At 71.5% G+C, this 82,565-nt stretch carries 79 protein-coding genes; 49 read left to right on the plus strand and 30 right to left on the minus strand.

From position 1 onward, the window contains the following. The coding region (locus E6G06_10480) for an ABC transporter substrate-binding protein (GenBank protein TML91164.1) at positions 1–723 on the minus strand (723 nt) is incomplete at its 3' end. A gap of 29 nt (positions 724–752) precedes the next feature. On the opposite strand from E6G06_10480, the gene E6G06_10485 reads away from it, so the two are divergent. Both E6G06_10485 and E6G06_10490 read left to right on the plus strand, forming a co-directional pair. Next, positions 753–2,456, plus strand: coding sequence for a hypothetical protein (locus E6G06_10485; GenBank protein ID TML91165.1), 1,704 nt, complete (start codon positions 753–755; stop codon positions 2,454–2,456). A gap of 16 nt (positions 2,457–2,472) precedes the next feature. Continuing rightward, complete coding sequence (locus E6G06_10490) at positions 2,473–3,021, plus strand: hypothetical protein (protein ID TML91166.1); 549 nt, start codon at positions 2,473–2,475, stop codon at positions 3,019–3,021. A 52-nt stretch (positions 3,022–3,073) separates the two neighbouring features. Here E6G06_10490 and E6G06_10495 read toward each other — a convergent pair whose 3' ends face one another. Then, positions 3,074–4,369 (minus strand): flippase-like domain-containing protein, encoded by a 1,296-nt coding sequence (locus E6G06_10495; protein ID TML91167.1) that lies wholly within the window; start codon positions 4,367–4,369, stop codon positions 3,074–3,076. On the opposite strand from E6G06_10495, the gene E6G06_10500 reads away from it, so the two are divergent. Next, positions 4,020–4,880 carry a phosphatase PAP2 family protein gene (locus E6G06_10500; protein ID TML91235.1) on the plus strand — a complete coding sequence of 287 codons (861 nt, stop codon included), beginning with the start codon at positions 4,020–4,022 and terminating at the stop codon, positions 4,878–4,880. The genes E6G06_10495 and E6G06_10500 overlap by 350 nt on opposite strands. Beyond that, positions 4,694–7,246, plus strand: a complete 2,553-nt coding sequence (locus E6G06_10505) for a phosphatase PAP2 family protein (protein ID TML91168.1) — start codon at positions 4,694–4,696, stop codon at positions 7,244–7,246. The genes E6G06_10500 and E6G06_10505 overlap by 187 nt, the downstream gene beginning before the upstream one ends. 13 nt (positions 7,247–7,259) lie before the next feature. Here the strand turns inward: E6G06_10505 and xth are convergent, their stop codons facing one another. Then, on the minus strand, positions 7,260–8,015 hold the full coding sequence (gene xth, locus E6G06_10510) for an exodeoxyribonuclease III (protein ID TML91169.1): 756 nt from the start codon (positions 8,013–8,015) through the stop codon (positions 7,260–7,262). Positions 8,016–8,036: 21 nt separating this feature from the next. Between xth and E6G06_10515 the strand changes: the two genes are divergently transcribed. After that, positions 8,037–8,663, plus strand: a complete 627-nt coding sequence (locus E6G06_10515; GenBank protein TML91170.1) for a hypothetical protein — start codon at positions 8,037–8,039, stop codon at positions 8,661–8,663. Between the two features lie 171 nt (positions 8,664–8,834). Here E6G06_10515 and E6G06_10520 read toward each other — a convergent pair whose 3' ends face one another. After that, positions 8,835–10,148 (minus strand): S1 RNA-binding domain-containing protein, encoded by a 1,314-nt coding sequence (locus E6G06_10520; GenBank protein ID TML91171.1) that lies wholly within the window; start codon positions 10,146–10,148, stop codon positions 8,835–8,837. Between the two features lie 128 nt (positions 10,149–10,276). On the opposite strand from E6G06_10520, the gene E6G06_10525 reads away from it, so the two are divergent. Next, positions 10,277–10,918, plus strand: coding sequence for an HAD family hydrolase (locus E6G06_10525; protein ID TML91172.1), 642 nt, complete (start codon positions 10,277–10,279; stop codon positions 10,916–10,918). On the opposite strand, the gene E6G06_10530 is transcribed toward E6G06_10525, so the two are convergent. Next, the gene (locus E6G06_10530; protein ID TML91173.1) at positions 10,908–14,525 is read right to left on the minus strand and encodes a multifunctional oxoglutarate decarboxylase/oxoglutarate dehydrogenase thiamine pyrophosphate-binding subunit/dihydrolipoyllysine-residue succinyltransferase subunit; all 3,618 of its coding nucleotides are present in this window, start codon (positions 14,523–14,525) and stop codon (positions 10,908–10,910) included. The genes E6G06_10525 and E6G06_10530 overlap by 11 nt on opposite strands. A 69-nt stretch (positions 14,526–14,594) precedes the next feature. Here E6G06_10530 and E6G06_10535 point away from each other — a divergent pair, with 69 nt between their 5' ends. From E6G06_10535 to E6G06_10545, 3 genes are all read left to right on the plus strand, one after another. Next, a complete protein-coding gene (locus tag E6G06_10535; GenBank protein TML91174.1) occupies positions 14,595–14,843 on the plus strand; it encodes a hypothetical protein in 249 nt (82 codons plus the stop codon). A 61-nt stretch (positions 14,844–14,904) separates the two neighbouring features. After that, on the plus strand, positions 14,905–15,234 hold the full coding sequence (locus E6G06_10540) for a hypothetical protein (protein TML91175.1): 330 nt from the start codon (positions 14,905–14,907) through the stop codon (positions 15,232–15,234). A 152-nt stretch (positions 15,235–15,386) separates the two neighbouring features. Continuing rightward, a complete protein-coding gene (locus tag E6G06_10545; protein TML91176.1) occupies positions 15,387–15,611 on the plus strand; it encodes a hypothetical protein in 225 nt (74 codons plus the stop codon). A 7-nt stretch (positions 15,612–15,618) separates the two neighbouring features. Here the strand turns inward: E6G06_10545 and E6G06_10550 are convergent, their stop codons facing one another. Then, the gene (locus E6G06_10550) at positions 15,619–16,083 is read right to left on the minus strand and encodes an SRPBCC family protein (GenBank protein ID TML91177.1); all 465 of its coding nucleotides are present in this window, start codon (positions 16,081–16,083) and stop codon (positions 15,619–15,621) included. On the opposite strand from E6G06_10550, the gene E6G06_10555 reads away from it, so the two are divergent. Further along, a complete protein-coding gene (locus tag E6G06_10555) occupies positions 16,001–16,798 on the plus strand; it encodes a DUF429 domain-containing protein (GenBank protein TML91178.1) in 798 nt (265 codons plus the stop codon). The genes E6G06_10550 and E6G06_10555 overlap by 83 nt on opposite strands. 10 nt (positions 16,799–16,808) lie before the next feature. Here E6G06_10555 and rsgA read toward each other — a convergent pair whose 3' ends face one another. The 3 genes from rsgA to gmd form a co-directional block, all read right to left on the minus strand. Continuing rightward, positions 16,809–17,996, minus strand: a complete 1,188-nt coding sequence (gene rsgA, locus E6G06_10560; protein TML91179.1) for a ribosome small subunit-dependent GTPase A — start codon at positions 17,994–17,996, stop codon at positions 16,809–16,811. Positions 17,997–18,196: 200 nt separating this feature from the next. After that, positions 18,197–18,919, minus strand: coding sequence for a class I SAM-dependent methyltransferase (locus E6G06_10565; GenBank protein TML91180.1), 723 nt, complete (start codon positions 18,917–18,919; stop codon positions 18,197–18,199). Further along, positions 18,919–19,905 (minus strand): GDP-mannose 4,6-dehydratase, encoded by a 987-nt coding sequence (gmd, locus tag E6G06_10570; GenBank protein TML91181.1) that lies wholly within the window; start codon positions 19,903–19,905, stop codon positions 18,919–18,921. The genes E6G06_10565 and gmd overlap by 1 nt, the downstream gene beginning before the upstream one ends. A gap of 214 nt (positions 19,906–20,119) precedes the next feature. Here gmd and E6G06_10575 point away from each other — a divergent pair, with 214 nt between their 5' ends. Genes E6G06_10575 through E6G06_10585 form a run of 3 tightly spaced genes read left to right on the plus strand, consistent with a single transcriptional unit; the run spans position 20,120 to position 24,511 of the window. Continuing rightward, entirely contained in the window at positions 20,120–21,853 is a 1,734-nt protein-coding gene (locus E6G06_10575; protein TML91182.1) for a hypothetical protein, read from the plus strand. A 45-nt stretch (positions 21,854–21,898) separates the two neighbouring features. Further along, a complete protein-coding gene (locus E6G06_10580) occupies positions 21,899–23,284 on the plus strand; it encodes a wax ester/triacylglycerol synthase family O-acyltransferase (GenBank protein ID TML91183.1) in 1,386 nt (461 codons plus the stop codon). Between the two features lie 9 nt (positions 23,285–23,293). Beyond that, positions 23,294–24,511 carry a geranylgeranyl reductase family protein gene (locus E6G06_10585; protein ID TML91184.1) on the plus strand — a complete coding sequence of 406 codons (1,218 nt, stop codon included), beginning with the start codon at positions 23,294–23,296 and terminating at the stop codon, positions 24,509–24,511. Between the two features lie 91 nt (positions 24,512–24,602). On the opposite strand, the gene E6G06_10590 is transcribed toward E6G06_10585, so the two are convergent. Both E6G06_10590 and E6G06_10595 read right to left on the minus strand, forming a co-directional pair. Further along, positions 24,603–25,760, minus strand: coding sequence for an acyl-CoA dehydrogenase (locus tag E6G06_10590; protein TML91185.1), 1,158 nt, complete (start codon positions 25,758–25,760; stop codon positions 24,603–24,605). Between the two features lie 30 nt (positions 25,761–25,790). Next, entirely contained in the window at positions 25,791–26,561 is a 771-nt protein-coding gene (locus E6G06_10595) for a methyltransferase domain-containing protein (GenBank protein TML91186.1), read from the minus strand. A gap of 23 nt (positions 26,562–26,584) precedes the next feature. On the opposite strand from E6G06_10595, the gene E6G06_10600 reads away from it, so the two are divergent. Both E6G06_10600 and E6G06_10605 read left to right on the plus strand, forming a co-directional pair. Next, entirely contained in the window at positions 26,585–28,219 is a 1,635-nt protein-coding gene (locus E6G06_10600) for an acyl-CoA synthetase (GenBank protein ID TML91187.1), read from the plus strand. Positions 28,220–28,298: 79 nt separating this feature from the next. Then, positions 28,299–29,225: a DUF72 domain-containing protein gene (locus E6G06_10605; protein TML91236.1), complete on the plus strand. Its 927-nt coding sequence runs from the start codon at positions 28,299–28,301 to the stop codon at positions 29,223–29,225. Between the two features lie 12 nt (positions 29,226–29,237). Here E6G06_10605 and E6G06_10610 read toward each other — a convergent pair whose 3' ends face one another. Next, entirely contained in the window at positions 29,238–29,639 is a 402-nt protein-coding gene (locus E6G06_10610) for a DUF4440 domain-containing protein (protein TML91188.1), read from the minus strand. A gap of 70 nt (positions 29,640–29,709) precedes the next feature. Between E6G06_10610 and E6G06_10615 the strand changes: the two genes are divergently transcribed. From E6G06_10615 to E6G06_10640, 6 genes are all read left to right on the plus strand, one after another. Further along, positions 29,710–30,117, plus strand: a complete 408-nt coding sequence (locus E6G06_10615; protein ID TML91189.1) for a hypothetical protein — start codon at positions 29,710–29,712, stop codon at positions 30,115–30,117. A 9-nt stretch (positions 30,118–30,126) separates the two neighbouring features. After that, the gene (locus E6G06_10620) at positions 30,127–30,960 is read left to right on the plus strand and encodes an alpha/beta hydrolase (GenBank protein ID TML91190.1); all 834 of its coding nucleotides are present in this window, start codon (positions 30,127–30,129) and stop codon (positions 30,958–30,960) included. Between the two features lie 76 nt (positions 30,961–31,036). Beyond that, entirely contained in the window at positions 31,037–31,840 is an 804-nt protein-coding gene (locus E6G06_10625; GenBank protein ID TML91191.1) for a PD-(D/E)XK nuclease family protein, read from the plus strand. Continuing rightward, a complete protein-coding gene (locus E6G06_10630) occupies positions 31,696–32,460 on the plus strand; it encodes a phosphatase PAP2 family protein (protein ID TML91192.1) in 765 nt (254 codons plus the stop codon). The genes E6G06_10625 and E6G06_10630 overlap by 145 nt, the downstream gene beginning before the upstream one ends. A gap of 33 nt (positions 32,461–32,493) precedes the next feature. Further along, positions 32,494–33,102 (plus strand): DsbA family protein, encoded by a 609-nt coding sequence (locus E6G06_10635; protein TML91193.1) that lies wholly within the window; start codon positions 32,494–32,496, stop codon positions 33,100–33,102. 26 nt (positions 33,103–33,128) lie between these two features. Next, complete coding sequence (locus E6G06_10640; GenBank protein ID TML91194.1) at positions 33,129–34,544, plus strand: wax ester/triacylglycerol synthase family O-acyltransferase; 1,416 nt, start codon at positions 33,129–33,131, stop codon at positions 34,542–34,544. Here the strand turns inward: E6G06_10640 and E6G06_10645 are convergent. Further along, positions 34,541–34,726 (minus strand): hypothetical protein, encoded by a 186-nt coding sequence (locus E6G06_10645; protein TML91195.1) that lies wholly within the window; start codon positions 34,724–34,726, stop codon positions 34,541–34,543. The genes E6G06_10640 and E6G06_10645 overlap by 4 nt on opposite strands. Positions 34,727–34,852: 126 nt before the next feature. On the opposite strand from E6G06_10645, the gene E6G06_10650 reads away from it, so the two are divergent. The 4 genes from E6G06_10650 to E6G06_10665 are packed head-to-tail and all read left to right on the plus strand — an operon-like array spanning position 34,853 to position 38,297. Beyond that, entirely contained in the window at positions 34,853–35,878 is a 1,026-nt protein-coding gene (locus E6G06_10650) for an LLM class flavin-dependent oxidoreductase (protein ID TML91196.1), read from the plus strand. Then, positions 35,875–36,462, plus strand: a complete 588-nt coding sequence (locus E6G06_10655) for a sigma-70 family RNA polymerase sigma factor (GenBank protein TML91197.1) — start codon at positions 35,875–35,877, stop codon at positions 36,460–36,462. Before E6G06_10650 ends, E6G06_10655 begins: the two co-directional genes overlap by 4 nt. After that, positions 36,453–37,463, plus strand: coding sequence for a maleylpyruvate isomerase family mycothiol-dependent enzyme (locus tag E6G06_10660; protein TML91198.1), 1,011 nt, complete (start codon positions 36,453–36,455; stop codon positions 37,461–37,463). Before E6G06_10655 ends, E6G06_10660 begins: the two co-directional genes overlap by 10 nt. 27 nt (positions 37,464–37,490) lie before the next feature. Then, positions 37,491–38,297: an SDR family oxidoreductase gene (locus tag E6G06_10665; GenBank protein TML91199.1), complete on the plus strand. Its 807-nt coding sequence runs from the start codon at positions 37,491–37,493 to the stop codon at positions 38,295–38,297. An 8-nt stretch (positions 38,298–38,305) separates the two neighbouring features. Here the strand turns inward: E6G06_10665 and E6G06_10670 are convergent, their stop codons facing one another. The 3 genes from E6G06_10670 to E6G06_10680 form a co-directional block, all read right to left on the minus strand. Beyond that, positions 38,306–38,932 carry a M23 family metallopeptidase gene (locus E6G06_10670; protein TML91200.1) on the minus strand — a complete coding sequence of 209 codons (627 nt, stop codon included), beginning with the start codon at positions 38,930–38,932 and terminating at the stop codon, positions 38,306–38,308. Between the two features lie 98 nt (positions 38,933–39,030). Then, positions 39,031–40,146: an LLM class F420-dependent oxidoreductase gene (locus E6G06_10675; protein ID TML91201.1), complete on the minus strand. Its 1,116-nt coding sequence runs from the start codon at positions 40,144–40,146 to the stop codon at positions 39,031–39,033. Beyond that, positions 40,002–40,718 carry a thioesterase family protein gene (locus E6G06_10680; protein ID TML91237.1) on the minus strand — a complete coding sequence of 239 codons (717 nt, stop codon included), beginning with the start codon at positions 40,716–40,718 and terminating at the stop codon, positions 40,002–40,004. The genes E6G06_10675 and E6G06_10680 overlap by 145 nt, the downstream gene beginning before the upstream one ends. A gap of 177 nt (positions 40,719–40,895) precedes the next feature. Here E6G06_10680 and E6G06_10685 point away from each other — a divergent pair, with 177 nt between their 5' ends. The 4 genes from E6G06_10685 (at position 40,896) to E6G06_10700 (ending at position 45,174) form a co-directional block, all read left to right on the plus strand. Continuing rightward, complete coding sequence (locus tag E6G06_10685; protein ID TML91202.1) at positions 40,896–42,311, plus strand: amidase; 1,416 nt, start codon at positions 40,896–40,898, stop codon at positions 42,309–42,311. Positions 42,312–42,555: 244 nt separating this feature from the next. Then, entirely contained in the window at positions 42,556–43,728 is a 1,173-nt protein-coding gene (locus E6G06_10690; GenBank protein TML91203.1) for a steroid 3-ketoacyl-CoA thiolase, read from the plus strand. A 55-nt stretch (positions 43,729–43,783) separates the two neighbouring features. Further along, the gene (locus tag E6G06_10695) at positions 43,784–44,320 is read left to right on the plus strand and encodes a thermonuclease family protein (protein ID TML91204.1); all 537 of its coding nucleotides are present in this window, start codon (positions 43,784–43,786) and stop codon (positions 44,318–44,320) included. Continuing rightward, the gene (locus E6G06_10700; protein ID TML91205.1) at positions 44,020–45,174 is read left to right on the plus strand and encodes a ChbG/HpnK family deacetylase; all 1,155 of its coding nucleotides are present in this window, start codon (positions 44,020–44,022) and stop codon (positions 45,172–45,174) included. The genes E6G06_10695 and E6G06_10700 overlap by 301 nt, the downstream gene beginning before the upstream one ends. Here E6G06_10700 and E6G06_10705 read toward each other — a convergent pair. Both E6G06_10705 and E6G06_10710 read right to left on the minus strand, forming a co-directional pair. After that, complete coding sequence (locus E6G06_10705) at positions 45,167–45,898, minus strand: hypothetical protein (protein TML91206.1); 732 nt, start codon at positions 45,896–45,898, stop codon at positions 45,167–45,169. The genes E6G06_10700 and E6G06_10705 overlap by 8 nt on opposite strands. Continuing rightward, the gene (locus E6G06_10710) at positions 45,883–46,800 is read right to left on the minus strand and encodes a sigma-70 family RNA polymerase sigma factor (protein TML91207.1); all 918 of its coding nucleotides are present in this window, start codon (positions 46,798–46,800) and stop codon (positions 45,883–45,885) included. The genes E6G06_10705 and E6G06_10710 overlap by 16 nt, the downstream gene beginning before the upstream one ends. Here E6G06_10710 and E6G06_10715 point away from each other — a divergent pair. From E6G06_10715 to E6G06_10725, 3 genes are all read left to right on the plus strand, one after another. Beyond that, the gene (locus tag E6G06_10715) at positions 46,418–46,993 is read left to right on the plus strand and encodes a hypothetical protein (GenBank protein TML91238.1); all 576 of its coding nucleotides are present in this window, start codon (positions 46,418–46,420) and stop codon (positions 46,991–46,993) included. The genes E6G06_10710 and E6G06_10715 overlap by 383 nt on opposite strands. A gap of 106 nt (positions 46,994–47,099) precedes the next feature. Then, positions 47,100–47,885, plus strand: a complete 786-nt coding sequence (locus tag E6G06_10720; GenBank protein TML91239.1) for a ferritin-like domain-containing protein — start codon at positions 47,100–47,102, stop codon at positions 47,883–47,885. A 62-nt stretch (positions 47,886–47,947) separates the two neighbouring features. Then, entirely contained in the window at positions 47,948–48,697 is a 750-nt protein-coding gene (locus E6G06_10725) for a ferritin-like domain-containing protein (GenBank protein TML91240.1), read from the plus strand. A gap of 25 nt (positions 48,698–48,722) precedes the next feature. Here E6G06_10725 and E6G06_10730 read toward each other — a convergent pair whose 3' ends face one another. Together E6G06_10730 and mca are read right to left on the minus strand one after the other, a co-directional pair. Next, a complete protein-coding gene (locus E6G06_10730; GenBank protein TML91208.1) occupies positions 48,723–49,109 on the minus strand; it encodes an SCP2 sterol-binding domain-containing protein in 387 nt (128 codons plus the stop codon). A 62-nt stretch (positions 49,110–49,171) separates the two neighbouring features. Continuing rightward, positions 49,172–50,065, minus strand: a complete 894-nt coding sequence (gene mca / locus E6G06_10735) for a mycothiol conjugate amidase Mca (GenBank protein TML91209.1) — start codon at positions 50,063–50,065, stop codon at positions 49,172–49,174. Between mca and E6G06_10740 the strand changes: the two genes are divergently transcribed. The 4 genes from E6G06_10740 to corA all read left to right on the plus strand — a co-directional run bounded on the left by E6G06_10740 (position 50,064) and on the right by corA (position 53,595). Beyond that, the gene (locus E6G06_10740; GenBank protein ID TML91210.1) at positions 50,064–50,600 is read left to right on the plus strand and encodes an ATP-binding protein; all 537 of its coding nucleotides are present in this window, start codon (positions 50,064–50,066) and stop codon (positions 50,598–50,600) included. The two genes, mca and E6G06_10740, sit on opposite strands and share 2 nt — an antisense overlap. A 69-nt stretch (positions 50,601–50,669) precedes the next feature. Continuing rightward, entirely contained in the window at positions 50,670–51,395 is a 726-nt protein-coding gene (locus E6G06_10745; GenBank protein ID TML91211.1) for a sugar phosphate isomerase/epimerase, read from the plus strand. Next, positions 51,392–52,642, plus strand: a complete 1,251-nt coding sequence (locus E6G06_10750; protein TML91212.1) for a glutamate dehydrogenase — start codon at positions 51,392–51,394, stop codon at positions 52,640–52,642. Before E6G06_10745 ends, E6G06_10750 begins: the two co-directional genes overlap by 4 nt. Then, positions 52,639–53,595 carry a magnesium/cobalt transporter CorA gene (gene corA / locus E6G06_10755; GenBank protein ID TML91213.1) on the plus strand — a complete coding sequence of 319 codons (957 nt, stop codon included), beginning with the start codon at positions 52,639–52,641 and terminating at the stop codon, positions 53,593–53,595. Before E6G06_10750 ends, corA begins: the two co-directional genes overlap by 4 nt. Positions 53,596–53,605: 10 nt before the next feature. Here the strand turns inward: corA and E6G06_10760 are convergent, their stop codons facing one another. Then, positions 53,606–54,829 (minus strand): potassium channel protein, encoded by a 1,224-nt coding sequence (locus E6G06_10760; GenBank protein TML91214.1) that lies wholly within the window; start codon positions 54,827–54,829, stop codon positions 53,606–53,608. A gap of 92 nt (positions 54,830–54,921) precedes the next feature. Next, the gene (locus E6G06_10765; protein ID TML91215.1) at positions 54,922–55,332 is read right to left on the minus strand and encodes a PPOX class F420-dependent oxidoreductase; all 411 of its coding nucleotides are present in this window, start codon (positions 55,330–55,332) and stop codon (positions 54,922–54,924) included. 9 nt (positions 55,333–55,341) lie between these two features. On the opposite strand from E6G06_10765, the gene E6G06_10770 reads away from it, so the two are divergent. After that, positions 55,342–55,992, plus strand: coding sequence for a methyltransferase domain-containing protein (locus E6G06_10770; protein TML91241.1), 651 nt, complete (start codon positions 55,342–55,344; stop codon positions 55,990–55,992). Here the strand turns inward: E6G06_10770 and E6G06_10775 are convergent. Both E6G06_10775 and E6G06_10780 read right to left on the minus strand, forming a co-directional pair. After that, positions 55,976–57,364 (minus strand): hypothetical protein, encoded by a 1,389-nt coding sequence (locus tag E6G06_10775; GenBank protein TML91216.1) that lies wholly within the window; start codon positions 57,362–57,364, stop codon positions 55,976–55,978. The two genes, E6G06_10770 and E6G06_10775, sit on opposite strands and share 17 nt — an antisense overlap. 312 nt (positions 57,365–57,676) lie before the next feature. Continuing rightward, the gene (locus E6G06_10780) at positions 57,677–58,966 is read right to left on the minus strand and encodes an acyl-CoA dehydrogenase (GenBank protein ID TML91217.1); all 1,290 of its coding nucleotides are present in this window, start codon (positions 58,964–58,966) and stop codon (positions 57,677–57,679) included. Positions 58,967–59,010: 44 nt separating this feature from the next. Here E6G06_10780 and E6G06_10785 point away from each other — a divergent pair, with 44 nt between their 5' ends. Then, the gene (locus E6G06_10785) at positions 59,011–59,655 is read left to right on the plus strand and encodes a hypothetical protein (protein ID TML91218.1); all 645 of its coding nucleotides are present in this window, start codon (positions 59,011–59,013) and stop codon (positions 59,653–59,655) included. Between the two features lie 6 nt (positions 59,656–59,661). Here the strand turns inward: E6G06_10785 and E6G06_10790 are convergent, their stop codons facing one another. From E6G06_10790 to E6G06_10805, 4 genes are all read right to left on the minus strand, one after another. Further along, the gene (locus tag E6G06_10790; protein TML91219.1) at positions 59,662–63,018 is read right to left on the minus strand and encodes an error-prone DNA polymerase; all 3,357 of its coding nucleotides are present in this window, start codon (positions 63,016–63,018) and stop codon (positions 59,662–59,664) included. Between the two features lie 76 nt (positions 63,019–63,094). Beyond that, a complete protein-coding gene (locus tag E6G06_10795; GenBank protein ID TML91242.1) occupies positions 63,095–64,531 on the minus strand; it encodes a DNA polymerase Y family protein in 1,437 nt (478 codons plus the stop codon). Positions 64,532–64,613: 82 nt separating this feature from the next. Beyond that, positions 64,614–65,384: a hypothetical protein gene (locus E6G06_10800; protein ID TML91220.1), complete on the minus strand. Its 771-nt coding sequence runs from the start codon at positions 65,382–65,384 to the stop codon at positions 64,614–64,616. A gap of 82 nt (positions 65,385–65,466) precedes the next feature. Further along, positions 65,467–65,775: a hypothetical protein gene (locus tag E6G06_10805; protein ID TML91221.1), complete on the minus strand. Its 309-nt coding sequence runs from the start codon at positions 65,773–65,775 to the stop codon at positions 65,467–65,469. 38 nt (positions 65,776–65,813) lie between these two features. Between E6G06_10805 and E6G06_10810 the strand changes: the two genes are divergently transcribed. From E6G06_10810 to E6G06_10840, 7 genes are all read left to right on the plus strand, one after another. Further along, positions 65,814–67,034, plus strand: coding sequence for an AI-2E family transporter (locus E6G06_10810; protein TML91222.1), 1,221 nt, complete (start codon positions 65,814–65,816; stop codon positions 67,032–67,034). Beyond that, entirely contained in the window at positions 67,034–68,245 is a 1,212-nt protein-coding gene (locus tag E6G06_10815; GenBank protein TML91223.1) for a TIGR00300 family protein, read from the plus strand. Before E6G06_10810 ends, E6G06_10815 begins: the two co-directional genes overlap by 1 nt. Beyond that, entirely contained in the window at positions 68,242–69,075 is an 834-nt protein-coding gene (locus E6G06_10820; protein ID TML91224.1) for an amidinotransferase, read from the plus strand. Before E6G06_10815 ends, E6G06_10820 begins: the two co-directional genes overlap by 4 nt. Positions 69,076–69,157: 82 nt before the next feature. After that, entirely contained in the window at positions 69,158–69,658 is a 501-nt protein-coding gene (locus tag E6G06_10825; protein ID TML91225.1) for a hypothetical protein, read from the plus strand. 21 nt (positions 69,659–69,679) lie between these two features. After that, the gene (locus tag E6G06_10830; protein TML91226.1) at positions 69,680–72,367 is read left to right on the plus strand and encodes a serine/threonine protein kinase; all 2,688 of its coding nucleotides are present in this window, start codon (positions 69,680–69,682) and stop codon (positions 72,365–72,367) included. After that, positions 72,288–74,051 (plus strand): hypothetical protein, encoded by a 1,764-nt coding sequence (locus E6G06_10835; protein ID TML91227.1) that lies wholly within the window; start codon positions 72,288–72,290, stop codon positions 74,049–74,051. Before E6G06_10830 ends, E6G06_10835 begins: the two co-directional genes overlap by 80 nt. A 19-nt stretch (positions 74,052–74,070) precedes the next feature. Beyond that, entirely contained in the window at positions 74,071–74,997 is a 927-nt protein-coding gene (locus E6G06_10840; GenBank protein ID TML91228.1) for an FHA domain-containing protein, read from the plus strand. Between the two features lie 30 nt (positions 74,998–75,027). Here the strand turns inward: E6G06_10840 and E6G06_10845 are convergent, their stop codons facing one another. After that, the gene (locus tag E6G06_10845; GenBank protein ID TML91229.1) at positions 75,028–75,654 is read right to left on the minus strand and encodes a DUF1361 domain-containing protein; all 627 of its coding nucleotides are present in this window, start codon (positions 75,652–75,654) and stop codon (positions 75,028–75,030) included. Positions 75,655–75,683: 29 nt separating this feature from the next. On the opposite strand from E6G06_10845, the gene E6G06_10850 reads away from it, so the two are divergent. The 4 genes from E6G06_10850 to E6G06_10865 all read left to right on the plus strand — a co-directional run bounded on the left by E6G06_10850 (position 75,684) and on the right by E6G06_10865 (position 81,430). Beyond that, entirely contained in the window at positions 75,684–77,168 is a 1,485-nt protein-coding gene (locus tag E6G06_10850; protein TML91230.1) for an aldehyde dehydrogenase family protein, read from the plus strand. A gap of 814 nt (positions 77,169–77,982) precedes the next feature. Continuing rightward, positions 77,983–79,323, plus strand: coding sequence for a DegT/DnrJ/EryC1/StrS family aminotransferase (locus E6G06_10855; GenBank protein ID TML91231.1), 1,341 nt, complete (start codon positions 77,983–77,985; stop codon positions 79,321–79,323). Further along, entirely contained in the window at positions 79,197–80,297 is a 1,101-nt protein-coding gene (locus E6G06_10860) for a Gfo/Idh/MocA family oxidoreductase (GenBank protein TML91232.1), read from the plus strand. Before E6G06_10855 ends, E6G06_10860 begins: the two co-directional genes overlap by 127 nt. An 11-nt stretch (positions 80,298–80,308) precedes the next feature. Next, positions 80,309–81,430, plus strand: a complete 1,122-nt coding sequence (locus tag E6G06_10865; protein TML91233.1) for a hypothetical protein — start codon at positions 80,309–80,311, stop codon at positions 81,428–81,430. Positions 81,431–81,647: 217 nt separating this feature from the next. Here the strand turns inward: E6G06_10865 and E6G06_10870 are convergent, their stop codons facing one another. Next, complete coding sequence (locus E6G06_10870; protein ID TML91234.1) at positions 81,648–82,307, minus strand: hypothetical protein; 660 nt, start codon at positions 82,305–82,307, stop codon at positions 81,648–81,650. Between the last annotated feature and the right edge of the window lie 258 nt (positions 82,308–82,565).

Consider the following 82,565-nt stretch of genomic DNA (forward strand, 5'->3'; position numbering starts at 1 on the left):
GGGGTCGGGCCCGCCCAACGTGGCGTCGGTGGTGAACAGCACGCCGACGCCGATCTCCGCGCCTTCCAACGCCGCGACCGTCCGCGGGCCGCCGGTGTCGAGCGGGCGGAACGCCTTGAACCGCAGACCGTACGTCGACGCGAAGCCGGGCAGGCAGTAGGGGCGCTCGGGACACTCCGGGGGGCCGCCGAGCACGAGCGATCCCGCATGCGGCGCGAGCTGGCTCACCGTGGCCAGATGAAGGCGCTGGGCCGTGGCGCGCGTGACCGCGAGCCCGTTCTGGTTCGCGGCGGGCGCGGCGGCCAACACGTCGATGCCCCGCGGCGCGAGCGCGGCCTGCAGCCGGGCGTGCATCCCGGCCTGATCGAGCCGCGCGGCGCTCGCGTGCGGATCGACGAACGCCAGGATGGTGCCGAGGTACTCGGGCGTGAGGTCGACGACGCCCTGCTCGAGCGCGGGCTCCACGACCTCGCGGGACGCCAGGTCGAGCGCGCGCCGGACCGGATAACCGTTGCGCTCGAGCACCTGTGCGTAGATCTCGGCCAACGTCTCGCTCTCGGAGAAGTTGACGGATGCAACCGTGATCGCAGCCGCGTTCGGCGCGGTGGTGCTCGGCCGACCGTCCGACCCGCAGGCCGCCACCACGAGCGCGACCGACAGCCCTCCGAACAGCAACTGCGTGCGCATCGTCGGTCGTCTCCGTCTCGCGGGCGCAGAGTACATTCGGCCCCGACGGGAGGGTTTTTCCAGTCGTGAGGACAGAACAGGCTCGATCGCTCCGAGACGTCGACGCTCCCGGCCGGCTCCCCGAGGGAGCCGTCAGCGTCACCCGCCGGCGCCGTCGTCCTTCCGGAGAGCCTCCGCCTCTGCCGCGCGACCTGCGCCGCAGCGGCCGCTACTGGTTCTGGCTGGCGGTCGGGACGGTGATCTTCTGGCTGCTCGTCCTGATTACCAACGGCGTGATCACCTCGCCGTTCGAGCGACTCGACACCGGCATCCTGCGCACGATCGAGAGGTGGCGCACTCCCTGGCTCACGAGCCTGATGCGAGGGGTCCACGCGCTGGGCTCGGACTGGACGGTGCGGATCCTCGCGTGGCCCGCCATCCTCGTTCCGATCGCGTTCCGCCGCTTCCGTCACACCCTGGTCTTCGTGGGCTCACTGCTCCTCGTGAAGTCCATCACCGGCGCGCTGGCCGTCCTGATCCACCGGCCGCGCCCGCTCGGCGTCAAGATCATCGGAGGCTGGGAGGGCTTCGCGCACCCGTCGCGCCCGGTCGCCGATCTGGCGGTCGTGCTGCTCGGGCTCACGTACACGCTCGTGCCCCATGGGAGCTGGCGCCAGTCGGCCAAGTGGGTGAGCGGCCTCCTCATCGGGTCACTCGGCGTCTCGCGCCTCTACCTCGCGGTCGACCACCCTACCGACGTGGTCATCGGCGTGATCATCGGGGTGGCGGTGCCGCTCGTGGCGTTCCGCCTGCTCACACCGAACGACGTCTTTCCGGTGACGTTCGGGCGCGGCAAGGCCGCCCACCTCGACGTCGACGGCCCCCGGGGCGACGCCATCCGCCACGCGCTCGAGGACCAGCTCGGCATCGAGGTGAGCGAGGTGCGGCCATTCGGGCTGGCGGGCTCGGCGGGCTCCACGCCGCTGCGCATCGTCGTCGACGACGAAGCCGACACCGTGCTGTTCGGGAAGCTCTACGCCGCGACCCACCTGCGCGCCGACCGCTGGTACAAGCTCGGCCGGACGCTTCTCTACGGTCGCCTCGAGGACGAGAGCACGTTCTCCACCGTGCGCCGGCTGGTGCAGTACGAGGACTACCTCCTGCGCCTCATGCAGGCCGCGTCGGTGCCGAGCGCCGAGCCGTACGGCTTCGTGGAGATCACCCCCGAACGCGAGTACCTGCTGGTCACCGAGTTCATGGCCGGCGCGCGTGAGATCGGTGATCTCGAAGTCGACGACGCGATGATCGACGAGGCGCTGCGCGTCGTGCGCACACTCTGGGACGCGGGCCTCGCGCACCGCGACATCAAGCCTTCCAACCTCCTCGTGCAGGACGGCCGGGTCATCCTGATCGACGTTGCCTTCGGAGAGGTGCGGCCGTCTCCGTGGCGCCAGGCCGTCGACCTCGCCAACATGATGCTCACGCTCGCCCTACGCAGCGACGCGCAACGCGTCTACTCCCGCGCCGTCCTGCAGTTCACGCCCGTCGAGATCTCCGAGGCGTTCGCCTCGACCTACAAGATCACGTCACCCAGCCAGCTGCGGGGTGAGCTCCGACAGGACAGCCGCGACCTGATCCGCGACTTTCGCCGGCTGGCGCCGTACCGGGCGCCGGTGAGCATCCAACGCTGGAGCGTGCGCCGCATCGGTCTGTGGTCGGCCGTCCTCGGCGGTGCGCTGGTCACCCTGGTCCTCCTGCTCGGCCTCCTCAGCTCGACGCGGCTGCTGTGAAGCTCGTCTCTCCGTGATGCTGCGACGTCGGGCTTCGCTTGCAGCCGTTGCGCTCGTCATGGCCGTCGTGCCCGCGGCGTGCGGCACCGAAAGCCGTTCGACGCCCATGTGCTCGCTCGACGCCAACTTCAACGCGCTCGTCCTCGAGGCGCAGGCCGTGCCCCGGGCCGACCGGGTGCCGTGCATCCGCTCGTTGCCGGCGGGCTGGAGCGTGTTCAGCGTCGACATCGAGAGCGGTCGCGCCCGCTTCACGCTGAGCTCCGACCGGGCGGGCGCCCGGGCCCTAGAGGTGACCTTCACCTCCAGCTGCGACACGTCGGGAGCCACGGAGATCCCGTCGGAGGAGGCGGGCACCCGCCGCTTCGAGCGCATCGAGGTGGTGACGCCGGGGTTCAGGAGCACGCGCTACTACCGCTTCGCCGGCGGCTGCGCGGCCTACCGGTTCCGGCTCGGGGAAGAGGGACGAGCCCTCGCCAACGAGGCGACGCTCGCGCTGTCGTTCATCTCGCGCGACACGCTCGACGCCAAGCTGCGCAAGGAGAGCCACGGCCGTCTCAGCTTCTGAACGGCACAGCTTGTGAACGGCACAGCCTCTGACGGGCTCGATGCGCCGCCACTCATCGGCTCGAAACAGTGGTGACGGCCGGCCCGCCCGAGGCCTGGGGCTCGCGCTTCCAGCGGGTGATCCGGGGCCACGCGGCGTAGCACGCCACGCCGATCGGGATCGGCAGCACGTAGGTCAGCACCCGGTAGACGAGCACCGACGCCACCACCTGCGCCTTGTCGCCGCCGGCCGCGACCAACGTGGTCGTCAACGCCAGCTCGACCACGCCGAGACCGCCCGGTGTCAACGGGATGGCCGTGACCAGTCGGGCGAAGGCGAACGCGGCGAGCACCTCGGCCCAGTTGACCTCCGCCTCCGACACCCCGATGTTGCGCAGGGTGACGAGGAGCACGAGATAGAGCGACAGATGGCTCATGAGCGTGGTCACGGTGATCACGTGCCAGCGGGCGCGTAGCAGGTCGATCGTCTTCTCCCGAAAGCGGATGACGGCGATGTCCCACCCGGTCGGACGTGGCCGGCGCAGGAGACGGGTGAAGAACGACGCAGTTCGCGCCGACGTGTTGCCGATGCGCGCCGCGGACCGCTCGGTGCGCAGGGCCAGGACGAACACGATCACCGCCGCGATCAGCGCGCCGATGCCCAACAGGCCGGCTGTCGCCCGCCCCGCGGTCACGTTTCCCTGCAGGGCGAGGAACGCGAGCGCGAGCACGGGCACCGCGAGCTTGGCGAAGTTGTTGAAGATCCCCGAGACGAGCAGCGCGAGCGTGATCACCGACCGGCGGAAGCCCCACGAGTGGAACATCGCGTACGTGATGGCCACCGCGAGATAGCTGCCTCCCGGCACCGTGTTGGACACGGCCGTCGACGCCTCTGTCGCCACCGCGGCCTGGCCCAATGTGAGGCCGGGCAAGCATGCGACCCAGACGAACCAATAGGTGGCGAGGTTCCAGACCGCGATGGCGACGAGGGTGGACAGCTCCACCCACGTCATCGCCCGGATGTCGGACCACACCTTCGAGAAGTCGGCCACCTGCGGCAGGACGAACACGAAGATGGCGACGACCAGCGCGAGCGAGAAGAAGGCCTGCAGCACGCGCCGCCGTTTGCTCTTCGGTGCTCGGGCCGGGGCAGGGGACTCGCCGTCGATCCCGGTCTCTGCGTCCATCTCGGCCGTCAGCCTCGCGCATCCGGTGACTACTGTTCCGCTCGGAATGGCTCGCACGCATGCCGCCGCGATGGACGACCGCAAATCCTCACGGCGTTGGAGCGACGCACTGGTCGTCGTCATCGGCGGAGGCGTGCTGCTGCTGAGCGCCATCCCCGTGCACGCCGACTCGCTCTCGGACACCGAGAAGCGCGTGTTCCAGGCAGTGAACGACCTGCCCTCGACGATCTACCCCGTGCCGGCCTGGATCTTCATGCAGCTCGGCAACTTCCTCGTCGTGCCGATCACCGCCGTCGTCGCGCTCGTCGCCCGGCGCTTCCGCTTGGCTGCCACGCTCGCGATCGCGGGCTTGAGCACGTACGTGCTGGCAAAGGTGGTCAAGCACTTCGTCGAGCGCGGCCGGCCCTTCGATTTCGTGCACGACACCCACATTCGAGGCGCGCCTGCGGGCGGCCTCGGCTACGTCTCGGGACATGTGGCCGTGATCTGCGCGCTCACCGTCGCCGCGTGGCCCTATCTGGGCCGCCGGGCGCGCATCGCCCTGGTCGCGCTCGCCGCCATCGTCGGATTGCTCCGCATGTACGTGGGCGCCCACCTGCCGCTCGACGTCGTGGGCGGCGCGGGCCTCGGGGTGGCGTGCGGCGGCCTGGCCCGCCTGCTGCTGGGCGCACCGCGCACCGACGCCACGCAGTGACCGATCGGTCGCACGCGCCCGACGATGGTGTCGCCGCGTACGCGGTGCGCCACCCGGGCGACATCCTGCGCGTCGTCGTCGGCATCACCGTGCTCGCGTTGGGCGCGCTCGCCGCCAACCGCGGGCGCGTTGGGACGCTCGAGAAGGACATCTTCCGCGTCGTCAACGACCTTCCCGACGGTGTGTCGTTCCTGCTGAAGACGATCATGCAGGCGGGCGCGTTCCCCGCGATCATCGTCGCCACGGCCGTCGCGCTGCTTGCGCGAAGGCCGCGTATGGCTCGCGATCTCGCAATCAGCGGGGTGGGCGCGTGGCTGGGGGCGATCGCGGTGAAGCGGATGGTCGCCGAGGGCCGTCCCGCCGACCTGCTCCACGACGTCGTCCTGCGCGGCGCGCCCGCGCACGGCTTCGGGTTCCCATCGGGTCACGTCGCCGTCGCCGCCGCCCTCGCCACCGCCGCCGGCCCCCACCTCCCCCGGGCCGCGCGGCGCGCGGCCTGGGTCCTCGTCGCCCTGGTCGCGGTCGGCCGCATGTACGTCGGCGCCCATCTTCCAATCGACGTGATCGGCGGCGCCGCCCTCGGGTGGGCCCTCGGCGCCCTCGTCCACCTGCTGCTCGGCGCGCCCGGCCACCGGCCGTCCGTCAGCGAGATCGGCGCCGCGTTCATGCGCGCCGGGTTCGGTCCGGTCGCCGTGACGCCGGCCGCGGTCGACGCCCGGGGCTCCACCCCCTTCTTCGTGACCACCCATGACGGTGACGAACTCTTCGTCAAGGTCGTCGGCCGCGAGCAGCGCGACGCTGACGCGCTGTTCAAGGCGTGGCGCTCGCTCGTTTACCGCGAGCTCGAGGACGAAGCGCCGTTCACGACACCGAAACGCGAGATCGAGCACGAGGCCTATGTCTCGCTGCTCGCAGAGCGCGCGGGTGTGCAGACGCCCGCGGTGGTTCTGGCGATCGACGCCGGACCGGGTGACACGCTTCTGGCCGAACGCCGCGTGATCGGCCGCGCGCTCGACACGTTCCCCGCCGACGACATCGACGACTGGTTGCTCGCGTCCTTGTGGGACCAGGTCGCACGTCTCCGTCTCGCCCGGCTCGCGCACCGCGACCTGCGGCGCGCCAACGTGCTCGTCGGCGACGACGGGCGGCCGTGGATCATCGACTTCGGCTTCGCGGAGTCGGCCGCGAGCGACCGGCGCCTGGCGCAGGACGTCGCCGAGCTGCTCGCATCGCTCTCCACGCTGGTGGGGCCTCAACGCGCGATCGCGTCTGCTGTCTCCGGTCTGGGTGCCGACGCGGTCCGCGACGCGCTCCCGCTCATCCAGCCGCTCGCGCTCTCGACCGCGACCCGTCAGGACCTCAAGGCGCGTCCCGGGTTGCTCGTCGACCTGCGGCGCCAGGCCGCCGAGGCGCTGGACGTCGACCTGCCGCAGCCCGAGCAGCTCACGCGCCTCCGCTTGAGGACGCTCGTCACCGTCCTCGTCCTCGGGGTCGCGGTGCACCTCCTGCTACCCCAGGTCGCCGAGCTGCGGCAGACGACCGACGCCCTCCGCTCGGCGCGCTGGGGTTGGCTCGCGGTCGCAGCCGTCCTCTCCGCGGTGACCTATGTCGGGGCGGCGCTGGGCCAGATGGCGGCCGTCTCCCAGCCTCTGGTGCTCCTGCGCACGATCGCGGTACAGGTCGCGAGCTCGTTCGCCAATCGGCTCACGCCGGGGAGCATCGGCGGGATCGGCATCAACGTGCGCTACCTCGTGAACGCCGGCATCGACCGCGCCGAGGCCGTCGGCGCGGTCGCCCTCAACACGGTGGCGGGCATCGTCGTCCACGTCGCCGGCCTGGTCGTCGCGCTGGCGCTCGTGAGCAGGAGCGACGTGGGCGACACGAAGCTGCCCCGCGGCTGGCCCGTGCTCGTCGCGGTCGTACTGGCCCTCGCCGGCTTCGGGCTCGCGCTCCGGTCACCGCACAGCCGGCGTCGACTCGTGGCGCCCATGCTCCGAGCCACGCGCAGCCTCGGCGACGTGCTCCGCCGTCCCGCGAAGGCGGCCGAGCTGTTCGGTGGCTCGGCCCTCTTGACCGCGTCCTACGCGCTCGCGCTTGCCGCGTCGCTGAAGGCGTTCGGCGCCGACGTCGCGATGGTGCACGTGTTCGCCGTCTACCTGGGGGGCGCCGCGGTGGCCTCGTTCAGCCCCACACCGGGAGGGCTGGGTGCCATGGAGGCGGCGCTGGTCGCTGGGCTCACGGCCGTGGGTGTCGCGCACGGCCCCGCGATCGCCGGAGTCCTGACCTTCCGCCTCGTCACCTACTGGATCCCGATCCTGCCCGGGTGGTTGACCTTCCGCTCACTGCAAAGGCGCGGGGTGCTCTGACGCCGCCGGCACCTCAGACGTCGAAGTCGACGAGCAGCGGGGCGTGGTCGGACGGGCCTTTGCCTTTCCGCGCGAAGCGATCGATGAGCGCGAACGTGGAGCGGCCCGCGAGCACCTCGGTCGCCAGCACGAGGTCGATGCGCAGGCCCCGGTGCTGGTGGAAGTCGCCGGCGCGGTAGTCCCACCACGAGTAGAGCCGGTCGTCGTCGTAGTGACGGCGCAGCACGTCGACGAGGCCCCACTCGATCATGGCCCCGACCGCCTCTCGCTCGGGCGGGCTGACGTGCGTGCCACCGTGCAGCTTGGTCGCGTCCCACACGTCGCGGTCCTCGAGCGCCACGTTGAAGTCACCGCACAGGACCAGTGGTTGTGACGGCTCGTAGGAGAGCTCGACGTGCTTGCGCAGGCGCGCCAGCCACTCGAGCTTCGCCGCGTAATGCTCGCTTCCCACCTGGCGGCCGTTCGGCACGTAGACACTCCCGACGCGCACCGGCCCGCACGTCGCCCACAACAGACGGGCCTCGTCGACCTCGCCCTCGGTCCGATCGGTGAACCCGGCGACGACATCGTCGATGCCGACACGACTGAGGATGGCGACGCCGTTCCATTGGCCCCGGCCGCAGGAGGCCGATTCGTACCCGAGGGCCGAGACGTCGGCGACCTTCGTCTCCTGCATGCAGAGCACGTCCGGCTGCGCGTAGGCCAACCACTCCTCCACGCGTGGGAGACGGGCCTTGAGCGAGTTCACGTTCCAGGTGGCGATCCGCATCCGCGTGCGAGCCTAGGCCCGATGGACGCGCTGCTCTGGAGCGACTACCTCTGCCCGTGGTGCTACGTCGGCCTGGACCGGTCGGCCCTGCTCCGTCGCCTCGGCGTGCGCATCACCGCGCTCCCGTTCGAGCTCCACCCGGAGATCCCGCCCGAGGGCCTGTCGCTTCGCGAGCGCTGGGGCGCTCGGTACGCGGAGGCCGACCGCATGTACCGGCGCATCGCGCAGGAGTGCGCGGCGGTCGGGCTGGAGTTTCGACGGCCCGAGCACGTGCCCAACACCCGGCGCGCGCTGGAGACGGCCGAGCTGGTGCGCCGCCGCTGGCCCGCCGCCTTCGAGGCCCTGGACGGCGCCCTGTTCACCGCCCACTTCGTGGCGGGCCGCTCGCTCGGCGACCCCGACGTGCTCGACGACCTGGTCGCCGGCGCGGGCGCCGACGCCTTCGAGGTGCGCCGGGCCGTCGAGGCCGGCGAGGCGGGTGGCGCGGTCGACTCGTCCATGGCGGCCGCCGAGCGGGTCGGCGTCACCGGCACGCCCGCCTGGCTGCTCGACGGGCGGTTCCTGCTCCCCGGCGTCCAGCCTCCCGACGTGGTCGAGCGCATCGTCGCCCGGCTCCGGGAGCGACCCGCGCCAGCCGAGCGCTCGTAGCCCGGGCTCGAATGAGCCCGAGGACCTATTGCCCGCGCTCGCCCGACCACCCATCCTGTTGTCGCGCTTCGTAGTCGCCTCACCACTAAGTGTGAGGATGGACAACCGATCCAGAAGCCTCGTTCCCGGGGGGGAGCGAGGGAGCCACGGGACGCCGTGGCTCCCTGCGCGTCACGGCGTCGACCTGGCGCCCGCCTTCTTCCGGGGCGCCGCCGCCTGCTTGGCGGTCGCCTTGTCCGCCCGCTTCTTGGCGACCGCGTTCTTGGCCACCGCCTGCTTGGCCACCCCTTTCTTGGCAACTGCTTTCTTGGCCACCGCTTTCTTGGCGACTTTCTTGGCTGCCACTTGCTTGGCTGCCACTTGCTTGGCTGGCACTTGCTTGGCTGCGGCTTGCTTGGCGGCCGGCCGCTTGCCCGCCCTGGCGAGCCCGGGGGCCGTGACCTCGCCGGGCGCGTGCTTCTTCGCCGGCGCCGCCGCCTTCTTCTTGGTCGACGGCCGGCCCTTCTGCGGGCGGGCCTCGGTGATCTCCGCGGCCACCGTCTCCTCGGTCGGCACACCCGCGACCTGGGCCAGACCGGGCAACGCGAGCTCGATGCCGCGGCGGGGCGGGTCGAGCGCCTGCACGACGAACGTGCGCGTCTCGCCCCGACTGAGCACCTCCTTCGCGCTTCGGAGCGATGGCGCGCCCAGGCCGCTGATGGGCACGTAGCAGCGGGCGCCGTCGACGCTCACGAACGCGCCGTGCGAGGCGAAGCTGTCGACCGCCCCCTCGACCTCGCTGCCCAGGGGATGGTTCGCGATGAACGTGATGAACGGGAGGGGCTCGTTCACGGGATCGGCGGGCGCCTTGTCGCGCCGACGTCTGCGCTTCTCGCGCGCCGGCGCGATCGCGTCGGCCGTCGCCTCTGCGATGACGTCGACGACCGGCCTGGCCTTCTCCTTGGGCTTGGCCTTCTCCTTGGGCTTGGCCTTCGAGACGACCTTCTCCTTGACCTCCTTTTCCTCTTTGGCCTCCTTGGCCTTGCCCTTCGACGCCTTGGCGTCCTGCACCGACATGCGGCTCCTCGCGCCGCGCACGGGTGTGCGGGGCGTGAAGATCCATCCCACGCCGGGCACCGGCTTGCCGCCGATCAGACGACCGTCGGCGAACAGCCAGGGGTACTCACCGTGGAACTCCTGGAACGAGTCGTTGGAGAGGACGGTCGCGCCGGTGCGGTCGGCGATCTGCAACAGGAACCCGTCACCTCGACCGATGGCGCCGGCAGGAGGCGAGACGATCGCGCCCGCCAGCTCGGCCTGCTCGTACTCCTTGCGCTCCGACTCGTCGATCCGGTAGCCGAACGACGCATCCACGACCACGATCACGTCGTCGCCCACGTGCTCCTCGCCGAAGGCGCGCACCGCATCGTTCAGCTGCGCGAGGCTCGGTAGCGATCGACCCTCGGTGGCGAGGTTCGAACCGTCGACGACAACGCGGCGTGCCATTCGTTGCAAGCTACCTGAGGTGGGTGTCGGCACTGTTGACCGTCGGCGCAACGCGACTGGCCCGGTGAGCGCCGGTGAGCGCGGTCGACCACGTCGTCGAATGTGCGTTCGATGCTACTTTCTCCCCCGTGATCCGGGCCGCACTCTTCGATTTCGGCGGGGTGATCCTCTCCAGCCCGTTCGAGGCGTTCGCCCGCTACGAACGCGAGCGCGGCTTGGCGGACGGGTTCCTCCGGCGGCTCAACTCGACCCGTCCCGACGAGAACGCGTGGGCGCAGCTCGAGCGCGGCCACGTGTCCTTCGACGCGTTCTGCCGCCTCTACGAAGGCGAGGCGCGGGCGGCCGGCGGTGAGGTCGACGCCCGCGAGGTGATGGCGCTGCTGGCCGGCGATGTGCGGCCCGCCATGGTCGAGGCGGTGCGCCGGTGCCACGAGCGGCTCAAGACCGCGTGCCTCACGAACAACTGGGTGCGCGCCGACGACGGGGCCGCCGCGGCGCACGAGGGTCTGCTCGCGGATCTGTTCGACGTCGTCGTCGAGTCGAGCAAGGTCGGGGTGCGCAAGCCCGACCCGCGCTTCTATGAGCTCGCGTGCGAGCAGCTCGCGATCGAGCCGCGCGAGGCCGTCTTCCTCGACGACATCGGCGGCAACCTCAAGCCCGCCCGCGCCATGGGCATGACCACGATCAAGGTCGACGATCCCGACGCCGCCATCGGCGAGCTCGAGTCGGTCGTGGGGTTCCCGCTGCGTTCGCCCGACGTCAGCCGCTGAGCGCCCGCGCCACGAGCTGCTCCTGCTCCTGCTGGTGAACGGTCGAGCTGCCGGTGGCCGGGCTGCCTGATTCGGGGCGGCTCACGTGGCGCAGGGTGAAGTCGTCGCGCAGCAGGCGGTGCAGGCGGCCGTGCACGAACGACCACGGGCCCATGTTCTCGGGCTCCTCCTGGAGCCAGATCACCAGCGACGCTCGTTCGTAGCGCGCCAGCACCTCGGCGATCTGCGCCTCGGGCCATGGGTAGAGCTGCTCGACACGCACGACCGCAACCGGGAGCTGGTCGGCGTCGCGCTTGGCCATGGCGTCGTACGCCACCTTGCCGGTCGCCAGCACCACCCGCTCCACCGCCGTCGCGTCACCGGCACCGTCGACGTAGGTGGGATCGTCGAGCACCTCCTCGAACGAGCCGCGCGTGAACATCTCGATTCGCGAGCGCGCCTGGCGGGCGCGTAGCAACGACTTCGGGGTGAAGATGATCAGGGGCTTGCGCACGCTCCTGATGACCTGACGCCGCAGCACGTGGAAGTACTGCGCGGCAGTCGTGCAGTTGACGACCTGGACATTGTCCTCCGCGCACATCGTGAGGAAGCGCTCGACGCGCGCCGACGAGTGCTCGGGCCCCTGTCCCTCGTAGCCGTGCGGCAGCAGCAGGACCAGCCCCGACGTCTGCTGCCACTTGTCCTCCGCCGCCACGAGGAACTGGTCGATCACGATCTGGGCGCCGTTCACGAAGTCGCCGAACTGTGCCTCCCACGCGACGAGCGCGTCCTTCGCCACGACGGAGTAGCCGTACTCGAAGCCCAGCGCGGCGTACTCCGAGAGCAGGGAGTCGTACACCCGGAACCGGCCCTGGTCGGTGCTCAGGTGGCTGAGGGGTGTGTAGTCGACCCCGGTGTCGTAGCAGACGAGCACGGAATGGCGTTGCGAAAAGGTTCCCCGACGGGTGTCCTGCCCCGAGAGGCGGATGTCGGTGCCCCCCAGAAGGATCGTTCCGAAGGCGAGCGCCTCCCCGAGCGCCCAGTCGACCTGACCCTCCGCGTAGAGCTGCTTGCGCGTCTCGAGCTGCTTCGCCAGCTTCGGGTGCACGGTGAAGTGCTCAGGCGGCTCGTGCAGCGCCGCGGCCACGAGGTCGAGCGTCGCGCTCGCAACGCCGGTCTCGACGTGCGGCAGCACGCCGATCGACGGCGACGGCTCGCGCGCGATGGTGCCTTTGGGCGGGGCCGTCTGACGCGTCTCGTCGAGACCGGTCTGGAGCCGCGCGGAGAAGCTCTCGAGCGACTTCTCCGCCTCATCCAGGGTGATGTCGCCGCGGGTCATCAGCGTCTCGGTGTAGAGCTTGCGCACCGAGCGCCGGTTCTCGATGCGCCGGTACATCTGGGGTTGCGTGTAGCTGGGGTCGTCGCCCTCGTTGTGGCCGTGGCGGCGGTAGCACCACATGTCGATGACGACGTCCTTGTGGAACGCCTCGCGGAACCCGAAGGCCAGCCTCGCCACACGCACGCACGCCTCGGGGTCGTCGCCGTTCACGTGGAAGATCGGCGCCTGCACCATCTTCGCCACGTCGGTTGCGTACTCCGACGAACGCGCCGCGTCGGGGTTGGTGGTGAAGCCCACCTGGTTGTTGATCACCAGGTGGACGGTGCCACCCACCCGGTAGCCCTTCAGGTTCGAGAGGTTGAAGGTTTCCGCCACGACGCCCTGGCCCGCGAACGCCGCGTCGCCGTGGATCACGAGCGGGAGCACGCTGAACGCCGCAGGGTCGCCGATCAGGTCCTGCTTGGCCCGCACCATCCCCTCGACGACCGGGTCGACCGCCTCGAGGTGCGAGGGGTTGGCCGAAAGCGTAACCGGCAGCTCCCCGCCCGACCTCCCGACGAACTTTCCCGACGACCCGACGTGGTACTTGACGTCGCCGGAGCCCTGGGTCGTGTCGGGGTCGATGTCGCCCTCGAACTCCTTGAAGATCTGCCGGAACGACTTGCCCACGATGTTGGCGAGCACGTTCAGCCGGCCGCGGTGGGCCATGCCCATCACCGCCTCCACGCACCCGGCCTGCGCGGCCTGGTCGAGGACCTCGTCGATCATCGGGATCGCGCTCTCGGCACCCTCGAGCCCGAAGCGCTTGTGCCCGACGTACTTCGTGTTGAGGAAGCGCTCGAACGCCTCCGCCGCGTTGAGCCGGTCGAGGATGTGGAGCTGCTCGTCGACGGAGAGCGTGGTCTTGACCCCTTCCACGTGCTCCTGGATCCACCGCTTCTGGTCGGGCTCCTGGATGTGCATGTACTCGACGCCGACGCGCCGGCAGTACGCGTCGCGCAGCACGCCGAGCAGGTCGCCGAGGGTCATGTGCGTCCGTCCCGCCACACCGTCGGTGAAGAACTCGCGATCGAGGTCCCAGATGGTGAGCCCGTAGGTCGCGGGATCGAGCTCGGGGTGGGTGTGCGGCTCCTTCCAGCGGAGGGGGTCGAGGTCGGCGATCAGGTGCCCGCGCACCCGGTACATGTTGATGAGCGTCTGGACATGGACCTGCTTCTCCTCGCGGACCTGCTCGGAGTCGCCGGGGTTGACGTCGCGCCGCCACCGCACGGGCTCGTAGGGCACGCCCATCGAGCGGAACACGTCGTCGTAGAACCCGTCCGCCCCCAGCAACAGCTCGTGGACGCGCTTGAGGAACAGTCCCGATTCCGCCCCCTGGATGATGCGGTGGTCGTAGGTCGACGTCAGCGTCATCACCTTGGAGACACCGAGCTGGGCCAGCATCTGGGGGTCGGCGCCCTCGTACTCGGCCGGGTACGCCAGCGCGCCCACGCCGACGATGAGGCCCTGGCCGGGCATCAGGCGCGGCACGGAGTGGACGGTGCCGATCGTGCCCGGATTGGTGATGCTGATCGTCGTGCCAGTGAAGTCGTCGGGCGAGATCTTGTTGCCGCGCACCCTGCGGATGATCTCCTCGTACGCGGTCCAGAAGCCCTTGAAGTCGAGGGTGTCGGCGTCCTTGATGCAGGGGACGAGCAGGGTCCGCGAGCCATCGCTCTTCTCGACGTCGACGGCCAGGCCGAGGCCGATGTGCTCGTGCCGGGTCACCATGGGCTTGCCGTCGACCTCGCTGAACGACGAGTTCATGACCGGGACGTCCTCGACCGCCCGGACGATCGCGTAGCCGATCACGTGGGTGAAGCTGACCTTGCCGCCGCCGGTGCGCGAGAGATAGCCGTTGACCACCTTGCGGTTGACCTCGAGCAGGCGCGCCGGCACGTCGCGGACGCTCGTGGCCGTGGGCACCGCGAGCGAGGCCTCCATGTTGGCGACGATGCGAGCCGCCGCGCCCCGGATGGGTGAGGCGGACGGCGGGACCTGCTGTTCGGCGGCCGGCCCGGCGGCGGGCGGGGCCGACGGCCGCGGCGGTTCGGCGACGGGGCGCGGTTCCGTCGCCGGCGCGGCGGTCCTGTCACCGACCCGGTCACCGCCGTCACGGCTGTAGTCGGCGAAGAAGTCCCGCCAGCTCTCGGCCACCGACTTGGGGTCGTCGAGATAGCGCTCGTGCATCTCGTCGACGAGCCAGGCGTTGGCTCCGAACGACTCGGTCGGACCTTCCTGCGTCGTCATGCGTGCGTCGTCATGCTTGCGTCGCCATCCCAACCGATCCTACCGGCGACCCGACGGTACCCTCGGCCCGTGCGCAAGTTCATCGACGAGGGGACCGACGACCACCCGGCCGACGAGGACAAGGCCGCGATGAACTGGGTGGTCGCCGTCAACGACGACTGCGACGGGTGCGGCGACCTGCGCGTCCTCGTCACCGTGGAGGAGCGCGACCGGAAGGGCGAGGGACTGGTCGCCCATCTGGGGGCCGACGCGACCCGCCGCCTGCGCGCCGCGCTGGCGACCGCCCTGCGCGAGCTGGGCGAGGAACCCGGACTGTGAGCAGCTCCCATGTGAAGCGCGCCGAAGCAGCGGCGGCGGAGGCGCGCGGGATGATGCTTCCGTGACACCGGGTGCAGTTCGCGGCGCCGTCATCGTCGTGTGCGTGGGCGGGATCGCGGGGATGATCATCGGCTCGGTCGCCGACAACAACGCGGTGGCGCTCACGTTCGGGCTCGTCACCGCGGCCGCGGTCGCGTGCCTCATCGTCGTCACCGCGGTCACCGCCCCGACCGCGGCGCGCACCGAGGAGCGCGCCGAGCGCGTCGAAACCCTGATCCAAGGGCTGGTGAGCGCCGGCGCCGACGAAGACGACGTGCGCTCGCTCGTGCGCGAGGCGGCCCGTCTGGGCACGAAAGTGCCGGGGCGGGGTGCACGGCGGACGCACCCCTGACCCCGGCACCGGCAATCTCACATGACCTGACGTGCGTGTCAACCAGCGGCCCGGGTGCATCCCCCACGCGTGACCTGGGATCGCGCAGACTGGCGGCCGATTTTCGCTCCCGATCCATTCACAATCGCCCAGGTCATGCCGATATGAAGAAGATGGCGACCAAGAGCCAGTTCACCAGCAGGGCGGTCCTCCGCCCCGTCGAGGCAGGCAACGCGGCGGTGTGCGTCACATGCGGCGCACCGGTGAAGTTCGCGGCGAAGGTCAAGTCGTTCCAGGTCATCGCCAACGTGTACATCGACGGCACCTGGGACCGCGTCGAGCACTACCACGCCGACTGCTACGAGCAGTCCGGGTGCCCGTACGGCTCGGCCGCCTGAGCCACTTTCACCGCTCGTCGAGCAGCCGTTGCAACTGTCGCGTCGCACGCGCGGTGCGACGGTCGAGCTGCCGCTGGAGACCGAGCATCGGGATGCGCTTGTCGATCTCGAGCGTCAGCGTCGCCCTCGTCACCATTCCGGTCGCAACCAGGCGCACGTCGATGACGACCATCGAGTGGTCCTTCCGACCGTCGCTCTCGTCGCGCTCGAACCTCAGCGAATCGCAGTGCTCACGGCCTCCAGGGTCGTTCGGGACGGGTGCCGGGACGCGAACCATTCGCACGTCGTAGCCGACGGACGCGGGCCCGAACGACAGGCCGAGGCGCACGCGCCACGCTCCTTCGCCGTCGGGCTCGGCACGCACCACGACGTCGAGCCACGCGGGCCATGTGCCCAGGTCGGCCAACACCGCGAACACCCGGTCCGGCCCGGCTTCGAGCACGGTCTCGGCTCGGGCTCGCACGGCCCGCAACGCTACCGACGCGGTCGCGGGCCGACAGACTGAGCAGGTGCCCGACTCCCGTCTCGTCGCCGGCGTCGACGGCTGCCGGCGCGGCTGGGTCGCTGCCGTCGGCCGGGTCGACGGTCGCGGCGCGCCGACGGTGTCGGTCGTGTCCTGGTTCGGCGAGCTCGTCGCGAGCGTCGAGCGCGGCGAGCTGGTCGCGGTCGCGGTCGACATCCCGATCGGGCTGCCGGCGCGCGGGCCTCGGCGCTGCGACGTCGAGGCGCGCCGGCGCCTCGGGCCCCGCCGAAGCTCGGTGTTTCCGGCGCCGGTACGCGCCGCCCTCGGCTCCGCCACCTGGGAGGACGCCAACGCACGCTCGCGTGCCGTCGACGGGAAGGGCCTCGCCCATCAGGTCTTCAACCTGCTCCCCAAGATCCACGAGGTGGACGGCCTGCTCTCGCCGTCGCGCCAGGCGCGGGTCGTGGAGGCGCACCCCGAGCTGTGCTTCGCCTCCATCGCAGGTACGCCCCTTCTCCATCCGAAGCGCACCGCCGCAGGCCGGGCCGCACGCACGGCCCTCGTAGGCGTCGCGCCGGCGTCGCTCCCGGGTGCTGCAGCCGACGACGTGCTCGACGCGCACGCCGTGCTCTGGACGGCGCGCCGGTTGACGACGGGTGACGAGGAGCGGCTCGGAGGCGGCGAGCGCGATGAACGCGGCCTGCTGATGGAGATCGTGCGGTAGCGCGTCCGGGTCAGCGGCGGTCGCGGCCGGGCTTCTGCTTACCGATGTCGCGCGTCATCCGACCGAAGCGGCGCGACGCCTCCCGGCGGGCGCGCTCGTCCTGGCGGAGCTCGAGCGCCGCCAGCTCGCGGTGCAGCTTGTGGAAGCTCTCCAGGCGACGAGGCGCGAGCGCACCCGACGCCACCGCCGCGCGCACCGCGCAGGCGGGCTCGTGCTCGTGGCGACAGTCGCGGAAGCGGCAGCCCGCAGCCACCTCTTCGATGTCGGCAAAGGTGCTCGCGACACCCGAAGCGCCGTCCCAGAGCGGAAGGCTGCGCAGGCCCGGAGTGTCGAGCAGCACCCCGCCCGTCGGAACGCGAACGAGATCGCGCGTCGTCGTCGTGTGACGGCCGCGCCCGTCCGCCTCGCGCACCGGTCCGGTCGATTGCACGTCGGTGCCCACGATCCCGTTGACGAGCGTCGACTTGCCGGCTCCCGACGGACCGATCACCGCGAGCGTGCGCGTCGGCAGCAGCAGCGCGCGCAACTCGTCGATCCCTTCACCAGACCGCGCGCTCGTCACGTGGACCGAAACGCCCACACCCGCGACCTCGCGCGCCTCCCGCACGACGACCGCGAGGTCCGCGGCCAGATCGGCCTTCGTGAGCACGACCACCGGGAGCGCGCCGCTCTCCCACGCGACCGAGAGCATGCGCTCGACGCGGTTCTGGACGAGCGACCGGTCGAGACCACACACGACTGCGAAGACATCGACGTTCGCCGCGAGCACCTGCTCGACCGTCACCCGCTCGTCGGGGTCCTTCCTGGCGATGGCCGACCACCGGGGCACCACGCCCACGATGGCCACGCCCTCGTCGGGATCGTCCGTGACCGCGACCCAGTCACCGGTGGCGGGAACCGTGTCGAGCCCGGCCCGCCGCGAGGCGAGGGTGTACGGGCTGGCGCGCACGGGCCCATCCGCGGTCGCGACCAGGCACGAGCCGCGGTCAACTCGGGCGACGCGGCCCGGAACGTGACCGGGGACATCGAGCAGGGTGAACCGGGCGGCGACCCGGTCGTCCCAGCCGTAGGCCGTCAGGACATCAGGTGCTGCCGGCGGTTGAGGTCCTGCCGGCGGTTGAGGCGGTGCTGGCTGTTGAGGCCGTGCTGGCTGTTGAGGCGGTGCTGGTTGTCGAGGCGGTGCTGGTTGATGGGACAAGGAGACTCCTCGTTCGGGGCCTCCGGGCGCGGACCGACTACGGGTCGGAGCGCAACCGGGGAGGCGGGCAGATGCGGACGGAGCGCAGCACGCGCTCGGCGGCCTGGGTCACAAGAGCTCTCGACGTCATCTGCACGACACCTCCCTCCCTCACTCAGCTCGCCACACACGGCGATCGGGTCATCGCAAGTGTAGAGCGCTCACCCGGCAGCCGCGTGCGACTGTTGTCCAGTCGTGAGCAGCGCGCGCACCGTCGGCCAGTCGCCCGGCACGAGTCGCAGACGGCGGGACTTGTCCTCCGCAATCGCGTCGTAGCCGAGGTCGACGAAGCGGGCGCACAGATCGTCGTAGTGCCGGGACAGGACCTCCGACGTCGGGTCGAGGCCGCGAACGATCGCCAGTCCCGTCGGCGCGACGTCGGCGACCGCAACCTGCAACTCCGGCCGGAGCTCGCCGAGGCACAGCACCAACTTCCACACGTCGCCGCTCCAGAACACCGTCGTGCGTTCGCGCGCGGACGTCACCTCGTCGCGCGGGTAGCAGTCGTGGACGAGGATGGTGGACGCCGGCGTGCAGTGCCGCTCGACGGCGATGAAGTCCCGCAGCGCGCACTCGAAGAGATGCAGACCGTCGATGAAGGCGAGCTCGATCGGCCGCCCCGCGAGCAGGCGCGACACCTCGTCTCCGGAGAAGGCGACGTCGCTCGTCTGGCGCAAGACGGTCGTGTCGGGTCCGAGCGGGCCACGCACCGCGGGCGTCGGGTCGATGCCGACGCTGCGCGTCCCGGGCGCCGCGAGCGCGAGCGACGCACCCTCGTGCACCCCGACCTCCACGTAGGTGCCGGGCCGGAGGTGCTCGTGGACCTGCCGCAGCAGGCCGAGGTAGTCGGCGAAGATCGGGCCCGCGCTCGCGACACCGACCATCAGTGGTGGTCGCGCGCCTCCTCGGCGGCGATGTCGGCTTCGACCATCATGCGCACCAAGCCGGGGAAGTCGACCTTGGGCGCCCAACCCAGCTTCTCGCGCGCCTTGGTCGCGTCACCGATGAGCACGTCGACCTCGGCGGGGCGCTCGAAGCGCGGGTCGGACCCGACGTAGGGCTTCCAGTCGTCGAAGCCGGCGGCCTCGAACGCAAGGCTGAGGAACTCGCGGATCGTGTGGGTCTCGCCAGTGGCGATCACGTAGTCGTCGGGCTCGTCCTGTTGCAGCATGCGCCACATGGCCTCCACGTAGTCGCCCGCGAAGCCCCAGTCGCGTGACGCCTCGAGGTTGCCGAGCACGAGCTTGTCCTGCAGGCCGAGCTTGATGCGCGCGATGCCATTGGTGATCTTGCGGGTGACGAACTCGAGCCCACGACGTGGGCTCTCGTGGTTGAAGAGCATCCCCGACGAGGCGTGGAGGCCGTACGCCTCCCGGTAGTTGACCGTCGTGTAGTGGCCGAACACCTTGGCCACTCCATACGGCGAGCGCGGGTGGAACGGCGTCTTCTCGGTCTGCGGCGTCGCCCGCACCTTCCCGAACATCTCCGACGACGAGGCCTGGTAGAAGCGGATGCTGTTGTCCTGGGCGCCGCCGATGACGCGGATGGCCTCCAGCATGCGCAGGACGCCCAGCCCGGTGATGTCGGCGGTGAGCTCCGGCTGGCGGAAGGAGAGCGCAACGAAGCTGATGGCTCCGAGGTTGTAGACCTCGTCGGGCTGCACCAGCTCGACGACGGAGATGAGCGACGAGAGGTCTTGCAGGTCGCCCTCGATGAACTCGAGCTCGGGCGTCTCTTCCTGCACCATCTGGATCTTGGGGTTCGCCTGCCCGGAGACCATCCCGAAGACGTCGTAGCCCTTGGCCACGAGCAGCTGTGCGAGGTAGCGGCCGTCCTGGCCCGTGGTGCCTGTGATGAGAGCGCGGGGCATCACCCGACGCTAACGCGCGCCAGGTGCGGTGGCGGCGTGCTGCCCTGCGTGACGCTGCCCCGACGCAGGTCGGACGGCGTGGAACGCGCCGCCGCACCTCAGCATCGTGCTTTTGCTCAACCCGAGCGGTAGCGTAGAGGTCCCCACCCGTCGGAGCGTCGTCTCCACCTGAACCCTTGGTGACGTCCGCGCGGTGCCCCCAGAGGAAGAGTCCGTGGCCAGTCACACCCGGGTCGACGAACCCGCCCCCTCCCAGAGCGACCTGTTGCCCACCGACGCGCCCGCCGGGCGTGTGCCGGGTGCACTCATGGCGCGCGCGGTCGTTCGCGGGTTGTCGGCAATCGCGCTGCTGGCGCTGGCGGTCGTGATCGCCTGGATCGTCGATCTTCAGCTGCACTCGAGCCGGGTACTGCGCAACGTGAAGGTGGCAGGTGTCGCGGTGGGTGGCTTCGACCGGGCCGAGCTGACCGCCGCGGTCGACCGCGTCGCCACGCGCGAGGAGCACGCCACTGTGCGGGTGCGGACGCCGGGCAACCAGATCACCGTGCCCGCCCGCGCGCTCCGCCTCGAGGTGCGCCGCCCGGCGACGGTCGAGCACGCGCTCGACACCGGCCGCACGGGAGCGTTGCCCGTCCGCGTCTGGCACTGGGCGACGAGCTTCTTCTCGCCCCAACGCGTGCCGGTCGATGTTCGCGTCGACCGCACCGCGACCTATCTGGTCGCTCTCGATCGCGACAAGGGTCCTCGCCGGCGACCGGTCGAGCCCTCGATCGCAGTGAAGGAAGGGCGCATCGTGGCCGTGCGCGGACGCGCCGGGCGCGGCGTCGACAGCGCCGCCCTCGTGTCGGCCATGCCCGACGCGGCGACGCGTGGAGTGCCGCTCGAGGTCGCCGCCGGACGCCGTGCGGTGCCCCCGCGCTTCGACCTCGCCGACGCGCGACGCGTCGCCGCCGAGGCGGAGACGCTCGCGGGCCGCCCGCTCGGCGTGACCGCGGGCAAGGCCAAGGCCACACTCACGCCCGCGATCATGCGGCCGTGGATGCGCGCCGTCCCGACCTTCGACCGACTCGTGGTGCAGACCGACCCGCAGGCCGTGCGCGACGATCTCGCCAAGGTGCTCTCGGGTGCGGGCGACGCACCGGTGGACGCCGGGTTCCGCGTGTCGGGGGCCGGCGTCGCGATCGTTCCGAGCCGGACGGGCACGGCCTGCTGTGCGCCGGAGGCCGTCGCCCTCGTCCACCGGGCGCTGCGCGACCGTCCGCCCCCGGGCCAATCGCTCGCGCTCCCGCTCTCCGTCGTCGGGCCCAAGCGGGACGACGCCCGCGCCAGCCAGCTCGGAGTGAAGGAGGTGGTGGCGACGTTCACGACCCATCACCCCGCGGGCCAGCCCCGCGTGGCGAACATCCACAAGATGGCCGACTACGTGCGTGGCGCGGTGATCGAGCCGGGCGAGACGTTCTCGGTCAACGACTACGTCGGCCGGCGCTCCGTCTCGCGCGGGTTCGTCGACGCTCCCATCATCGGCGAGGGCAACAAGTTCGACTCCGACGTCGGCGGCGGTGTGTCGCAGTTCGCCACCACCACCTTCAACGCCGCCTTCTTCGCCGGGCTCGAGATCCCCGAGTACCAGTTCCACACGATCTACATCACCCGCTATCCCTACGGGCGCGAGGCCACGCTCGCCTACCCGCACCCCGACCTCAAGCTCAAGAACCCCAGCCCCTACGGCGTGCTGATCTGGACGAGCTACACGGGCACCGACATCACCGTCACCCTGTACTCGACGAAATGGGTCGAGGCCACGCAGTCGGCGCAGTTCAAGAAGACGGTGGGCGCGGGGTGCACGTCCGTCACGACCCAGCGCACGCGCACCTTCATCGCCGACGGCCACACCGCGGTCGACAGGTTCTCGGGAACCTACGTTCCGGGCGAGGGCGCTCACTGCTGACTTCCGCGGCGTCGCGGGGTACGGCGCCCCACTAGCGTTGGGGCCATGTCCGACGACATGCGCTTCGAGCGGCGCATGAGTGACTCCGACGCCCTCATGTGGGGCATCGAGAAGGACCCGCTCCTGCGCTCGACCATCACGGCCGTCTCGCTGTTCGACCGACCGCCCGACCAGGAGCGGCTGCGCGACCGGGTCGAGCGGGGCACCTGTCTCATCCCCCGGCTTCGCCAGCGGGTCGTGAGCGCACCGCTCGTCGCGTCACCGCCCCGGTGGGTCTTCGACCCCAACTTCGACCTCGACTACCACCTGCGCCGCGTGCGCGCTCCCGCTCCGGGCGACCGGCGCGCGCTGCTCGACCTGGCCGAGCCGATCGGGATGCAGAGCTTCGACCGGGCTCGCCCGCTCTGGGAGTTCACCGTGGTCGAGGGGCTGGCCGACGGCAAGGCGGCCGTCATCCAGAAGCTCCACCACTCGATCACCGACGGCGTCGGCGCGATCAAGCTGGCGATGGTGCTGTTCGACCTCGAGCGCGAGCCGGACGACCCGGGCCACACGCCCGCTGCGGCCGAGGCCGAGCACCCCTCGCCCTGGGGTCTCACGTTGGAGGCCCTGCGCCACGAGCGGCGCCGCCAGCTCGGCATCGCCCGACGGGCCGTGGGGTCGGCGACGCGTGCCGTCCGCCGCCCTGCGGCGAACCTGCGCTCGATCGTCGAGCTCGCTGCGTCGGCCGGGCGGATCCTCGCACCGGCGACGACCCCGCACAGCCCGGTGATGACCGAGCGCTCCCTCTCGGTGAGCTTCGACACGATCAGCGTGCCGCTCGACGAGACGAAGAACGCGGCGAAGGCGGCGGGCGGCAAGCTGAACGACGCGTTCCTCGCCGCGGTGTGCGGCGGCATGCGGCTCTACCACGAGCACCACGGCGACACGATCGAGCAGCTGCGGACGACGATGCCCATCAGCATCCGCGACGAGACCACCGAGACCTTGGCCGGCAACCAGTTCGTGCCGGCCCGCTTCCTGATCCCCATCGGCATCCGCGACCCGATCGAGCGCATGCGTGTCATCCGCGAGCTCGTCGCGTTCCAGCGCAACGAACCCGCGCTCACGTTCACCGACGCCATCGCCGGCATCCTCAACCGCCTGCCCACTGCGGTCGTCACACAGCTGTTCGGGTCGATGCTGAAGGGCGTCGACTTCGTGACGAGCAACGTGCCGGGCGTCCCCGTGCCGGTGTTCTTCGCGGGCGCCGCGCTCGAGTCGCAGGTGGCCTTCGGGCCGCTCACCGGCGCGGCCGCCAACGTCACGCTCGTCAGCTACCTCGACGACCTCCACATCGGCGTGAACATGGACAGCGCCGCCATCCCGGACCGAGACGTCTTCATCGAGTGCCTCCGTGAGGGCTTCGACGAAGTGCGCAAGGTGGCCTGACCCGGAGCCGTGCGCGTCGACGTCGTCGTCGTCGGTGGAGGCCCATCAGGCGCGGCCGCCGCCATCGAGCTGGCACGGGCCGGACGCGACGTGGTGGTCGTCGACCGCGCCTCGTTCCCGCGCGACAAGTGCTGCGGCGACGGGCTGACCGTCGACGCCCTGCGCCACCTCGAGGCGCTCGGCCTGCGTCCGTCGTCGGTGCCGACGTGGCACGTCGCCGACGACGTGATGGTGCGGGGGCCGTCCGGCCGCACGGTGCGCTTCCCTCTTCCCCGCGGCCGGGGCCAGTTCGCGGTGGTGGCCCCCCGCGTCGATCTCGACGCGGCGCTGGTCGACGTCGCACGCGCCGCGGGTGCGAAGGTGCACGACGGCCACGCGCTCACCGCCGCCGTCGATCGCGGCGAGCACGTCGAGCTGGAGGTCGACGGCATCGGCACCGTCACCGCCCGCTTCGCGGTCGGCGCGGACGGCATGTGGTCGCCGCTGCGCAAGGCCCTCGGTCACAGCCGGTCCGGCTACCTGGGTGAGTGGCACGCCTTCCGCCAGTACTTCACCGGGGTCTCGCCCCGCGCCACCGCGATGTGGGTGTGGTTCGAACCCGACGTGCTGCCCGGGTACGCGTGGTCGTTCCCGGTGTCCGGCGGCCGCGCCAACGTGGGGTTCGGTATCCGGCGGGCGCGGGGCGTTCCCACGCGGCACATGAACGAGTTGTGGCCCGAGTTGCTGCGCCGCCCACAGGTGCGCGCCGTGCTGGGCGACGCCGCCCGGCCCGAGGGGCCGCACAAGGCGTGGCCCATCCCCGCCGGCATCGACGACGCGGTGCTCGCCGCCGGACGCACACTGTTCGTCGGCGACGCCGCGGCTGCCGGCGACCCGATGACGGGCGAAGGCATCGCCCAGGCGCTCCTCACCGGCCGCCTCGCGGCGCGTGCGATCGCCGTCAGCGACCCCGAGCGTCCGGAGCGCGCGCGCAGCCGCTACGAGCGCGCCGCGCGCGACGCGCTCGTCGCCGACCACCGCATGTCGGTGCTGCTCGTCCGCGCCCTGCGCCACCGCCGCGGCGCCGACGCCGCGCTCCGCGTGGCCGGGCTGAACGATTGGACCCGCCGCAACTTCGCCCGATGGCTGTTGGAGGACGAGTCACGCGGGGTGGCCCTCACGCCGGGCCGGTGGCATCGTGCGTTCCTCAAGCGCGACGGCGCCTACGTCTCGGCTCCGGGCGCGTGACCGGCGTGGAGGCGGATCCCTTCGGCTTCTTGGTGCGCACGACCACCGTCGCGGTGGTCGAGCGCGACGAGAACGCCTGAGGGCGCATGCGTCAGATGCGTCGCGCCTCCGCCCACGTCTTGCCCGTCTCGACGTCGAGGTCGTGAGGGAGGCCGAGCACGCGCTCGGCGATGATGTTGCGCTGCACCTCGGAGGTCCCTCCGCCGACCGTGAGCGCGGCGGAGAAGAGGAACCCGTAGTTCCACGAGCCGTCCTCCACCCCGAGCGGGCCCGCGGTCGTCAGCATCCCGGCCGCGCCGGCCAGGTCCTTGGCCAACCGCATGATCGTCTGGCCGTGCTCGTCGGCCAGCGCCTTGCGGATCGACGCCTCGGGGCCGGGAGGGCGGCCGTGCACCGCCGCGGTCACCGTGCGCAGTCGGATCAGGCGGAGGATCTCGGACTCGATGAAGAGCGCGGCCAGCCGCTGCCGGAGTGACGCGTCGTCGACACCGCCCTCCTTACGCACCAGCTCGATCAGGTCGCCGGCGGCGGGACCGAGGCCCCACAGGGCACCGCCTTCCGACAGCGACACGCGCTCGTTGCCGAGGGTGACCTTGGCGAGCGCCCACCCCCGGTTCTCGTCACCCACCAGCTGTTCGGCCGGGATGCGCACGTCGTCGAAGAAGACCTCGTTGAACTGGTGCGCGCCGGTCATCTCGACGATGGGCCGGATCTCGATGCCCGGCAGGTTCATGGGGCACACGAAGTAGGAGATGCCCTGATGCTTCGGTGCCTCCGCGTCGGTCCGCGCGATGAGGATGCCGAAGCGGGCGATGTGGGCGAACGTCGTCCAGATCTTCTGCCCGTTCACGACGTACACGTCGCCGTCGCGCACGGCGCGGGTGCCGAGGTTGGCCAGGTCGCTGCCGGCGCCGGGCTCGCTGAACAGCTGGCACCAGAAGTCCTCGCCGCTCAACAGCGGGCCGAGGTAGCGGTCCTTCTGCGCCTGGGTTCCCGCGTGGATGAGCGTCGGCCCGGCCCACCCGATGCCGATGGGGTTGACGGGCCGTCGCACACCCGCCCGCCGCAGCTCCTCGTCGATCATGAGCTGGTGGATGGGGTCGGCGTCGAGCCCCCACGGCCTGGGCCAGTGTGGGGCCACGTAGCCCGCGTCGGCCAGCTGGCGTCCGGTCGGCGTGGGGTGATCGGCCAGCCACGCCCGCACGGTCGCCCGCCGCGGGTCGTCGTCACCCGGGAGCTCGAAGTCCATATCGTCTATCCCCTTCGGGTCTCGCGCAGACTACGGCGTCCGGCCGCTCGTGATGAAGAAGGTGACGGCGTAGAGGAAGTCGCCCGCAACGGCGGATGCCCGCACGTCGGCCTCGAAGCGCTCCACGTCGTGGACGTCGAGCAGGCCCCGATCGTGCATGGCGCGGGCCCACGTGGGGAAGCCGAACGCATCGTCGGGATCGGTGAGCACGAGCGTGGTGCCCTCGATCGCGACGTCGACGAGGCCCGCGGCGCGGAACAGGCGAGGCAGGCGGTGAGCCAGGTCGCCGTGGCGCAGCCCGGCGTCGCGCCGGAACTGCTTGACCCGCAGGGTGGCGGCGGGGTCGGGGCCGTCGACCACGATCGTCTCCTGGTCGGGGTCGACCACGACCACGCGTCCCCGCGGTCGGGTCACCCGCACGAGCTCGGCCAACGCACGTTCGGGATCGACCAGGTGTTGGAACGTGCGATCGGCGCGGCAACCGTCGAACGCGCCGTCCCGGAACGGCAGCGTGTGCGCGTCGCCCCGAACGAAGTCGCCTCCGCGGCGGGCGGCCTCACCGATCATCGCAGCCGACGCATCGAGCCCCACGCTCGAACCGGACAGCGCCCGGGTGTCCTCGCCGGTGCCACATCCCACGTCGAGCAACCGCGCCCCGCTGGTGGCCCCCGGCGCCGCGAGCAGCTCCCGCGTGCGCTGCTTGTACGCCTGAACGAACGGCCACGAGGCCATCGTGTCCATCCACCGCACCGCGGCGAGCGGGTCGGCGGAGAGGTCGACGTCGCCGTATGTCCAGCTCACAGCAGAACGGTACGCTCCGCCGGATGAGCGGCTGGAACTTCGCGGACGTGTGGGAGACGATCGCCGACACGTTGCCCGACGCGCCGGCGCTCGTGCACGGCGACTGCCGGCTCTCGTGGTCGGAGCTCGACCACCGGGCCGACGGTGTGGCCCGCGCGCTGATCGCGGCGGGCACCGCCCACCAGGACAAGGTCGCGCAGTACCTCTACAACGCCAACGAGTACGTCGAGTCGGTGTTCGCCTGCTTCAAGGCCGGCCTCGTACCGGTGAATACGAACTACCGCTACACCGAGGACGAGCTCGCCTACCTCTGGGACAACTCCGACACCGTCGCGGTGATGTTCCACGGCGCGTTCGCCGATCGCGTGGCGTCGGTTCGCGATCGCGTGCCGAACGTGCGGCTCTGGCTGTGGGTCGACGACGGCTCCGGGCCCTGCCCCGCGTGGGCCACGCCCTATGAGGCCGCCGCAGTCGAACGTACAGCCGCCGCGAATGGCGCGCATGCGGTCGCGCCGTGGGGGCGCTCCGGCGACGACATCTACATGCTGTACACGGGCGGGACGACGGGAATGCCCAAGGGCGTCATGTGGCGCCAGCACGACCTGTACCGGCTGCTGAGCGATTCGACCATGCACGACCCCGACGAGCCCGACCTCGACGCGGTGCGCAACCGGCTCACCCGGCCCGGCCCGATCACGCTCCCCGCATGCCCGCTGATGCACGGCACGGGCGCCTTCTCGTCGTTCGGCATCCTCAGCCTGGGTGGCTCGGTGGTCACGCTCACCAACCGTCGCTTCGACATCACGGAACTGCTCGACACCATCGAGCGCGAGGGTGTGAACAGCATCGCCATCGTGGGCGACGCGTTCGCCAAGCCGATGCTCGACGCGCTCGACGCCAACCCGGATCGGTGGGACCTCTCCAGCCTCTACATCGTGCTCTCGTCGGGCGTGATGTGGAGCGAGGCGACGAAGCAGGGACTGCTCCGGCATCGCCCCTCGATGATGCTCGTCGACGTGTTCTCGTCCTCCGAGGCCCTCGGCATGGGGCAGTCGATCTCCGGAGGGACGAGCGCCACCGCCACGGCCAGGTTCGTGCTCGGCACGCGCTCCCGCGTGCTCACCGACGACGGCCGCGACGTGCAGCCCGGCTCCGGTGAGACCGGCATGGTCGCCCTGCGGGGCCTCGGGCCGGTCGGCTACTACAAGGACGCGGAGAAGACAGCGCGCACGTTCCGCGTCATCGACGGCGAGCGCTACTCGATCCCGGGCGACTACGCGACCGTTGAGGCCGACGGCACGCTCCGCGTGCTCGGCCGCGGCTCCGTGTGCATCAACACGGGTGGGGAGAAGGTCTATCCGGAGGAGGTCGAGGAGGTCCTCAAGGAGCACCCGACCGTGCGCGACGCGGTCGTCGTCGGCATTCCCGACGATCGCTTCGGCGAGGTGGTGTGCGCGTGGGTCGAGCCCGTGGGCGACGCCCTCGACCGCGGCGGCGTCGACGAGGACTCGCTGATCGTCCACGCCAAGAGCCGTCTCGCGGGCTACAAGGCGCCGCGTCACGTGCTCCTGACCACGTCCATCGGCCGCAGCCCCGCGGGCAAGGTCGACTACGCGCGGCTCAAGCGTGAGGCGGCTGCGGCGGTCACCGCGTCGTGACTCGCGACCGCGGGCCCGTGCCTGCAGCATGAACGGGGCGCAGGAGCTCGGCGGTGTGGAGGCGCGCCCGGCCCTCCCCATGGGACCGGTCCTCGATGTCGCCGGTGCCCGCGTCCTCGTCGGCACGTGCTCGTGGGCCGACGCGACCCTCGTCAAGGAGACGACCTGGTACCCGCGCAAGTCGATGAAGGCGGCCGAGCGTCTCGCCTACTACGCGGCGCGCTACCCCATCGTCGAGGTCGACAGCACCTACTACTTCCCGCCGACCCCCGAGCTGGCGGGCGGCTGGGTCGAGCGCACGCCTGCCGACTTCACGATGAACGTCAAGGCATGGTCCCTGCTCACCGGCCACCCCACGTTCCCCCAGTCGCTCTGGCCCGACCTCCAGAGCGAGGTCCGGCCCGAGCTCCGCGACCGTCGCACGCTGTACGCCAACCACCTTTCGGTCGACGCGGTCGACGAGGCGTGGGACCGCTTCCGCCACGCGCTGATGCCCTTGCACTCCGCCGGCAAGCTCGGCGCGGTGCTCCTTCAGTGGCCGCGCTGGTTCGGGCCCAAGGAGACGCACCGGGCGGAGATCCTCGACGCCCAGCGGAAGCTGCCCGACTACCGGCTCTGCATCGAGTTCCGCCGCGGCGCCTGGCTCGCGCCCGACGAGTGCGAGTCGACCCTCGAGTTCCTCGAGGAGCACGACCTGTCGTTCGTCTGCGTCGACGAGCCCCAGGGCTTCGACTCGTCGGTGCCTCCCGTCGTGGCGGCGACTTCCGACCTCGCCGTCGTCCGCTTCCACGGCCGCAACACCGAGACGTGGGAGGCCCGGGTCGCGAGTGCCGCCGAGCGCTTCCGCTACCGGTACCAGGAGCGCGAGCTCCTCGAGTGGGTGCCCAAGCTGCGTGCGCTCGCCGGCTCGGCCCGCGAGGTGCACGTCCTCATGAACAACTGTTGGCGCGACGACGCCGTCGTCAACGCGGCCGAGCTGCTCGGCCTCCTGGGCGACGACGACTGATCGCGGGCGACGTCACGCTTCCGGGCCGTCGCCCGCGCTGCTGCTCACGACCGACGCGTGGTGCACGACCATCCGCCACCCGTGCTGAGGTTGGCGGACGAAGACGTTGACCGCGGCCACGGTGGTGCCGGTCTGCACGTCGAGGATGTTCTCGTCGACACACACCCAGCCCACCTCACCTGCCACCTCCGCCCGCTCCTCCGTGAGGATGAACTGCAGCTCCTGGCCGTTCTGGAACAACGCGAAGAACGAGGCCGCCACCTGCGCCCATCCCCGCAGCGCGGCCCAACCGGGGTGAGTGCACGTGGCCCGGTCGGAGTGCTCCCAGACCTGTGACATCGCGTCGAGATCGCGTGCCTCGAACGCGTCGTAGAACGCCCGGTTGACCGCCCTGACCTCGTCATCGTCACCCATCGGTGCGGCGCAGGGTAGTGCGGAGCGGGGTTTGCTTCAGTCCTCGCCGCGCACTGCCGACACTGATGGCATGTTCCAGGCCCTCCGATCGGCGCGCCCGCCGATCGATCGTGCGCTCGACGCGCTCCCGCCTGAGTTCCACGCCATGGCCTCGGGACAGGATCGGATCGTGGTCGGGCCCACGGGCGCCTTCGCCCTGACCCCGCCCGACCCCGACGTCGAGACCGCCGCCCGCCGCGTGACCAGGACCGCGAGCGACATCCGCAAGTACGTGGCCGCCGCCCTGTCGTGGGCGCCGTTCGTCGACGCGCTCGTCGTGGTGGACGGTGCAGGCGGGCGGGTCGAGAGCGTGGGCCTCGTGCCCAGCCGGATGCTGGCCCGCATGATCACCGACGGACCCTGCCTGCTCGACGACCAGCTGGTCGATCGCATCATGGCCGAGGTCGACCGGCACGCCACCGCGATCGTCAAACGCTAACGTCGGCGGGTGCCCCGCTTCCCCTCGACCGACGGGGTGGAGGTGGCCGCGTACGACCTGGGTGGCGACGGACCACCCCTGCTCCTTGCTCACGCCACCGGGTTCCACGCGCACGTCTTCGTGCCCCTGGCCGCCCGGCTGGCCGACCGATTCCACTGCTTCGCCTTCGACGAGCGCGGCCACGGTGAGACATCGGTGCCCGAGGGCCTGGACTACGACTGGCACGGGTTCGCGGACGACGCGCTCGCGGCGGCGCGCGGCCTCGAGCTCGACCATCCCTTCGCGCTCGGCCACTCCGCGGGTGGCGCCGCCCTGCTGATGGCGGAGGCGGCCGACTCGGGGCGCTTCCGCGCGCTCTACTGCTACGAGGCCGTCGTCATGCCCGTCGACCCGCCCATCGGCCCCCGCGAGAACCCCCTCAGCGAGGGCGCGCGGCGCCGGCGGGCCGTGTTCGCGTCACGCGCCGAGGCCTACGCCAACTACGCAGCCAAGCCGCCGTTCGCCGCGCTCGCGCCCGAGGCACTGCGCGCGTACGTCGACTTCGGGTTCGCCGATCAGCCCGACGGCACGGTGCGGCTCCGCTGCCGGCCCGAGGTCGAGGCCGAGATCTACCGCATGGGCTCGGCCCACGACGCGTTCTCCCGCTTCGGCGACGTGCGCTGCCCCGTCGTGGTGGCGTGCGGCGAACACACCGACGCCTTCACTCCCCCCCTCGTGGCCCGGCAGGCCGACGCCCTCCCCCACGGCCGCATGGAGGTGGTGCCCGGGCTGGGCCACTTCGGTCCGCTCGAGGCCCCGGACGCGGTGGCCGGGTCGGTGCTGCGGGCCTTCGCCCTCGCCTGATCGCCACCGAGCGCGGGGTCTCTGTGGCCCTTCGAGTCCGCAACGCCGTCACACCCCCGCTGTATCGTCGCCGGTGATGGCCCTCCAGCTCCCCACCTCGCTCTCGCCGTCGAAGGTGGCGTCGTTCAAGGACTGTGGGCTCGCGTTCAAGTTCGCCGCCATCGATCGTCTGCCCGAGCCGCCTTCGCCGTGGTCCACCAAGGGCACACTCGTCCACCGTGCCCTCGAGCTGCTGTTCTGCGAGCCGCCGGAGCAGCGCTCGCTCGAGGTCGCGATCGCCGGGCTCGCCCGGGCCCACGACGAGCTGCGCGACCATCCCGACCTCGCCGACCTCGCGCTCGAGCCCGACGACGAGGTGGCCTTCTTCGCCGATGCCGAGCAGCTCGTGCGGCGCTACTTCGACCTCGAGGACCCCACCCGCGTCCGGCCCATCGGGCTCGAGCTCAAGCTCGAGGCGAACGTCGGCGCGCTCACGCTCCGCGGCATCATCGACCGGCTCGAGCTCGACGACGACGGTGAGCTAGTCGTCACCGACTACAAGACGGGCAAGGTGCCGGGCGAGACCTTCGAGCAGAGCCGGCTCGGCGGCGTCCATTTCTACGCGTTCCTCTGCAAGCAGGTGTTCGGCAAGCTCCCGGCGCGCATCCAGCTCCTCTACCTGAGCGAGCCGGTGGCGATCATCGCCCAGCCGTCCGAGCAGTCCGTCCGGGGGCTGCGTCAACGCACGTCCGCCATCTGGAGCGCGATCGAGCGGGCGTGCGAGCACGACGACTTCCGGCCGCGGCCGTCGCGCCTGTGCGACTGGTGCTCGTTCCGCGACTACTGCCCGGCGTGGGGCGGCGACCCGGCCCTGGCCCGCGAGCTCGTCCACAGCGCCTGACCGCGGAAGCGGCCGTGCGCGCGATCTCGAGACGGGCCCTGCGGAGCGTCGCCGGCTTCGATGCACGCGTCGACCGCGCGTTCGACCGCGTTCGCGGCAACCCCACGTCCGACCGGCTTTTCTACGGCGCGTCAGAGCTCGGCGACTTCAGCCTCGTGTGGCTCATCATCGGCGCCACCCGCGGTCTGCGCTCCGAGCGCGACTGGCACGCGGCGGTGCGGGTCGGCGGGGGCCTGGCGATCGAGTCGGTGCTCGTCAACGGGCTCATCAAGTCGTTCTTCCGCCGCACGCGACCGCCGTGGGAGCCCGAACGCACGACCCGCCTGCGCCGGCCCCGCACGAGCAGCTTCCCGAGCGGACACGCCACCTCGGCGTTCAGCGCCGCCGGCCTGCTCGCCGAGGACGACGTCCTCTGGCCGCTCTACTACGCCATCGCGATCATCGTGGCGTCGTCCCGCGTCTACGTGAAGGTGCACCACGCGTCCGACGTGCTCGTCGGGGCGGCGATCGGGATCGCCCTCGGGCGCATTGGCCGTAAGCTCGTGCCACTGCCGCCCGCGCCCCGCATCGTGGCCGAGCCGGAATCGCACCCGCCCGGAAGGGGTTGGACCCACCAATGACGAGAACCGAAGTGGAACGAGGATGGTGCAGCGATGAGTAGCGGGCTGGAGTTCTCGGTCAACTGGGACTACCGCTGCCCGTTCGCTCGCAACGCCCACGAGCACCTCATCGCCGGCCTCGAGGCAGGAGCCGACTGGCACGTCACCTATGTGTCGTTCTCGCTGAACCAAGCGCACGTCGAGGAGGGCCAGCCCGACGTCTGGGACGACCCGACGAAGGCGCCGTCGCTGCTGGCCATGCAGGTCGGCATCGCGGTGCGCGACTCGTGGCCCCACGCCTTCCACCGCGTGCACCTCGCGCTCTTCACCGCCCGGCACGACGAGAGTCGCGACATCCGCGAGGAGGCCGTGCTGCGCGAGATCTTGGTGGAGCAGGGGCTCGACGCCGACGCAGTATTCGCCGAGCTCGCCACCGGCACCCCGCTCGAGACCTTCCGCAAGGAGCACGAGCGCAGCGTCGCCGACCATCGCGTCTTCGGCGTGCCCACCTTCATCGCCAACGACGAGGCGGTGTTCATCCGCTTCATGCACCGTCCTCAGGGCGACGCCGCAGTCGCCACCCGCACCATCGAGCGCGCCGTCGACCTGGTCGCGGGTTGGCCCGACCTCAACGAGTTCAAGCACACCTCCATCTCGCGCTGATCGGGCCCGGCGCTAGCCTGCCGGCCATGGCGGAAGCACCGACACATCCCGAGGGCCGCATGACCGACGCGGAAGCGCTCATGTGGACGGTCGAGAAGGATCCCTCGCTCCGCGCCTCGTTCCTCAACATCACCCTGTTCGACCGGCCGCCCGACTTCGACCGCCTGCGCCGGCGCATGGGTCGCGCCGTCCAGCTGATCCCCCGGCTGCGCAAGCACGTGGTGTCGCCGCCGGCACGGGTGGCGCCGCCTCAGTGGGTCGACGACCCGCATTTCGACATCGACTACCACCTCCGCCGCATCGCGGTGCCGTCACCAGGCGACGACCGCCAGCTGCTCGACCTGGCCGCCACGCTCTACGAGGACGCGTTCGACCGGGCCCGGCCGCTGTGGGTGTACCACGTCGTCGAGGGCCTGTCCGACGGTCGGGCCGCGCTCCTCGCCAAGATGCACCACACGATCACCGACGGTGTCGGCGGCCTGCGGTTGTCGATGCAGTTCATCGACGTGGCCGCCGATGCCCCCGACCCCGACGAGCTCGAGGTCGCGGAGGCGGACGGCGACGACGGGTCGAGCGACGAGGAGAGCCTGCTGAGCTCGGCGGCCCAGGCCGCGGGCAATCGTGTGCGCCGCAACCTGGGAATCGCCCGCCGCACGGTCGAGGGCCTGGCGGGAGCGGTCGGTCATCCCTCGCAGGTGCCCGGCATGGCCACCGAATCGGTCGAGATGGCCCGCTCGCTGCTGCGCCAGCTGGCGGTGGTGGAGCGCTCGCGCTCACCACTGTGGACGGGGAAACGGTCGCTCGGCCGCCACTTCGAGGCGATCAGCCTCGATCTCGACGGCCTGAAGGCCACGGCCAAGGCTCTCGGCGGCACGGTCAACGACGCGTACGTCACCGGCATCGCCGGTGCCGCGGGGGCCTACCACCGGCAACAGGGGGTCCAGGTGGGCGACCTGCGCATGTCGATGCCGGTCAACATGCGTGCCGACCGGTCCGCGGGTGGCAACGCGTTCAGCCCAGCACGCGTGCTCGTGCCCGCGGGCATCGAGGATCCGGTCGAGCGCTTCAACGAGGTGCACGCCCGTCTCGCCACCACCAAGTCGGAGCGAGCGCTGGGCGTCGCCGAGACCCTGGCCGGCGTGCTCAACGGTCTCCCCACCGCGCTCGTCGTTCGTCTGGCGCGCCAGCAGGTCGAGACGGTCGACTTCGCCACGTCGAACCTGCGCGGCGCCAACTTCGACCTCTACGTCGCGGGCGCCCACATCCTCGCCAACCACCCGATGGGCCCGACAGCCGGCACCGCGTTCAACGCGACGGTGCTGGGCTACAAGGACAGCCTCGACCTCGGTCTCAACGTCGACACCGCAGCCGTCGACGAGCCGGCGCGTCTCGGCGCCTGCATCGAGGAGGCGTTCACGGAGCTGGTGAAGGCCGGCCGCTAGTTGGGGCTCGGCGCCTCGACGTTGCCGTCGAGCTCGAGCGCGGCGAGAAGTGAACGCACGTCGAGAAGAACGTCGCTGACCTCGGACGACGACACCAGCTCGCGCGTGTGCAGTTGTCCCAGGCTCTGGTCGATGATCGCCAGCGCTTCGACGATCGCTTCGTTCTCGACGATTTCGCTCATGACTTCCCTCTGACCCCTTGGCTTTCTAACCCGCAACCCAACTGCATTTGTTCCTGCCGACCGCCTGCCCGCCCTCTCTACCGTAGCGAGCGGGGTGGCAAACAGGGTGTCGGATAGCGTGCCACGATGCCAACCCCGCCCCTGGGCGTGACGTTCGCCTCCGTGCAGGCACTCGGGCCCGCGACCGCGCTCGAGGTCGCCAGGCGGGCGGAGGCCATGGGCTACGGCTCCTTCTGGACGGCCGAGGTGACCGGGCCTGAGGCCTTTGCGACCCTCGGCGCGGTGTCCGCCGCCGCCCCCGGGCTCGACGTGGGCACGGGGGTGCTCGCCCTCCAGCTCCGCACCCCGCCCCTGCTCGCGATGGCGGGCGCCACCCTCCAGGCGCTGGCGCCCGACCGCCAGGTGCTCCTCGGCATCGGGATCTCGTCACCCGTCGTGGCCGCGCGCTGGCACAGCGCGGGCTACGGGGCGCGGCCGCTGGCCCAGGTGCGCGAGTTCGTCACGGTGCTGCGAGCGTGCCTGTCGGGCGAGAAGGTCGACTTCACCGGCGACTTCTACCAGGTGCAGGGCTTCCGTCTGGGCGTGCGTCTCGGCGAGCGCCGTCCGGCCGTGGTCATCGGCGCGCTCAACGAGGGAATGCTGCGCCTGGCGGGCGAGATCGCCGACGGCGTGCTGCTGAACTACCTGCCGGCATCACACGTGCCCTGGTCGGTGGAGCAGGTGCGAAAGGGCGGCGACGCGCGCATCTACTCCTATGTCCATGTAGGTGTCTGCGAGCGCGCCGATGGCGTCGATGCCGCTCGCCGCGACCTGTTCGGGTATGCGGTGGTCGACGCCTATGCCCGGAACTTCGGGCGGGCCGGCTACGGGGACGCGGTCGCCGAAGTCCGCAGGCGTCACGCCGCAGGCGACCGGGCGGGTGCGCTCGCCGCGGTCTCCGACGAGATGATCGACGGCATCGACGTGATGGGCGAGGCCGGCCACGTCCACGACACGGTGCGCGCCTACGCGGACAACGGGGTCGACGTGCCGATCGTGTTCCCCCTGCCGTGGGGACCCGACCGGATGGCGGTCATCGACGCCACCCTCCGCGCCGCGGCCGGGAGCCACGACGAGAAATCGACGTCCACCGGGGGAGGGCGGTGCGAATGAGCAACGTGGCCCGGCCCGCGGAGAGCAGCCGATCATGGGAGATCGACCTTCGCGCCCGTCTGATCGCGGGCGACGACACGGGTCTGAGCGAGCTCTACGACCAGTACGCATCGTTCGTCTACGGCCTCGCCCGCCGGGTGGCGGGCAGCGAGACCGCGGCCGAGGACGTGACCCAGGACGTGTTCGTGAGCGTCTGGGAGCGTCCCGAGGCCTTCGACCCCGAGCGCGGCTCGATGCGGTCGTTCATCGGCACGCTCGCCCATCGGCGGGCGGTCGACTGGGTGCGCCGGGAGGAGTCGCGCCGCCGGCGGGCGGAGGCCGCAGGCCGGGAGCCGGGCCTGCCGCCCGACGTCGAGGAGGCTGCGACCGCGTTGATCATGGCCGAGCGGGTCCGGGTCGCGGTCGACTCGCTGCCCGACGACCAGCGGGTAGCCGTGCAGCTCGCCTACTTCGGGGGGCGCACGTACCGGCAGGTGGCGGACGACCTCGGCCTGGCGGAGGGCACGGCGAAGGCGCGCTTGCGGGTGGGGCTGCGCCGGCTGGCTCGCGAGCTCGAACACGAAGGGATCCGGGAATGGGCATGACCCTCGAGCACGACGAGGTCAGCCAGCTCCTCGGCGCGTACGCCCTCGACTCCTGCACGTCGAGCGAGGCGGCCGCCATCGAGGACCACGGGAAGACCTGCCCGGCGTGTGCCGCTGAGATCTCCCGTCTCCGGGACGCGGCCGGGTGGTTGGCCGTGGCGACGGGACGCGAGCCACCCGCGCCGCTCCGCACCCGCGTACTCGACGCGGCGCGGGCGCGCCGCGCGCCGAGCGCGGTGAGCGTCGTCACCTATGAGACCCAGCTCGCTCGCATGACCGAGCTGTTGGAGGCGCTCGACGACGATGGCTGGCACGCGCCGACGGCCGACGGCCGCACTGCGCACGATCTCGTGGTCCATCTGGCCGCCATCGAAAGCCTGCTCGCGGCGCGCCTCGGCCTCGACGACGATCCCCTGGCCGGTGAGCCCGACCTCGACGCGCGAACCGCGGCCCTGCTCGAGCGGCACCGCGACGCCGGCCCGGCGCGCGCCCTCGCCGCGTGGCGGCACTACACCGACGCGGTGCGCCGGTACGCGCGCCTCGACCAGACCGACCTGCATCGGCGAGTCGAATGGGTGGGGGTGGCGATGCCCCTCGACCGGGTCCTGGTCAACCGGGCCTTCGAGACCTGGATCCACGCCGACGACATCCGTGGCGCCGTCCAGCTCGCCATGCGGCCCCCTCCGGCCGCGCAGATGGCGCTCGTGGCCGAGCTGGCCGTGCGCTCGCTCCCGGCCGCCGCCCGCGCCACAGGGGTCGACCTCGGATCGCGCACGGTGCGACTCGTGCTCACCGGCGACGGCGGTGGCGACTGGCTGCTGCGGGCCCGACCCGACGTGCCGGAGTCCTCGCCCGCGGTCGTGCTGACCGCCGACGTGCTCGACTTCTGCCTCCTCGCCGCCGGGCGTCTGGCGCCGACGCAGGTCGCGCACACCGTCGAAGGTGACGCCGACCTCGCCTCCGAGCTGCTCTTCGCCGCGCCCGCCTTCGCAGCCGCGTGATCGCGGCCCGACCACTACGGTCGGCGCATGGAGCTCAACGACAAGCTGGTCGTGGTCACCGGCGGAGCAAGCGGCATCGGACGCGCCCTGTGCAAGCGCTTCGCGCGTGAGGGTGCGCGGGGCGTCGTGGTGGCCGATCTCGACGGGGCGGGCGCGGCAACCGTGGCCGATGCGATCTCGGCCGGCGGCGGCACCGCGCTGGCCGTGTCCACCGATGTGGCCGTCGAAGCCGACGTGGTCGCCCTGGTCGACAAGGCGACCGACACCTTCGGGCCCATCGACCTGTTCTGCGCCAACGCGGGCATCGCCATCAGCGGCAGCGTCGACGCGCCGGACGAGGCGTGGCAGCGCATCTGGGAGATCAACGTCATGGCCCACGTCTACTCGGCCCGGGCGGTGCTTCCCGCCATGGTCGCGCGCGGCGAGGGCTACCTCCTCCACACCGCGTCGGCCGCGGGTCTGCTGACGAACCTCGGGGCCGCGCCGTACGCGGTCACGAAGCACGGCGCGGTCGCCCTGGCCGAGTGGCTCGCGATCACCTACGGCGATGCAGGCATCAAGGTCTCGTGCCTGTGCCCGCAAGGCGTGCGCACCAACATGCTCCTCGGCGCGGGCCCCGAAGGCGACGCGTTGCTGGCGGCGACCGCCATCGAGCCCGAAGCTGTCGCCGACGCAGTGGTCGCCGGCCTGGCCGCGGAGCGCTTCCTCATCCTCCCGCACCCCGAGGTGGCCGAGTACCTGCGGCGCAAGGCCGGCGACTACGACCGCTGGCTGGCGGGCATGCGCCGGCTGCAGGCCTCCGTGCTGGGGCCGCCCCAGCCGCTCAGCCGGTGACGCTGAGGCTACGGCGGCGGCAGGTAGCGCTCGGGATCGACGGGCTGGTTGGCGATGCGCACCTCGAAGTGGAGGTGCGAGCCCGTGCACGAGCCGGTGCAGCCCATCGCCCCGACGACGTCGCCTGACGCGACCTGCCGACCGACTCCCACCGAGACGCGCGACAGGTGGGCGTAGAGCGTGGTCAGACCGTTCGGGTGGCCGATGACGACGAGCGTGCCGTACCCGCCGTAGCCACTGGGTGCCCGTCCCGCGACCAGCACGATGCCCGCGAACGCGGCGCGGATCGGGTCGCCGGTCTCGCCGTCGATGTCGATGCCGGTGTGGAGATGACCGGGCCGCCGCTCGTGGAACGGGCCGGTGACGGGCCCCACCGCCGGTCGGGTCGCCGCGGTCGCGGACACCACGTTGGACGCCGCCGCCGCCGCCCACGCCTGAGCCGTCGGTGGCGCGGGCCGGGCGGACCGTGGCAGGAAGCTGAACACACTCGCCAACCCCCGGGGCGGGCGCTCGACGACCCCGCCCGGTGCGGTGGCGGGCAGGAGCAGGGCGGACCGGAGGGAGAGGAGGCCGGCCAGCGAGAGGAACACGACGGCGGCGGGGAAGCCGCGCCCCGGAGGGCGTGCCCGAACGATGTGAACTCGGTCACGCTACCCGCCAAATCTCACGGAGCGCAAGCCGACGACAACGCTGAGCGTTCGCCGGCCCCTCCCTCAGCGCCGACCCGGGTGCCTCACCCGTCGGCGCGGGGGCTGAGATCGCGCAGCGCCTGGCGGGCGTCCTCGGCCCGCCCGCTGAGCGGGAGGATGGCGAGGGCCGGGGTGGTCACGCCCCTCTCGACGTAGCGACCCACGTGGGCCCGGCACGCCGCCGGCGAGCCGTGCACGATCAGGTCGTCGACCACCTGGTCGGGGATCGACGCGACCGCCGCCTTGCGGTCGCCCGCCTTCCACTGGTCCCACATCGGCCGGAGGGCGTCGCCGCGCCCGAGCCACTCGTGAAAGGCGGCGTAGACGGGCACGTTCAGGTACGCCGCGATCGCGAAGCGGCCCATGGCCCGCACCGCGTCGGTGTCGTCGGACGGGCACACGAAGATCCGCGCCACGATCTCCTTCCCGGCTCCGACGTGGGGCGCCACCGTGCGCACGTCGTCGGCCGAGAGCCAGTTGATGATCGCGCCGTCGCCCTCGCGGCCGGCCAGTCGCAGCATCCCCGGCCGCAGGGCGGCGACGAGGATGGGCGGCACGGCGGCCGGGTCGAGCTTGCGGCCCAGCCGGAAGCCCTTCACCGTGAACGTGTCGTAGCGCGCGTCGACCTTCTCGCCCGTGAGCGCGGCGCGCAGGAAGCGCACCATGTCGCGCGTGCGCTTGTAGGGCTCGTCGAAGGGGATGCCGTTCCAGCGTTCGACGATGACGTCGGACGACGTGCCGATGCCGAAGGCGAACCGGCCCGGGGCCGCCTCGGCCATGCTCGCCACGCTCATCGCCATGAGCCCGGGACCGCGGGTGAACGCGGGGACGATGGCGCATCCGAGGCGCAGTGAGGGTGTCCAGGCCGCGGCCAGCGCGAGCGGCGTGAACGCGTCCGTGCCTCCGGCCTCGCTCGACCAGAGATCGGTGTAGCCGAGGTCGGCCGCCTCCGCGTACCACTCCCGCTGCTCGGGGAGGGGGACGTGGTCGAACGGGATCGTGACGCCGTGACGACTCAACTCGGGTGCTCCTTCCACCGCCGGACGATGGCGGACTGGCTGGCCGTGGCGAGGAGGCTGCCATCTTCGGCCCACATGTGCACCAGGCCGTGGCCGAAGCCGTGGGCTACGGCGTGGATCCGTACGTCGAGGAGCAGCCATTCCGTCGGGACGCGGCGCGCGACCCGGATGGTGTTGTCGAGGCTGTTGCCCCCCGCCCGCTCACCGAGCGCCTGGCTGATGCCGAACGGCACGAGGTCGCCGAGGACCGCGAGCGTGGTGATCGAATGGTCGAGACCCGGGATGCGGGCCCAGAGGGCGCTGCGGCCGTCGCCCGGTGCGCCCGGCAGCTCGTCGAGATCGCGCGCGTTCGCCCGTCGCATCTCCAGCCGGTCGAACAACGTGCCCCGCTGCCGGTCGCGTGCGGTGCGCAACGGTGACACCTCGGGTGACGGCACCTCCGGGCGGACGGCCCACTGACCCGCCATGGTGTCGGCGCGGGTGCCCAGCGCGGCGTTGACCGTGAAGATCTCGTCGTCGTCGACCCGCCCGACCGCGCGCGCCTGGCTCGTCTGACGGCCGGTCACCATCGCCACCACCTCGATCTCGACGACCGCCGGCGGCCGGGCGAACGACAGGTACTGCGCGGTGGCCCAGACGGTGGGACGGCCCGTGCTGCGCTCCATGGCTTCGACGGCCGCGGCCAGGCCGCAGCCGCCGAAGAGCGCGCCCATGCCGCTGAGCACGCCGAGGCTCACGGGAAGGCGCCAGCGGTTGGGATCGTCGGTCGGCTCGAGCCCGAGGAACTCGAGGCCGTTCACACCGGCCCGCTCATCGGTCGTCGCGTGCGGGCAGAGACATCGGAGCACTCTAAGCGGCACGCCCGAAACGAGGCGCACTAGCTTGCCGCCATGTCCGATCAACCCTGGCTCGGCGACGCCTGCTCGCTCGTCGACGCGTTCCGCGCCGGCGAGCTGTCCCCACTCGAGGCACTCGACGCGTCGCTCGGGGCCATCGAGCGCTCACAGCTCAACGCCTTCTGCCACGTCGACCCCGAGCGGTCGCGCGCGTGGGCGCAGGCCGCCGACGTCTCGCTTCCGTTCGGCGGCGTCGCCATCGGAGTCAAGGAGATCGACGGTGGCGTTGCGGGATGGCCCGACACGCACGCGTCGCTCGTGTTCAAGGACCAGCTGTCGACGCGCGACTCGACCCAGGTGAGCCGGCTCCTGGCCGCGGGTGCGGTCCCGGCCGGCCTCACCAACTCGAGCGAGTTCGGCGGCATCAACTGCACGCACACGCGGCTGCACGGAACCACGCGCAACCCGTGGAACCCCGCCCGCACGCCCGGCGGCTCGACTGGTGGCGGCGCGTCGAGTGTCGCGGGCGGCCTCGTCACCTTGAGCACCGGAGGCGACGGTGGCGGCTCCATCCGCATCCCCGCGGGCCTCTGCGGGCTCCTCGGCCTGAAGCACACCTTCGGCCGCATCCCGCGCGGCCCGTTCACCGAGATCGGCGCGCTCACCGTCACGATCGGGTGCGTCAGCCGGTCGGTGCGGGACACCGCCCGCTGGCTCGACGTGTGCAACGGCCAGGACGCGCACGACCCCTTGAGCCTCCCGCGTGTCGACGGCTGGGAAGCGGGGCTCGGGACGCTCGACCTGAAGGGCCGACGCGTTGCCATCGTCCCGACGCTGGGCGCCGCCATCCTCCACCCCGAGGTCGAGCGCACGGTGCGCGCCGCGTCCGAGGCGCTGGCCGCGGACGCCGGGCTGCGAGTCGTCGACGTCGACGTGCGCCTGCCCGAGCTCAGCTTCGAGTGGGCGCTCGCGGGCCTCGTCGGTCTGCGCCATCTGCTCGGCGACCTCTACCCGGCCTGCGAGGACGACCTCACGCCCGAGATCCGGTTCGGCCTCAACGTCGCAACCACCGTGTTCAACCTCGAGGCGGCGGCGCGGGTGGAGGGCCAGCGGAAGCAGTTCAACGAGACGATGGCCGCCATCTTCGAGCAGGTCGACTTCGTGATGGCCTCGACGAACCCCGACGTGGCCTTCGTGGCCGAGGGCCCCCTCCCCACCACCATCGGCGACGTCGATCTGGCGAGGGAGCACGGGCTCGAGCGCGCGCTGGGCAACCAGGGTGCGCTCACCATCCCCTCCAACATCCACGGCAACCCCGCGGTCTCCATCCCCGCAGGCACGTTCGACGGACTGCCGGTCGGGCTCCAGGTGCTCGGTCGGCACCACGAGGAGGCGCTCCTGCTCGACCTCGCGCTGATCGCCGAGCGCGAGCGGCCCTGGCCGTTGGTGGCTCCCGGCGCTCCCTGCTGAACGCAGGCGCGCTCCGCCTGGCCGGGTCGAACACCCGTTCGCTCGTTGTCACACCCTTCTGCCAGAATGGGGCCATGGCAGATCAGCTCCACCTCATCGAACCGGACGACCCCGAATGGCGGCTCGACGAACGCACGCGTGACACCGGTCGCAAGGGCGTCGAGGCCGCCCGCCAGGCCCTGCGCGACGCCGCCTCGGCCGCGCCGCCCGTGGCGGCCTGAGACCGCCGCCTAGGCTGGCTCGCATGCCCGACGTGGTCATCGTCGAAGCCGCCCGCAGCCCCATCGGGCGGCGAGGTGGAGGGCTCTCCACCCTCCACCCCGCGGACCTGCTCGGTGCCGTGCAGCAGGCCGTCGTCGAGCGGTCGGGCATCGACCCCGCCGAGGTCGACCAGATCGTGGGCGGCTGCGTCACCCAGGTCGGCGAGCAGACGTTCAACATCGCACGCACGGCGTGGCTCGCGGCCGGGTTGCCGCTCACGGTCGCCGCCACCACCGTCGACAGCCAGTGCGGCTCGTCGCAGCAGGCCACCAACCTCGGGGCGGCACTCATCGCCTCCGGCGCGGCCGACGTCGTCATCTCCTGCGGCGTCGAGTCGATGAGCCGGATCCCGCTCGGGTCGAGCGTGAAGGCCGGTCCCGGCCGGCCCTTCCCCAAGTCCTATTTCCCGCAGTACGAGCCCACCTCGCAGTTCGAGGGGGCCGAGCGCATCGCCGACAAGTGGGGCATCGGTCGCGACGAGTGCGACGCCTTCGGCCTGCAGTCCCAGCAACGGGCGGGCCGGGCCTGGCGCGAGGGCCGGTTCGAGCGCGAGGTCGTCGCGATCACGGCGCCGGTGCTCGACGACGAGGGCAAGCCCACGGGCGAGACCTACGTCGTCGACCGCGACGAGGGCCTGCGCGAGACGTCGCTCGAGAAGCTGGCGGCGCTCAAGCCCGTGGCCCGCGACGACGGCGTCCACACCGCGGGCACGTCCTCGCAGATCTCCGACGGCGCCGCGGCCGTGCTCATGATGTCGGCCGAGCGGGCGGCTGCTCTCGGCGTCACCCCCCGCGCCCGGATCGCGGGCCAGTGCCTCGTCGGCGTCGACCCCGTGCTCATGCTCACCGGCCCCATCGATGCGACCCACAAGCTGCTGGCGCGGTCGGGCATCTCGATGGCCGAGATCGACACCGTCGAGATCAACGAGGCGTTCGCGTCGGTGGTGCTGGCGTGGCAGCGCGAGCTCGCCCCCGACCCGGAGACCGTCAACCCCAACGGCGGGGCCATCGCTCTCGGTCATCCCGTCGGCTGCACCGGTGCCCGGCTGATCACGAGCGCCCTGCACGAGCTCGAGCGCATCGACGCCGGGTTCGGGCTCGTCACCATGTGCTGCGGCGGCGGGCTCGGCACGGGCACCATCCTCGAACGCGTCTGAGCGTTCCCCGAACGCGGCCCCCGCCGCCTCCGTGAGCCGACGAAAGGAGCAACCGATGCCGCGCGCTTCGACACTGCCGCGCGCCTTCGCCGTCGGGATCGTCCTCGCCCTGTGCTCCACCGCGTGCGGCGGCGGTGGGGGCGCGTCGACGCCGGCGGCGCCCGGCACGGCCACCGTGGCACGCGTCGTCGACGGCGACACGATCCGGGTCCGCATCAAGGGCCGCGAAGAGCGGGTCCGGCTGGTGGGCATCGACACGCCCGAGTCGGTGAAGCCGGGCACACCGGTGCAGTGCTTCGCGCTCGCGGCGTCGGCGCGCACCAAGGCGCTGCTGCCGAAGGGCAGCGCGGTCCGGCTCGTCCGCGACGTCGAGGAGCGCGACCGCTACGGGCGCCTGCTCGCCTACGTGTACCGCGCCCGCGACGATCTCTTCGTCAACCTCGCGCTCGTGCGCGAGGGCTACGCCGTGGTGCTCACGGTGCCGCCCAACGTCGCCCACACCGGCGAGTTCGTGGCCGCGGCGGGCGACGCGCGCGAGCACGGTCGCGGCCTCTGGAGCCGGTGCGAGGCGGGCGCGGTCCCCGATGGGTGAGAGGTACCGTCTTCACCGTGACGTCTCTCGCCGAACGCCTCGGCCACCCGCCCGACGCCCGGCTGCTGATCGTCAACTGCGACGACCTGGGTTCGAGTCACGCGGCCAACGTCGGTGTCTACGAGGCCCTCCGTGACGGCGTCGCCACCAGCGCGACCCTCATGGTCCCCTGCCCGTGGGCACGCGAGGCGGCCTCGCGCTATCGCGGCGAGGACGTGGGGGTGCACCTCACGCTCAACGCCGAGTACGACCTCTACCGCTGGGGGCCGATCACCCACGCGCCCTCGCTGCTCGACGGCGACGGCGGCTTCCCTCGCACGATCGACGACGTGTGGGACCACGCGGACATCGACGAGGTGCGGCGCGAGTGCCGCGCCCAGATCGAGCGCGCCATCTACTGGGGTTTCGACGTCAGCCACATCGATTCGCACATGGGCACGCTCCAGCTGCGGCCGGAGTTCTTCGACGTCTACCTCGAGCTGGCGGTCGACTTCGGGCTGCCCCTGCGTCTCAGCGGCGGGTCGACCGAACGGCTGGTCGGCTTCCCGTTCCGCCGCCTCGCGGGCGACGAGGGCGTCGTGTTCCCCGACCACTTCCTCCACGTGCGGGGCGTCGGCTCCCGCCGGGCCATCGAGCGGGCACTCGGCGAGCTGCGCCCGGGCGTGACCGAGGTCTACGTGCACCCGGCGATCGACACCGCCGAGCTCCGGTCGCTCGCACCCGACTGGGCCGGGCGGGTCGACGACCACGACCTCGTCACCGGCCACACGCCGCTGCGGGCGCTGGCCGAGCGGGCCGGCGTCGGGTTCGTTGGCTGGCGCGAGCTGCGCGAGCTGCAGCGCTCGCTCAACTGAGCTCACCGCTGTAGAGCGGCTTGGTCGGCTGCGCGGCGCCGCCGCGCACCTCGTTGCTGATGGCGAACCCCGCCGGATCGCCGGCCGCCGTGAACGCCACGATCCCCGGGTCGGGCCCGAGCACGCCCGCCGAGATCGGCTTGCCGTCGACGAGCGCCCACAGCTGGTAGGTGCGATCGGACCGCAGGGGCGCGAGGCGGTCCTTCACCAGGAAGCCGGTGCCGTCGGGCCGGAGCACGACCTCGGCGCCCTGGGCGCCGCTCGCGGACACCAGGTTGACCGTGCGTGACCGGGGGTCCTGCTGGGCCTGGACGACGACCCGCTCGATCCCGTTCTGCGCCTCGAGCCGATCGACCTGGTTGCCGAGGTCGACGACCTTCACCCCGAAGAAGACCGCGACGACCGCCGCCACCGCGGCCACCGCCGCCGCAGCCCGCACGCTGATCGAGCGGCGCGCCGGCAGCGCCACCACCGGTGCGAGGTCGAGGGGCGGGGGTGCCTCCTCCAATGCCCCGGAGATGCGGTCCCAGAGACCCTCCGGCGCGGTGTACCCGTTGTGGGCCAGGAAGGCCGCCACCTCCCGGAACTCGGCCACCTCGGCGCGACACCGCGGGCACTCCATGAGGTGGAGCTCGACCAGCTCGCGCTCGTCGGGCTCGACCGCATCGAGCGCGAAGGCGCCGGTGAGCGCCCGGAGCTCCTCGTGGCTCAGCTCTCGGTCCATGCCCCACTCACTCCCGCGTCCGAGAGCTGATCCCGCATCCGCCGGAGGCCCGATCGGATGCGGCTCTTCACCGTGCCCTCCGGCTGGTCGAGCATCACGGCGACCTGTCGGTACGTGTGACCGCCGAAGTAGGCGAGCTCGATGGCGCGTCGCTCGTCGATCGGGAGCGTCGCCATGACCTCGTTCACCTGATCGGCCATCGAGAGGTCCATGACCTCGCGCTCGATGTCGTAGCCGGACTCGGCCGTCTGGCGGGCGTCACGTTCTTCGCGGCGCCGGCGCGACGTCTCCGCGCGCAGCACGTCGACCGATCGCCCGTGCGTCTGGGCGAGCAGGAAGGCCCGCAGCGACCCACGCTCGGGATCGAACTTCTCGGGCTGGTTCCACAGCCGTAGGAACACCTCCTGGACGACCTCCTCGGCCATGCCCGGGTCGATCAACAGCCGACGGGAGAGCGCGAAGACCGCGCCCGCGTGACGCCGGTACGCCTCGGCCAGCGCGTCCTGCCGCCAGCGCCCGATGGCGACGACGACCGCGGCATCGCTCGCCTGCCGAAGGGAGTCAGCCATCACGACACTCTGGTGTTCGTTGCCGATGGCCCCCGCGGATGCACCCACCACCGGAGGTGCCACGAGCCGGTGCCGCGGTGGCAAAAGCGGCTCGCGCGCCAGCCGGCGGCGTAGCGTCGTGGGCCCGGGTGCCACCCGACGTTCCTCGGATCGCTGGAGGTTTTCCATGCTCGCCGCCGGTCGCCGGCCGTTGGGCCTCGTCCTGGTCGTGGTCGTCGCCGTCGCCTTGGGGTCGTGCGGCACGAGCGAGGACCACCGCGACGCCGGGGCGATCACGATGCAGGAGTTCGCCTTCAACCCCAGCCCGTTCCTCGCCACGGTCGGCCAATCCATACGGGTCGTGAACCTCGACGGCGTCGTGCACACCCTCACGGCCGACGATGGCTCCGTCGCCACCAGGCGTATCGCGAGCGGGGGAACCGACACCATCACCGTCACCCGACCGGGTGTGACCGCCTACCACTGCGCCATCCACGACTTCATGCGCGGCCGCATCCGCATCAAGAAGCAGACCCGTAGCAAGTGAACCAAGCACCCACCATCGAAGAGGAGAAGAGGAGCAGCCTGTGAGTGTCGACGAACGTGCCCTCGGCGCGTTGCTCGAGGAGTCCAACGACCTCCAGTCGGGCGCGATGCGCTCGATCCGGGAGCCGTTGCGCGAGCTGGTCGAGCGGGGCCAGGAGCGACGGGCCCACGGAGGCCTCGACCCTGACGAGCAGCGTCAGTTCACCACCGAGCGCAACCGTCTCGTGCGGTCCCGCCTCTGCGGGACGGGTGCGTTCGCCACCCTCGGCTTCGGTGCGGCCCTGCTGGCGCTGTTCGACTCACCCGCGTTCGCGGTGGGAGGTTCCGACGTGCAGATCCTGCAGACGGCGGCGTCGCTCGAGAACCTGGCCGTCGCGACGTACGACCTCGCGCTCACGTTCGACTTCATCGGCGGCAGCACCGCGATCCCGACCGTGAAGGCGTTCGCCATGACGACGAAGGACCAGCACGACGCGCACGCGAAGGCGTTCAACGCCGCGCTCAAGCGGCTCGGGGGTAAGGAGCAGACCGCACCCGACCCTGTGCTGCTCGACACGGTCAATCGCGCCAAGGCCACGCTGACGGGCCCCGGACCGGTCATCGACCTCGCCATCACGCTGGAGGACACCGCGGCACAGACCTACGTCGCCAACACGAGCGCGCTGACCGACAAGCAGGCGCGCAACGTGACAGCGAGCATCATGGGCGTCGAGGCACAACACGTCGCCGTGCTCCTCGCGGTGAAGGCGCTCGTCGGCGCCAACCTCGCCGACCAGGTCAAGCTGCCACCCGACCTGGCCCTGCTCCCCGAAGCTGCCGGCAGCGTCGGGTTTCCGGGAGCGTTCTACAAGACCGACAAGTCCCGTCCCGCAGAGGAAGGGGCGGTCACGTGAGCGCCGGGAACAACGACCCCATGCCGGTCAGCGAACGCGAGCTCGCGCAGCTCACCGGCGACATGGACGACATGCACCACGACGTCATGCCCGCGATGCACGCGCGCGCCGAGGAGTGGGCCGAGCTCAACCGCGAGATGCGCTCGGGGGTCAGCGGCCCGACCGTGCACGTGACGAGTCGCCGGCACTTCCTCATGGGATCGGGTGCCGCGGTGCTGGGTGGCCTGGCGCTCGTCGCTTGCGGCAGCAGCAAGAAGGGCTCGTCGAGCGCGACCAGCTCGACCGCGGCCGGCTCCGGCAAGCTCACGGGCGATCTCGCAGTGGCTGCGGTCGCCGCCGCGCTGGAGAACCTGGCCGTCGGCACGTACCAGGCCGGGCTCGACGCGGCCACCGGGGGCACGCTCGGCACCGTCCCTCCCGCCGTCACGGCGTTCGCGACCACCGCCCAGCAGCACCACAAGGACCATGCCGCGGCATGGAACTCGGTGCTCACCGACGCGGGCAAGCACGCGGTGACAGCGGTCGACCTCACGGTCAAGGCCGACGTCGACCGCGCGTTCGCGGGCGTGAAGGACGTCGGTGGCCTGGCCCGTCTCGCCCTGTCGTTGGAGAACACCGCCGCCGCGACCTACCTCGACGGGATCGGTGTGCTCGGCGACACCGGCGCGATCCAGGTGGCGGCGGCGATCCAGCCCGTCGAGATGCAGCACGCGGCGATCCTGAACTTCGTGCTCGGGAACTACCCGGTGCCGGACCCGTTCAGCAAGACCGAGGGGGCGCGCCCGACCGACGACGAGATCGGTGCTGCCTGACCCGCCGTTCAGGGACGGTAGCGGCTCAGTACTCGGTGATCTCGTTGATCTTCTGCTGAATCGCCTTGTACTCCGGGCTCTGGGTGAGGGGCATGAGGCTCATGAGCTTGCCCATGTTGCCGGTGACCTTCATGCGCCCCTGCATGAACGCGGCGTTGGGGTCGAGCTCGCCCTTCTGGATCTTCACGCTGTCGTCGTAGGACGACGTCATCGTGAAGTCGGCGTTCGCGTCCTCGCCGAGGGTGGACTCGAGGATCTTGCCGTTGTCGAGCACCTGGTAGTACCTCACGTCGCCTCCGGGGCCACCGGTCACCGCGAACTGCATCCGCGCCGTGGCGCCGGGCCGCTCCGGGAACTCCTGGGACAGCTTGCGTCCCTCGTCCAGCCACTCCTGCGACAGGTATTTCGCCATACCCGCTCCCTTACGATTCGATCGACCAGTGGACGGTCAGGGATCGTAAACGACTCGACCCGTCAGCGCAGCACCCGGTCGCGGATGCCGGCGAAGAGGTCGTCCTCGGGAAGGCTGCTGTCGACGAGCGAGCGGGCGAGGATGTAGTCCTCGATGGGATAGAGGTCGCGCGACGTCTCGGGTGGCAGCCCGAACCAGAACGGCGACTCGGGGTCGATCTGGGTGGCGTGCGCCAGCAGCGCCTCGCGGCGCACATGGTCGTAACCGCTGATGTCGATCCGCGTGGTGATGCGGTCGTCGCGGTCGGGACGCTCGAACCACCGTTCGAAGGGCGACTCCAGCCCCAGCTCGAGGAACTTCTCGTGCAACGCGAGGACGCGCGCGCGAGACCAGGCCGCGTAATAGACCTTCAACGGCTGCCAGGGCTCGCCCCGGCCGGGGAACGCATCGGGATCGGCGGCCGCGTCGAAGGCCGGGAGGGAGATCGCGTGGACCTGCAGGTGGTCGGGGTGGGGATAGCCCTCCTGGTCGTCCGCATACGTCACCATCACGTGTGGCCGCTCGCGTCGGATGATCTCCACCAACCGGCCCACCGCCTCGTCGAAGTCGGCGCGGGCGAAGCAACGGGGGTCTGCATTCTCGGGCGAGTCGGGCATTCCCGAGTCGCGGTAGCCGAGCATCACCACCTCGTCGTACCCGATGATCTCGGTCGCCCGGCGCAGCTCGTCCATGCGGATGGCGTGGAGGTTCTCACGCACCTCCGGCCGGTCCATCGCCGGGTTGAGGATGTCGCCCGCCTCGCCGCCCGTGCAGCACACCAGCACGGCCCGGGCGCCCTCGTCGTGGTACTTCCGCACCGTGGCGGGCCCCTTGGAGGACTCGTCGTCGGGATGGGCGTGCACGGTGAGCAGGCGCAACTGGTCCACGTGCTCCACGCTAGCCAGACTGAGCCGCATGAAAGTCGCCTTCGTCGGGTCCTTGTCCACCGGCAAGACCACTCTCGCCAACCTCTTCGCCAGGGAATGGGACTACCCGCTGCTCCCCGAGGTGGCCCGAGAAGTCGTCGAGCTCGGGTTCCCGCTCGATCAGTCGGCGACGGCCGAGACCGAGACCCTCATCTTCCTCAAGCAGTGGCGGGCCGAGCTGATGCACGATGACTACGTCGCCGACCGCTCGATCTACGACGTGCTCGCCTACGCCGACTGGGTGATGGAGAACGCGGACGAGCGCAAGGAGAACCACCTGTGGCTGGAGTCGAGGGCGCTCGCCACCCGCGACCTCCGGGCCCGGTACGACTTCGTCTTCTACCTTCCGATCGAGTTCCCCATCGTGCTGGACGGCCTCCGGCCCGACGACCCCGGCTTCCAGGCCGACATCGATCGCCGGATCCGCGAGCTGCTCGAGCTGCATGACGTCGCGCACCACACGCTCAGCGGCAGCGTGGAGGAGCGCCAGGAGCAGGTGCGCAAGGTCGTGGCGGCCGGCGCCTGAGACCGGCGAGCCCCTCGGGGAGGCGGGGTTTCGCGGGCGCTCCCCTCCCGCGCCGTAGCCTCGACCCCCGTGCCGCCGGAGATCGTCCTGTCGACCGCGTCGTTCTTCCCCGACACGGAGCTGGCCTTCCGCATGGCGGAGTCACCCGAGGCGGTGCGGGCGCTGACCGACCGGTTCGGCGTTCGCATCCGGGCCGTCCATGTGCCGTGTCTGGTGGTGAGCCAGCACGTCTGGGGATGGAACCCCGAGGTGAAGCTGCGGCGATCGGTCGACATGGCCAGGGCCATCGGCGCGGGCATCGTGGTGGTGCACCCCCCGTTCCGCTGGCAGCGGGGGTACGCGGAGGACTTCCGCGACCTCGTCCTCCAGCTCGACTCCCCGAACGGTGGAGGCCCGCGGGTCACCGTGGAGAACATGTTCACCGTCGAGGCGCTCGGGCGGCGCGTCGACCCCTACCGCTGGAACGACGACGCCGCGTTCTCCGGCTTCCCCGTGCTCACCCTCGACACCTCACACGCGGGCGCGGCGCGTCAGGACCTGCTCGAGCTGCACGCGTCGATGGGTGACCGCGTGCACCACCTCCACCTTTCGGACTCGACCGCGACGCGCGGCGACGAGCATCTCCCGCCGGGGACGGGCGGTCTGCCGCTCACCGAGCTGGCCCAGGCCATGCTCGCCCGCAGCTTCGGCGGGGTGGTCGTCATCGAGGTGGGGTTCGGTCGCCTGCCCGAGGGCAGTCGTACGAGCGCGGCCCGCGACTCGCTCGAGTACGCACGGGTAGCGTTCGGCTCATGACGACGTCTGGGGAGTTGAGCCCCTTCGAGTCGGTCAACGCGTTCTTCGACGCGGGTGCCGCGCTCATCCGGCTCAAGGACGAGATGTACGACGTGCTCAAGTCGTCGTACCGCGAGGTCTCGGTGCAGGTGCCCGTGCGCATGGACTCCGGTGAGCTGCATGTGTTCACGGGCTACCGCGTCCAGCACAACGGCGCCCGGGGCCCGTACAAGGGCGGCATCCGCTACCACCCGTCGGCCGACCTCGACGAGGTGCGCGCCCTGGCGTCGCTCATGACCTGGAAGACCGCGCTCGTCGACGTTCCGTTCGGTGGGGCCAAGGGGGGCATCACCGTCGACCCCACGGGCATGAGCGCGGACGAGCTCCAGAGGATGACCCGGCGGTTCACCCACGCCATCAACCACGTCCTCGGCGTCAACCGCGACATCCCCGCCCCCGATCTCAACACCAACGCGCAGGTTATGGCGTGGATCATGGACGCGTTCTCCGCCAGCCACGGCTACTCCCCGGCGTGCGTCACGGGCAAGCCCCTCGACCTCGGCGGCGCGCCGGGCCGCGAGGCCGCCACCGGGCGGGGTGTTGTCTACGTGCTCGAGGCCGCGGCCCGACGCTGGAAGATCGACCTCCCGCAGTCCCGCGTCGCCATCCAGGGGTTCGGCAACGTGGGCTCGTGGGTGGCGCGTGCGCTCGACGAGCTGGGCGTGAAGGTGGTGGCCGTGTCCGACGTGGCCGGCGGCATCTACAACGGTCACGGGCTCGACGTCGCGGCCCTGGGCGGCCTCTCGACCACCCATCGTCCGGTGTCCGAGCTGGCCGGCGCCGACGCGATCACCAACGAGGAGCTGCTCGAGTGCGACTGCGACGTGCTCGTTCCGGCCGCGCTCGGCGACGTGATCACCGAGCAAAACGCGGAGCGGGTGCGCGCGCGCGTGCTCGTCGAAGCGGCCAACCACCCCACCACCACGAATGCCGACAAGATCCTGCACGACCTCGGTGTGCGTGTCGTGCCCGACATCCTCGCCAACGCCGGCGGCGTCACCGGCTCCTACTTCGAGTGGGCGCAGAACATCCAGCAGTTCAAATGGCGCGAGGACCGCTTCAACGACGAACTGCGTGAGGTGATGGTGCGCGCCTTCGATGCCACCGCGAGCTTCGCCGAGCGCAACGACGTCGACATGCGCCGAGCCGCCTTCGCGATCGGCATCGAGCGGGTGGCACGGGCGTCGCGCATGCGCGGTTACGTGTGATCTCCGCCCGGAAGTACCGCCACGGCGACGAGCAGGACATCGACTCCGTCGACATCTCACGCGCTGTGCACGATGCCGACGGCCTGCTGTGGGTCGACGTCGTGGATCCGACCGACGCCGACCTCGAGTGCCTTCAGCGTGAGTTCGCGCTGCACCCACTCGCCATCGAGGACGTGCGCCACCGGTTCCAACGCCCCAAGCTCGAGCAGTACCCAACCCACACGTTCATCGTGGCGTACACGTCGAGGCTGCAGGAGGTCGACCTCTTCGTCGGCCCCCACTGGGTGATCACGGTGCGCGAGGCGGATTCGACGGGCGACGTCTGGTCGTGCGACGCGGCGAAGACCCGGTTCGAGCGTACGCGGCCGGAGCGGTGCGCGCCGGGCTTCCTGATCTACGTACTGCTCGACGAGCTCGTCGACGGGTACTTCGACGCCACCGACGCCGCCGAGGACAAGCTCGAGGAGCTCGAGAACCGCATCTTCGACAACGAGCACGTGCCCGACGAGTCGGCCATCCAGCAGGAGCTCTTCGACGTGCGGCGCCAACTGCTGTTCTTCCGGCGGGCGGTCGTGCCGTTGCGGGAGGTGCTCAACATGATGCTGCGGCGCGAGGTCGAATGGGTCGACGACGGAACCGCGGTGCACCTGCAGGACGTGTACGACCACGTGCTGCGGGCGATCGACCTGATCGACGGCCAGCGCGAGCTCATGGGCAACGCGGTCGACGCCCACCTGGCCATCATCTCGAACCGCATGAACTCCGTGATGAAGAAGATGACGTCGTGGGGCGCCATCCTCCTCGGCAGCACCCTCGTGGCGGGGATCTACGGCATGAACTTCCGGCACATGCCCGAGCTCGGCTGGAAGTTCGGCTACGCGTCCGCGCTGGGGGTGATGGCAACCATCACGATCGTCGGTTACTGGGCCTTCAAGCGGAAGGACTGGCTGTAGCGGCGCGCGCTCAGACCTGGATGAGCTCGTGCGTGCCGGTGTCGTCGTCCTCGACGAGGCGGTAGCCGCAGAGTTGGGCCAGGAGCGCGTGCCCCTCGTCGGGGCCGGTGGCGATGAGCTCGTCGCCCGCGGCCAGGACGACCCCTTTGCGTGGGCGGTAGAAGTAACGCCCGCCGCGACGAATGGCCAGGAGGTAGAACCCGGTCTCCGTCTCGAGCCGGAGCTGGGCGAGCGTGGCGCCGTCCGCGGCCGAGCCGGGGCCCACCGGCACCCGGACGGCGACCTCGTCGGCCTCGCCGAGCGCCATCGCGAGGATCGGGTGCAGCTCCTCTCCCTGCTCGACCAGCCACACCATCTGCTGGGCCGCGTCCCCGATCTCCTCGGCCGCCTGCGCCAGGTGCACGAGGCCGCGGAGACCCGACGGGTCGATCAACTCCGACGCGGCGCGCAGCACCCAGAGCTCGAGCCGTTCCTTCATCTCGTCGAGCCGATCCTCGAGGTGGTTCACCTCCGCGGCGAGGCCGAGGTCGCGAAGGACGAGAGCGGAGTAGGCCAGTCCCACGGACACCTCTGAGATGTTCTTCATCTCGACCAGCACGTCGATGGCCCGGTCGAGGTCGGTGAGCGCAGGGTCCTCCGCCGGTTGGGGGGGCTCGAAGTCGGGCGCGCCGGCGAGCGCGCGCAGCTCCTCGATCCCCGCGCGGGCGCCCTGGAGGAAGAGCACGTCGCCCGGGAGCAGCACCTCGTCTCCGTCGACGTCGGTGATCCAGTCGCGTTCGCGCCGAATGGCGACGACGCGCATGCCCACCTCGACGGGGAGCTCGAGGTCGCGCAGGGCGCGATGCGCCATCTGGGAGCTGTCGCGGACGCGCACGCGGTGCGAGATCTCCTCGGCCGCGGAGAGGTCGGCCACCAGCGCCCGGGGGATGCCGAGCCGGCGGGTGACGATGTTGGCGACGTCGACTGCGGCGTTGCCGATGCGCTCGATGGCCCCGACGACCTGGAGCACCGAGGCCATGGCGTCCGCGTCGCGAGGCGAGCGGGCGGCGAGGACGCACACCGCTCGCATCTCGTGCACGAGCTCGGAGAGCCGCTTCTCGAGCTCGTCGACCTCGTCGGCCATGGCCACGTCGCCGAAATAGAGCGCGGCGTAGGCGAGGTCGATCATGAGCTCGGAGGTGTCCTTCGCCTCCGAGAGCATCGTGCGGAGGTTGCGCGGTCGCTCGTCGGTCACCGGTCGCGACCAGGGTACTCGCGTGCGATTCGGGAGCGGCCTCCTGTCACTGGGGCGGCCGTCACATGGGAGCGGCCTTCCGGGCCGCTCGCCTACCCCTGGCGGTCGGGGCCCGCCCGTTCGAGCTCGATCCGCACCATGACGCGCCGCTCCCGCTCCATCGCCGCCCGGTAGTCGTCCCAGTCGGGGTGCTCCCCCGCCACGCTGCGGTAGTAGTCGACCAGCAGCTCCATGGCCTCGGGCAACGAGACGACGGTCGCGGTGCCGTCCACCTGGACCCACCCGCCGTACCAGTTGTCGGCGACGACGCAGAGAGAGGCCCTGGGGTCCCGCCGCAGGTTCTTCACCTTGAACGCCGTCTCCCGGCTGCTGACGACCGCCCGGCCGTCCGCGTCGACCGCCGCGGCCACCGGCGAGAGCTGCGGCCGGCCGTCAGCCCGGAACGTGGAGAGGACGGTGCGATGGTTCTCGCGCAGGAACTGGCGGGCTTCGTCGAGGTTCATGCTGCCATGATGCCCCGCATGAACTTCATCGTGGCGGCCGACATCGAGCAGTACGCCGAAGAGCACACGACGCCTCCGGCCGTCCACCTGCGGGCGCTGGCCCAGGAGACCGAGCGCACGATGAGCACTCCGCAGATGATGGTCGGGGCGCTCGAGGGGCGCTTCCTCGAGATGCTGGTGTTCGCGCTGCAGCCGCATCTCGTCCTCGAGATCGGCATGTTCACGGGGTATTCGTCGCTCTCCATGGCCGCCGCCCTGCCTCCGGGTGGGCGCATCGTGACGTGCGACGTCGACCCCAAAGCCGAGGAGGTGGCGCGTCGTCACATCGAGGCCAGCCCCTACTCCGACCGCATCGAGGTGCGCATGGGGCCGGCGCTCGAGACCATCGCGACGCTCGACGGTCCGTTCGACCTGGTGTTCATCGACGCGGACAAGACGAACTACCGCAACTACTACGACGCAGTCCTCCCCAAGCTCGCCGCGCACGGGATGATCGCGGTCGACAACGTGCTGTGGAGCGGCCAGGTGATCGACCCGAGCGACAGGTCGGACAACACCGAGGCCCTTCGTGCCTTCAACGACCACCTGGTCGCCGATGCGCGCACGGTGAACGTGATGTGCACGATCCGCGACGGCGTCACCCTCATACGCGGCGCCTGACCGCGTCGTAGTTCGCCACCGACGGGTGCGCGAGGCCGGCAGGCCCGACCGCGAAGGCCTCGAGCAGGTTGCGCGTCATCTGGATGACAGCGGGGTCGTGGGGGCACGACCCGGGAGGGCACGCAGGAACGAGCTTGGTGACCCACCAGTTCGTGCCGCTGGCGAAGACACCGGCACCGCTCGGCGCGCTGTAGTAGGTCATGTCCGCGAAGCTCGAACGGCCACCGCAACGCACGGGTGAGTGGGCGAGGAGCTGCACGTTGTCGGGCCCGGGGTCGTTGGGGTTGTAGCGGTCGTACTCCTCACCGATAGTGCCGGACAACTTGTCGCCCGTGTGCAGTCCGGTGCCCGCGAACACCCAGGCCGAGCCGTCCGCGACGACCATGTCAGCGCGTACCGGGTTGCACTCGTACTGCTGACCGATGAGCGAGCTCTCGGGACGCGACACGGGCGGCTCCCGCCAGTTCACCGTCACCTCGGCCGGGTGGGTGCGTCGCATCGGGTCGGCGGTCGCGGACTTGTACCCGACCTCGCGCCGGTCGGCGCCGAGGGGCGACGGCTCGAGACGGATCTGGCGGAACACCGCGTTGGACCCGAGGAACGCCAGGTTCACGCCGTGATCACGCGCGTTCTCGGCACCGTCGCGCATGGCCCGCGTCCAGTACTCGTCGTGGCCGAGGCTGAGCAGGGCCCGGTGGCGGGTCAAGAGCTCGGGCCGGGCGTGGAGGTCGACATCGGTCCAGTAGGTGACGTCGAGGCCGAGCGACTCGGCCATCGCCACGAGCGGCAGCTCCAGCCCGATGAAGTCGGCCGCGCCGTCGCCACGCGCGTAGGGCCGGTCGAACGACACGACGCGCGCCCGCCGCTCGAAGCTCCCGGACCCGCTCCCACCCTCGTACAGGCTGTACCCGCCCCACTGGTTGTACGCCTGCCAGGTCGTCACCGAGCTCTGCACCACGAGCGCGGCGGTGCTGCCGTCGTCACGGATGGTCAACGGCACGTACCGCTGGGCCACGCCGTCCGCGGCCAGCTTCAGCAGGTACACGCCGGGTGGCCAGCTGCTGTCCACGTCGATGTCGACGGACTTCGACCACGGCGCCTCCACCATGTTGGTGCCGGGCTGGCGGTGGGGCCGGCCCTGCTCGACGCCCGGGATCGGGCCCGACGCCCACACCCGCCGCGCCCCCAGGCCCTGGTAGAAGCCCATTCGGTAGGCCTCCACCCGGAAGGCGGGCTCGGTGGTCGACACGAAGAGCCCGACGCGGTCCCCCGCCACCGCGCTGACCCGGTCGGCAAAGCCTTCGATCGTTCCCGCGCGGGTGGCCGGCGCGAGGCGCCATGCCTGCGTGCCCGTCCGCGCGTTCTCGTCCATCACCCACTGCGCCCGGCCGGGACCGAGGGGCTTTGCCGTCGATGTGGCAGTCGTCGATGTGGCAGTCGTCGATGTGGCAGTCGTCGATGTGGCAGTCGTCCGCGGCGAGCGCCGCCGTGCGGAGCCTTCCGGTGCCGTGGCGCGTGAGGTGGTGGTGTGGGTGGGGGGCGCGGCCTCGGCCCGTGATTCACCCGGGCGCGCGTAGAAGACGCTCGTGGTCAGGGGCAGCGACCCGATCACGACCGCGTAGGAGAGCGCCAGGAGGGAACGACGAGCGTGCGTGCCCTCTCTATCGGCGCCCCGGCGCCGGACTTAGAGGTCGGTGGTCGCCTGCTCGAGCAGGTGGGCGAACTTCTTGGTGGCGGCCTCGCGCCGGGTCGGGACGTGCTCCGTGGGCACCTCGACCGGCTGGTAGTCCTTGAGGATCTTCCGGGCGACGGTCACCTTGTGCACCTCGTCGGGCCCGTCGTAGATGCGGGCGGCCCGCGCGTGGCGGTACATGGCCTCGAGCGGCAGGTCGGTGGAGAAGCCGAGCGACCCGTGGATCTGCAGGGCGCGGTCGATCACGTCGTAGAGCACCTGGGCGCCGAAGTACTTGATCATGGCGATCTCGACCCTGGCCTTCGCGGCACCCTCGGTGTCCATCTTCCACGCCGCGTAGAGCGTCATCAGCCGGGCCGCTTGCATCTCCGCGGCCGATTCGGCCACCCAGTTCTGGATCGTCTGCTTCTCGGCCAGATAGGACCCGTGGGTGAAGCGCGACACCGCGCGCTCACAGAGCATGTCGAAGGCACGACGGCTCTGACCCAACCAGCGCATGCAATGGTGGATGCGGCCCGGGCCGAGGCGCTGTTGGGCGAGCACGAAGCCGTCGCCCTCGTTGCCGACCAGGTTCTCGTAGGGCACGCGCACGTCGCGATAGATGATCTCGGAGTGCCCGCCGAAGCGGGGACCGCCACCGTCGGGGTGCTCCATGGTGTCGACGTCGCGCACGATGTCGAGGCCCGGCGTGTCGGTGGGCACGATGATCATCGAGCTGCCCTGGTACGGATGGACGTCGGGGTTGGTGACCGCCATCACGATGAGGAAGTCGGCGGCCGATCCGTTGGATGTGAACCACTTGTGGCCGTTGATGACCCACTCGTCGCCGTCGCGAACCGCACGTGTCTCGAGCAGCGTGGGGTCGGACCCGGCGGTGTCGCGCTCGGTCATCGAGAACGCGCTGCGGAGCTTGCCGTCGAGCAGCGGCTGCATCCAACGGGCCCGCTGGTCCTCGCTGCCGCCGATCGCGAGGAGCTCGGCGTTGCCCGAGTCAGGCGCGTTGTTTCCGAACACCACGGGCCCGTAGGGCGTCGCGCCCAGGATCTCGTGCATGAGGCCGAGCTTCACCTGACCGAAACCACCGCCGCCGAGCTCGGGTGGCAGGTGCGCGGCCCACAGGCCCCGCGCCTTCACCTCCTGCTTCAGCGGATCGGTGGCCTTCCGGAACGCGTCCTCATCCAGCTTGAGCGTCTCGAGCGGGTAGATCTCGTCGCGGACGAAGCCCCGCATCCACTCGAGCTGCTCCTCGAACTCCGGCTCGGTCGCGAAGTCCCATGCCATGTCTTCCTCCCGGTGCCTTCCAAGCCTGCTCGCCACGCTAGACCGTGGCCGTGCTCCTCGACCTCGCCACGGTCGCGGTCCTCGCGTTCATCGGCTTCCGCCTGGTCGAAGCGAGCCGGTACGCGACGACTCGCCACGCCCGCAGGCACAGCGTCGAGATCATCCGAGGCCTGCGCCCGCACCACTTCCTGCTCGCGATCCCGGTGCTCTTCCTCGTGGTGGTGGGGTTCGCCCTGCTCCTCCGGGTGCCCGGCCTGTCGTTCGGCTGGTTCACCGCGATCGGCGGCGAGGGCAACCCGGTCTTCGGGTCGAGCAAGAGCACCGCGGGGACGCCCTTCGAGCTGCTCGTGCCGATCGTGTTCATGGCGTTGCTGATCCCCGCGCTGCCCCTGCTGGTGGAACGGGAGGAGCAGCTGTTCCGGCGGGGCTCCGAGCACCGCGGCACCGCAGGCCGCATCTGGCGGGGGATCCTGTTCGGCGCCGTCCACGCGCTGATCGGGATCCCGATCGGCGCCGCCCTCGCCCTCTCGATCGGCGGTTGGTACTTCACGTGGGCCTACCTCCGCGGGTATCGGGAGGGCGGCGAGACCGCCGCCCTGCAGGAGAGCACGCGGTCGCACCTGGCCTACAACGCGATCATCGTGACGATCGTGCTCGTCGGCATCGTGGGCGGCGCCCTGACGTCGTGATCGACGTCAGCGGAAGTCTCGCGACTTGGGCGCGGCCGTGGAGAGCGTCAGCGGCTCGATGCGCTCGGCGATGAAGTTGATGACGCCTTCGACCTTCTCGAGGCGACCGCCGATGAGCAACGCGCTCGAGGCGCGCGCGACGCGGCGGTGACGCGCCCACACGCCTTGCGAGCAGATGACGTTGAGGAGGCCGGTCTCGTCCTCCAGGTTGAGGAAGGTGGTGCCCTGGGCGGTGGCCGGGCGCTGCCGGTGCGTGACCACCCCACCCACGAGCACCCGGGTGCCGTGCTCGACCTGTTGCAGCGCATCGACGCACGACGCGCCGAGCGCGTCGAGGCGGGCGCGCGCGTACTGCATCGGGTGACGGTCGGGTGAGAGCCCGGTGGCCCACAGATCGGATGCGGTCAGCTCGACGTCGGACATGCCGGGCAGCGTCGGCGCGTCGGCGCCGGTGACGACGCCCTCGAGCCGCTCGGGCGAGGCCTGAGCCGTCGCCCCCGCGGCCCACAGCGCCTCGCGCCGCTCGAGCCCGAAGCAGCCGAACGCGCCCGCGGTGGCCAACGCCTCGACCGCGGGCAGCGACGCGCCGGTGCGACGCACCAGGTCCTCCATCGACGTGTAGGGCCGGCGCTCGGCGATGCGCGCGGCCAGGTCGTCGCCGATGTTGCGCACGTAGTCGATGCCGAGGCGGACCGCGAGCCCCTCCCCCTGCGCGCTTCGCTTCTTGTCGCGCTCAACCACCGTGACGGTGGTTGAGCGCGACAAGAAGGGAGAGGTGAGGGGCTCGAGCGTCGCCTGCGCCGCGCTGGCGTTGACGTCGGGGGCGCGCACCTCGACGCCATGGCGGCGGGCGTCGCCCACGAGGGTCATCGGCGAGTAGAAGCCCATGGGCTGCGCGTTGAGCAACGCGGCGAGGAAGGCGGCCGGATAGTGCAGCTTCATCCACGCGCTGGCGTAGACGAGGTAGGCGAACGACACCGAGTGGCTCTCGGGGAAGCCGAAGTTGGCGAAGGCGGCGAGCTTGTCGTAGATCTCGTCGGCGACCGCGCCGGTGATCCCTCGCTCGGCCATGCCCGCGTAGAGCCGGCCGCGCAGTCGCTCCATGCGCTCGACGGAGCGCTTCGAGCCCATGGCCTGGCGCAACTGGTCGGCCTCGGCCGCGCTGAAGCCGGCCACGTCGATCGCCATCTGCATGAGCTGCTCCTGGAACAGCGGCACGCCGAGCGTCTTCTTCAGCGAGGGCTCGAGCCGCGGGTGCAGGTAGGTGACCTCCTCCTGCCCGTTGCGGCGACGGATGTAGGGGTGCACCGACCCGCCCTGGATGGGCCCCGGGCGGATGAGGGCGACCTCCACGACCAGGTCGTAGAACGTGCGCGGCTTGAGCCGCGGGAGCGTGGCCATCTGCGCCCGGCTCTCCACCTGGAACACGCCCACCGAGTCGGCCCGGCACAGCATGTCGTACACCTCGGGCTCCTGCCGGAGCGCGGCCAGGTCGACGTCGACGCCGTGGTGCTCGCGGATGAGGTCGACGCCCAGGTGCAGCACGGTGAGCATGCCCAGCCCCAGCAGGTCGATCTTCACCAGGCCGGCCGCCGCGCAGTCGTCCTTGTCCCACTGCAGGACGCTGCGCCCGTCCATGCGCCCCCACTCCACCGGGCACACCTCGACGACCGGCCGGTCGCAGATCACCATGCCGCCCGAATGGATGCCGAGGTGGCGCGGGAAGTGCTGCAGCTCGGCCGCGAGCGTCATCACCGACTCGGGGATGTCGTGATCGACGGTCGCGCTGAGCGGGCCCCATCCGTCGACCTGCTTCGACCAGGCGTCGAGCGTGCCCATGGGGAACCCGAGGGCCCTGCCCATGTCGCGCACCGCCGACTTGGAGCGATAGGTGATGACGTTGGCGACCTGCGCGGCGTTGTCGCGGCCGTAGCGTTGGTAGACGTACTGGATCGCCTCTTCGCGGCGACCGTTCTCGATGTCGAGGTCGATGTCGGGCGGGCCGTCGCGCTCGGGAGAGAGGAAGCGCTCGAACAACAGACCGAGCGACACCGCGTCGGCCTTGGTGATGCCGAGTGCGTAGCAGACCGCGCTGTTGGCGGCCGAGCCCCGACCCTGGCAGTAGATGTCGTTCCGCCTGCAGAACTCGACGATGTCCCACACGATGAGGAAGTAGCCGGGAAACCCCAGCTGCTCGATCATGTCGAGCTCGTGGTCGATCTGGGCGTAGGCGCCGGGTGTGCGCTCGTCGTGGCGCGACCCGTAGCGGGTGGCGGCGCCGCGGGCGGTGAGCTCGCGCAGCCACGTCATCTCCGTGTGGCCCGGAGGCACCGGGTAGTCGGGCAGATTCGGCGCGACGAGGGCGAGGTCGAAGGCGAAGGCACGGCCGAGCTCGGCCGCGCGCTCGACCGCGCCCGGATAGCGGGCGAAGCGACGGGCCTGCTCGGCGCCACTTCGCAGGTGGGCGGTGGCCGCCGCAGGCAGCCACCCGTCGACGTCGTCGAGCGAACGCCGGGCGCGCACCGCGGCGAGCGCGGTCGCCAGCCGCCGGCGCGCCGGCTGCGCGTAGTGGACGTTGTTGGTTGCGACGACGTCGACACCGACGCGCGCGGCCAACGCGGCCAGCGCGTCGTTGCGGGCGGAGTCGAGCGGGTCGCCGTGGTCCCAGAGCTCGACGGTGACGTGGTCGCGCCCGAAGACGTCGATCAACGCGTGCAGCTCGCGCTGCGCGACCGCCGGGCCGCTCGCGACGAGCGCTGCCGGCACCGCGCCCTTGCGGCAGCCGGTGAGCACCTGCCAGTGGCCGCCGTGCACCGAGCTGAGCTCGGCGAGCGAGGTGGTGGGCCTCCCCTTCTCGCCGCCGCTCATCTGCGCGGTGCTGATGGCCCGGCACAGGCGGCCGTAGCCCTGCGGGCCGCGCGTCAGCACCAGGAGATGGTTGCCCCCGGGGTCGGGGATGCCCTGCTGGGCGCGCGTCAGCCCCAGGCTGAGCTCGGCCCCGAACAGGGTCGGCAGCCCGTAGGTTCGGGCCGCCTCGGCGAAGCGGACCACGCCGTAGACGCCGTCGTGGTCGGTGAGGGCGATGGCCTCGAGGCCCAGGCGCACGGCCTCCTCCACCAGCTCCTCGGGGTGCGAGGCACCGTCGAGGAAGCTGAAGTTGGAGTGGCAGTGCAGCTCGGCGTAGGGCACCGCCCCTGTGCGCCGGCGGGGCTCGGGCGGCGGGAGCGGCTCGTAGGGCTGGCGCTTGAACGACCAGGCGGGGCTGTCGCCCCCGTCGCCGTTGGGCGGCTGGTTGCGTCGCCTCCCGTCGGACAGCCGGGCCTCCAGCTCGGACCACGGCATCTTCGGGTTGTTGAAGCCCACACCCGGATCGTATCGAACACATGTTCGGTGCCGCTACTGGCAGTTTCCCGAGGCCTTCCGGCGGCCTTCGAGAGACTCAGTCGTAGGTCGCCTCGACCAGCCAGCGACCGCCCTCGAGGGCGAGCAGGTGGGCGCGACCGTCGGCGGTGATCACCTGCCAGCGCGCCCGGCGCCGGGGCGCGGCCGTCCACCAGTGCTCGTCGACGGGCCACGGGCCGGCCCAGGCGGTGATGTCGGCCCACGGCCCACCGTCGATCGACAAGCGCGCGGGGTCGGCGCTCGCGCTCCCCCGGCCGGTGACGGTGACGGCGGCGCCGATCGTGTCGACCACCTCGGCCGAGGGTGGCGCGCGATGGACGGTGGCCGGCGCAGGTGACGGGACGTGCCCGGGCCACACCGGACGCTCGTCGGTCGCGGTCTCCGGATTCGGAGGTAGAGGGCGCACGTCGCCCCATGGAACCAGGTGCACGCGCTCGGCCGGTCCTCTTCCTCCACCGACGACCGCGGTCACCACCGCATCGGGGCCGAGCATCCCTTGCAGGCGGACGAGGGCGCGGCCCGCCCGTTCGGTCGCGGCGCGGTCGCCGCCCCAGAAGCCGAGCTGGCGGCCGTCGTCCTCGTGGACCTCGTCGGGCACGAGGCGCAGGAGCGTGATGCCGGCGGTGACGGCACCGGGCGTGGCCAGCCAGCCGTCGAGCTGCCAGCGCACCCGCTCGGCGAGCATGGCCGCGGTGAGGGTGCCGTCGTGCCGCCACAGGCGGGCCAGGTGCTCGCCGTGCTCGGTCTCGACTTCGATGCGCACGCGCGAGCACGCGAGCCCCCGCCGGGCCAGGCCTGCGTGCAACGCATCGGCCATGGCCTTGGCCGCGAAGGCGGCGACGTCGACCCGGTCGGCCGGGGGGTCGAGCTCGGTGCTCACCTGCAGGTCGGGTGGTGGACGGCGTCCCGCCACCGGCCGCTCGTCGAGCCCCGAGGCCAGGCGGTGGGCGCGCAGGCCGTCGGGCCCGAAGCGACCCACGACCGCGGCGACGGGTAGCGCGGCCAGGTCGCCCAGGGTCGCCACACCGAGGCGGCGCAGGAGGTCGGTGAGGTCGGGCTGCTGCAGCACGCGCGCCGGAAGCGGCGCGAGGAAGGCGGCGCTCTCGCCCGGGGGGACGACGAGGTCGCGTCGCGCCGCCTGCTCGGCCGCGAAGCCCCCGTCGGCCACACCGACGCGACACGACCGGCCGACGACCGAAGCCACGCGCGCGGCGAGGGCCGCGTCGCCGCCGAAGTAGCGCGACGGGCCCCGCGTGGCGAACGCGCACACGCCGGGGCGCACGATCTCGACGCCCGGGCAGAAGGCCTCGACCGCGACCACCACCGGCTCGAAGGCGCGCGCGTCGCGCGCCGGGTCGTGCTCCACGACGACCAACCCCGGGCAACGGCTCTGGGCCTGGCGCCGGCGTTGGTCTCGCCCCACCCCGTCGGCGCGCGCCGCGGCCGAGCAGGCCACCACCCGGTTGGCGAACATGACGGCCACCGGTGTCGACGCAGTGAAGCCCGCGGCGGTGACCGGCCAGTCGGGACACCACACCACCAACGTACGCACCTGATCACCCCGTCGCGACGAGACCGGCGAGACCGGTGTCGTCGCGGTTGGAAGGCGCGTCCGCGAGCGTCACCTCGCCGCCGGGGCCGGGGAGCCACAACCGGGCCCGCCGTTCGCGCGACGCGGCCCCGCGGCCGCGCGCCACCACCTCCACCTGTCGGGCCGTCAACCGGCCATGGCCACGGCCCAGGCCCGTCCACGCGCCCCCCGTCAGCGCCAGGTGCAGGTCGACCGGCTCCGCGCCGAGGCGGCGCGACCCGAGCACCACCAGCACGCCGTCGCGCTCGCGCGCCCGGGCGGTGAGGCGGCGGGCGTGCGGGGCACGCACCTTGGGCGGCGGCACCGCGAGCACGATGTCGAGGTCGTCGAGCAACGCGGCCACCACGACCGGCCAGCGCTCGGTTCCAGGCTCGGGCACGAGAGCCAGGCGCTCGAGCGCCACCCCCAGCCCGGCCGCCGCTTCCACTCCCAGCGACGGCAGGCCCACGACCGCGCCCCACGATCCCGCGGCCGAGGGCCCGGCCAGCAGGGCCATGCCGAGGGTGACCGAACCGGTGACGGCGACCGTGGACCCACGGCGCAGACCGTCGTCGGGCAGCAGCGACGCCAGTGCGGGCAACACCGGGAGGCAACGGTCGCGGGCCAGGGTGAGCGGACGGGTCCGCCCCACGACCTCACGCAGCGCTGCTTCTCCCGAGCCCTCCTGCGGAAGGGCAACCTCCCCTCCCGCAGCAACCTCCACTGCCGCAACCTCCACTGCCTCCGCCCGCGTCACCCCTCGAGCGTATCGAACACCTGTTCGCCCCTCAACCCGGAGTGGTTACGAACACGCCCCGCTCCACTACCTCAGCTGCGTGCTACGGCTCCGCCGGCGCGACGCCCTCCGAGTAATAGATGAAGAGGTTCTCGACCACGTCCTTCAGACCGTCCGACGAGTGCCCCTCTTCCAGGTCGACCGTGACGACGTTGGAGTAGACGTGCACGCCCTCCACGCCGCCGTGGTCGAAGAGCCGCCGCGCCAGCTCGTCGACCGGACGAACGCCGGTCGCGGCCGCGCGCGAGCGGTAGCGCTCGTGGCCCATGCCGGTGAGGCTGCGGTTCAGCTCGAAGCGCACCACCCCGGGCCGCGTGGTACGGGTCTCGGTGACAGTGATGGGCTGGCCCATGGCGAGAGGGACGTTAGTGCCTAGGTATCCTCGCCCTGATGCTGGAGCAGTCGCGGCCGGTGCCGGTGCGCACGATCCTGGCCGTCATCGGCCTCGTGCTCGCCACGGCCGTCGCCCTGTGGCTGTTCGTGCGACTGGCCCGGATCGAGTCGATCCTGGTCGTGGCCGCCTTCTTCGCCGTCGTGCTCAATCCCGTCGTGGAGCTGGTGCAGCGATTCCTCCACCTGCGGCGCGGGTTCGCCGTCGCCATCGTCTTCATCGTCGTCTTCGGCCTGCTCGGCGCCATGCTCTACGCGTTCATCAGCCCGCTCGTGCACCAGGGCCAGAAGTTCGCCGACGACTACCCCCGGCTCGTGCGCGAGGCGAAGGCGGGCAAGGGCCCCGTCGGCGGCCTCGTCAAGCGCTACAAGCTCGACGACAAGCTCGACGAGAACCGGAAGAAGATCAACGAGCAGTTCGGCAAGATCGGCGGCGGCGCGTTCAACGTGGCGAAGAGCGTGGCCGCCGCGGTCGCGGTTGCGATCACCGTCATCGTGCTCGCGCTGCTCATGATCCTCTACGGGCCCGACATGCTGAAAGGGGCCCTGGGCGTCCTGTCACCACCACGACGAAGGCGCGTCGAGGCCGTGCTCCATGACTGCTCCCGCGCGCTCACCGGCTACGTCTTCGGCAACTTCCTGATCAGCATCATCGCAGGCGGCGCGACCTTCGTCGCGTTGTTGATACTCGACGTGCCGTTCCGCGGTGTGCTCGCGCTCTGGGTCGGCTTCGCCGACCTCATCCCCTTGGTCGGCGCCACGCTCGGCGCGGTCCCAGCGGTCCTGGTGGCGTTCCTGAGCTCGACGACGGATGGCATCGCGGTGCTGATCTTCTTCATCGCGTACCAGCAGTTCGAGAACCATGTGCTGCAGGTGCAGATCATGGCGCGGACGGTCCAGATCAACCAGCTCATCGTGCTCGTGAGCGTCCTGGTCGGAGTGGAGCTGTTCGGCCTGCTCGGCGCGCTCCTCGCCATCCCCGCGGCCGGAGTGATCCAGGTGATTGCACGCGACCTGTGGGACAACCGGCGCAACCGTCCCAAGGACGAGCCGACGATCGGCGCGGACGAGATCCCGGTCTCGCAGGCGACCGACGTCGAGGCGGAAGAACTGCACGACGACGTCACCGGCGACCACGACGACGTCACCGGTGACGTCGGTGACGTCGGTGACGAGCCCCCGCCACCCACCCAGCCGACGTCGCCCGTGCAGACGACCTGATGCCTTCCGAGCAGGTCGAGGTCGCGGGCCACATCATCGACTCGCTCATCCTGGCCAAGCTGCTCGATGTGGTGCTGGACGCGGGCGCCGACTACCGCCTGGTCGAGGTGGAGATCGGCAAGACCAACGCCGACCCGAGCCGGGCCCGGCTCGAGATCTCCGCCGCGGACGACGCCGCCCTGGCCTCGGTGCTGGCGGAGCTGCAGGTGCACGGCGCGAACCGGGTGAGCAGCACCGACGTCGAGCTGGTGCCGTGCATGGTCGACGGCGTGCTCCCGGCCGGCTTCTACGCCACCACGAACCTGCCCACCCAGGTGCGGGTCGACCGTCGCTGGCTCGATGTCGAGAACCCCGAGATGGACTGCGGGCTGGTCGTGCTCGACGATTCGGTCGTGCGCACGGTGCCCATGCACAGCGTGCGGATGGGCGATCGGGTGGTCGTGGGCAACGGGGGCGTGCGCGTACATCCCCTCGAGCGGCCACGCGGGCCGAGCCCCTTCGAGTTCATGGCGTCGGAGGTCTCGTCCGAGAAACCCAAGGACCTGCTCGTCGCGCAGGTGGCCCAGCGCATACGGGACGCGCGCGACACGGGAGGACGGGTGCTCGTCGTGTGCGGGCCCGCCGTCATCCACACCGGCGCCGGGCCCTACCTGGCCCGCCTCGTGCGCGAAGGCGTGGTCGACGTGCTCTTCGCGGGCAACGGCTTCGCCGCCCACGACATCGAGGCGAACGTGCTCGGCACGTCGCTCGGGGTCAACCTCACGGAAGGGAGAGCCACCGAGCACGGTCACAGCAACCACCTGCGTGTGATCAACGAGGTGCGCCGGCGGGGATCGATCGCCAACGCGGTCGCCGACGGCTTCCTGCGCTCGGGCGTGATGTACGAATGCGTTCTGCGGGGCGTGCCGTTCGTGCTCGGAGGCTCGGTGCGTGACGACGGTCCCCTGCCCGACGTGCACGCCGATGTCGTGGCGGCCGCCGACGCCATGCGGGCCCACGTGCCCGGCGTCACGGTCGCGCTCATGCTGGCCTCGACCCTGCACGCCATCGCGACCGGCAACCTGCTTCCCGCCGGCGTCGAGACGTACTGCGTCGACATCAACCAGGCCGTCGTCACCAAGCTCGCCGACCGCGGCAGCCATCAGGCCCTGGGCATCGTGACCGACGTCGGCCTCTTCCTCCGCAACCTCGTCGAGCACCTGCTGCCGTGACCGAAGTCGAGCGCGCTCCGCTCGGGTGGGGCCGGCGCTACCTGATGTGCCCGCCCGAGCACTTCGACGTGCTCTACGAGATCAACCCGTGGATGCACCGCGACGTCAAGGTCGACCTCGAGCGGGCACGCGACCAGTGGCAGCGCCTGTTCGACGCGCTCCGCGCTGCAGGCGCGGACGTCGAGGTGATGGAGCCCCACCCGAACCTGCCCGACCTCGTGTTCACCGCCAACGCGGGCATCGTAAACGGCGACCAGTTCGTGCCCAGCCGCTTCCGCCATCCCGAGCGCCAGGCGGAGGTGCCGTACGACGTCGAGTGGTTCGAGAAGCAAGGGTTCGTCGTCGACCCGCTGCCCGAAGGCGTCTCCTTCGAGGGTGCCGGCGACGCGTTGCCCTTCGGTCGGATCCTGCTCGCGGGCTACCGCTTCCGCAGTGACGCGGGCTCGCACGCCTACCTCTCCACGCTCACCGGGGCGGCCGTGCGCTCGGTGGAGCTGGTCGACGCGCGGCTCTATCACCTCGACCTCACCTTCTGTCCCCTCGACGACCGGCGCGCGATCGTCGCGCCGGATGCGTGGGACTCCTACGGGCGCAAGGTCGTCGAGGCGCTCGTACCCGAGCCGCTCGCGCTGGGGCTCGACGATGCGCTGACCTTCTGCGCCAACTCGGTCGTCGTCGGCACCCAGGTGATCATGCCCAGCTGCCCGCCGCAGGTCGGGCGTCGCCTCGAGGCGTGGGGCTTCGACGTCGAGGTGTCGCCGGTCGACGAGTTCCTGAAGGCGGGGGGCGGCTGTCGCTGCCTGACGCTCGCGCTCGACGTCGCGCTCTGAGCGCCAGTCGACACGGGTTCCTCCGACAGCAAGGGCTACGCTCGCGGCCGCACGGGAGGAACCGTCGACCCCGGGGGTTGAGGTGCAGTCACTGCGAGCACGCACGACCAACTGTCTCATCGCGACTGCAGCCGTGGTCGCGCTCGTGGGCTGTGGCTCCGACTCCAAGTCGAGCGCGCCCAAGGCGACCGGCGGCACGACGAGCTCGAACGGCGCGGGTCCGGTGCAGAACGCCTGTCCCATCGAAGGCTGCAAGGTCAAGATCGACAAGGTCGAGCGAGCCGGCTCCGAGTTGAAGGTGACATGGACCGCGAACTACAAGCCCGACTTCTCGCGCAACCACATCCACGTGTACTGGGACACCTATACCGCCGACGAGGTGAGCAACGACGCGGACGCGCGTGGCGTGAAGCAGGGCTCGTGGCATCCGACCGACGAGTACCCCGTGTACACGACGGGAAGTGAGGCGTCGGTGAAACGGCGCGGCGCGTCGACACGTCTCTGCGTCACCGCGGGCGATCGCAACCACGACGTCATCGACTCCAAGCTCTTCCAGTGCTTCGACGTGAAAGACCTGCTCTGAGCGGGATGAGGCGGGGGTGAGGTGCCCTTCCCCGACCAGATCGGACGGTACGAGTACCGGGGCACCATCGGTGTAGGCGGTTTTGCCTCTGTCGCGCGGTGCTACGACGGCGCGCTCGACTCGCTCGTGGCGGTGAAGGTGCTGGCCGAGACCTGGGCCGTCGACCCCGAGATCCGGGCCCGGTTCGTGCAGGAGGCGAAGCTCCTGCGGCGCATCCACAACGAGCACGTCGTCACGGTCCACGACTCGGGGGAGCTCGACGACGGCCGCCCCTACTTCGTCATGGACTACGCCGACGGAGGCACGCTCGACGATCGACTGGGCTTCACGCCCCCGGGCCGGCCCATCGACGCGAAGACGACGCGGCGCGTGGTGCTGGCGCTCACCGACGGGCTGGCCGCGTTGCACCGGGCGGGCATCGTCCACCGTGACGTCAAGCCGGGGAACCTCCTGCTCCAGACCGTGAACCGCGCGCCGGCCGGGCCCGAACCGGCGACCGAGGTCCGGACCTCGTTGATCGATGCGGGTGAACGGGTCCTGATCGGCGACCTGGGGCTCGCGAAGGACCTCATCGCCACGCCGTCCGGGGCCACCATCATCGGTGGCACCCAGGGCTTCCAACCCCCCGAGCAGCGCGAGCCCGACGCAGCGATCTCGCCGGCGGCCGACGTGTACGCGGCGACCGCGGTCGTGTGGCGCCTCCTGCACGGCTCGCGCCCGCCCGATCAGCACGACGTCGCCCGGTCGCTCACCGACGTGGCGGCGCCGTGGCGGGAGATCTTCGAGCAGGGCTTCGCACGCGACCCCGACGAGCGGTTCTCCTCCGTCGAGGCCTGGCGCGACGCGATGCTGTCCGCCCTCGACACCGTCGAGCACCCGTCGCGCTCGAGCCGGACGAGCTCGCACCGAGGCGCCACCGGAGCCCTCCCCTGCCCGTACAAGGGACTGGCCGCGTTCGAGCCGGAGGACGTCGACTACTTCTTCGGCCGCGAGGCCCTCGTCGACCAGCTCGTGCGCCGGCTCCGGCGCGACTCGGTGCTCGTGGTCGGCGGTCCGTCGGGGAGCGGCAAGTCGTCGCTCGTCCGTGCCGGTCTCGTCCCCGTGGTCGCGGATGGCGCGCTTCCGGGCGGGGAGGCATGGCGGGTGGCGCTCTTCACCCCGGGGCCACGACCGCTCGGCGAGCTCCACTATCAACTGACCCGCGAGAGCAGCGGCGCGGTCCCGACGCTCGACGCGCTGCGCGCCAATCCCGCGCTCGCCCGGCACGCCTCGGCCACGAGCGAGCCCTTCCTCCTCTGCATCGACCAGTTCGAGGAGCTGTTCACGCTCTGCGACGACACGGAGGAGCAGGCGGCGTTCGTCGAGGCGCTCGCCGCCCACCTCGACCCGGCCGACAGCCGATCGCGTGCCGTGCTCGTGATCCGCGCCGACTTCTACGGCGCGTGCGCCGCGTTCCCGTGGCTGACCCGCCGGATCACCGAGAACCAGGTGCTTGTCGGGCCGATGGACCGCTCCGAGCTCCGCCGCGCCATCGAGCAGCCGGCGCGCCGCGCCGGGCTCTCGATCGATGCGGGGTTGACCGAGGCGGTGCTCGACGAGGCCGGCGGGGAGACCGGCTCGCTGCCGCTCGTCGCGCATGCGCTGATGGAGACGTGGACGCGACGACGGCACAACACGCTGACGCTCGACGGGTTCCGCGCCGCGGGCGGCGTGGCCGGAGCCATCGCCAAGAGCGCGGACACGATCTACGACGACCAGCTCGACGATGCGCAGCGCCGGGCCACGCGCCGGCTGCTCCTCCGGCTGGTCACTCCCGGGGAGGACAACCCCGACACCAGACGTCGCATGTCGCTGGCCGAGCTCGACCGCGACGAGGACGCCGACCTGCTGCGCGACGTCGTCTCGCGGCTCACGGCGGCGCGCCTGCTCACGGTCGACGACGCGAGCGTTGCGATCGCCCACGAGGCGTTGATCCGCACGTGGCCGCGCTTTCGCGCGTGGATCGACGAGGACCGCGAGAACCTGCTCGTGCGGCAGCGCATCAGCCGGGCTGCCGCGGAGTGGGACAGCCAGGGGCACGACCCCGACCTGCTGTACCGGGGCACCCCGCTCGCGATCGCGACTGAATGGGCGGCCGACAACCGACTCGAGCTCAACCGCCTCGAGCAGGACTTCCTCGACACCGCCGTCGCGGCGCGCGATGCCGCGCACCGCGCCGCAGAGCAGCACGAGGTCCGCCGGCGGCGGGCGCGGCGCGGCGTGATCGTGTCGCTCGCCCTCCTCACTGTCGCGGCGGTGGCGTCGGCGTCGCTCGCCTTCGCCTCGCTGCGGCGGACACGTGCGAGTGAGCACCGCGCCAACGAGCGCTTCGGCGCCGGGCTGGCCGCCTCCGGAGAGCGGCTCGTCGACGCCGACCCCTACCTCGCGATGATGCTCGCGGTGGAGAGCGGCGCCCGTACGCGCACACCGACCCTCGACAGCCGACGACTGCTGACCGGCAGCCGGGCCGCGCTCGCGAACGCCGCGATCGTGCCCGTCGGAAGCCCCTCCCGCGGGCCGTCTCGTCGCCACGGGAGAGCGCAGTGGCCGGATTCGTCTCTGGGACCTGGCCTCACGCCGGCCCCGAGCCGTGCTCACCGGCCACACCAAGGGCATCGAGCGTCTCGCGTTCAGCCCCGACGGCTCGCTCCTCGCCTCCGCCGGAGGTGACGGCCTCGTGCGGCTCTGGGCGGTGCGCGGCCACGAGACGATCCCCCGCGAGGGGACCACCCTCGATCGCGTCGACGTGGCGTGGGACGTGGCGTTCAGCCCCGACGGCTCACGCGTGGCCGTCGCCACCGAGAAGGGCGTGATCGCGGTGTACGACGTCGACGCCGCCCGCCCGCTCGGGCCCCCGCTGGTGACGCGCTCCGTCGACTTCCTGAGCGTGGCCTTCAGCCCGGACGGCGAGACGATCGTCGCCGGTGACGGTCGCGGTGAGTTGGCGGGATGGAACGCACGCACCGGCGAGCCACGGTTCGGCCCCATCGACGTGCACAACGGCAACGACATCTGGGAGGTCGCCTTCGCCCCCGACGGCGCCACGGTCGCGACGTCGAGCGCCGATGGAACCTCGGGCCTCTTCGACGCTCGCACCGGCGCGACGGTCGCGGGCCCGCGGCCGTTCACGAGCGCGAGCGGGCAACCGCCTCTGAGCGTCCGCGGCGTGACGTTCGGACCCGACGGCCGATGGATGGTCGCGGGCGCGGGTGACGGGAAGGTGCGTCTCTGGAGCACCGAGTCCGGTCAAGTCACCGCCACCACGCAGGTCGGCCATCGCGGCGCGGTGATCGGTACCGCGCTCTCCCGCGACGGTTCCAAGCTCGTGACCCTCGGCATCGATCAGACGCTCCGGGCGTGGGACGTCGGCCGGCGCACGCCCATCTCGCGCACACTCGTCGCCGAGCCGTCGAAGCTCCTCGCGCTGGCCGTGAGCCGGGACGGGTTGCACGCCGTGACAGGTGACGACAAGGGATCGGTCCGGCTCTGGAATCTGCGCACCCGCACGGCGATCCGCGTCGCGGATGGTCGAGCCGCGGTCCGCAGCGTCGCGCTCAGCGCCGACGGGTCACGCATCGCGAGCGGCGACGTCGACGGGGTGATACGGCTCTGGCGCAGCAACGGCACTCCCGTCGGGAGGATGGTGCGCCTCGACGGCGCGGTCGCCAGCCTCGCCTTCGGGCCCCACGACGACTGGCTCGTGTCCGGCGGCGACGACAGGACGGTCCGTTTCTGGACGCCCGACGGCCGCCCCGACGGCGAGCCGCTCGGCCCCCACGACGGTGGCGTGGCTCGAGTGGCGGTCAGTCCCGACGGCAAGCTGGTGGCGGCCGCCTCCGGGAGCGGCGTTGTGCGCGTATGGGAGACGCGGCCGCACCGGTTGCGAAGGGACATCGCCGCCGACGACAACACGATCTGGGGCGTCGCGTTCAACGCCGACAGCTCGAGGCTGGCGACCGCGAGCGACGACGAGCGCGCCGTGATCTGGGATGTCGCGAGCGGCCGCAAGGTCGCGGAGCTGACCGGCCTCGCCGGCGGCGCCAGCGACGTTCGGTTCAGCCCCGACGGGCGCACGCTGCTCACCGCCACCCGCAAAGGGCAGCTCCGACTGTGGGACGTCGACACCGCGCAGGTGCTCGGCGACCCCCTGGACGGCCACGCGGGTGCACCGGTGTGGAACGTCGCCTGGCTTCCCGGCCAGCAGTTCCTGAGCGCGGGCGAGGACGGCAGGCTCCGTCGCTGGGACGTGCTGAGCGTCGGTCGCGCGTGTGCGTTGGCCCGGCCCGCGTTCGACGCCGAGGCCAGGCGGCACTACCTCGGCGCCGACGGCCGGCTCGCGGCCTGCGTCCGGTAGCGCCGCCTACGCTCCCCGCGTGCCCCCCGTGGTCATCGAGGTCCGCCAGCCGGGGACGAGCTCGCTCTGGCTGGTGCTCCGCGAGCGCCTCGTGATGGGTCGCGACTGCGACGGCCTCGTGCTGCGCGACCCGCAGGTCTCCCGCGCCCACCTGGCCCTCGACGTGGACGAGGGCGGCGTGACCGTCACCGACCTCGGTAGCACGAACGGGACCCTCTTGAACGGCATGCGCCTGACCGATCCGGCGCGGGTGGAGCCGGGTGACACGATCGCGGCGGGCGGCACGACCGTCCGCGTCAGCCTGTGGGGCGTCGAGCCCGAGCGGCGCCGCGTCACCGGCATGACTCCGGTGACGGTGCTGGCCGACGAGATCTCCAGCGAGGGCGTCGACCGCGCGCCTCTCGTGAGCAGCGAGGGCACCGTCACCATCATGTTCAGTGACATCGAGTCGTCGGCCGAGATCACGGCCCGGCTCGGCGATCAGGCGTGGCTGGCCGTGCTGCGGGAGCACGACCGGATCATCCGCGACGCGGTGCGCCGGCACGGCGGCCGGATCGTGAAGTCGCAGGGCGACGGGTTCATGGCCTCCTTCAAGAGCGCGCGCGCGGCCGTGCTCGCCGCAATGGCGATCCAGCAGGGCACACGGGCACACGGCGAGGCGCATCCCGACGAGAAGGTGCGCGTGCGCCTCGGCATCCACACCGGCGAGGCGATCAGCGCGAGCGACGGCGACCTCTTCGGCCGGCACGTGGTGCTGGCCGCGCGGATCGCCGACGCTGCCCTCGGGGGCGAGATCCTGGTGTCGTCGCTCGTTCGCGAGATCTCGCGGGGGCGCGGCGACCTGGTCTTCGGCCCCGCTCGACCGGTGCAGCTCAAGGGGCTGGGCGAGCACGTCGTGCACGACGTGGCCTGGGCGCAGGACCCGTCTCGCGACACCGGGGACTGAGCCGGCGAACTCGGGCCGGGCGTTGTCGCGCTACCGGCTCGAGTCGGCGAAAGGATGGAGACGGTGGTACGTGGCCAGCGCGAGCGTCACGTGCTTGGCCGCCCAGTAGACCGTGCTCACCACGACGAACGTGAGCGCGGTCAGCGCGATGGCGCGGGGCGACCCGAGGCCCGCCAGCGAGTGGATGAAGCGGTCGGGGCGCACGACGATGTCCCAGCTGTTGAGGCGCTCCACCCGCCCGAGGTAGACACCGGCTGCGCAGACGGCGTGGACCGCCACCTCCGCCGGCACCGTGGCCCAGCCTCGTCCTCGCGCTTCGAGCCAGCGGGTGAGCAGCACGACGGACACGACGTAGCTCTCGACACCGACGAGGAAGAACAGCCCGTACTGCGCGATGAAGGCGAGGGCCACCGACAGGCGGTCCGCGCCCTGCACGTCGGGCACGAAGTGGACGACGTCGGTGAGCACGTAGGGCGCGTTGGGGAGCAGGATCAGGAAACCTGCCAACCCCGCCCACCAGGCGACGGTGGGACGGCGGCCGTCGCGGAAGAGCACGACCGCGAGCAGCAGCGGCACGAGCGCGAGGGTGAGGTTCCAGGCCATCCAGAACCCGTTGGCGCGCAGGGCGGCCCAGATCAGCGTCAGAAGAGACCGCATGGACACTCGAGTGTAGGAGGCTGCACGACGTGAGCTACATCGGCCTGAACTACATCGGTGGGCAGTGGGTGCCGGCGCGCGCCGGCCGCACCCTGGAGGACCGCAACCCGGCCGACTTCACCGATCTCCTGGGTGAGGTGGCCCGGAGCGACGCCGACGACGTGGCGGCGGCAGTGGCCGCGGCCAAGGGCGCGTACGCCGACTGGAAGGCGACGCCGATGCCTCGGCGGGGCGACCATCTCCTGCGCATCGGCCTCGCGCTGGAGCGCGAGAAGGACGCGCTCGCCCGGCTGATGACACGCGAGATGGGCAAGACGCTCAAGGAGGCCCGTGGCGACGTGCAGGAGGGCATCGACTTCGCCTTCTTCATGGCCGGTCAGTCACGTGCTCCGGTCGGCGACACGGTGCCGTCGGAGCTGCCGCGCAAGGTCTCGCTGACCCTGCGCCATCCGATCGGGATCGTCGGGCTCATCACGCCGTGGAACTTCCCGATCGCGATCCCGACGTGGAAGCTGTGGCCGGCGCTGCTCGCCGGCAACTGCGTCATCCTGAAAGCGGCGGAGGAGACACCCCTGTGCGCGCAGCGGCTGGTGGAGCTCGTCGAAGAGGCGGGTGTCCCCTCCGGTGTCGTGAACCTCGTCCAGGGCACCGGCGAGGAGGCGGGCGCCGCGCTGGTAGCCCATCCCGACGTGCGCGCCATCTCCTTCACCGGGTCGTTGGAGACGGGAAAGGTGATCGCGGTCGAGTGCGGGCGCCAGATGAAGCGCTACTCGATGGAGCTGGGCGCCAAGAACGTCACCATCGTGATGCCCGACGCGGACCTCGACCTGGCCGTCGAGGGCATCGCGTGGGGCGCGTTCGCCACGAGCGGCCAGCGGTGCACCGCGACGTCACGGATCGTCAGCCTCCACCCCCGGCTCACCGACGCGCTGGTCGAGAAGGTTCACACCTACAAGGTGGGGCCGGGCTCCGACGAGACCGTCGACCTCGCGCCGCTCATCAGCCGCACGCAGCGCGACCGGGTGCTCGAGTACGTGCGGGTGGGCGTCGAGGACGACGGTGCCCGGCTGCTCACGGGCGGTCACGTGCTCGACACGGGCGAGCTGGCCAACGGCAACTACATCGCCCCCGCCGTGTTCAGCGACGCGACGCCCGGCATGCGCATCGCCCAAGAGGAGATCTTCGGGCCCGTCACCGCGGTCATCCCGGCGACCGACCTCGACGAGGCGATCGCGGCCGCCAACGCCACCCAGTTCGGGCTCTCCGCGTCGATCTACACGAACGACATGACCGCGGCGATGCGCGCGGTGACCGAGCTCGAGTTCGGCATCGTCTACGTCAACGCGCCCACGATCGGTGCCGAGGTGCAGCTGCCGTTCGGCGGCATGAAGTCGACGGGCAACGGCTTCCGCGAGGCGGGTCCGCACGCGCTCGACGAGTTCAGCGAGTGGAAGGCGGTGTCGATCGACTTCAGCCACCGGCTCCAGAAGGCGCAGTTCCAGCCGGGCGAGTGACGGAGCGGTGCGTCAGGCGGCTTTCACCACTTGTTGACGCTGCCGTTGATCGATCAGGGGCGGGAGGGGCGACAAGCCTCCGACGGGAAGCTCCACCGTGACCTGCGACGAGTGCGGGTGGTCGCGGCTCGGGTGATCGGACTGTCGTCCGTGCGGTGCGGAGAACTGCGGGTCGGAGGGCCGAGCCGTCCCGCCCGTCTGGTCGAGCGCGTCGGGGCTTCCGGGTTGCGCGGAGCCTGCAGCGGTCGAAGCCACAGTCGACGTTGACGGACGGGGATCGGAGCTCGACCGTGCGTTGGGCGGAGCGGCCGGGCGCGAACGCATCGATGCGCTCGAACCGCGGCGAGGCCGTGCCGCAGGGCCCGCGGCAAGCGCCCGGGGAGTGTCGGCGAGCACCGAGCAATCGCTCTGGAGACCCTGGGTGGGCGAGAGCGGTGCGAACCAGGGCGCCAAGAACACCTTCGCCGAGGTGTGGTTCGTCCAACAACGCGCAGCAACCCCCGGCGCGGGCGCCGCGGCCGCGTGCTCGACACCGACACCCGGCGAGCCCGGCTCGAGGACGAACAGCGGAACCGCGCGGGCCGCGAGACAGCCGAAGGCACCGAGCACCAGGGCCGCGACACCGCACCGGAGGGCCAGCGCAGCCGGACCCGAACGCCACCTACCCCGGCCGAGCGCGAGAGTCGAGCCGGCGGATACCGGTGTCACCGCCACGGCACCCTCCTGCCTCCCTCGTGGTTGCGTCGGGTCGCGACGAAGCTCACATGATCCTCCTGGTTGGCGACGACACCGTAGCGCCGCGGCGTCACGATGACTGCGATGGCGGGTCGGGCCTGCGTGGTCCCTCGTGCTGCGCCGTGAGCGCCCTGGGTACGATCCGCGGGTGCTCCCAGACGACGGCGTGCTCGCCATCGACGGCGGGAGACCGGTGCGGACCCAGCCTCTCGACTTCGCCAAGGGCGCCGCGTTGCTCGGGCAGGCCGAAGCCGACGCGGTCACCGCGGTGGTCGCCGGCCGGGCGCTCTTTCGCTATACGCGAGGGCCGACGGCAGGCGCGGTAGCCGGCTTCGAGCGCGCGACGTGCGACGCACTCGGCACTCGGTACGCGGTCGCGGTCGCGAACGGAACTGCCGCGCTGCGGTGCGCGCTCGCGGCGCTGGGGGTGGGATGCGGCGACGAGGTCGTCGTCCCCGCGTTCACGTTCATCGCGACCGTGAACGCGGTCATCGCGGCCGGGGCCGTGCCGGTGTTCGCGGAGGTCGACGACACGCTCGGACTCGATTGCACCGACCTCGCCACCCATGTGACCGACCGGACGGCCGCGATCATCGCGGTGCACCTCGAGAACGTCGCGTGCGACCTCGACGGAGTGCTCGAGGTCGCGGCCCGCCACGGTGTGCCCGTGATCGAGGACGCGGCCCAGGCGATCGGCGCGACCTACCGCGGCCGTGCCGCCGGTACCTTCGGCGCGCTGGGCGCGTTCTCCCTCCAACAGGAGAAGAACATCACGGCCGGCGAGGGCGGGATCGTGGTCACCGACGACGAGACGCTGTACCTCCGTGCCACCCGCTATCAGGACCAGGGCGGCCAGTTCGTCACCAGCTATGCGAGCGGGCGAGGCGACGAGCTCACCGAGCCGTATGCCGGCGAGAACCTGCGGATGGGCGAGCTGGCGGGAGCCGTGGCACGCGTCCAGCTGGAGCGGTTACCGGCGATCCTCGCCGCGCTGGGCGCGAGCAAGGGCCGAATTCTCGAGCGCGTCGGTGAGGTCGCCGGCCTGGTGCGCCGCCGGCGGCCCGATCCTGACGGCGACGGGTCATCGAGCATCACCTGGTTCGTGCCCGAGGCGTCCACCGCCAAGCGCTTCGCGGCCGCCCTGCGCGCGGAGGGTGTGCCGAGCGCGCAGATGTACGGGGCCCGGCCGGTGTACTTGAACCCGGCGGTGATCGACCAGCGAACGGCGTCGGGCAAGGGTGGACCGTGGGCTTGTGCCGAGCACCCGACCGACCGCACCTACGGCGAGGGCTTGTGCCCGCGCACCGAGGCGCTCGTCGCCCGCTCGGTGATCGTCCCGATCGGAGTCGGGTACACCGATCGCGACTGCGACGACGTCGCCGCAGCCGTGCGCAAGGTCGCCCGGGGTCTGCTGCGGTGACGGTGCGCTTCGCAGTCGTCGGTTGCGGGACGGCAGCGAACCACATCCACCTCCCCGGGCTCCGAGCGGCAGGGGCAGCCGTGACCGCGTTCGCGAGCCGGTCGCGCGCATCGGCGGAGGTGACGCGCGACCAATGGGGCAGCGGCACCGTCGTCGACCACTGGGAGGACGCCGTGACGCGCGACGACGTCGATGCGGTCGTCGTGGCGACACCCAACGTGCTGCACTGCGACGTGGCGGTGGCAGCCGCCCGCGCGGGCAAGCACGTGATCGTCGACAAGCCGATGGCACGCACGGTCGTGGAGGCCGACGAGATGATCGCCGCAGCCGCCGCGACCGGCGTCGTGCTCGTGCCGTTCCAGAACGCGCGCTTCGTCGCACCGTTCGCAGCCGCGCGGGCGGTCGTCGCCGAGGGTCGGTTGGGCTCGGTGACCGGCGTGCGCGCCGCGTTCGGGCACGCGGGCCCCCAGGCCTGGGCGCCCCGTGCCGCCTGGTTCTTCGATCGCAGCCAGGCCGGCGGCGGGTGCCTCATCGACCTCGGCGTGCACATCGTCGACGTCATCCGCCACGTGGCGGCCGACGACATCGTCGAGGTCGCGGCGTTCCTCAACGGCCCCGCCGGCGGCGTCGAGCTCGATGCCCAGCTCCTCGTGCGGCTCGGCGGCGGCGCCATCGGGAGCGTGCACGCCAGCTGGACGTCGAGGCCGGGCCCCGACCAACAGCTCACGGTCGTCGGCACCCAGGGCACGCTCCACCTCGACACGCACACGCCGCTCACGTTCCTGCCGCTCGAGGGCGAGCGCGAGCGCGTCGCGCTTCCCGAGACGACCGGCTCGCCCCTCGAGGAGCTCCTCGCGGCCATGCGCGGCGATCGCCAGCCGACGGTCACCGCGGAGGACGGACGCGCCGCCGTCGCAGTGGTGGAGGCGGCATACCACGCGGCCGCCGACGGCTGCACGGCGGCGGTCGCGTGACCGTGGCGGGGTTGGAGGCCGGCTTCGGCACGGCGGTGATCACGCCTCCGACGCCCGTGCAGCTCGCGGGCTTCATCGAGAACCAACCCGCCACCGAGGTGCACGACGACCTCGAGGCGCGCGCGCTGTTCCTGAGCGGGGAGTCCGGCTCGGTCTGCCTCCTCGTCTGCGATCTGCTCGGGATGTCGGCCGGGTTCGCCGGACCGATCCGCGAGGGTGTCGCGGCTGCGCTCGGCCTCGAGCGGGCCGCGGTCCTCACGTCATGCGTGCACACCCACGCGGGCCCGAGCACGATCGCGGGGAGCGAGCAACTCGGCTGGGTCACGCCCGAGGGATATCGAGACCTGCTCGTCGAGCGTTGCGTCGTCGCGGCCCGCGACGCGGCCGCCGGCTCCGCGCCCGCCGTGCTGCGCATGGGCCGATGGCCGCTCCCTGACGCGCTCTCGGTGAACCGAAGGGGACTGCCCTACGAGCCGACGTTCGCGGTGCTCGACGTGCTCGACTCCCACGACGTGCGGCTCGGCACGCTGGCCAACGTCGCGATCCACCCCGTCGCGTTGGGTCCCGAATGCCTGGCGGTGTCGAGCGACTGGGTGGGCCCGTTCCGCGACGCGCTCGAGCGCCGGATCGGCGGGACGGCGGTGCTGCTGCCGGGCGCGCTCGGCGACGTCAACCCCCACCACGTGCACCGCCAGGACAACGACTGCCGGCGCGACGGCTTCGCCGAGGCGGAACAGCTGGGACGAGATGTCGCCGCGGGCATGGAGGAAGTGCTCGGCGAGGCCCAACCGGTCGAAGCGGCCGGACCCTCGGTCGTGCGTCATCGCACGGTCGAGGTGACCTTGGGTTCGACGCTGCTCACCGGCGGCCGGACCGGCCGCCGCGTCCCGGTCGAGCTGCTCGAGTGGACGGTCGGCCCCGTGCGGCTGGTGTCGTTGCCGGGCGAGGCGTTCCACGCGCTCGGCCGCGCGGTCGAGACCCGGGTCGACCGCGAGGGCGCGCGCGTGCTACTCGCCGGCCTCGCCCCCGAATGGCACGGCTACCTGCCGTCGCCGTTCACCGAGGGTTACGAGGAGTCGATGAGCTACGGCCCCGAGGCGGTCGCGGCCATCGCTCACGCCCTCTCTCGTTGAGTGGCCGGCGGCGTGGCCGCGTGGCCGACACGGGGGGTCAGCACCACCAGGCCCGTTCCGGCTAGCGCACTTGTCCGCCGTGGCCGGGCTGCGACAACGGAGACGTGGTGAGCGATCGCGCTCGCCAACCTGACCGCCGCCCTCCCGCCCGCGCCGCGGCCCGTACCCAACCTGCGGTCGTGCTCCGCAGCGAGTGAAGGAACGATCGGGGCCGCGGCTATCGATGTTGCACGAGCGGTTGGAGCACCGTCACGTTGTGCTCGATGGATTGACCGCAATCCAGCACCACGTCGACATCGGCCGGCGGCGTCCACGTGCGTCTCGTCTCCGCCACGTGATCCCAAATGAGCTCGTACCAGCCGGGAATCCCCCGCGTGCGGCCTTCGACGCGTGACCGGTGGAGCTCGGGATCGTCGCACGTTGTCAGCACGACGAGGCATTCGGCGCCGTGCTCTCGTGCCAGGGCCCTCGTCGTGGTCACCTCGTCGCTCCGCGCCAGGCCATCGAGGACGACGGACATGCTCCGCGGCAGCTGGGCGCGGCTGAGCTGCCACATCACCGCCCATCCCACCGCGCGGTACGTCTGGCGATCGAGGGCCTCCAGCGTCTCTTGGACGCGCTCGAACGGCGTCAATGACGCCATGACCCAGTCCCACGCGAGGACGGGCGCGTCGAGTACGTCCGCGCACCGCGCCGCGATGGTCGACTTCCCGGTCCCCTGGAGACCGGTCACGAGCACGAGCACCGTCACAGCAGCACGGCCGTCGGCGCTACTCGACCTCCTCCGGTTGATCCAAGGATCGCTCACGCGCGCATGATGCCCGATGAGTGCAAGCGCGCGTCGCCCCGGTCGCCGCTCGCGCGACCCCGACCTCACGCCCGGCCGGCCTCACGTTCGGGGCGGCGCTCGACCACCGCGTTCGACCGGCTCTCCCTCCGCGGCGGTGGTGCCCGGTGGTGTCAGGCGGTAGCACCCGGGCCCGCCCACCAAGCCCCAGCCCTTGGTCTTGAGCAGGTGGTGCCACCCGCACATGCGCCCCAGCCCGTCGAGGGAGGTGGTGTGGCACTGCGCGTAGGGCACCCGGTGGTCGCGCTCCAGGCGCCAGTCGACGTCGCAGCCGGTGACGACGCAGTG

Source organism: Actinomycetota bacterium (assembly GCA_005888325.1).
GTDB lineage: Bacteria > Actinomycetota > Acidimicrobiia > Acidimicrobiales > AC-14 > AC-14.

Excerpts from the sequence above, each read along its gene's own strand:
- xth (TML91169.1), bottom strand. The coding sequence starts at position 8,015 with ATGCGGATCGCCACCTGGAACGTGAACTCGCTCAAGGCCCGTCTCCCA.
- E6G06_10530 (TML91173.1), bottom strand. The coding sequence starts at position 14,525 with ATGACGACGCAGGAAGGTCCGACCGAGTCGTTCGGAGCCAACGCCTGG.
- E6G06_10845 (TML91229.1), bottom strand. The coding sequence starts at position 75,654 with ATGCGGTCTCTTCTGACGCTGATCTGGGCCGCCCTGCGCGCCAACGGG.
- E6G06_10690 (TML91203.1), top strand. The coding sequence starts at position 42,556 with ATGCCCGACGTGGTCATCGTCGAAGCCGCCCGCAGCCCCATCGGGCGG.
- E6G06_10795 (TML91242.1), bottom strand. The coding sequence starts at position 64,531 with ATGTTCGCCAACCGGGTGGTGGCCTGCTCGGCCGCGGCGCGCGCCGAC.
- E6G06_10740 (TML91210.1), top strand. The coding sequence starts at position 50,064 with ATGAAAGTCGCCTTCGTCGGGTCCTTGTCCACCGGCAAGACCACTCTC.
- E6G06_10705 (TML91206.1), bottom strand. The coding sequence starts at position 45,898 with ATGGACCGAGAGCTGAGCCACGAGGAGCTCCGGGCGCTCACCGGCGCC.
- E6G06_10665 (TML91199.1), top strand. The coding sequence starts at position 37,491 with ATGGAGCTCAACGACAAGCTGGTCGTGGTCACCGGCGGAGCAAGCGGC.
- E6G06_10685 (TML91202.1), top strand. The coding sequence starts at position 40,896 with ATGTCCGATCAACCCTGGCTCGGCGACGCCTGCTCGCTCGTCGACGCG.
- E6G06_10610 (TML91188.1), bottom strand. The coding sequence starts at position 29,639 with ATGGGTGACGATGACGAGGTCAGGGCGGTCAACCGGGCGTTCTACGAC.
- E6G06_10680 (TML91237.1), bottom strand. The coding sequence starts at position 40,718 with ATGGGCGCGCTCTTCGGCGGCTGCGGCCTGGCCGCGGCCGTCGAAGCC.
- E6G06_10765 (TML91215.1), bottom strand. The coding sequence starts at position 55,332 with ATGAACCTCGACGAAGCCCGCCAGTTCCTGCGCGAGAACCATCGCACC.
- E6G06_10805 (TML91221.1), bottom strand. The coding sequence starts at position 65,775 with ATGGGCCAGCCCATCACTGTCACCGAGACCCGTACCACGCGGCCCGGG.
- E6G06_10695 (TML91204.1), top strand. The coding sequence starts at position 43,784 with ATGCCGCGCGCTTCGACACTGCCGCGCGCCTTCGCCGTCGGGATCGTC.
- mca (TML91209.1), bottom strand. The coding sequence starts at position 50,065 with ATGCGGCTCAGTCTGGCTAGCGTGGAGCACGTGGACCAGTTGCGCCTG.
- E6G06_10640 (TML91194.1), top strand. The coding sequence starts at position 33,129 with ATGGCGGAAGCACCGACACATCCCGAGGGCCGCATGACCGACGCGGAA.
- E6G06_10635 (TML91193.1), top strand. The coding sequence starts at position 32,494 with ATGAGTAGCGGGCTGGAGTTCTCGGTCAACTGGGACTACCGCTGCCCG.
- E6G06_10600 (TML91187.1), top strand. The coding sequence starts at position 26,585 with ATGAGCGGCTGGAACTTCGCGGACGTGTGGGAGACGATCGCCGACACG.
- E6G06_10675 (TML91201.1), bottom strand. The coding sequence starts at position 40,146 with ATGGCTGCTCCTCGACGTACGGATCCACGCCGTAGCCCACGGCTTCGG.
- E6G06_10490 (TML91166.1), top strand. The coding sequence starts at position 2,473 with ATGCTGCGACGTCGGGCTTCGCTTGCAGCCGTTGCGCTCGTCATGGCC.
- E6G06_10725 (TML91240.1), top strand. The coding sequence starts at position 47,948 with ATGGACGACATGCACCACGACGTCATGCCCGCGATGCACGCGCGCGCC.
- E6G06_10500 (TML91235.1), top strand. The coding sequence starts at position 4,020 with ATGTCGGACCACACCTTCGAGAAGTCGGCCACCTGCGGCAGGACGAAC.
- E6G06_10580 (TML91183.1), top strand. The coding sequence starts at position 21,899 with ATGTCCGACGACATGCGCTTCGAGCGGCGCATGAGTGACTCCGACGCC.
- gmd (TML91181.1), bottom strand. The coding sequence starts at position 19,905 with ATGCCCCGCGCTCTCATCACAGGCACCACGGGCCAGGACGGCCGCTAC.
- E6G06_10660 (TML91198.1), top strand. The coding sequence starts at position 36,453 with ATGGGCATGACCCTCGAGCACGACGAGGTCAGCCAGCTCCTCGGCGCG.
- E6G06_10545 (TML91176.1), top strand. The coding sequence starts at position 15,387 with ATGGCGACCAAGAGCCAGTTCACCAGCAGGGCGGTCCTCCGCCCCGTC.
- E6G06_10710 (TML91207.1), bottom strand. The coding sequence starts at position 46,800 with ATGGATTGGCCGACCGTGGCGAGGAACGGGCTGGGGTTGAAGGCGAAC.
- E6G06_10750 (TML91212.1), top strand. The coding sequence starts at position 51,392 with ATGACGACGTCTGGGGAGTTGAGCCCCTTCGAGTCGGTCAACGCGTTC.
- E6G06_10775 (TML91216.1), bottom strand. The coding sequence starts at position 57,364 with ATGGACGAGAACGCGCGGACGGGCACGCAGGCATGGCGCCTCGCGCCG.
- E6G06_10715 (TML91238.1), top strand. The coding sequence starts at position 46,418 with ATGGCGACGACGACCGCGGCATCGCTCGCCTGCCGAAGGGAGTCAGCC.
- E6G06_10810 (TML91222.1), top strand. The coding sequence starts at position 65,814 with ATGCTGGAGCAGTCGCGGCCGGTGCCGGTGCGCACGATCCTGGCCGTC.
- E6G06_10780 (TML91217.1), bottom strand. The coding sequence starts at position 58,966 with ATGGCATGGGACTTCGCGACCGAGCCGGAGTTCGAGGAGCAGCTCGAG.
- E6G06_10815 (TML91223.1), top strand. The coding sequence starts at position 67,034 with ATGCCTTCCGAGCAGGTCGAGGTCGCGGGCCACATCATCGACTCGCTC.
- E6G06_10605 (TML91236.1), top strand. The coding sequence starts at position 28,299 with ATGGGACCGGTCCTCGATGTCGCCGGTGCCCGCGTCCTCGTCGGCACG.
- E6G06_10515 (TML91170.1), top strand. The coding sequence starts at position 8,037 with ATGGACGCGCTGCTCTGGAGCGACTACCTCTGCCCGTGGTGCTACGTC.
- E6G06_10565 (TML91180.1), bottom strand. The coding sequence starts at position 18,919 with ATGGTCGGTGTCGCGAGCGCGGGCCCGATCTTCGCCGACTACCTCGGC.
- E6G06_10720 (TML91239.1), top strand. The coding sequence starts at position 47,100 with ATGCGCTCGATCCGGGAGCCGTTGCGCGAGCTGGTCGAGCGGGGCCAG.
- E6G06_10730 (TML91208.1), bottom strand. The coding sequence starts at position 49,109 with ATGGCGAAATACCTGTCGCAGGAGTGGCTGGACGAGGGACGCAAGCTG.
- E6G06_10655 (TML91197.1), top strand. The coding sequence starts at position 35,875 with ATGAGCAACGTGGCCCGGCCCGCGGAGAGCAGCCGATCATGGGAGATC.
- E6G06_10770 (TML91241.1), top strand. The coding sequence starts at position 55,342 with ATGCCCCGCATGAACTTCATCGTGGCGGCCGACATCGAGCAGTACGCC.
- E6G06_10590 (TML91185.1), bottom strand. The coding sequence starts at position 25,760 with ATGGACTTCGAGCTCCCGGGTGACGACGACCCGCGGCGGGCGACCGTG.
- E6G06_10625 (TML91191.1), top strand. The coding sequence starts at position 31,037 with ATGGCCCTCCAGCTCCCCACCTCGCTCTCGCCGTCGAAGGTGGCGTCG.
- E6G06_10650 (TML91196.1), top strand. The coding sequence starts at position 34,853 with ATGCCAACCCCGCCCCTGGGCGTGACGTTCGCCTCCGTGCAGGCACTC.
- E6G06_10645 (TML91195.1), bottom strand. The coding sequence starts at position 34,726 with ATGAGCGAAATCGTCGAGAACGAAGCGATCGTCGAAGCGCTGGCGATC.
- E6G06_10615 (TML91189.1), top strand. The coding sequence starts at position 29,710 with ATGTTCCAGGCCCTCCGATCGGCGCGCCCGCCGATCGATCGTGCGCTC.
- E6G06_10520 (TML91171.1), bottom strand. The coding sequence starts at position 10,148 with ATGGCACGCCGCGTTGTCGTCGACGGTTCGAACCTCGCCACCGAGGGT.